The organism is Streptomyces sp. CA-142005 (assembly GCF_050942335.1).
Lineage (GTDB): Bacteria > Actinomycetota > Actinomycetes > Streptomycetales > Streptomycetaceae > Streptomyces.
The window spans coordinates 5876008-5988188 of the sequence record NZ_CP192078.1; the positions used below are offsets into that span (position 1 = coordinate 5876008).

115 protein-coding genes and 1 tRNA gene (2 of these 116 only partly in view) are annotated in these 112181 nt (G+C 70.9%); 85 read left to right on the forward strand and 31 right to left on the reverse strand.

The annotated features are described in order from the left end of the window. Positions 1 to 120 carry the final stretch of an elongation factor Tu gene (tuf, locus tag ACQPXS_RS27545; RefSeq protein ID WP_351802203.1) on the forward strand. Its footprint begins 1074 nt before the window's first position, so the window shows 120 of its 1194 coding nt (coding positions 1075-1194); the start codon falls outside the window, past its left edge; the stop codon is at positions 118 to 120. Between the two features lie 86 nt (positions 121 to 206). Here tuf and ACQPXS_RS27550 read toward each other — a convergent pair whose 3' ends face one another. After that, the gene (locus tag ACQPXS_RS27550) at positions 207 to 1214 is read right to left on the reverse strand and encodes a hypothetical protein (RefSeq protein ID WP_433451921.1); all 1008 of its coding nucleotides are present in this window, start codon (positions 1212 to 1214) and stop codon (positions 207 to 209) included. A 68-nt stretch (positions 1215 to 1282) separates the two neighbouring features. Next, positions 1283 to 2704 carry a cellulose binding domain-containing protein gene (locus ACQPXS_RS27555; protein WP_433451922.1) on the reverse strand — a complete coding sequence of 474 codons (1422 nt, stop codon included), beginning with the start codon at positions 2702 to 2704 and terminating at the stop codon, positions 1283 to 1285. Between the two features lie 505 nt (positions 2705 to 3209). Between ACQPXS_RS27555 and ACQPXS_RS27560 the strand changes: the two genes are divergently transcribed. From ACQPXS_RS27560 to truA, 36 genes are all read left to right on the forward strand, one after another. Beyond that, on the forward strand, positions 3210 to 4292 hold the full coding sequence (locus ACQPXS_RS27560) for a glycosyltransferase family 2 protein (protein WP_433451923.1): 1083 nt from the start codon (positions 3210 to 3212) through the stop codon (positions 4290 to 4292). Positions 4293 to 4326: 34 nt separating this feature from the next. After that, entirely contained in the window at positions 4327 to 4542 is a 216-nt protein-coding gene (locus ACQPXS_RS27565; protein ID WP_433451924.1) for a hypothetical protein, read from the forward strand. A gap of 47 nt (positions 4543 to 4589) precedes the next feature. After that, on the forward strand, positions 4590 to 5261 hold the full coding sequence (locus tag ACQPXS_RS27570; RefSeq protein WP_433451925.1) for a serine/arginine repetitive matrix protein 2: 672 nt from the start codon (positions 4590 to 4592) through the stop codon (positions 5259 to 5261). Positions 5262 to 5292: 31 nt separating this feature from the next. After that, positions 5293 to 5562, forward strand: a complete 270-nt coding sequence (locus ACQPXS_RS27575) for a hypothetical protein (RefSeq protein ID WP_433451926.1) — start codon at positions 5293 to 5295, stop codon at positions 5560 to 5562. A 60-nt stretch (positions 5563 to 5622) separates the two neighbouring features. Further along, positions 5623 to 6606: a hypothetical protein gene (locus ACQPXS_RS27580; RefSeq protein ID WP_433451928.1), complete on the forward strand. Its 984-nt coding sequence runs from the start codon at positions 5623 to 5625 to the stop codon at positions 6604 to 6606. Positions 6607 to 7232: 626 nt separating this feature from the next. Then, entirely contained in the window at positions 7233 to 7541 is a 309-nt protein-coding gene (rpsJ, locus tag ACQPXS_RS27585; RefSeq protein ID WP_003948644.1) for a 30S ribosomal protein S10, read from the forward strand. Positions 7542 to 7557: 16 nt separating this feature from the next. Then, the gene (gene rplC, locus ACQPXS_RS27590; RefSeq protein ID WP_014674369.1) at positions 7558 to 8202 is read left to right on the forward strand and encodes a 50S ribosomal protein L3; all 645 of its coding nucleotides are present in this window, start codon (positions 7558 to 7560) and stop codon (positions 8200 to 8202) included. A gap of 8 nt (positions 8203 to 8210) precedes the next feature. Then, complete coding sequence (gene rplD / locus ACQPXS_RS27595; protein ID WP_103812795.1) at positions 8211 to 8864, forward strand: 50S ribosomal protein L4; 654 nt, start codon at positions 8211 to 8213, stop codon at positions 8862 to 8864. Continuing rightward, the gene (gene rplW / locus ACQPXS_RS27600) at positions 8864 to 9283 is read left to right on the forward strand and encodes a 50S ribosomal protein L23 (protein WP_228621220.1); all 420 of its coding nucleotides are present in this window, start codon (positions 8864 to 8866) and stop codon (positions 9281 to 9283) included. The genes rplD and rplW overlap by 1 nt, the downstream gene beginning before the upstream one ends. Positions 9284 to 9321: 38 nt before the next feature. Further along, positions 9322 to 10158 (forward strand): 50S ribosomal protein L2, encoded by an 837-nt coding sequence (gene rplB, locus ACQPXS_RS27605; RefSeq protein WP_330338325.1) that lies wholly within the window; start codon positions 9322 to 9324, stop codon positions 10156 to 10158. A gap of 12 nt (positions 10159 to 10170) precedes the next feature. Further along, positions 10171 to 10452, forward strand: a complete 282-nt coding sequence (gene rpsS, locus ACQPXS_RS27610; protein ID WP_023547380.1) for a 30S ribosomal protein S19 — start codon at positions 10171 to 10173, stop codon at positions 10450 to 10452. 43 nt (positions 10453 to 10495) lie between these two features. Then, on the forward strand, positions 10496 to 10843 hold the full coding sequence (gene rplV / locus ACQPXS_RS27615) for a 50S ribosomal protein L22 (RefSeq protein WP_019329637.1): 348 nt from the start codon (positions 10496 to 10498) through the stop codon (positions 10841 to 10843). After that, positions 10843 to 11661 carry a 30S ribosomal protein S3 gene (rpsC, locus tag ACQPXS_RS27620; protein ID WP_055706471.1) on the forward strand — a complete coding sequence of 273 codons (819 nt, stop codon included), beginning with the start codon at positions 10843 to 10845 and terminating at the stop codon, positions 11659 to 11661. Before rplV ends, rpsC begins: the two co-directional genes overlap by 1 nt. Before the next feature lie 5 nt (positions 11662 to 11666). After that, the gene (gene rplP / locus ACQPXS_RS27625) at positions 11667 to 12086 is read left to right on the forward strand and encodes a 50S ribosomal protein L16 (RefSeq protein WP_009190136.1); all 420 of its coding nucleotides are present in this window, start codon (positions 11667 to 11669) and stop codon (positions 12084 to 12086) included. After that, complete coding sequence (rpmC, locus tag ACQPXS_RS27630; RefSeq protein ID WP_007494763.1) at positions 12086 to 12310, forward strand: 50S ribosomal protein L29; 225 nt, start codon at positions 12086 to 12088, stop codon at positions 12308 to 12310. The genes rplP and rpmC overlap by 1 nt, the downstream gene beginning before the upstream one ends. Further along, the gene (rpsQ, locus tag ACQPXS_RS27635) at positions 12310 to 12597 is read left to right on the forward strand and encodes a 30S ribosomal protein S17 (RefSeq protein ID WP_037694127.1); all 288 of its coding nucleotides are present in this window, start codon (positions 12310 to 12312) and stop codon (positions 12595 to 12597) included. Before rpmC ends, rpsQ begins: the two co-directional genes overlap by 1 nt. A 99-nt stretch (positions 12598 to 12696) precedes the next feature. After that, positions 12697 to 13065 carry a 50S ribosomal protein L14 gene (gene rplN / locus ACQPXS_RS27640; protein WP_003998823.1) on the forward strand — a complete coding sequence of 123 codons (369 nt, stop codon included), beginning with the start codon at positions 12697 to 12699 and terminating at the stop codon, positions 13063 to 13065. 2 nt (positions 13066 to 13067) lie between these two features. Beyond that, entirely contained in the window at positions 13068 to 13391 is a 324-nt protein-coding gene (rplX, locus tag ACQPXS_RS27645; RefSeq protein ID WP_003998822.1) for a 50S ribosomal protein L24, read from the forward strand. After that, entirely contained in the window at positions 13391 to 13948 is a 558-nt protein-coding gene (gene rplE, locus ACQPXS_RS27650; RefSeq protein WP_061920719.1) for a 50S ribosomal protein L5, read from the forward strand. The genes rplX and rplE overlap by 1 nt, the downstream gene beginning before the upstream one ends. Positions 13949 to 13953: 5 nt before the next feature. Beyond that, entirely contained in the window at positions 13954 to 14139 is a 186-nt protein-coding gene (locus ACQPXS_RS27655) for a type Z 30S ribosomal protein S14 (RefSeq protein WP_003948630.1), read from the forward strand. A 216-nt stretch (positions 14140 to 14355) separates the two neighbouring features. Then, entirely contained in the window at positions 14356 to 14754 is a 399-nt protein-coding gene (gene rpsH / locus ACQPXS_RS27660) for a 30S ribosomal protein S8 (RefSeq protein WP_030046382.1), read from the forward strand. A 24-nt stretch (positions 14755 to 14778) separates the two neighbouring features. Then, entirely contained in the window at positions 14779 to 15318 is a 540-nt protein-coding gene (gene rplF, locus ACQPXS_RS27665; protein ID WP_356302261.1) for a 50S ribosomal protein L6, read from the forward strand. Between the two features lie 3 nt (positions 15319 to 15321). Next, entirely contained in the window at positions 15322 to 15705 is a 384-nt protein-coding gene (gene rplR / locus ACQPXS_RS27670; RefSeq protein WP_365332546.1) for a 50S ribosomal protein L18, read from the forward strand. 37 nt (positions 15706 to 15742) lie between these two features. Beyond that, on the forward strand, positions 15743 to 16348 hold the full coding sequence (gene rpsE, locus ACQPXS_RS27675; protein WP_009190144.1) for a 30S ribosomal protein S5: 606 nt from the start codon (positions 15743 to 15745) through the stop codon (positions 16346 to 16348). Positions 16349 to 16350: 2 nt separating this feature from the next. Beyond that, entirely contained in the window at positions 16351 to 16533 is a 183-nt protein-coding gene (rpmD, locus tag ACQPXS_RS27680) for a 50S ribosomal protein L30 (protein WP_003998814.1), read from the forward strand. A gap of 2 nt (positions 16534 to 16535) precedes the next feature. Next, complete coding sequence (rplO, locus tag ACQPXS_RS27685; protein WP_030745257.1) at positions 16536 to 16991, forward strand: 50S ribosomal protein L15; 456 nt, start codon at positions 16536 to 16538, stop codon at positions 16989 to 16991. Positions 16992 to 17234: 243 nt separating this feature from the next. Further along, the gene (gene secY / locus ACQPXS_RS27690) at positions 17235 to 18548 is read left to right on the forward strand and encodes a preprotein translocase subunit SecY (RefSeq protein ID WP_351802181.1); all 1314 of its coding nucleotides are present in this window, start codon (positions 17235 to 17237) and stop codon (positions 18546 to 18548) included. Further along, positions 18548 to 19210 (forward strand): adenylate kinase, encoded by a 663-nt coding sequence (locus ACQPXS_RS27695; protein WP_351802179.1) that lies wholly within the window; start codon positions 18548 to 18550, stop codon positions 19208 to 19210. Before secY ends, ACQPXS_RS27695 begins: the two co-directional genes overlap by 1 nt. Positions 19211 to 19311: 101 nt before the next feature. After that, positions 19312 to 20148, forward strand: a complete 837-nt coding sequence (gene map / locus ACQPXS_RS27700; RefSeq protein ID WP_351802177.1) for a type I methionyl aminopeptidase — start codon at positions 19312 to 19314, stop codon at positions 20146 to 20148. A gap of 147 nt (positions 20149 to 20295) precedes the next feature. After that, positions 20296 to 20517, forward strand: a complete 222-nt coding sequence (infA, locus tag ACQPXS_RS27705) for a translation initiation factor IF-1 (protein WP_003948620.1) — start codon at positions 20296 to 20298, stop codon at positions 20515 to 20517. Between the two features lie 59 nt (positions 20518 to 20576). After that, positions 20577 to 20690: a 50S ribosomal protein L36 gene (rpmJ, locus tag ACQPXS_RS27710; protein WP_003998809.1), complete on the forward strand. Its 114-nt coding sequence runs from the start codon at positions 20577 to 20579 to the stop codon at positions 20688 to 20690. Positions 20691 to 20878: 188 nt separating this feature from the next. Next, positions 20879 to 21259: a 30S ribosomal protein S13 gene (gene rpsM / locus ACQPXS_RS27715; RefSeq protein ID WP_023547369.1), complete on the forward strand. Its 381-nt coding sequence runs from the start codon at positions 20879 to 20881 to the stop codon at positions 21257 to 21259. A gap of 65 nt (positions 21260 to 21324) precedes the next feature. After that, positions 21325 to 21729 (forward strand): 30S ribosomal protein S11, encoded by a 405-nt coding sequence (gene rpsK, locus ACQPXS_RS27720; protein ID WP_003956432.1) that lies wholly within the window; start codon positions 21325 to 21327, stop codon positions 21727 to 21729. Between the two features lie 155 nt (positions 21730 to 21884). Next, on the forward strand, positions 21885 to 22907 hold the full coding sequence (locus ACQPXS_RS27725) for a DNA-directed RNA polymerase subunit alpha (RefSeq protein WP_003966937.1): 1023 nt from the start codon (positions 21885 to 21887) through the stop codon (positions 22905 to 22907). A gap of 129 nt (positions 22908 to 23036) precedes the next feature. Next, positions 23037 to 23531, forward strand: coding sequence for a 50S ribosomal protein L17 (gene rplQ, locus ACQPXS_RS27730; protein ID WP_351802175.1), 495 nt, complete (start codon positions 23037 to 23039; stop codon positions 23529 to 23531). 71 nt (positions 23532 to 23602) lie between these two features. Beyond that, positions 23603 to 24442: a tRNA pseudouridine(38-40) synthase TruA gene (truA, locus tag ACQPXS_RS27735; RefSeq protein WP_433451934.1), complete on the forward strand. Its 840-nt coding sequence runs from the start codon at positions 23603 to 23605 to the stop codon at positions 24440 to 24442. Between the two features lie 4 nt (positions 24443 to 24446). Here truA and ACQPXS_RS27740 read toward each other — a convergent pair whose 3' ends face one another. The 7 genes from ACQPXS_RS27740 to ACQPXS_RS27770 form a co-directional block, all read right to left on the reverse strand. Then, positions 24447 to 26474, reverse strand: a complete 2028-nt coding sequence (locus ACQPXS_RS27740; RefSeq protein ID WP_433451935.1) for an acyltransferase family protein — start codon at positions 26472 to 26474, stop codon at positions 24447 to 24449. Between the two features lie 35 nt (positions 26475 to 26509). Beyond that, the gene (locus ACQPXS_RS27745) at positions 26510 to 27610 is read right to left on the reverse strand and encodes a sugar phosphate nucleotidyltransferase (protein ID WP_433451936.1); all 1101 of its coding nucleotides are present in this window, start codon (positions 27608 to 27610) and stop codon (positions 26510 to 26512) included. Positions 27611 to 27624: 14 nt separating this feature from the next. Beyond that, entirely contained in the window at positions 27625 to 28851 is a 1227-nt protein-coding gene (locus ACQPXS_RS27750) for a glycoside hydrolase family 113 (RefSeq protein WP_433451937.1), read from the reverse strand. Between the two features lie 20 nt (positions 28852 to 28871). Further along, positions 28872 to 30323: a glycosyltransferase family 2 protein gene (locus ACQPXS_RS27755; RefSeq protein ID WP_365321493.1), complete on the reverse strand. Its 1452-nt coding sequence runs from the start codon at positions 30321 to 30323 to the stop codon at positions 28872 to 28874. 246 nt (positions 30324 to 30569) lie between these two features. After that, the gene (locus ACQPXS_RS27760; protein WP_433451938.1) at positions 30570 to 31913 is read right to left on the reverse strand and encodes a glycoside hydrolase family 26 protein; all 1344 of its coding nucleotides are present in this window, start codon (positions 31911 to 31913) and stop codon (positions 30570 to 30572) included. 55 nt (positions 31914 to 31968) lie between these two features. Then, positions 31969 to 32424 (reverse strand): hypothetical protein, encoded by a 456-nt coding sequence (locus ACQPXS_RS27765; RefSeq protein WP_433451940.1) that lies wholly within the window; start codon positions 32422 to 32424, stop codon positions 31969 to 31971. 67 nt (positions 32425 to 32491) lie between these two features. Further along, positions 32492 to 33367, reverse strand: coding sequence for a hypothetical protein (locus ACQPXS_RS27770; RefSeq protein ID WP_433451941.1), 876 nt, complete (start codon positions 33365 to 33367; stop codon positions 32492 to 32494). Positions 33368 to 33624: 257 nt separating this feature from the next. Here ACQPXS_RS27770 and rplM point away from each other — a divergent pair, with 257 nt between their 5' ends. The 4 genes from rplM to ACQPXS_RS27790 all read left to right on the forward strand — a co-directional run bounded on the left by rplM (position 33625) and on the right by ACQPXS_RS27790 (position 36369). Beyond that, entirely contained in the window at positions 33625 to 34068 is a 444-nt protein-coding gene (gene rplM / locus ACQPXS_RS27775) for a 50S ribosomal protein L13 (RefSeq protein ID WP_189978663.1), read from the forward strand. 42 nt (positions 34069 to 34110) lie between these two features. After that, on the forward strand, positions 34111 to 34623 hold the full coding sequence (gene rpsI / locus ACQPXS_RS27780) for a 30S ribosomal protein S9 (protein ID WP_228621210.1): 513 nt from the start codon (positions 34111 to 34113) through the stop codon (positions 34621 to 34623). Between the two features lie 146 nt (positions 34624 to 34769). After that, entirely contained in the window at positions 34770 to 36128 is a 1359-nt protein-coding gene (glmM, locus tag ACQPXS_RS27785; RefSeq protein WP_433451942.1) for a phosphoglucosamine mutase, read from the forward strand. 49 nt (positions 36129 to 36177) lie between these two features. Further along, the gene (locus ACQPXS_RS27790; protein ID WP_433451943.1) at positions 36178 to 36369 is read left to right on the forward strand and encodes a hypothetical protein; all 192 of its coding nucleotides are present in this window, start codon (positions 36178 to 36180) and stop codon (positions 36367 to 36369) included. A 70-nt stretch (positions 36370 to 36439) separates the two neighbouring features. Here the strand turns inward: ACQPXS_RS27790 and coaA are convergent, their stop codons facing one another. Then, positions 36440 to 37408, reverse strand: coding sequence for a type I pantothenate kinase (coaA, locus tag ACQPXS_RS27795; protein ID WP_433455968.1), 969 nt, complete (start codon positions 37406 to 37408; stop codon positions 36440 to 36442). 183 nt (positions 37409 to 37591) lie between these two features. Between coaA and glmS the strand changes: the two genes are divergently transcribed. Further along, positions 37592 to 39439, forward strand: a complete 1848-nt coding sequence (glmS, locus tag ACQPXS_RS27800) for a glutamine--fructose-6-phosphate transaminase (isomerizing) (protein ID WP_356302221.1) — start codon at positions 37592 to 37594, stop codon at positions 39437 to 39439. 13 nt (positions 39440 to 39452) lie between these two features. Here the strand turns inward: glmS and ACQPXS_RS27805 are convergent, their stop codons facing one another. Next, entirely contained in the window at positions 39453 to 40004 is a 552-nt protein-coding gene (locus ACQPXS_RS27805) for a hypothetical protein (protein WP_433451945.1), read from the reverse strand. Positions 40005 to 40015: 11 nt separating this feature from the next. Beyond that, positions 40016 to 40798, reverse strand: coding sequence for an SDR family NAD(P)-dependent oxidoreductase (locus ACQPXS_RS27810; RefSeq protein WP_433451946.1), 783 nt, complete (start codon positions 40796 to 40798; stop codon positions 40016 to 40018). A 91-nt stretch (positions 40799 to 40889) separates the two neighbouring features. Between ACQPXS_RS27810 and ACQPXS_RS27815 the strand changes: the two genes are divergently transcribed. From ACQPXS_RS27815 to ACQPXS_RS27845, 7 genes are all read left to right on the forward strand, one after another. Further along, the gene (locus tag ACQPXS_RS27815; RefSeq protein WP_433451948.1) at positions 40890 to 41261 is read left to right on the forward strand and encodes a holo-ACP synthase; all 372 of its coding nucleotides are present in this window, start codon (positions 40890 to 40892) and stop codon (positions 41259 to 41261) included. A 45-nt stretch (positions 41262 to 41306) separates the two neighbouring features. Continuing rightward, positions 41307 to 42740, forward strand: coding sequence for an NAD(P)H-hydrate dehydratase (locus ACQPXS_RS27820; protein WP_433451949.1), 1434 nt, complete (start codon positions 41307 to 41309; stop codon positions 42738 to 42740). A 358-nt stretch (positions 42741 to 43098) separates the two neighbouring features. Then, entirely contained in the window at positions 43099 to 44046 is a 948-nt protein-coding gene (locus ACQPXS_RS27825; protein ID WP_433451950.1) for a L,D-transpeptidase family protein, read from the forward strand. Between the two features lie 61 nt (positions 44047 to 44107). After that, positions 44108 to 45277, forward strand: a complete 1170-nt coding sequence (alr, locus tag ACQPXS_RS27830; protein WP_433451951.1) for an alanine racemase — start codon at positions 44108 to 44110, stop codon at positions 45275 to 45277. Between the two features lie 193 nt (positions 45278 to 45470). Then, positions 45471 to 46730, forward strand: coding sequence for an alpha/beta fold hydrolase (locus ACQPXS_RS27835; protein WP_433451952.1), 1260 nt, complete (start codon positions 45471 to 45473; stop codon positions 46728 to 46730). After that, positions 46696 to 47208 carry a tRNA (adenosine(37)-N6)-threonylcarbamoyltransferase complex ATPase subunit type 1 TsaE gene (gene tsaE / locus ACQPXS_RS27840; RefSeq protein WP_351802136.1) on the forward strand — a complete coding sequence of 171 codons (513 nt, stop codon included), beginning with the start codon at positions 46696 to 46698 and terminating at the stop codon, positions 47206 to 47208. The genes ACQPXS_RS27835 and tsaE overlap by 35 nt, the downstream gene beginning before the upstream one ends. Before the next feature lie 128 nt (positions 47209 to 47336). Next, complete coding sequence (locus tag ACQPXS_RS27845) at positions 47337 to 47555, forward strand: hypothetical protein (protein ID WP_433451954.1); 219 nt, start codon at positions 47337 to 47339, stop codon at positions 47553 to 47555. Positions 47556 to 47575: 20 nt separating this feature from the next. Here ACQPXS_RS27845 and ACQPXS_RS27850 read toward each other — a convergent pair whose 3' ends face one another. Then, a complete protein-coding gene (locus ACQPXS_RS27850; RefSeq protein ID WP_433451956.1) occupies positions 47576 to 48127 on the reverse strand; it encodes a hypothetical protein in 552 nt (183 codons plus the stop codon). A 113-nt stretch (positions 48128 to 48240) separates the two neighbouring features. Here ACQPXS_RS27850 and tsaB point away from each other — a divergent pair, with 113 nt between their 5' ends. The 5 genes from tsaB (at position 48241) to ACQPXS_RS27875 (ending at position 50878) form a co-directional block, all read left to right on the forward strand. Then, positions 48241 to 48897 (forward strand): tRNA (adenosine(37)-N6)-threonylcarbamoyltransferase complex dimerization subunit type 1 TsaB, encoded by a 657-nt coding sequence (gene tsaB / locus ACQPXS_RS27855; RefSeq protein ID WP_351802130.1) that lies wholly within the window; start codon positions 48241 to 48243, stop codon positions 48895 to 48897. A 17-nt stretch (positions 48898 to 48914) separates the two neighbouring features. Then, complete coding sequence (rimI, locus tag ACQPXS_RS27860) at positions 48915 to 49388, forward strand: ribosomal protein S18-alanine N-acetyltransferase (RefSeq protein ID WP_433455970.1); 474 nt, start codon at positions 48915 to 48917, stop codon at positions 49386 to 49388. Further along, a complete protein-coding gene (tsaD, locus tag ACQPXS_RS27865) occupies positions 49381 to 50478 on the forward strand; it encodes a tRNA (adenosine(37)-N6)-threonylcarbamoyltransferase complex transferase subunit TsaD (RefSeq protein ID WP_433451958.1) in 1098 nt (365 codons plus the stop codon). The genes rimI and tsaD overlap by 8 nt, the downstream gene beginning before the upstream one ends. Further along, positions 50475 to 50732 carry a hypothetical protein gene (locus ACQPXS_RS27870; protein WP_351802127.1) on the forward strand — a complete coding sequence of 86 codons (258 nt, stop codon included), beginning with the start codon at positions 50475 to 50477 and terminating at the stop codon, positions 50730 to 50732. Before tsaD ends, ACQPXS_RS27870 begins: the two co-directional genes overlap by 4 nt. Positions 50733 to 50805: 73 nt before the next feature. Next, a tRNA-Gly gene (locus ACQPXS_RS27875) sits at positions 50806 to 50878 on the forward strand. Between the two features lie 41 nt (positions 50879 to 50919). Here ACQPXS_RS27875 and ACQPXS_RS27880 read toward each other — a convergent pair. After that, complete coding sequence (locus tag ACQPXS_RS27880; protein ID WP_433451960.1) at positions 50920 to 51801, reverse strand: COG4705 family protein; 882 nt, start codon at positions 51799 to 51801, stop codon at positions 50920 to 50922. 252 nt (positions 51802 to 52053) lie between these two features. Here ACQPXS_RS27880 and ACQPXS_RS27885 point away from each other — a divergent pair, with 252 nt between their 5' ends. From ACQPXS_RS27885 to ACQPXS_RS27910, 6 genes are all read left to right on the forward strand, one after another. Next, positions 52054 to 53085, forward strand: a complete 1032-nt coding sequence (locus ACQPXS_RS27885) for a LacI family DNA-binding transcriptional regulator (RefSeq protein WP_433451962.1) — start codon at positions 52054 to 52056, stop codon at positions 53083 to 53085. A 189-nt stretch (positions 53086 to 53274) separates the two neighbouring features. Beyond that, a complete protein-coding gene (locus tag ACQPXS_RS27890) occupies positions 53275 to 54330 on the forward strand; it encodes an LCP family protein (RefSeq protein ID WP_433451963.1) in 1056 nt (351 codons plus the stop codon). A gap of 73 nt (positions 54331 to 54403) precedes the next feature. Continuing rightward, complete coding sequence (locus ACQPXS_RS27895) at positions 54404 to 55768, forward strand: FG-GAP-like repeat-containing protein (RefSeq protein ID WP_433451964.1); 1365 nt, start codon at positions 54404 to 54406, stop codon at positions 55766 to 55768. Between the two features lie 111 nt (positions 55769 to 55879). Further along, positions 55880 to 56236 (forward strand): YciI family protein, encoded by a 357-nt coding sequence (locus ACQPXS_RS27900; protein ID WP_356302178.1) that lies wholly within the window; start codon positions 55880 to 55882, stop codon positions 56234 to 56236. A gap of 42 nt (positions 56237 to 56278) precedes the next feature. Beyond that, positions 56279 to 57556, forward strand: a complete 1278-nt coding sequence (locus ACQPXS_RS27905; protein ID WP_433451965.1) for an RNA polymerase sigma factor — start codon at positions 56279 to 56281, stop codon at positions 57554 to 57556. Between the two features lie 88 nt (positions 57557 to 57644). Then, the gene (locus tag ACQPXS_RS27910) at positions 57645 to 59645 is read left to right on the forward strand and encodes a cell wall-binding repeat-containing protein (protein WP_433451967.1); all 2001 of its coding nucleotides are present in this window, start codon (positions 57645 to 57647) and stop codon (positions 59643 to 59645) included. Here the strand turns inward: ACQPXS_RS27910 and ACQPXS_RS27915 are convergent. Continuing rightward, on the reverse strand, positions 59629 to 60816 hold the full coding sequence (locus ACQPXS_RS27915; protein ID WP_433451969.1) for a class I SAM-dependent methyltransferase: 1188 nt from the start codon (positions 60814 to 60816) through the stop codon (positions 59629 to 59631). The genes ACQPXS_RS27910 and ACQPXS_RS27915 overlap by 17 nt on opposite strands. A 91-nt stretch (positions 60817 to 60907) precedes the next feature. Here ACQPXS_RS27915 and ACQPXS_RS27920 point away from each other — a divergent pair, with 91 nt between their 5' ends. From ACQPXS_RS27920 to groL, 4 genes are all read left to right on the forward strand, one after another. Continuing rightward, complete coding sequence (locus ACQPXS_RS27920) at positions 60908 to 61846, forward strand: polysaccharide deacetylase family protein (protein ID WP_433451970.1); 939 nt, start codon at positions 60908 to 60910, stop codon at positions 61844 to 61846. After that, a complete protein-coding gene (locus tag ACQPXS_RS27925; protein WP_433451971.1) occupies positions 61843 to 62706 on the forward strand; it encodes a polysaccharide deacetylase family protein in 864 nt (287 codons plus the stop codon). The genes ACQPXS_RS27920 and ACQPXS_RS27925 overlap by 4 nt, the downstream gene beginning before the upstream one ends. A gap of 291 nt (positions 62707 to 62997) precedes the next feature. After that, positions 62998 to 63306, forward strand: coding sequence for a co-chaperone GroES (groES, locus tag ACQPXS_RS27930; protein WP_039652762.1), 309 nt, complete (start codon positions 62998 to 63000; stop codon positions 63304 to 63306). 119 nt (positions 63307 to 63425) lie between these two features. Then, a complete protein-coding gene (gene groL / locus ACQPXS_RS27935) occupies positions 63426 to 65051 on the forward strand; it encodes a chaperonin GroEL (RefSeq protein WP_433451973.1) in 1626 nt (541 codons plus the stop codon). A gap of 75 nt (positions 65052 to 65126) precedes the next feature. Here groL and ACQPXS_RS27940 read toward each other — a convergent pair whose 3' ends face one another. The 3 genes from ACQPXS_RS27940 to ACQPXS_RS27950 all read right to left on the reverse strand — a co-directional run bounded on the left by ACQPXS_RS27940 (position 65127) and on the right by ACQPXS_RS27950 (position 67565). After that, positions 65127 to 65834: an ester cyclase gene (locus tag ACQPXS_RS27940; protein ID WP_433451974.1), complete on the reverse strand. Its 708-nt coding sequence runs from the start codon at positions 65832 to 65834 to the stop codon at positions 65127 to 65129. A 76-nt stretch (positions 65835 to 65910) separates the two neighbouring features. Continuing rightward, entirely contained in the window at positions 65911 to 66684 is a 774-nt protein-coding gene (locus ACQPXS_RS27945; RefSeq protein ID WP_351802107.1) for an SDR family NAD(P)-dependent oxidoreductase, read from the reverse strand. Positions 66685 to 66896: 212 nt separating this feature from the next. After that, positions 66897 to 67565 carry an MOSC domain-containing protein gene (locus tag ACQPXS_RS27950; protein WP_433451975.1) on the reverse strand — a complete coding sequence of 223 codons (669 nt, stop codon included), beginning with the start codon at positions 67563 to 67565 and terminating at the stop codon, positions 66897 to 66899. 80 nt (positions 67566 to 67645) lie between these two features. Here ACQPXS_RS27950 and ACQPXS_RS27955 point away from each other — a divergent pair, with 80 nt between their 5' ends. Beyond that, complete coding sequence (locus ACQPXS_RS27955; RefSeq protein WP_433451977.1) at positions 67646 to 68581, forward strand: LysR family transcriptional regulator; 936 nt, start codon at positions 67646 to 67648, stop codon at positions 68579 to 68581. 1069 nt (positions 68582 to 69650) lie between these two features. Here ACQPXS_RS27955 and ACQPXS_RS27960 read toward each other — a convergent pair. Beyond that, entirely contained in the window at positions 69651 to 69980 is a 330-nt protein-coding gene (locus tag ACQPXS_RS27960) for a WhiB family transcriptional regulator (protein WP_351210476.1), read from the reverse strand. Positions 69981 to 70360: 380 nt separating this feature from the next. On the opposite strand from ACQPXS_RS27960, the gene ACQPXS_RS27965 reads away from it, so the two are divergent. From ACQPXS_RS27965 to ACQPXS_RS27980, 4 genes are all read left to right on the forward strand, one after another. After that, complete coding sequence (locus tag ACQPXS_RS27965; protein ID WP_003948568.1) at positions 70361 to 70972, forward strand: response regulator transcription factor; 612 nt, start codon at positions 70361 to 70363, stop codon at positions 70970 to 70972. Positions 70973 to 72062: 1090 nt separating this feature from the next. Next, positions 72063 to 72650: a sigma-70 family RNA polymerase sigma factor gene (locus ACQPXS_RS27970; RefSeq protein ID WP_030641278.1), complete on the forward strand. Its 588-nt coding sequence runs from the start codon at positions 72063 to 72065 to the stop codon at positions 72648 to 72650. Between the two features lie 164 nt (positions 72651 to 72814). Further along, entirely contained in the window at positions 72815 to 74317 is a 1503-nt protein-coding gene (gene guaB, locus ACQPXS_RS27975; RefSeq protein WP_351802102.1) for an IMP dehydrogenase, read from the forward strand. 105 nt (positions 74318 to 74422) lie between these two features. Beyond that, positions 74423 to 75547, forward strand: coding sequence for a GuaB3 family IMP dehydrogenase-related protein (locus ACQPXS_RS27980; protein ID WP_351802100.1), 1125 nt, complete (start codon positions 74423 to 74425; stop codon positions 75545 to 75547). Between the two features lie 348 nt (positions 75548 to 75895). Here the strand turns inward: ACQPXS_RS27980 and ACQPXS_RS27985 are convergent, their stop codons facing one another. Further along, a complete protein-coding gene (locus ACQPXS_RS27985) occupies positions 75896 to 76459 on the reverse strand; it encodes a hypothetical protein (RefSeq protein WP_433451979.1) in 564 nt (187 codons plus the stop codon). A 139-nt stretch (positions 76460 to 76598) separates the two neighbouring features. After that, positions 76599 to 77807, reverse strand: coding sequence for a nucleotide sugar dehydrogenase (locus ACQPXS_RS27990; RefSeq protein WP_433451980.1), 1209 nt, complete (start codon positions 77805 to 77807; stop codon positions 76599 to 76601). Between the two features lie 281 nt (positions 77808 to 78088). On the opposite strand from ACQPXS_RS27990, the gene ACQPXS_RS27995 reads away from it, so the two are divergent. The 4 genes from ACQPXS_RS27995 (at position 78089) to ACQPXS_RS28010 (ending at position 86812) form a co-directional block, all read left to right on the forward strand. Further along, positions 78089 to 79798 carry a glycerol-3-phosphate dehydrogenase/oxidase gene (locus ACQPXS_RS27995; protein ID WP_433451982.1) on the forward strand — a complete coding sequence of 570 codons (1710 nt, stop codon included), beginning with the start codon at positions 78089 to 78091 and terminating at the stop codon, positions 79796 to 79798. A 199-nt stretch (positions 79799 to 79997) separates the two neighbouring features. Further along, positions 79998 to 82100 (forward strand): serine/threonine-protein kinase, encoded by a 2103-nt coding sequence (locus ACQPXS_RS28000; protein ID WP_433451983.1) that lies wholly within the window; start codon positions 79998 to 80000, stop codon positions 82098 to 82100. Positions 82101 to 82262: 162 nt separating this feature from the next. Next, positions 82263 to 84962 carry a protein kinase gene (locus ACQPXS_RS28005; protein WP_433451984.1) on the forward strand — a complete coding sequence of 900 codons (2700 nt, stop codon included), beginning with the start codon at positions 82263 to 82265 and terminating at the stop codon, positions 84960 to 84962. A gap of 149 nt (positions 84963 to 85111) precedes the next feature. After that, positions 85112 to 86812: a protein kinase domain-containing protein gene (locus tag ACQPXS_RS28010; RefSeq protein ID WP_433451985.1), complete on the forward strand. Its 1701-nt coding sequence runs from the start codon at positions 85112 to 85114 to the stop codon at positions 86810 to 86812. Between the two features lie 48 nt (positions 86813 to 86860). Here the strand turns inward: ACQPXS_RS28010 and ACQPXS_RS28015 are convergent, their stop codons facing one another. Next, the gene (locus ACQPXS_RS28015) at positions 86861 to 87274 is read right to left on the reverse strand and encodes a hypothetical protein (RefSeq protein ID WP_433451987.1); all 414 of its coding nucleotides are present in this window, start codon (positions 87272 to 87274) and stop codon (positions 86861 to 86863) included. A gap of 242 nt (positions 87275 to 87516) precedes the next feature. Between ACQPXS_RS28015 and ACQPXS_RS28020 the strand changes: the two genes are divergently transcribed. From ACQPXS_RS28020 to ACQPXS_RS28040, 5 genes are all read left to right on the forward strand, one after another. Continuing rightward, positions 87517 to 89694 carry a protein kinase domain-containing protein gene (locus ACQPXS_RS28020; protein WP_433451988.1) on the forward strand — a complete coding sequence of 726 codons (2178 nt, stop codon included), beginning with the start codon at positions 87517 to 87519 and terminating at the stop codon, positions 89692 to 89694. A 79-nt stretch (positions 89695 to 89773) separates the two neighbouring features. Beyond that, positions 89774 to 91384, forward strand: a complete 1611-nt coding sequence (locus tag ACQPXS_RS28025) for a serine/threonine-protein kinase (protein ID WP_433451989.1) — start codon at positions 89774 to 89776, stop codon at positions 91382 to 91384. A gap of 61 nt (positions 91385 to 91445) precedes the next feature. Beyond that, positions 91446 to 92318: a serine/threonine-protein kinase gene (locus ACQPXS_RS28030; protein ID WP_433451991.1), complete on the forward strand. Its 873-nt coding sequence runs from the start codon at positions 91446 to 91448 to the stop codon at positions 92316 to 92318. A 136-nt stretch (positions 92319 to 92454) separates the two neighbouring features. Continuing rightward, the gene (locus ACQPXS_RS28035; protein WP_433451992.1) at positions 92455 to 94068 is read left to right on the forward strand and encodes a succinic semialdehyde dehydrogenase; all 1614 of its coding nucleotides are present in this window, start codon (positions 92455 to 92457) and stop codon (positions 94066 to 94068) included. 41 nt (positions 94069 to 94109) lie between these two features. Next, positions 94110 to 95915 (forward strand): GMC family oxidoreductase N-terminal domain-containing protein, encoded by a 1806-nt coding sequence (locus ACQPXS_RS28040; protein ID WP_433451994.1) that lies wholly within the window; start codon positions 94110 to 94112, stop codon positions 95913 to 95915. A gap of 66 nt (positions 95916 to 95981) precedes the next feature. Here ACQPXS_RS28040 and ACQPXS_RS28045 read toward each other — a convergent pair whose 3' ends face one another. Both ACQPXS_RS28045 and ACQPXS_RS28050 read right to left on the reverse strand, forming a co-directional pair. After that, complete coding sequence (locus ACQPXS_RS28045) at positions 95982 to 97019, reverse strand: LAETG motif-containing sortase-dependent surface protein (RefSeq protein WP_433451995.1); 1038 nt, start codon at positions 97017 to 97019, stop codon at positions 95982 to 95984. Between the two features lie 721 nt (positions 97020 to 97740). Beyond that, positions 97741 to 98019, reverse strand: coding sequence for a chorismate mutase (locus tag ACQPXS_RS28050; RefSeq protein ID WP_365321584.1), 279 nt, complete (start codon positions 98017 to 98019; stop codon positions 97741 to 97743). Positions 98020 to 98301: 282 nt separating this feature from the next. On the opposite strand from ACQPXS_RS28050, the gene guaA reads away from it, so the two are divergent. Beyond that, positions 98302 to 99882, forward strand: coding sequence for a glutamine-hydrolyzing GMP synthase (guaA, locus tag ACQPXS_RS28055; protein WP_365321586.1), 1581 nt, complete (start codon positions 98302 to 98304; stop codon positions 99880 to 99882). Positions 99883 to 99885: 3 nt separating this feature from the next. Here guaA and ACQPXS_RS28060 read toward each other — a convergent pair whose 3' ends face one another. Then, complete coding sequence (locus ACQPXS_RS28060) at positions 99886 to 100359, reverse strand: pyridoxamine 5'-phosphate oxidase family protein (protein WP_433451996.1); 474 nt, start codon at positions 100357 to 100359, stop codon at positions 99886 to 99888. Positions 100360 to 100499: 140 nt separating this feature from the next. Between ACQPXS_RS28060 and ACQPXS_RS28065 the strand changes: the two genes are divergently transcribed. Beyond that, entirely contained in the window at positions 100500 to 101297 is a 798-nt protein-coding gene (locus ACQPXS_RS28065; protein WP_356302100.1) for a class II aldolase/adducin family protein, read from the forward strand. A gap of 51 nt (positions 101298 to 101348) precedes the next feature. On the opposite strand, the gene ACQPXS_RS28070 is transcribed toward ACQPXS_RS28065, so the two are convergent. Beyond that, the gene (locus ACQPXS_RS28070) at positions 101349 to 102236 is read right to left on the reverse strand and encodes a DUF4429 domain-containing protein (RefSeq protein ID WP_433451998.1); all 888 of its coding nucleotides are present in this window, start codon (positions 102234 to 102236) and stop codon (positions 101349 to 101351) included. A gap of 190 nt (positions 102237 to 102426) precedes the next feature. On the opposite strand from ACQPXS_RS28070, the gene ACQPXS_RS28075 reads away from it, so the two are divergent. Together ACQPXS_RS28075 and ACQPXS_RS28080 are read left to right on the forward strand one after the other, a co-directional pair. Continuing rightward, positions 102427 to 103707, forward strand: coding sequence for a hypothetical protein (locus ACQPXS_RS28075; RefSeq protein WP_351802072.1), 1281 nt, complete (start codon positions 102427 to 102429; stop codon positions 103705 to 103707). Between the two features lie 436 nt (positions 103708 to 104143). After that, complete coding sequence (locus ACQPXS_RS28080; RefSeq protein ID WP_433451999.1) at positions 104144 to 104674, forward strand: TQO small subunit DoxD; 531 nt, start codon at positions 104144 to 104146, stop codon at positions 104672 to 104674. A gap of 353 nt (positions 104675 to 105027) precedes the next feature. Here ACQPXS_RS28080 and ACQPXS_RS28085 read toward each other — a convergent pair whose 3' ends face one another. After that, a complete protein-coding gene (locus tag ACQPXS_RS28085; protein ID WP_433452000.1) occupies positions 105028 to 105237 on the reverse strand; it encodes a hypothetical protein in 210 nt (69 codons plus the stop codon). Then, a complete protein-coding gene (locus tag ACQPXS_RS28090) occupies positions 105224 to 106681 on the reverse strand; it encodes a PspC domain-containing protein (protein ID WP_433452001.1) in 1458 nt (485 codons plus the stop codon). The genes ACQPXS_RS28085 and ACQPXS_RS28090 overlap by 14 nt, the downstream gene beginning before the upstream one ends. A gap of 211 nt (positions 106682 to 106892) precedes the next feature. Here ACQPXS_RS28090 and ACQPXS_RS28095 point away from each other — a divergent pair, with 211 nt between their 5' ends. Next, positions 106893 to 108182 (forward strand): ATP-binding protein, encoded by a 1290-nt coding sequence (locus ACQPXS_RS28095; RefSeq protein WP_433452003.1) that lies wholly within the window; start codon positions 106893 to 106895, stop codon positions 108180 to 108182. After that, a complete protein-coding gene (locus ACQPXS_RS28100) occupies positions 108179 to 108922 on the forward strand; it encodes a LuxR C-terminal-related transcriptional regulator (RefSeq protein ID WP_433452005.1) in 744 nt (247 codons plus the stop codon). Before ACQPXS_RS28095 ends, ACQPXS_RS28100 begins: the two co-directional genes overlap by 4 nt. A gap of 27 nt (positions 108923 to 108949) precedes the next feature. Here the strand turns inward: ACQPXS_RS28100 and ACQPXS_RS28105 are convergent, their stop codons facing one another. Beyond that, a complete protein-coding gene (locus ACQPXS_RS28105; RefSeq protein WP_433455972.1) occupies positions 108950 to 110011 on the reverse strand; it encodes an NlpC/P60 family protein in 1062 nt (353 codons plus the stop codon). A gap of 422 nt (positions 110012 to 110433) precedes the next feature. On the opposite strand from ACQPXS_RS28105, the gene ACQPXS_RS28110 reads away from it, so the two are divergent. Beyond that, a complete protein-coding gene (locus tag ACQPXS_RS28110) occupies positions 110434 to 110787 on the forward strand; it encodes a hypothetical protein (RefSeq protein WP_351802060.1) in 354 nt (117 codons plus the stop codon). Between the two features lie 3 nt (positions 110788 to 110790). On the opposite strand, the gene ACQPXS_RS28115 is transcribed toward ACQPXS_RS28110, so the two are convergent. Next, on the reverse strand, positions 110791 to 111756 hold the full coding sequence (locus ACQPXS_RS28115) for a tellurite resistance/C4-dicarboxylate transporter family protein (RefSeq protein ID WP_433452007.1): 966 nt from the start codon (positions 111754 to 111756) through the stop codon (positions 110791 to 110793). A 202-nt stretch (positions 111757 to 111958) separates the two neighbouring features. Next, a protein-coding gene (locus ACQPXS_RS28120; protein ID WP_433452009.1) for an NlpC/P60 family protein crosses the window boundary here: on the reverse strand, positions 111959 to 112181 show its 3' end. It continues 968 nt past the right edge of the window; only the last 223 of its 1191 coding nucleotides appear in the window; the start codon falls outside the window, past its right edge; the stop codon is at positions 111959 to 111961.

Consider the following 112181-nt stretch of genomic DNA (forward strand, 5'->3'; position numbering starts at 1 on the left):
AACACCGAGATGAAGGTGGAGCTCATCCAGCCCGTCGCCATGGAAGAGGGCCTGAAGTTCGCCATCCGTGAGGGTGGCCGCACCGTGGGCGCCGGCCAGGTCACCAAGATCACGAAGTAAGTTCCGCTTGCTTCGAGGTCACTGACCGACCCAAGAGGCCCGTACGACTTCGGTCGTACGGGCCTCTTCGGCTTTTCCGGGGACGGTCACTGCATGTTCTGCACCGGCGGATGGTCGTACGACGCCTCGCACACGTACACCTGGAGGGTGTAGCCCCGGCCGATGGTGATCTCCGTGTCGCACGCCGGCCCGAGGGAGTGATAGCCCGTGTACCCGGCGTCCTCCACCGGCCGCCAGCTGCCGCTGCCGCCGTCCCACTCGGTGCCGTCGACGGTGAGCAGGGGCCGCACCCCGGCGCCGCACTCGGCGCAGGCCATGGGGAAGGGGTCGGAGAAGCTCCAGGGGGCGTGCCCACCGAGCTTCCATCCCGGGGCGACGGCCAGGTCGTCCTGATAGCAGACCCCGGACTCCTCGCCCATCTCCTCCTCCCACTCCTCGATCCGGTCCGCCAGCTCCTTCGGCAGCTCGTGCGGGGCCGGGTACTCGACGACGGTCTCCGGGTGCAGCACGCACGGCTCGGGCAGATAGTCGTCGCTGCCGATCACCGCGGGCCGTGGGGGAGTGGCGAGCGGGCCGACGACATCGGCGGCCCGGCGCCAGCGCAGCTCGACCCTCGGTACGTACCCGTCCTCCGGATGGTCGAAGGCGCACCACAGCACCTGCAGCAGATCGGTGCCGTCGGGCCGGGGCAGCGAGGGCACATCGGCGGCGCGTATCTGCGCGACCGGCACCAGCGGCACCGGCCCGTCCAGGGCGATCCGGTACCCCTTGGTCCCGCGGTCGACCAGCGCGTGTTCCTCCTCGCTCAGCAGATCGGCGCCCTCGGCGCGCGGCCGGGCCCAGGCCTCGCGCAGGACCCGCCGGGCGACATGCACGTCCTCCGGCGCCACACCCTGCTGCCAGGGCCCGCCATGGTCAGCACAGGCCGGCCACGGCTCCCCGGCCGGCCACAGCAGGGGCCCGCCGACGGAGCTGTCCGCCGTGGTGGGCGCGCCGGCGCGGGGATGGAGGCGTACGGCGGAGCGGGCGAGCGGGGCCAGCTCGGGGAAGGCGGCGGTGACGTCGAGCGGCCGCGGCGGAGTCGTACGGGTCATGCCCGGAGGCTACTGGGCCGCTCCGACAACACGACCGGGCCGCGGCGGGAGCGGGAGGACCCCGGCGTTCACCGGCCGGGGAGCGTGTCGACGTAAGGGATGCCGGCGGCGGCGAAACCGGCCACGGCCTTCTGCGCGGCCTGCGCCGAGATGGTCCTGCCGGACTGGTAGTACAGCCAGTCGACCTGCATGTCCCAGGTGCGCGGCGCGCCCTTGAACGCAAGGTCGATGAACCAGGTGCTGAAGTTGACGGTCATGGGCTCGCGCGGGCCGTAGCGGCTGCCGCTCGTGAACAGCTCCCGGCCGTCCACCGAGTAGGTGGTCGTCCCGTCCACCGTGGTGATCACCATGGTGTGCCAGCCGTCGAGCTTCAGCGGGTGGGAACCCGTGACGCGGTCTCCCCGCACACTGCTGCGCCAGCTCGTGGTGTCGAGCCGGGGACCGAACCGGCCCCATCCGCCGTTGGGCGTGTACTCGTAGTCGAGTTCGCTGTACTTCTTTGACGCGTGGTCCGGGGAGATGGTGAAGAACGACTGGGCGACGTGGTCGCCGTCGCTGCCGCTCGTCGGCGTGTCGCTGAAGTGCACCCGGGCGACGAGCGTGCCGGTGCGGACGGCCGGTTCGGTGCGGTGGAACTCGGCCTGCCGGGTGCCCTGCGCGGTCCCGTCCGTGGTGGCCCGCAACTGGAGGGCCTGATTCCCCGCCCCGGCCTCGGCCGCGGGGAAGCTGACTCCCGCAGGCGACCAAGAGTCCTGCACCCCCGGTCCGCCCTGGCCGCCGCGAGCTTCCCAGCCGTGCGCGGCGAGCGCGGGATCGCCGGGCCCGGTGTAGCGGAAGTCGTCGAAGAGAACGTCTTCGGGCGGTGCGGGGGCGACGGAGGTCTGTCGGGCCGGCGCCCGGGAGCCGCCGCCTGGATCCTCGCCCCAGACGCGGTCGCCGCGGACGTAGGCGGTCACGCGCGTGGAGCGGGTGTACGTGGTGTCCGTGGCGTCGAACGAGCGGTCGTTCCCCTGGTGGAGCGGCTGGTGGTCGACGCGGTACAGCTGCAGCCCGATGCCCTGGGTGCTCTTGCCGGGGGCCAGGCTGCCGGCCGCCGCGGTGAAGCCGACCTGGAGGTAGTGGTCGGCGCCGGGTGCCGGGGTGGAGGCCGGCTGCGTCCTCAGGGTGAGCACGGAGCAACCGAGGGCGGTCTGGACGCAGTTCGAGGCGTAGGCGGAGCCGTCGGCGTCCGCGTAGTAGTACCTGAGCGTCACGTCGCTCAAGTCCACTGTCCTGCCCGATGTGTTGATGATTTCCAGCCACGGTCGGGCCACGTCGGTCGTCGCCCGGTCGCCGGTGCGGTAACGCACCGTCAGGACCGGGGCGTCGTGGCCGAAGGGTCGCCACAGCGAGTAGAGCGCGGTGCCGCCCACGGCGAGGAGGCTCACCGAGAGCAGGGATACGACGGTGTTCCGCATGCGGTGGGACGAGGTGCGACGGCGACGGCTCACGAAGGCTTCCCGGAGAGGCGTGAGCGACCGGTCGAGCCGACGCGATGCTCCCTGAATCTGTGGCTGAACATTGCCGGCAGCCTAGCCAAGGCCGCTAAGACGCTCCATAGGCGGGGTTTGTTCATTCTTGGCTGTGTGGCGTTCGTCACTTCACTAGGTGTCGCATCACCTGACCAATTGTCCCCAGTGTCCAACCTTGTTGCCGTTTTATCGGGCAAACAGGCCCGGTGAAGACCGGCTGAGATCCATGCACGGGTGCGTCGGGCAGGCGGTGACCACCTGATTGCCATGGGGCGAGCTGTCCCGCGTGCGCTATTTTCCAGAGGAGTTTTTCAGCCAGAGGCACAGCGGGGGGCGCTGTGTGCAGGCAAGGGGTGGGGATCAGTCAGTGGCCGGTACGACGGCGCGCCGTGAGCGCGTTGCATCGCGGGGTGCGCCGCGCAGCAGACACCGAAGAGGCCGCGTCTCGCGCGTCGAGTCGTACAGTGCCGAGTCGCACAGCGGGGTGGTCTACGAGACCGTCGTCCTCGTCCCGGCGCGGAACGAGGAGGCCGGGGTTCTCACCTCCCTGGAGTCCCTGGCCGCGCAGACCCGGCGGCCCGACCTCATCGTCGTGGTGGTCAACAACTCGACCGACCGCACCGAGGAGTACGCGCGCCGGTTCGCCGACGACGGGGACACGCCGCTGACCGTCGTCCTGACCTTCGACGACAATCCGCACAAGAAGGCGGGCGCCCTGAACTTCGGCCTCCGCTGGCTGCGGGAGGCCGTCGGAGGGCGCTTGGACAACCGGGTCCGGCACGTGCTCGTCATGGACGCCGACACCGAACTGCACCCGAGGTTCATCGAGCGGGCCCGCAACGTCATCGCCTCCGACCCGGAACTCGGCGGTGTCAGCGCCGCCTGCCTCGGCCGCACCGACCTGTGGCGCAACCCGTGGCAGCGGTATCTGCTCGGCATGCAGATCATCGAGTACGGCCGGGCCGCCAACGCGCGCTTCCGCAGGGACGTGCACACCATGTCGGGCGCCGGCTCCTTCTACCGGGCCGAGGCCCTGCAGGGCCTGATCGACTGGCGCGGCGAGGTCTTCTGGGAGGACCACCGGAACCTGGTCGAGGACTACGAGACCACGCTGGCCCTGAAGGAGTCCGGCTGGAAGGTCACCGCCAACCAGCTCTGCATCGCCTACACCGACCTCATGCCGACGCTGCGCGAGCTGATCCAGCAGCGCGAGCGGTGGAGCCGGGGCACCGTGGACACCCTGCGCCGGCGGGGCTGGACGAAGTTCACCTGGCACTCCATCAGCACCATCGTCATGGGCCTGGTCGGCTTCGCGTACATCCTCGGCTGGGGTTCGCGGCAACTCGTCCTGCTCGCCGAGTACGGCTTCTACCACCAGCCGCTCCTGTGGGCGCTCTTCGTCTTCTGGATCATCTATCCCGCCCTGCGGGTGCGGAACCTCGGCTGGAAGGCGATGCTCGTCGAGGCCGTGCTGATCCCCGAGCTGGTGTACACGATCGTGCGGGCCTACTGGCTCATCTCGTCCATCGTGAAGTCCTACGTGACCCGCGTATCCGCATGGAAGTAGCCCGGGGCGTCCGGGAATCAGATCAGGGAGACACATGAACACCCTCAGGGGCCTGGGGGCGTGCGCGGTGCTCGCGGGTGCCGCCTACGCCGTGACCAAGGTGGCGACCCTCGACCAGGTGGTGCTGGCCATCACCATCACGATCGTCGCCGTGTCGCTGGTCACCTACGGGGCGTCCGTCCGCCGTCGCCGCATGGACCGGCGGGCGGCCAACGGACGGATCCGGTCCAGGCGGGTCACCTCGGGCTGAGCCCGTACTCCCGCGGGCCGGACGCGGCTGCCGTACGATGCGCCACCGTGGCGATACAGAATCCATATCCGTGGGGACCCCCGTACGGCGGTCCGCCGCCTCCACCGCCGAACATCCCGGCGAGGGACCTGCGGCCTCGGCGCATCTGGTACGTGGTGGCCGGGTTGCTGGGGCTGGTGCTGGCGGGCGTCGGCGTCGCCTTCATCGTGGTGACGGTGAAGGGCACTGTGGACTCGATCGACACCGCCCACAGCTTCTCCAGCGGCGACTCGCGGACGTTCCACTTCGTCCGGGGGAAGACCAAGGCGATCTACGTCTCCCAGCCCGGGCCGGGCCATGTCGTCTGCCGGATCCCGGACATGGGATCCGGGTCGATGACCCAGCCGAGCAGCACCTTCCGCATCACCGTCGGGTCCCGTGTCTGGGACCGCGTCCTCGAGGTGCACCCCGGCAGCACCGGCGACTACACGCTCACCTGCACCTCGGCGGCGCTGCCGGCCGAGTTCGCGCTGGGGGACAAGCCCCGGGTGGGGGCCACGATCGGCAGCATCGCCGCGGGGATCGTCTGCTTCCTCGCCGCGCTCGCCGTGTCCGCGACCATCGCCGTCGTCACCGCGGTCCGACGCGGCCGCCACCGCCGCCGCCTCGCTGCTCCACCCCAGTGGGGACCACCACCCTCCGCCCCGGGCCCTTGGCCCCCGGCCGGTCCGGTCTCCTAGCGCGTCGCGGTGAGCGGAACCCCTGCGCCCCGTGGGAGACCTCAGCCAGAGAACCCTCGACGTGTCGGCGTACGAGTCGAACAAGGAGCACGTGGCAGAGGCGAACCTCGCCGCGACCGAGCAGAACGCCAAGACCTACGGCGCCGGCCAGCATGACGTCGAGAAGCTGGTCAGGTCGTGGGCGGACAGCCGCGGGCATGCCGTCGACAGCGACTGGACCAAGTACTACGTCCACGCGGGCCAGGACGACTACGCGCACGGGCGTGACCGCACCCTGAGCACGCTCCGCGCCGACCGCTGATCCGGCGCGCAACGGCCTTCGACGGAATGAGCACGGTGCAGACGAAATCCAGGTTCCGACGTGTACACGCTGGGTGGGCCGCAGGGGCGTGCCTGCTGGTTCTGGCGCTGGTGGGAGCCGTGCGCGCTGCACTCCTCGCATCTGAGCGCCGATGGCGAGGGCGACAGCGACTACCTGGCTGCCTGCCGTGTCCGTAACGCGGAATCCGGGCCGCAGAGCGGTTCCCTGGAGCTGAAGCTGCGCTGGAGCACGTCGAAGGCTCCTTCCTCCACCCTCACCTGGTACAACGAGGACTACGACGGAGTGAGGGAGCAGGCGTCCCCCCTCGGTCACGGCTGGTCCGGTGTCGTCAGGTACGAGGGCGGCACCTATCAGGTCATGGTCGCGCTGGACTGCGTCAACCAGAAGAACAAGGCCCTGGTCGCCTACGGTGACCTGCTCGGCACGTCGAACGGCACGACTCTGACCGGTCTCGGCCGGGTGACCACCGAGACCGCGGAGAAGGCCACCGAGAAGCACGGCTGCCAGGTGAAGGCCGGCAAGCAACTCACCGGCCTGTCCACCGCACGGCTCGGCGCGCCCGACACGGCGAAACCGCTGCAGCAGGCCCAGGGCTCGTGCGTGGCTCTGCGCCGCACGGCGGCGGCGCAGAGCGACACCCCCGAGATCATGGAGTACCCGGCGGACAAGGACGCCCCGCAGACCAACTGCTATCTGGTCACGAAGGCGAAGAAGCCCGGCTACGGCCTCTACGCCTATTACGGCGCCGCCGCCAAGGACTTCCTGACGAGCGAGGGCGATCAGCTCAAGGAGGGCTACGGCCCCTCCCACAGCGACCGCGACTACGCGTGGGCCACCGCGACGTGCCCGCGGTCGGCGCAGCAGGCGGTGTTCGTGCTGTACCACCTGCACGACAGGGACACCGACACCTACCCGGTGCCGCAATACTCCGCCTCGTTCGCCCGCTCCGCCCTGCAGGCCTTCACCGACCACGAGGCGAAGCAGCGCGGCTGCAGCGATGTACGCATCATGCCGCGTGCCTGAAGCACCCTCTTGGCAGCATGGCGGAGCTCGGCTCTTCCACCTCGGGCGGGCTGCCCCAGCCCGTCGAGCGGCATCGCCGGGGTACGTCTGCCGGCGGAACGTGCGGACGACCGCGGGACGACGCTCCCGTCCGCACCTGTGGCGTCGTCGCCGGTGAGAACCAGGCCTTCGCCGCCTACCCCGCCACGGAGTTCACCCGGCCCCCGGTTTGACCTACGTCACCCGAGGGGTATTCTCTCCGCCCCGATTGGCATCCGCCCCGCCCCATATGGCAGACTGTCCGAGTTGCTCGGTCGAGTGTTGATGCTGCGCGCCTCCCGCCGGGAGGACCGGAAGCGAGTCCCACAGTACTCGTCGTCCTAACTGCCCACGGGCAGCACTGGGGCGGACGTACGGGAATCTTCCGGGAAGTGTGGGCGCGGCACCGGCCAGGCGCCCGGTGGGCCCGAGGTCCCCGGTTCGCGGTTCCGGAAGGGCCGTGTGCATTCCCGCAGGGATGTTCGAACAAGGGACATCTGTGTCAGCGGGAGCGCGACACGCCCGACCGCGTGGGTCGGAGAAACGACGGCAGCAGAAGGAATCCACCGGGTTCCAGAGCGTAAGAGAGACAGGACTACTGAGTAGCCATGGCGGGACAGAAGATCCGCATCCGGCTCAAGGCCTACGACCACGAGGTCATCGACTCCTCGGCGAAGAAGATCGTCGAGACGGTGACCCGCACTGGTGCGTCGGTCGCGGGCCCGGTGCCGCTGCCCACTGAGAAGAACGTGTACTGCGTCATCAAGTCGCCGCACAAGTACAAGGACTCGCGCGAGCACTTCGAGATGCGCACGCACAAGCGCCTGATCGACATTCTCGACCCGACCCCCAAGACCGTTGACTCTCTGATGCGACTCGACCTGCCGGCCGGTGTCGACATCGAGATCAAGCTCTGAGGCTGGTGGGCTGAGAATGGCTAAGCAGATCAAGGGCATCCTGGGCGAGAAGCTCGGCATGACGCAGGTGTGGGACGAGAACAACCGTGTTGTTCCGGTCACCGTCGTCAAGGCCGGGCCGAATGTCGTGACCCAGGTTCGTACGAACGACGTCGACGGCTACGAGTCCGTCCAGATCGCCTTCGGCGAGATCGACCCGCGCAAGGTGAACAAGCCCCTCAAGGGTCACTTCGCCAAGGCCGACGTCACCCCCCGTCGCCACCTCGTCGAGATCCGCACCGCGGACGCCTCCGAGTACACGCTCGGCCAGGAGATCACCGCCGAGGTGTTCGAGGCCGGCGTGAAGGTCGACGTGACCGGCAAGAGCAAGGGCAAGGGCTTCGCCGGTGTCATGAAGCGCCACAACTTCCGTGGCCTCGGCGCCGGACACGGCACCCAGCGCAAGCACCGCTCTCCCGGTTCCATCGGTGGCTGCGCCACCCCGGGCCGCGTGTTCAAGGGCCTCCGCATGGCGGGTCGCATGGGCAACGAGCGGGTCACCACCCAGAACCTGACCGTCCACGCCGTTGACGCGGAGAAGGGTCTGCTGCTCATCAAGGGCGCGGTTCCCGGTCCGAACGGCGGCCTCGTCCTGGTCCGCACCGCGGCCAAGGGGGCCTGAGGTAACCGATGAGCACTGTTGACATCCTTTCGCCGGCGGGCGAGAAGGCCGGTTCCGTCGAGCTCCCCGCGGAGATCTTCGACGCCAAGGTCAGCGTTCCGCTGATCCACCAGGTCGTCGTCGCGCAGCTGGCCGCTGCCCGTCAGGGCACGCACAAGACCAAGACCCGCGGTGAAGTCCGTGGTGGCGGCAAGAAGCCGTACCGCCAGAAGGGCACCGGTCGCGCCCGCCAGGGTTCGACCCGCGCGCCGCAGTTCGCCGGTGGTGGCGTCGTGCACGGTCCCGTGCCGCGCGACTACTCGCAGCGCACCCCGAAGAAGATGAAGGCCGCCGCCCTGCGCGGTGCCCTCACCGACCGGGCGCGTCACAACCGCATCCACGTCGTCTCCGGCGTGGTCGAGGGCGAGACCCCCAGCACCAAGGCCGCCAAGTCGCTGTTCGGCAAGATCTCGGAGCGCAAGAACCTGCTCCTGGTCGTCGACCGCGCCGACGAGGCCGCGTGGCTGTCCGCCCGCAACCTGCCCCAGGTCCACATCCTGGAGCCGGGCCAGCTGAACACGTACGACGTTCTCGTCTCGGACGACGTGGTCTTCACCCAGGCCGCTTTCGAGTCCTTCGTCGCCGGCCCGAAGGCCAACGACACCGAAGGGAGCGAGGTCTGATGGCCATCCGTCACCCGAGCATCGCCTCGAAGGCCGCCAAGGCCGCCAAGGCCGCGCGCGTCGCCAAGGCGCGTCGTCACGCCGCCGAGGGCAAGAACACCGTCGAGACCCCGCTGAGCAAGTCGTACACGGACCCCCGTGACGTCCTGCTGAAGCCGGTCGTCTCCGAGAAGAGCTACGCGCTCCTCGACGAGAACAAGTACACGTTCATCGTCGACCCGAACGCCAACAAGACCCAGATCAAGCAGGCCGTTCAGGCGGTCTTCGACGTCAAGGTCACCGGGGTCAACACGATCAACCGCCAGGGCAAGCGCAAGCGGACCCGCACCGGTTTCGGCCAGCGTGCCGCGACCAAGCGCGCGATCGTGACCCTCGCCGAGGGCGACCGTATCGACATCTTCGGCGGTCCGACCGCGTAAGCGGGTCGGATCGTCCGATATCGGACGAGGACTGAGAAATGGGAATCCGCAAGTACAAGCCGACTACGCCGGGCCGTCGTGGCGCCAGCGTCGCCGACTTCGTCGAGGTCACGCGGTCCACGCCGGAGAAGTCGCTGGTCCGTCCCCTGCACAGCAAGGGCGGCCGTAACAACGCCGGTCGTGTGACCGTTCGCCACCAGGGTGGCGGACACAAGCGCGCCTACCGTGTGATCGACTTCCGTCGTCACGACAAGGACGGCGTGCCGGCGAAGGTCGCGCACATCGAGTACGACCCCAACCGCACCGCGCGCATCGCGCTCCTGCACTACGCGGACGGCGAGAAGCGCTACATCCTCGCGCCGCGTGGCCTGAACCAGGGCGACCGCGTCGAGAACGGTCCCGGGGCCGACATCAAGCCGGGCAACAACCTCGCCCTGCGCAACATCCCGGTCGGTACGACCCTGCACGCCATCGAACTGCGTCCGGGCGGCGGCGCCAAGTTCGCCCGCTCGGCCGGTGCCTCCGTGCAGCTGCTCGCGAAGGAGGGCTCCATGGCCCACCTGCGCATGCCGTCCGGTGAGATCCGCCTGGTCGACGTCCGCTGCCGCGCCACTGTGGGCGAGGTCGGCAACGCCGAGCAGAGCAACATCAACTGGGGCAAGGCCGGCCGTAAGCGGTGGCTGGGCGTCCGCCCGACCGTCCGTGGTGTCGTGATGAACCCGGTTGACCACCCGCACGGTGGTGGTGAGGGCCGGACCTCCGGTGGTCGCCACCCTGTGTCCCCGTGGGGCAAGAAGGAAGGCCGTACTCGTTCGCCCAAGAAGGCGTCGAACAAGTACATCGTCCGCCGCCGCAAGACGAACAAGAAGCGCTAAGGACGGGTTGAGATGCCTCGTAGCCTGAAGAAGGGGCCCTTCGTCGACGACCACCTGATCAAGAAGGTGGACGCCCAGAACGAAGCCGGCACCAAGAACGTCATCAAGACCTGGTCCCGCCGCTCGATGATCGTCCCGGCCATGCTGGGCCACACGCTCGCGGTGCACAACGGCAAGACCCACATCCCGGTGTTCGTCACCGAGTCGATGGTCGGCCACAAGCTCGGCGAGTTCTCGCCGACCCGCACCTTCCGGGGCCACGTCAAGGAAGACCGGAAGTCGAAGCGCCGCTAGTAGCGGATCGCATTCAGACACGTAAGTAACTGAAGGGACAACCATGGAAGCCAGGGCCCAGGCGCGGTACATCCGCGTCACGCCCATGAAGGCCCGCCGCGTGGTGGACCTCATCCGTGGCATGGACGCCACGGAGGCCCAGGCTGTTCTGCGATTCGCTCCGCAGGCAGCCTCCGTGCCGGTCGGCAAGGTGCTCGACAGCGCCATCGCCAACGCCGCGCACAACTACGACCACACCGACGCCGACAGCCTCTACATCTCCGAGGCGTACGTCGACGAGGGTCCGACCCTGAAGCGGTTCCGTCCGCGTGCTCAGGGCCGTGCCTACCGGATCCGCAAGCGGACCAGCCACATCACCGTGGTCGTCAGCAGCAAGGAAGGAACCCGGTAATGGGCCAGAAGGTTAACCCGCATGGGTTCCGGCTCGGTGTCACCACGGACTTCAAGTCCCGGTGGTACGCCGACAAGCTGTACAAGGACTACGTCAAGGAAGACGTCGCCATCCGTCGGATGATGACGTCCGGCATGGAGCGCGCCGGCATCTCGAAGGTGGAGATCGAGCGCACCCGTGACCGCGTGCGTGTGGACATCCACACCGCTCGTCCGGGCATCGTCATCGGCCGCCGTGGCGCCGAGGCCGACCGCATCCGCGGCGACCTCGAGAAGCTCACGGGCAAGCAGGTCCAGCTGAACATCCTCGAGGTCAAGAACCCCGAGACCGACGCTCAGCTCGTGGCCCAGGCCGTCGCCGAGCAGCTCTCCTCCCGCGTCTCCTTCCGCCGTGCCATGCGCAAGAGCATGCAGTCGGCGATGAAGGCCGGCGCCAAGGGCATCAAGATCCAGTGCGGTGGCCGCCTCGGCGGCGCCGAGATGTCCCGCTCGGAGTTCTACCGCGAGGGCCGCGTGCCCCTGCACACGCTCCGCGCGAACGTGGACTACGGCTTCTTCGAGGCCAAGACGACCTTCGGCCGCATCGGTGTGAAGGTCTGGATCTACAAGGGCGACGTCAAGAACATCGCCGAGGTCCGCGCCGAGAACGCTGCCGCCCGTGCGGGTAACCGCCCGGCCCGCGGTGGCGCCGACCGCCCGGCCCGTGGTGGCCGCGGTGGCGAGCGGCGCGGTCGCAAGCCGCAGCAGGCTGCCGGCGCCGAGGCCCCCAAGGCCGAGGCCCCCGCCGCTCCGGCTGAGAGCACCGGAACGGAGGCCTGACCGACATGCTGATCCCCCGTAGGGTCAAGCACCGCAAGCAGCACCACCCGAAGCGCAACGGTATGTCCAAGGGTGGAACGCAGGTTGCGTTCGGCGAGTACGGCATCCAGGCGCTGACCCCGGCGTACGTGACGAACCGCCAGATCGAGGCGGCTCGTATCGCCATGACCCGCCACATCAAGCGTGGCGGCAAGGTCTGGATCAACATCTACCCGGACCGTCCGCTCACCAAGAAGCCGGCCGAGACCCGCATGGGTTCCGGTAAGGGTTCTCCGGAGTGGTGGATCGCCAACGTCAAGCCCGGACGCGTGATGTTCGAGCTGTCGTACCCCAACGAGAAGATCGCCCGTGAGGCGCTGACCCGTGCGGCCCACAAGCTGCCGATGAAGTGCCGGATCGTCAAGCGCGAGGCAGGTGAAGCGTGATGTCGGCCGGTACCAAGGCGTCCGAGCTGCGCGAGCTGGGCAACGAGGAGCTTCTGGCGAAGCTCCGCGAGGCCAAGGAAGAGCTGTTCAACCTCCGCTTCCAGGCGGCGACCGGGCAGCTCGAGAACCACGGCCGTCTGAAGGCGGTCCGCAAGGACATCGCGCGGATCTACACCCTGATGCGCGAGCGTGAGCTGGGCATCGAAACGGTGGAGAACGCCTGATGAGCGAGAACAACGTGACTGAGACGAACACTGAGGCTCGGGGCTTCCGCAAGACCCGTGAGGGCATCGTCGTCAGCGACAAGATGGACAAGACCGTCGTCGTCGCTGTCGAGGACCGCAAGAAGCACGCGCTGTACGGCAAGGTCATCCGCAGCACGAGCAAGCTCAAGGCCCACGACGAGCAGAACGCCGCCGGCATCGGCGACCGCGTCCTCCTGATGGAGACCCGGCCGCTGTCCGCGACGAAGCACTGGCGCGTCGTCGAGATCCTCGAGAAGGCCAAGTAATTCCTGCGGGGCAAACCCCGCAGGTCAGTTCCGCCAGGCTCGGCAGGGGTTCCGTCACGGAACCCCTGCCGGGAACCGGCAGACAAACAGGAGATAGACGTGATCCAGCAGGAGTCGCGACTGCGCGTCGCCGACAACACTGGTGCGAAGGAGATCCTTTGCATCCGTGTGCTCGGTGGCTCCGGTCGCCGCTACGCGGGCATCGGTGACGTCATCGTCGCCACCGTCAAGGACGCGATCCCCGGTGGCAACGTGAAGAAGGGTGACGTCGTCAAGGCGGTCATCGTTCGCACCGTCAAGGAGCGCCGCCGTCCGGACGGCTCGTACATCCGCTTCGACGAGAACGCCGCCGTCATTCTGAAGAACGACGGCGACCCTCGCGGCACCCGCATCTTCGGCCCGGTCGGCCGTGAGCTGCGCGAGAAGAAGTTCATGAAGATCATCTCGCTCGCGCCGGAGGTGCTGTAAGCATGAAGATCAAGAAGGGCGACCTGGTCCAGGTCATCACCGGCAAGGACAAGGGCAAGCAGGGCAAGGTCATTGCCGCTTACCCGCGCGAGGAGCGTGTCCTGGTCGAGGGTGTCAACCGGGTCAAGAAGCACACCAAGGCCGGTCCGACCGCTCGCGGTTCCCAGGCCGGCGGCATCGTGACCACCGAGGCCCCGATCCACGTGTCCAACGTTCAGCTGGTCGTGGAGAAGGACGGCAACAAGGTCGTCACGCGTGTCGGCTACCGCTTCGACGAAGAGGGCAACAAGATCCGCGTTGCCAAGCGGACGGGTGAGGACATCTGATGGCTACCACCACCACTCCGCGTCTGAAGCAGAAGTACCGCGAGGAGATCGCGGGCAAGCTGCGTGACGAGTTCAAGTACGAGAACGTCATGCAGGTTCCCGGCCTCGTCAAGATCGTGGTCAACATGGGTGTGGGCGACGCCGCCCGTGACTCGAAGCTGATCGAGGGCGCGATCCGCGACCTCACCACGATCACCGGTCAGAAGCCGGCCGTCACCAAGGCCCGCAAGTCCATCGCGCAGTTCAAGCTGCGTGAGGGCCAGCCGATCGGTGCCCACGTCACGCTCCGTGGCGACCGCATGTGGGAGTTCCTGGACCGCACCCTGTCGCTCGCGCTGCCGCGCATCCGCGACTTCCGCGGCCTGTCCCCCAAGCAGTTCGACGGCCGTGGCAACTACACCTTCGGTCTCACGGAGCAGGTCATGTTCCACGAGATCGACCAGGACAAGATCGACCGTACCCGGGGCATGGACATCACCGTGGTCACCACGGCGACCAACGACGCTGAGGGCCGCGCGCTCCTTCGTCACCTCGGCTTCCCGTTCAAGGAGGCGTGAGCGAGATGGCGAAGAAGGCTCTGATTGCCAAGGCTGCTCGCAAGCCCAAGTTCGGTGTGCGTGGCTACACCCGCTGCCAGCGCTGCGGCCGTCCGCACTCCGTGTACCGCAAGTTCGGCCTCTGCCGCGTGTGCCTTCGTGAGATGGCTCACCGTGGCGAGCTGCCGGGCGTGACCAAGAGCTCCTGGTAATCCCGGTAATTCGGGATTCCTGGACCTCTCGGTAAGCAACTGGGTCGGCGGAGGCCCACCCCCTCATGGCTTAGGCTAGGAGGGTTGGGCCTCTGCCGCCCTGGATCGACTTACTACGCCGTAGGTCCCCGCACCGCACCCGTCCCGTCTGCAGAAGTACGGGGAGAGGGATGGCGCATATAGGAAACCCCGGCGAGAAAGGCCACAGGCCAATTCATGACCATGACTGATCCGATCGCAGACATGCTGACGCGTCTGCGGAACGCGAACTCGGCGTACCACGACTCCGTGACGATGCCGGCGTCCAAGATCAAGTCTCACATCGCGGAGATCCTCCAGCAGGAGGGCTTCATCACGGGCTGGCGTGTCGAGGACGCCGAGGTCGGCAAGAACCTCGTCCTCGAGCTGAAGTTCGGTCCGAACCGTGAGCGCTCCATCGCGGGCATCAAGCGGATCTCCAAGCCCGGTCTCCGGGTGTACGCGAAGTCCACCAACCTGCCGAAGGTGCTCGGCGGCCTCGGCGTGGCGATCATCTCCACGTCGCACGGGCTCCTCACCGACAAGCAGGCCGGCAAGAAGGGCGTGGGTGGGGAAGTCCTCGCCTACGTCTGGTAGCAGAAGGGAACGGAGGAAACAGCTATGTCGCGCATCGGCAAGCTCCCCATCGCGGTTCCCGCCGGCGTGGACGTCACCATCGACGGCCGTACGGTCTCGGTCAAGGGCCCCAAGGGCTCGCTGACCCACACCGTCGCGGCTCCGATCGACATCGCTAAGGGCGAGGACGGCACCCTGCAGGTGACCCGCCCGAACGACGAGCGTCAGAGCAAGGCCCTGCACGGCCTCTCCCGCACGCTGGTGGCGAACATGATCACCGGCGTGACCCAGGGTTACGTGAAGAAGCTCGAGATCAGCGGTGTCGGTTACCGAGTGACCGCCAAGGGTTCGAACCTGGAGTTCGCTCTCGGTTACAGCCACCCGATCGTCGTCGAGGCCCCCGAGGGCATCACCTTCAAGGTGGAGACCCCGACCCGCTTCCAGGTCGAGGGCATCGACAAGCAGAAGGTCGGCGAGGTTGCGGCCAACATCCGCAAGCTGCGCAAGCCCGACCCGTACAAGGCCAAGGGCGTCAAGTACGAGGGCGAAGTCATCCGCCGCAAGGTCGGAAAGGCGGGTAAGTAAGCCATGGCATACGGGCAGAAGATCCTCAAGGGCGACGCCTACAAGCGCGCCGCGATCAAGCGCCGTCACATCCGGATCCGCAAGCGGATCTCCGGTACGGCGGAGCGCCCCCGTCTGGTCGTGACCCGCTCCAACCGCCACATCGTGGCGCAGGTGATCGACGACCTGAAGGGCCACACCCTGGCGTCGGCGTCCACGCTGGACGCTTCGATCCGTGGTGGCGAGTCCGACAAGTCCGCGCAGGCCAAGCAGGTCGGCGCCCTGGTAGCCGAGCGTGCCAAGGCCGCCGGTGTCGAGGCCGTCGTGTTCGACCGTGGTGGCAACCAGTACGCCGGGCGCATCGCCGCCCTGGCGGACGCCGCCCGCGAGGCCGGGCTCAGGTTCTGAGCCGCCGTAGCTAGCGGAAAAGAGAGAGGTAAATCCAATGGCTGGACCCCAGCGCCGCGGTGGCGGTGCCGGTGGCGGCGAGCGGCGGGACCGGAAGGGCCGTGACGGCGGCGCTGCTGCCGCCGAGAAGACCGCGTACGTTGAGCGCGTCGTCGCGATCAACCGCGTCGCCAAGGTTGTGAAGGGTGGTCGTCGCTTCAGCTTCACCGCGCTGGTCGTGGTGGGCGACGGTGACGGCACCGTGGGTGTCGGATACGGCAAGGCCAAGGAGGTGCCGGCCGCCATCGCCAAGGGCGTTGAGGAGGCCAAGAAGCACTTCTTCAAGGTCCCCCGGATCCAGGGCACCATCCCCCACCCCATCCAGGGTGAGAAGGCTGCCGGCGTGGTGCTGCTCAAGCCCGCGTCCCCGGGTACCGGTGTTATCGCCGGTGGTCCGGTGCGTGCCGTGCTCGAGTGCGCCGGTATCCACGACGTGCTGTCGAAGTCGCTCGGCTCCGACAACGCCATCAACATCGTGCACGCGACCGTGGAGGCCCTGAAGGGTCTGCAGCGTCCCGAGGAGATCGCGGCCCGCCGTGGTCTGCCGCTCGAGGACGTCGCTCCCGCGGCTCTGCTGCGTGCGCGTGCCGGGGCGGGTGCGTAATCATGGCGCAGCTCAAGATCACGCAGGTCAAGTCCTACATCGGCAGCAAGCAGAACCACCGTGACACCCTGCGGTCGCTTGGTCTCAAGGGGATCAACACCGTGGTCGTCAAGGAGGACCGCCCCGAGTTCCGCGGCATGGTGCACACCGTCCGCCACCTCGTGACGGTCGAGGAGGTCGACTGATCATGGCGGAGCAGAACCCGCTGAAGATCCACAACCTCCGTCCCGCCCCGGGCGCCAAGACCGCCAAGACCCGTGTGGGTCGTGGTGAGGCGTCGAAGGGTAAGACGGCCGGTCGTGGTACCAAGGGCACCAAGGCCCGCTACCAGGTTCCGGAGCGCTTCGAGGGTGGCCAGATGCCGCTGCACATGCGCCTCCCGAAGCTGAAGGGCTTCAAGAACCCGTTCAAGACCGAGTACCAGGTCGTGAACCTCGACAAGCTGGCCGCGCTCTACCCCGAGGGTGGCGAGGTCACGGTCGAGGGCCTGGTGGCCAAGGGTGCCGTTCGTAAGAACAGCCTCGTCAAGGTCCTCGGCCAGGGCGAGGTCTCCGTGGCGCTGCAGGTGACGGTCGACGCCGTCTCCGGCTCCGCCAAGGAGAAGATCACCGCCGCCGGCGGTACGGTCACCGAGCTGGTCTGAGTTCCTCAGGTCCCTCGATGACGTGAACGATCCCGACCGGGGATACTCCACAAAAGGGGTATCCCCGGTCGGTCGTTCCAAGGGCGGTGCTCTCGCCGGTAAGGTGGCCAGCACTGCCTACTTTCACGGGTGCTTCCCATGGGGCACTCTGAGCGGCAGTTGACCGTTAGTAATTCGTCTGTATCCGTCGAACCTCAAGACCGTCACCCTTGACGCAGTTGCGCGGGGGTCGCAGGAGGCACCGTGCTCACCGCGTTCGCCCGGGCGTTCAAGACGCCCGACCTGCGCAAGAAGCTGCTCTTCACGCTGGCCATCATCGTGGTCTACCGGGTCGGTACCCACATCCCGATCCCCGGCGTCAACTACAAGGCCGTCCAGCAGTGTGTCACCGAGGCTGGGGCCAACCAGGGCCTGTTCGGCCTCGTGAACATGTTCAGCGGCGGTGCGCTGCTGCAGATCACGGTCTTCGCGCTCGGCATCATGCCCTACATCACGGCCAGCATCATCCTTCAGCTGCTGACCGTGGTCATCCCGCGCCTGGAAGCCCTCAAGAAGGAGGGTCAGGCCGGTACGGCGAAGATCACGCAGTACACCCGTTACCTGACGGTGGCCCTCGCCATCCTGCAGGGCACCGGCCTGGTCGCCACCGCCCGCACCGGCCGGCTGTTCAGCGGCTGCTCGGTCGCCACGAGCATCGTCCCGGACCAGGCGATCTTCACGACCATCACGATGGTCGTCTGCATGACCGCCGGTACGGCCGTCGTGATGTGGCTCGGTGAGCTGATCACCGACCGTGGCATCGGCAACGGCATGTCGATCCTGATGTTCATCTCGATCGCCGCGACCTTCCCGTCGGCGCTGTGGGCCATCAAGAAGCAGGGCACCCTGGCCGGCGGCTGGATCGAGTTCGGCACCGTCATCCTGGTCGGCCTGGTCATGGTCGCGCTCGTCGTCTTCGTCGAGCAGGCCCAGCGCCGCATCCCGGTGCAGTACGCGAAGCGCATGATCGGCCGTCGTTCCTACGGTGGTACGTCCACGTACATCCCGCTCAAGGTGAACCAGGCGGGTGTGATTCCGGTCATCTTCGCCTCCTCGCTGCTCTACATCCCGGCGCTCGTGGCGCAGTTCGCGGGGGGCAAGTCGGGCTGGAAGACCTGGGTCGAGCAGAACCTGACCAAGGGCGACCACCCGATTTACATCACGATGTACTTCTTGCTCATCGTTTTCTTCGCGTTCTTCTACGTGGCGATCTCCTTCAACCCCGAGGAAGTCGCCGACAACATGAAGAAGTATGGTGGCTTCATCCCGGGCATCCGGGCTGGCCGACCGACCGCTGAGTACCTCAGCTACGTGCTCAACCGGATCACCTGGCCGGGTTCGCTGTATCTGGGTCTGATCGCTCTTGTGCCGACAATGGCGTTGGTGGGCTTCGGGGCAAGCCAGAACTTCCCGTTCGGCGGTACCAGCATCCTGATCATCGTGGGTGTCGGTCTCGAGACGGTGAAGCAGATCGAGAGCCAGCTCCAGCAGCGCAATTACGAAGGGTTCCTCCGCTGATGCGTATCGTCCTCGTCGGGCCGCCGGGTGCCGGTAAGGGAACGCAAGCCGTCCGCCTCGCCGAGAAGCTGGCCATCCCGCACATCTCCACGGGCGACCTGTTCCGGGCCAACATCAGCCAGCAGACCGAGCTGGGCAAGCTCGCGAAGTCCTACATGGACGCCGGCAACCTCGTACCCGACGAGGTCACCATCGCCATGGCCAAGGACCGCATGGAGCAGCCGGACGCCGAGAAGGGCTTCCTGCTGGACGGCTTCCCGCGCAACGTGTCGCAGGCCGAGGCGCTGGACCAGCTGCTGGAGACCGAGGGCATCACCCTGGACGCCGTTCTGGACCTGGAGGTCCCCGAGGACGAGGTCGTCAAGCGGATCGCCGGCCGGCGCATCTGCCGCAACGACTCCTCGCACGTGTTCCACGTGACGTACAGCCCGCCCAAGAAGGACGGCGTGTGCGACGTCTGCGGCGGTGAGCTGTACCAGCGCGACGACGACTCCGAGGACACCGTCCGTACGCGGCTGGAGGTCTACCACACGCAGACCGAGCCGATCATCGACTACTACAAGGCGCAGGGCCTGGTCGTGACGATCTCCTCCCTGGGCCCCGTGGACGAGATCACGCAGCGGGCGCTGGAGGCCCTGAAGCGTGAGAAGGCCGAGAGCTAGGATCCCGGCTCCTCCGGCCGCGGTGCCCTCCCCGGGTGCCGCGGCCGCAGTGTTGTACAGATATCCCAGCCGATGTGAGTGACGGAGAGCGCAGGCCCCCCATGGTGCAGATCAAGACGCCCGAGCAGATCGCGAAGATGCGTGCGGCGGGCCTGGTCGTAGCCGCCATCCACGCGGCCACCCGTGAGGCCGCGGTGCCCGGCGCCTCCACCAAGGATCTGGACGAGGTCGCCCGCAAGGTTCTCGCCGAGCACGGCGCCAAGTCGAACTTCCTGGGGTACGGCGGTTTCCCCGCGACCATCTGCACGTCCGTGAACGACGTCGTCGTCCACGGCATCCCCTCGGACGACGTCGTCCTCAAGGACGGCGACATCATCTCCATCGACTGCGGCGCGATCGTCGACGGCTGGCACGGCGACGCGGCCTACACGGCCTTCGTGGGCTCCGGTCACGCTCCGGAGCTGATCGAGCTCTCCCGGGTGACGGAGGAGTCGATGTGGGCCGGCATCGCGGCCATGAAGCAGGGCAACCGCCTGGTCGACATCTCCCGCGCGGTCGAGACCTACATCCGCCGCCAGCCGAAGCCGGGCGGCGGCAAGTACGGGATCATCGAGGACTACGGCGGCCATGGCATCGGCACCGAGATGCACATGGACCCGCATCTGCTGAACTACGTGGACCGGCGCCGCGGCAAGGGCCCCAAGCTGGTGCCCGGCTTCTGCCTCGCGATCGAGCCGATGGTCTCCCTCGGCACCCCGCGCACCGAGGTCCTCTCCGACGACTGGACGGTCATCACGACCGACGGCACCTGGTCCTCGCACTGGGAGCACTCGGTCGCGCTGACGGCGGAGGGGCCCCTGGTCCTCACCGCCCCCGACGGCGGCAAGGCCAAGCTCGCCGAGTACGGCATCACCGCCGCTCCCGATCCGCTCGCATAGTGATCTCCCGCGTGGGGCAGACTTCCCCGATTCGCCTTTCACGGTGCTCCGACGTAGACTGACTCGTCGGCTCTTGTGCACCCTCATGCCTGCATGCTTGAGAGTGCGACGTGAGTCGATCAAGGTAGTCGATTCGAAGGGCGAAGCGTGGCCAAGAAGCAAGGTGCCATCGAGATCGAGGGCACTGTCGTCGAGTCTCTTCCGAACGCGATGTTCAAGGTCGAGCTCCAGAACGGCCACCAGGTCCTGGCACACATCAGCGGCAAGATGCGTATGCACTACATCCGCATCCTCCCTGACGACCGGGTCGTGGTGGAGCTGTCTCCTTACGACCTGACGCGTGGCCGGATCGTCTACCGGTACAAGTAGATCTTGCCCGCATCCCGCTCCCGCGGGGTGGTGGCACTGACCCGGAGAACCTCAATCCAATGAAGGTCAAGCCGAGCGTCAAGAAGATCTGCGACAAGTGCAGGGTGATCCGCCGTCACGGTCGGGTCATGGTCATCTGCGAGAACCCGCGCCACAAGCAGCGCCAGGGCTGACGCACGACCGATCCCTCTGCATCCATCGCAGAGTTTCGCGCGACGCGAGCTGAATATGTTCATACGCAGGACCCGAGCCAACCAGCTCGACACCCCCGGTTCGGAGGCCGGGGACCCAGTTCGTACCTGACACGGCGGCTGGGAACCGGTTCTGCGGAAGACCTCCGAAGATCACCAGGAGCCATTGAATGGCACGCGTTTCCGGTGTTGACATCCCGCGCGAAAAGCGCGTGGAGGTCGCCCTCACCTACGTGTTCGGCATCGGCCGGACCCTCTCGAAGGAGACGCTGGCTGCGACCGGCGTCGACCCGAACACCCGCGTTCGTGACCTGACCGAAGAGCAGCTGGTCGCGATCCGCGAGTACGTCGACAACAACATCAAGACCGAGGGTGACCTCCGTCGCGAGATCCAGGCCGACATCCGCCGCAAGGTCGAGATCGGCTGCTACCAGGGTCTCCGTCACCGTCGCGGTCTGCCCGTCCGCGGTCAGCGCACCAGCACCAACGCCCGTACCCGCAAGGGCCCGCGTCGCGCCATCGCCGGCAAGAAGAAGCCGGGCAAGAAGTAGTCCGCAGCGGACACCTGTCCACGGTCTTCGCTGTAGGACCGACCACCTCCCGTAGGAGTTAGTAGATGCCCCCCAAGGGACGTCAGGGCGCTGCCAAGAAGGTGCGCCGCAAGGAAAAGAAGAACGTCGCTCACGGCCACGCGCACATCAAGAGCACGTTCAACAACACGATCGTCTCCATCACGGACCCGTCCGGCAACGTGATCTCCTGGGCCTCCGCCGGCCACGTCGGCTTCAAGGGCTCCCGGAAGTCCACGCCGTTCGCCGCGCAGATGGCCGCCGAGTCGGCCGCCCGCCGCGCCCAGGAGCACGGCATGCGCAAGGTCGACGTGTTCGTGAAGGGCCCGGGTTCCGGTCGTGAGACCGCGATCCGCTCCCTGCAGGCCACGGGCCTCGAGGTCGGCTCCATCCAGGACGTCACCCCGACCCCGCACAACGGCTGCCGTCCGCCGAAGCGCCGCCGCGTCTGACGCCTGGCAGCTTCGTCTGGCCGTAGGTTCCGGGCGGTACGGCTCCGTAAGGGTCGTACCGCCCGTACCCTTGCAGTACCCGCACTTTTCACGGGGTGCGGTTTCCGTCGGACGTCAAATAGCGGGCGTCCACGAATGAAGGATCTGATCCACACATGCTGATCGCTCAGCGTCCCTCGTTGACCGAAGAGGTCGTCGACGAGTTCCGCTCCCGGTTCGTGATCGAGCCGCTGGAGCCGGGCTTCGGCTACACCCTCGGCAACTCCCTGCGCCGTACCCTCCTGTCGTCGATCCCCGGCGCTGCTGTCACCAGCATCCGCATCGACGGCGTCCTGCACGAGTTCACCACTGTGCCGGGCGTCAAGGAGGACGTCACCGACCTGATCCTCAACATCAAGCAGCTGGTCGTCTCCTCGGAGCACGACGAGCCGGTCGTGATGTACCTGCGCAAGCAGGGCCCGGGTCTGGTCACCGCCGCCGACATCGCGCCCCCGGCCGGTGTCGAGGTGCACAACCCCGACCTGGTCCTCGCCACGCTCAACGGCAAGGGCAAGCTGGAGATGGAGCTGACGGTCGAGCGTGGCCGCGGTTACGTCTCCGCCGTGCAGAACAAGCAGGTGGGCCAGGAGATCGGCCGTATCCCGGTCGACTCCATCTACTCGCCGGTGCTGAAGGTCACGTACAAGGTCGAGGCCACGCGTGTCGAGCAGCGCACCGACTTCGACAAGCTCATCGTCGACGTCGAGACCAAGCAGGCCATGCGTCCGCGTGACGCCATGGCGTCGGCCGGCAAGACCCTGGTCGAGCTGTTCGGTCTGGCTCGCGAGCTGAACATCGACGCCGAGGGCATCGACATGGGCCCGTCCCCCACGGACGCCGCCCTGGCCGCCGACCTCGCGCTGCCGATCGAGGAGCTGGAGCTCACGGTCCGCTCCTACAACTGCCTCAAGCGCGAGGGCATCCACTCCGTGGGTGAGCTCGTCGCCCGCTCCGAGGCCGACCTGCTGGACATCCGCAACTTCGGTGCGAAGTCCATCGACGAGGTCAAGGCGAAGCTGGCCGGCATGGGCCTGGCCCTGAAGGACAGCCCGCCCGGATTCGACCCGACCGCCGCCGCCGACGCCTTCGGCGCCGACGACGACGCGGACGCGGGTTTCGTGGAGACCGAGCAGTACTGATCCGGTACTGGGCGTGACCCACTTCCGGGTGCCTGGCGACAGGCACCCGGATCTCCGACAGACAACCGTCTGCTCGGATACTGACCCCGGTACCTGACACGGCCGGGGCAGACACACAGGAGAAGAACAATGCCGAAGCCCACCAAGGGTGCCCGTCTGGGCGGCAGCGCCGCGCACGAGAAGCTGCTCCTCGCGAACCTCGCGAAGTCGCTGTTCGAGCACGGTCGTATCACCACCACCGAGGCGAAGGCCCGCCGCCTGCGCCCGTACGCCGAGCGTCTGATCACCAAGGCGAAGAAGGGCGACCTTCACAACCGCCGCCAGGTGCTCCAGGTCATCACGGACAAGGGCGTCGTCCACACGCTCTTCACCGAGATCGGCCCGCGGTACGAGAACCGTCCGGGTGGCTACACCCGCATCACCAAGATCGGTAACCGCCGTGGCGACAACGCGCCCATGGCCGTCATCGAGCTGGTCGAGGCGCTGACGGTGCAGCAGAAGGCCGTGGGCGAGGCCGAGGCCGCCACCAAGCGTGCGGTCAAGGAGGCCGACGAGGCCAAGGTCGAGGAGACCAAGGCCGAGGACGCCGCCGAGGCTCCCGCCGAGGAGTCGACGGAGGCCTGAGGCTCTGCCTTCTGAGCGGGTCCGCCCTTCACCGGGCGGGCCCGCTTTTGCGTACCTGAGAGGATCTGAGGGTGAGTGAAGTACAGCCCGGCTGCGTCCGTATCCGCCTCGACATCTCCTACGACGGCACCGACTTCCACGGCTGGGCCAAGCAGGCCGGCGGCAGGCGGACCGTACAGGCGGAGATCGAGGACGCGCTGCGTACGGTGACGCGGTCGCGGGAGACGTATGACCTGACCGTGGCCGGGCGCACCGACGCCGGGGTGCACGCGCGAGGACAGGTCGCCCACGTCGATCTGCCCCGGGCGGTCTGGGCCGAGCAGAGCGGCAAGCTGCTCAAGCGGCTCGCGGGGCGGCTGCCCAAGGACGTACGGGTGTGGGCACTCAGAGAGGCGCCCAGCGGCTTCGACGCCCGCTTCGCCGCGATCTGGCGGCGCTACGTGTATCGCGTCACCGACAACCCCGGGGGAGTGGACCCCCTGCTCCGCAACCACGTCCTGTGGCACGACTGGCCCCTGGACGTCGCCGTGATGGACGACGCCGCCGCATCACTGGTCGGCGAGCACGACTTCGCCGCGTACGCGAAGAAGCGCGAGGGCGCGACCACGATCCGCGAGATCCTCGACTTCGGCGTGACCCGGCGCGCGGACGGCATCGTGGAGATCGAGGTCCGCGCCGACGCCTTCTGCCACAACCAGGTGCGTTCCATGGTCGGCGCGCTGCTGTTCGTGGGCGACGGCCACCGCGATGTGGAGTGGCCCCGGCGGGTCCTCGAGGCGGGCGTCAGGGACAGCGCCGTCCACGTCGTCCGCCCGCACGGGCTGACCCTGGAAGAGGTCGCCTACCCGGCGGCCGACCAGCTCCTGGAGAGGCAGCGGCAGGCGCGCCGGGTACGGGTGCGGACCGTCTGAGGGATCAGCCGGCCAGTGCCTGCTTCAGGGTTGGCTTGAGGAAGGGCACCAGCGACTTGGCGTAGCCCGCCGTCATGTGGCTGGCGTCGAAGTAGACGATCTGGCCGGCGATCACCGTCGGGCAGACGTTGTCCGCGCAGAACGCCGGCAGGGCGTCGAGTACCTGGGCGCCATGGCGTTCGGCGACCTTCTGCTCCACGGCGCGGAGGTCACGGTACTCGACGGCCTTGTCCTCGGTGGGGTTGCAGGCGGAGACGTCGTGGATGTGAGTGGCGAGGCAGTCCGGTACGTTCCTGCCCGGCTGAGGTGTGTCCGTGATGTAGACGAGTTCGGCGCCGGAGGCCTCGAAAACCTTGAAGGCCTGCTCGGCACCGGACTCGGTCACCTCGCGCCGGATACGGCTGGTGACGACGATGACGTCGGGCTTGAGGTCCCGGATGCTCTTGAACGCCGACGTCCGCCAGCTGTCGCACTCGGAGTACTCGCGGTTCAGCTCGGGGTTCTTGATGGCGTAGACCTCGGGGGAGCAGCCGCCCTTCGCCATGGTCACCACCTTCACGTGCAGCGACTTCCCGAGGGCGTCGAAGGCGTCGCCCCACTGCCAGGCGTGGGAATCCCCGATGACGACGATCGAGCTCTTGCCCTGCTTGTCGCCAATGACGCAGTTCTCGCGCATGACGAACTTCTTGACGTCGGTGTTGTCGATGCAGCCGTAGTGGGTCATGTCCTTGGGGGAGCCCGGCAGAGCGCTCTGCGCGGTCGCGGAGAGCTCCTTCTGAAGCACGGCCTTCTTCACCGAGGCCTCGCCGGCGTACCCACCGGCGTCCCCGTCGGCGGCCGAGGCCGAGGTGGCCAGGTTGAGCGGGATGAACATGGCGCAGGCCGTGGCCGCAGCCGCTCCCGCGGTGGCCGTGCCGCCGGCGAAGATGCCCTTCCAGGGGGTCGCCACCAGCTGCGCGTTGTTCCTGAAGCGCAGCTCCACGACGTAGTACATGAGGACGGCCAGGATGAACGACAGGGACAGCACCCGGAAGCGGTCCGAGTAGGTGATGTCCCGGCCTACCACGTCCGGCCAGAGGATCAGGATCGGCCAGTGCCAGAGGTACCAGCCGTAGCTGACGTTTCCGACGTAGTTGGTCACCGGGTTGTGCAGGATCGTCTCCACGCCGAGGCGGGGATTGGCGCAGCCGCCGGCGATGATCAGGCAAGCCCCCAGCACGGGGCCGGCCACCGCGTACCCCGGCAGAGGTGTCTCCTTGGTGATGAGGAGGGCGGTGCCGATCGTGGTGGCCAGGCCCAGCCAGGAGATGACGGTGGCCAGCCCCTGGTTCATGCGGGACAGCAGCGGTGCGCCGAGGGCGAGCAGGATGCCCGAGGCGAGTTCCCAGATACGGGTCTGGGTGCCGAAGTAGGCGAGGGGCTGGTTCTCGGCGGTCTCCTTGACGGACAGGTACAGCGACCCGCCGATCAGGGCCGTCAGGAACAGCGCCACCAGGGCGCGGTTGCGGAAGAGCCTGCGGGACAGCCAGACCGTGACGACGAGGACGATCGGGGCGGCGACGTAGAACTGCTCCTCGATGCCCAGCGACCAGAAGTGCTGGTACGGGGACTGCGTGCCGTCGTTGGCGAAGTAGTCGGTGCCGGTCTCGACGAGGCGCCAGTTCATGAAGCTGAGCGCCGCGCTGAGGCCGTCCCTCATGGTGTCGCGGAACCTGAGAGGGCTGGCGTAGAGCCAGGCCACGGTCGCCGTGGTGATGACGACCACGGCCATGCCCGGGGCGAGCCGCCGCATCCGGCGGGCCCAGAACTTGCTCAGGGACACCTTGCCGGTCTTGTCGATCTCGGCCAGGAGCTGGCTGCCGATGAGGAAGCCGCTGAGCACGAAGCTGACGTCCACGCCGCCGTGGATGTCGATGATGCCGCAGTGCATGGTGACGACCATCATGATGGCGACGGCACGCAGGCCCTGAATGTCCGGCCGGTACTTGCGAAGACGCTCCGTCTGTGCGGCCGTTGAGCGATGGCGGGTCACGGTTCTCCAGTAACTGTCCGGGCTGGCCGGTGACTTCAGTGGACCGTCGGGCAGGCGACAGCGGTACCGCTGACGCGCACCCCTCGGGCGGGAATGCGGATGCCGCACGACAGCCGCAGTCGGCCGGGCAGCTCGTTCTGCGCGCCGACGTGCGAGTGGCAGCCCACCACGGCCTCGTGGAGGAACGATTCGCGGCCGATGGATGAGTCGTGGTCCACCACCGACTCGTGGATCCGGGCACCCTCGGCCAGAGTGACGCCGCGGCCGATGATGGACCGCTCGACGACCACCTGCGGACCGATGACGGCGTGCGGGCCGACGGTCGAGCCGCCCGTGACGCGGGCGGTCGGGTCGACGACGGCCGTGGGATGGATCAGCGCCTCGACCGGCCCCGCCACGAGGGGGGAGGTCGCCTTGCCGGTGACCAGGTCGGCGGAGCCGTGGACGAAGGCCAGCGGCGTACCGAGGTCGCGCCAGTAGTCCTCCGTGGTGTGGCCGAACACGCGCCGCCCCTGGGCGACGAGCTCCGGGAAGGTCTCCTGTTCGACCGACACCTCGCGGTCGGCCGGGATGGCGCTCAGGACGGACCGGCTGAAGACGTAGCAGCCGGCATTGATCTGGTCGGTGACGCATTCCTCCGGCGTCTTGGGCTTCTCCAGGAAGGACAGCACCCGGCCGGCCTCGTCGGTGGGGACGAGACCGAAGGCGCGTGGGTCGGGAACCCGGGTGAGATGCAGTGTCACATCCGCTTCCCGGTCCTTGTGCCGCGCCAGGATGGCGCCCAGGTCCAGGCCGGTCAGGATGTCGCCGTTGAGGATGAGGACCGGCCCGTCCGCCGGACCGCCGCGCAGGAGACGCGCGGCGTTGCGGATCGCCCCGCCGGTGCCGAGTGGGACTTCCTCGACGGCGTAGGAGATCTCCAGATCCTGCGAGAAGTCCTTGAACTCCTCTTCGAAGAGGCTGGCGAGATAGGAGGTGGCGAACACCACGTGCTCGACGCCTGCGTCCATCAGTCTGGCTATCTGGTGCCGGATGAAGGAGGAGCCCGCGACGTTGAGCAGCGGCTTCGGAGTGTGGTTCGTCAGCGGGCGCAGGCGAGTTCCCTTGCCGCCCACCAGGATGATGGCTTCTTGCATGATTGCCTCCGCGGTCAGCTTGTGGTGGCGGTCCCGGGTCCCGCGTAGTCGGAGGTGAAGCAGGACTTGATGGCCTTCTCGGTGAGGGGGCGTCCGGCGAAGTCGAGCCGGGAGGCAACCCTGTCGTCCGGCTTGGTGTTCGGATCGTCGTCGAAGTAGATCGACCACCAGTAGACGCCGCTCATATGCCGTTCCTGGACGACCCGGCAGACGGCGGTGTACCAGTTGGCCTGCACCTGGGGGTTGACCGCGCGCTTGGTGTAGAAGTCGCCGGGGGCGTGGTAGGCGCCGTGCATCGCGCCGATGCCCGCCTCGGCGATGGTGATCTTGGGTAGTGGGCCGGTGGACTTCCTGTCGAGCCAGCTGTTCCAGCCGTTGACCAGCGTGTCCACCGAGGCGTCGTCGCCGACCTTGACCGGGAAGTAGGCGTCGACACCGAGGTGGGTGACCGGCATGGTCACCGGGCCGCGGACGTATGCGTCGTAGTTGGCGTCGTAGGCGACTTCGCCGCCGAACAGCTTTTCGGCGTTGGTCACGACACTGTCCCAGTGCGGGTCGCCCTCCAGGGAGTTCAGCTCTGTTCCGATGACGAAGGTGGCCGCCTTCTCGCTGTCCGCGGCCTTCAGGTACGGAGTGAGGAACTTCTCGTACGAGGTGAACCAGGCGTCGCGGTCGGCGGGCCTGATGTTGCCGCGCCAGCCGTTCTCCGCGGTCAGGGAGTGCTCGTCCATGAGGGGCCGGAGGGTGGTGCGCAGCCCGGCCTCGTGGAAGATCCGCAGCACTTGGGCGAGCCGTTCGGGCGTCGGAGTCTTGGCGCCTCGGCTGATCTTCGTCGACGAGCGGGTCCCGGTGAAGAAGGGAAAGGACACGCTGACCGAGTTGGCATGCAGCCCGACCAGGTAGTTCGCGTGCAGCCGGGCCTGCTTCTCGACATAGGTGAAGGAGTGTTTGGGGTTGTCCTCCCAGTAGAGCTGGGCGCCCCACTGAGGCATGCCCTTCTTCCACTCCTTGTCCACCTTGGCGATCTCGGTGCTCGGCGAGGGGGCCGCGGAGGTCTTGCCGTCGCCGCCCTTGGTGCCGGCCGGCCGGGTGGGTTCCTTGCCGTCGAGCACGAGGTGCGGCACGAGCGAGCCCGAGGACCACTGCAGCGGGTGGTCGCCGAGCACGAAGGGGACCGCGATCACGAAGGAGATGACGGTGACGGGGAGCACGGCGAGCATGGGCAGGCGTGCGCGCTTCATGGCTGTGTGATCTCTTCCGGTCAGGCGGGCTTGGCGATGACGACGAACTTGTTCTCCTCGCGGCGGATGAACTTCCACAGGCCCTTGATGCCGCCGATCCCTTCGATGAGAGAGAAGAAGGGCAGCAGGAGGAGGACGGCCATGGGCTCCCACCATTTGCGTCTGCCGTTCACCGACGCGATCGCGTTGAGGCGCAGCCCTTCCCAGTACGCCCAGATCACATAGGCGAAGCTGATCGACCACAGCAGAACGACCGACTGGGTCACCGGCGAGGTGTTCATGTCACCGATGAACCAGGCCACGAACAGGATCGTGCCGACGTGCTGCAGCGGGCCGAGGATCCAGCTGGTCACACAGACGGTCAGGAACCAGCGATAACGCAGCGGCACCTTGCGGTTGAAGCAGAGGGCGACCAGGCCCCAGGCCCAGCGCTCGCGCTGCTTGATGAAGTCCTTGGTGTTGGCCGGCGAGGCGCCGTAGCAGCGGCCGTTGAACCAGTCGCTGCGGCCCGGGTAGAGGCGGCAGAAGGTCAGGGCCAGCCGGGCGTCCTCGACGATCTCCTTGGGGCCGAAGTCCCAGCCGATCTCGGCCTCGATGGAGGCGCGGATGACGAGGAGCTCGCCGTGCACGCCGGCGGCCGGGGTCCCGAGGCCGGTGAAGGCGCGGAACCGTGCGATGTCGTCGGCGGGGCGGATGGCGTCGGCGAACCAGGTGAGCAGGCTCACCGCGTTCTCGCGCGGGTAGGTGAGGATGCCCTGCGCCATGTGCTTGACCTCTTCGGGGGTCGCGCGGCGCTGGCGGTTGATGAACTGGGCGAGGGACGCCGAGGTGTCGGGGCCGACACCGGTGTCGTCGTCCATGTGCAGGACCCACACGTTGTCGAGAGCCTCGCCCTCCTCGATGCGCAGCTCGTGGGCGTAGTTGTTGGCGCGGGCCTTGAACCGGGTGCCGTTCTTGGTCTGGTAGGCCTTCGGGACCGTGACCACGCGGATCAGGGGGCTACTGGCGGCCAGTTCGTCGATCCGCTGGGCGGCCTCGCAGCCCTCCTCGGTGAGGACGTCCACGCGCATGTACGGGAACCATTCCGGCATGTGTTCCACGTAGGAGAGGACCGAGCGCTCCAGGGCCGGGTAAGTGTCGTGGCGCCCGATGGTGGGCACGAGCACGACCAGGAAGTCCTGCTCGACCAGGGCAGGCGGGGTCATCAGATGGGCCTTGCGGAGCCGGCGGCGGATGAGCACGAAACCCTGGACGGAGACGAGCACCCCGGGCACTGGAAGGGCCCAGCAGATGGTGATCAACCAGGCCAGTGGCGAGTGACTGGGTGTGTACGACCACAGGCTGAAGGCGGTCAGCAGGACCAGCGGGATCAGGAACGGCAGGATGCCCGGCTTCCATGCGGCGGTACGTTTCGCCAGCTTGGTGCTGTGCCGCGAATGCGACATCCCCCCGTCGACCAGTGTCGATGCCATGACGACTGCGGAACTCCCCGTGAGATCGGACGGCGCGTCGAGGCAGCAGCCATCGTGGTCGTGGCGCGACGGCGCGCACCACGACATGGACTACGGGTTTCCTGCCCCCCGACGCCTTCTTCGGCGTCTCGGCCACTCGCCGCTCAGATGCCCCCCCAGGCGCCCAAACCACTGGCCGAACAGATGACTGATCCTTACACGCATGTGCGAGGTAAGGAAATAGTGTGGAGGAGGTGTGTTTAAAAATTAACCAAGTGGCGGCTTGTGCTCCTGTGCCGTCTTGAGGTGCGACCGCCACTCTTCGGCGGTGATCACCTGGGAAGACGCGTACGTCCGTTTCACGTCGGCCGCGGCGTTCTTGTGCCGCGGCTCACCGACGTTGTCGTACGTCAGCGCCTGCCCCCACACCGTCCACAGCACCCACGGTGTGCGGGACAGGGCATGCGGCTGGTGCCCGTTGAGGGGCACGTGGAAGGACTCGGCGACGATCCGGGGCCGTGCATACTGCTCCAGACCCCGGTACCAGACCTCCGTCCAGGCGCCGCTCCCGTAGGGCCGCTCCGGACTTCCGCTGTAGTCGTCGACGCCCACGACATCCACGTACGCCCCGCCCGGGTAGTAGCGGCTGGGCGGTGTGCCGTAGGAGCCGTCCCAGGAGTTCGGGGCCCAGACGAAGACCAGGTTGTGCAGGCCCCGGCGGTGCACCAGGTAGTCGTGCGTCAGCTGCCACAGCCTCCGGTATGCGGCCGGGTCCTGCCCCGCCCACCAGAAGCCGTGGCCGGGCTTCGTGTTCATCTCGTGGTACGGCCGCAGCAGTACCGGTACGCCCCGGGCCGCCAGGTAGCCCAGGTGGTCCGCGAGATAGTCCAGGTCGTGCAGCAGGGCCCCGTGCTCGGCGGTGCCCTCGGTGATCACCCGGCCGAACCAGCCGGGATCCTGTGCGGCGGGCGAGTTGCGACACAGAGTCTGCGCGAAGCCCTTGACCGGACTGCCCGGAAAGGGCTGGTGGAAGGAGAACCCGACGATGCCCGCCGGGGCTCCGCCGTTGCCGGGCAGGATGACCTCCGTGCCGGAGGCGCATTCCGTGTGCGTGCCGGAGGGGCGGTACGAGCCGTCCGCCGGGCGGGGCAGCCCTGCCCACACGCCCACGGCGAGGTCGACGGCGTCCTCGGCGTAGCCCCACATGCGGCGGCAGCTCGGCCAGGCGCGCGAATAGGACCGTGCCTCACCCACCGCCCAGCCCGGCTGCCCGTACCCCGGCCCCAGGTCGAGTTCCACGAAGCCGGGCAGGCGGCCGGTGATGTCCCGGACCTTGCGGTAGTAGTAGCCCGGCTGCTTGGTGCCCCGAAAGTCGCCGTACTTTGCGTTGTACCGCTCGTTGTGCAGCTCCACGTGCTGCCCGATCACGGTCCGGCTCGCCCGGCCCCGGCGCGCGTCGTTCTCCAGCCCGGCCAGCAACGCGTACACCAGGCGGGCGGCGGGGGTGGCGTGCGGATCGCGATGCCGCAGATCACCGGGCACGAGCACCGGCGCCCGTCCGTCGCCCCCGGCCCACTCGGACCAGGCCCACACCGCCGCCGGCCCACCCAACGCGACTCCCGCCGCGGCCCCCAACAGCCCGACACGCCCTCGCATACGCACGGCGTCACACGCCTTTCAAGAGGAGCGGGACGGCGAAGGCCGGGACACCGCTGGTGACGCCTTCGACGCCGAGGGTGCGGCAGGTGTCGGTCCGGTCGTGGTGGGCGGTGGCGACGGGGCTCGGGCCTGCGTCGACGTTCGCCCCCGGAGCGGTGGCGGACGGGGCGAGCGTGCTGCGTCCGGTGTTCTGGCGGATGCGGAGGGGGCTGTGGGCCGCGGTGCCGTCGTCGCTGCGGCGCGCCAGGGAGATGGCCAGGGCGCCGCTGCTTGCGCCCTCGACGTCGAGGGCGCGGCAGGTGTCCGTCCGGTCGTCGTGGAGGGTGGCGCGGGCGACGGGGGCAGGGGGCTTGGCGGTCCGCCGGGGTGCGTCGATGCCCCGGGGGGTGAGCGTGCGCCCGCTCGCGTCGGGGGCCGCCGTGGTCGTTCGCGGGTGGTGGCTCATGGTGCGGTGTCGGGGCATGGGCCGGTTCCCCCGGGTGTTCGTGGTGGGACGACCGGTGTTCGGGGGAGAGGCTGACCCGCCTGGGTCATCCGTTGGCCGCTGCCGACGCCTGGGCCTGGCCGCGGCGGTAGATCTGGTTGAAGGTGAACTGCTGCAGGTCGGTGCCGGCGCGGAAGACCTTCGTGTCCTTGTTGGTGACGTTCTTGCCGTCGAGGAAGCCGCCGGTGGTGAAGTAGGCGTAGCGGCCGGCCGCGTTCGTGGTCGTCAGGCAGACCGCGGCGTTGCAGAAGTTCTTGACGCCCTTGCCGGGCAGGGAGCGCACCACGGCCTTCTTGGCGGCCTGCTTCCTGACCTTCGTGGCCTGCGCCTGGTCGTCGAAGACGGCCACGCCGACGGTGATCGCGATGCCGCCGTTGGTGTAGGTAGCGCGGATCATGCGGGTGCAGCCGCCCGCGGTGAGGATCTTCGGCAGGTTGCCGCTGGCGGCGGAGGCGCAGTTCGTGGTGTCGGCCGTGGCGCCCTTCTTGTACACGGTGTCGCCCATGGTGAGCTGGGTGCCCGGGAAGAGGGTGTCGGCGCTGAGCGGGGCGGTGTCCTTCTTGGCGCTGGCTATGAAGTCCCTCGGGTCCAGCGGCGGCGGGGCGCTGGTGGAGGCGAAGGACGGCGTGGCCGAGCCGCTGGGCACCGAGGCGCTGGCGGGCAGGTCGGTGGGACCGCCCGACGCGCTCGTGTCGTTGTTCGCCGAGACGACGGCCATGGCCACGGCCGTGCCGACGGCTATCGTGGCGACGGCGCCGGCGCCCACGAACAGCAGCTTGCGACGCTTGTTGCGGGTCTCCGAGGCCTCGGCGAGCGCCGCCCAGTCCGGGGTCCCGTCGTCACCGCCACTGTTCCAGGTCTGCTGGGAATGCGGTTTCCAGGGATCCCACTGAGACTGGGGTCCCCCCTGCCCGTAACTCATGGGGCGCATCTTAGACGGGGGGCGGGGGTGAGCACGCCGCTCGGTCGTTTTGACCCTCACCGACGACCCCGGTATTCTGCTTGTTCGTTGTGTATTGGCTTGCTCATTCTCACGGGACGGGCCCTTACACCGGTCCACCGGGCCGATGACCAGCGACCCCACGTACGCGGTTTGCGTCGCCGCCGTGCGGTCAAGGCTGTCGTGATCGTTTCGGTGACCTGTTCAGGACCATTCACTCGAAGCGAAGGCTACGAACCGTGCGTACGTACAGCCCCAAGCCCGGCGATGTGACGCGCCAGTGGCACGTCATCGACGCTCAGGACGTTGTCCTGGGTCGTCTCGCCACCACTGCAGCGACCCTCCTCCGGGGCAAGCACAAGCCGATCTACGCGCCGCACGTCGACGCTGGTGACTTCGTCATCATCATCAACGCCGACAAGGTGCACCTCTCCGGCAACAAGCGGACCCAGAAGATGGCGTACCGCCACTCCGGCTACCCGGGTGGTCTGCGCTCCGTCCGTTACGACGAGCTGCTCGCCAAGAACCCCGAGAAGGCCATCGAGAAGGCCGTCAAGGGCATGCTCCCCAAGAACACCCTGGGCCGTCAGATGCTCACGAAGCTGAAGGTCTACTCGGGCGACCAGCACCCGCACGCTGCCCAGCAGCCGGTGCCGTTCGAGATCACCCAGGTCGCGCAGTAAGTCCGGCCACCCCCTAAGACTGAAGAGAATCTGAGGAGAATCGTGGCCGAGACCACTGCCGAGCAGCCGATCGAAGAGATCGACATCGAGAGCTACACCACCGAGTCCGAGGTCCCCGTCGAGGGCGAGTACACCTCGGAGTCCCTGGCCTCCCGCTTCGGCGAGCCCCAGCCGGCCGCCGGCCTGGGCCGCCGCAAGAACGCCATCGCCCGCGTCCGGATCGTTCCGGGCACCGGCAAGTGGAAGATCAACGGTCGCACCCTCGAGGACTACTTCCCGAACAAGGTGCACCAGCAGGAAGTCAACGAGCCCTTCAAGGTGCTCGAGCTCGACGGCCGTTACGACGTCATCGCCCGCATCGCGGGTGGCGGTGTCTCCGGTCAGGCCGGTGCCCTGCGCCTCGGTGTCGCCCGTGCCCTGAACGAGGCCGACGTCGACAACAACCGCGGCCCGCTGAAGAAGGCCGGCTTCCTCAAGCGCGACGACCGTGCGGTCGAGCGGAAGAAGGCCGGTCTGAAGAAGGCCCGCAAGGCTCCGCAGTACAGCAAGCGCTAAGCGTCGCCTGCTCGTACTCCGAACGCCCCGGCGGCACGCCACATGTGCCGTCGGGGCGTTCGTTTATCCCAGGCAAGGGCGTATAACGACACGAGACGCTCAGCCGCTCAACGGCTTGTGTGATCGCAGTTTCCTCAGGAGGACAAGTGGGACGACTCTTCGGCACGGACGGCGTGCGCGGTGTCGCCAACGCGGACCTGACGGCCGAGATGGCGCTCGGCCTGTCCGTTGCGGCGGCCCACGTGCTGGCCGAGGCGGGCACCTTCGAGGGCCACAAGCCGACGGCGGTGGTCGGTCGGGACCCGCGGGCGTCCGGGGAGTTCCTGGAGGCGGCCGTGGTCGCGGGCCTGGCCAGCGCCGGCGTGGACGTGCTGCGCGTCGGTGTGCTGCCGACGCCCGCGGTGGCGCATCTGACCGGCGCGCTCGGCGCCGACCTGGGCGTGATGCTCTCCGCCAGCCACAACGCCATGCCGGACAACGGCATCAAGTTCTTCGCCCGCGGCGGCCACAAACTCGCCGACGAGCTGGAGGACAGGATCGAGGCGGTGTACGACTCCCACCGGCACGGCGAGCCGTGGGAGCGGCCGACGGGTGCGGGCGTGGGCCGCGTGCGCTCGTACGACGAGGGCTTCGAGCAGTACGTCGGCCACCTGCTCTCCGTCCTGCCGAACCGGCTCGACGGACTGAGGATCGTCCTGGACGAAGCGCACGGCGCGGCCTCGGGGGTCTCGCCGGAGGCGTTCGCACGGGCCGGCGCCCAGGTCGTCACGATCGGCGCCGAGCCGGACGGTCTGAACATCAACGACGGCTGCGGCTCGACCCACCTGGACCAGCTCAAGGCCGCGGTGGTCGAGCACGGCGCCGACCTCGGCATCGCGCACGACGGCGACGCCGACCGGTGCCTGGCCGTGGACCACACCGGCGAGGAGGTCGACGGCGACCAGATCCTCTCCGTGCTGGCACTGTCCATGCGGGAACGCTCCGCGCTGCGGGCCGACACGGTCGTCGCCACCGTGATGTCCAACCTGGGCTTCAAGCTGGCGATGGAGAAGGCCGGGATCCGGCTGATCCAGACGGCCGTCGGCGACCGGTACGTCCTGGAGGAGATGAAGGAGCACGGGTACGCCCTCGGCGGCGAGCAGTCCGGGCACGTCATCATCCTCGACCACGCGACCACCGGTGACGGCACGCTGACCGGGCTGCTGCTGGCGGCTCGGGTCGCCGAGACCGGCCGTACGCTGCGGGAGCTGGCGTCCGTGATGGAGCGGCTGCCGCAGGTGCTGATCAACGTGCCGGACGTGGACAAGTCCCGGGTGCGGACGTCGGCGGAGCTCGCCGCCGCCGTGACCGAGGCCGAGCGTGAACTCGGGGAGACCGGGCGGGTGTTGCTGCGGCCTTCCGGGACCGAGCCGCTGGTGCGGGTGATGGTCGAGGCCGCGGACATCGATCAGGCGCGGTCCGTCGCCGGGCGGCTGGCCGATGCCGTGAAGTCGGCGCTGGGCTGACCCGGGGCCGCACCGAGTAACAAAGAGTGCAGGCCGGGTCACTGACTGTGTGACCTCCCGTCGAGAGACCGCAGCGCGCGGCTCTCGACTCGACGGGAGAGGAAACAGTCATGAAGACCTGAGCAGCACTGTGCGGCGGCTGGCCGGTCCGGCCCCGGCCGCGGGGCTCGCCGTCACCGCGTTCACCACCCCGGCCTCCGCCGTGGCGGAGGCCGGCTCCACGGTGACCCGTTTCGTCTAGCCGCCCCGCTCGGCCGTACGCTCACACTGCCTGGCCCGCGGCCACTCCTGCGCCGGCAGTGTGAGCGTGCCTACAGCTTGCGCAGCCTCAGGCGCTGGACCTTGTGGTCCGGGCCCTTGCGGACCACGAGGGTGGCTCGGCCGCGGGTGGGGGCGATGTTCTCGACCAGGTTGGGCTTGTTGATGGTCCGCCAGAGGGTGCGGGCGTAGTCGAGGGCCTCCTCCTCCGAGACCTGGGTGTACTTGCGGAAGTACGAGTCGGGGTTCTGGAAGGCGGTCTGACGCAGCTTCTTGAAGCGGTTGAGGTACCAGCGTTCGATGTCCTCGGCGCTCGCGTCGACGTACACGCTGAAGTCGAAGTAGTCGGCGAGGCCGACGCGGGTGCGGCCGTCCTTGCCGGGCAGGGCGGGCTGCAGGACGTTCAGGCCCTCGACGATCAGGATGTCGGGGCGGCGGACCATGAGCTTCCGGTCCGGGACGATGTCGTAGATGAGGTGGGAGTAGACGGGGGCCGTGACCTCGTCCTTGCCCGCCTTGATGTCGGCGACGAAACGGGTCAGGGCCCGGCGGTCGTAGGACTCGGGGAAGCCTTTCCGCGACATCAGGCCGCGCGCCTCCAGCTCCCGGGTGGGCAGCAGGAAGCCGTCCGTCGTCACCAGCTCCACGCGCGGGTGTTCCGGCCAGCGGGAGAGCAGGGCCTGGAGGAGCCGGGCGACGGTGGACTTTCCCACGGCGACCGAGCCGGCGACGCCTATGACGAACGGGGTGCCGGACTGGGAGCCCTGCTCGCCGAGGAAGGTGTTCAGCGCGCCTCTGAGGCCGTCCGTGGCGCCGACGTAGAGGTTGAGGAGCCGGGAGAGCGGGAGGTAGATGTCCCGCACCTCGTCCAGGTCGATCACATCGCCCAGACCGCGCAGCTTCTCCACCTCCTCGGCGGTGAGCGGCAGCGGCGTCTTGTCGCGCAGCGCGCTCCACTCGGCGCGGGTGAGGTCGACGTAGGGAGTCGCCTCCGGCCTGTGCCGGTGGGCGCTCCGGGGCATCGAGGAGACCGGTGAGATCACAGTCCATTGTTAACGGAGTTTGAACGAGGCGGCGGGTGGGGTCCGTCACGCCCGCGCGACCGGCCGCCCCGCCCGGTGCGGCCTTCGTACGACGGTGGGAATTTCCGATTTCGGGCAGGTGGAGGCCAGTTCGGAGCGTTCCCGGGTCGTAGGCTGCGGCCCATGTGCGGAATCGTTGGATACGTAGGGCCACAGTCGGCGCTCGATGTCGTGATGGCCGGGCTGAAGCGGCTGGAGTACCGGGGTTACGACTCGGCGGGTGTCGCCGTGCTGGCCGATGGCGGACTGGCCGCGGCGAAGAGGGCCGGGAAACTGGTCAACCTGGAGAAGGAGCTGGTCGAACGGCCGCTGCCGACGGGCTCGACGGGCATCGGCCACACCCGCTGGGCCACGCACGGCGGGCCGACCGACGCCAATGCCCATCCGCATCTGGACAACGCGGGGCGCGTCGCCGTCGTCCACAACGGCATCATCGAGAACTTCGCGGTCCTGCGGGCCGAACTCGCCGAGCGCGGCCACGAACTGACCTCCGAGACGGACACCGAGGTCGTCGCCCATCTGCTCGCCGAGGAGTTCTCCTCCTGCGGGGACCTCGCGGAGGCCATGCGGCTGGTGTGCCGGCGGCTGGAGGGCGCGTTCACGCTGGTCGCGGTGCACGCCGACGAGCCGGACGTGGTCGTCGGCGCGCGGCGGAACTCGCCGCTGGTGGTGGGCGTCGGAGAGGGTGAGGCGTTCCTGGCCTCGGACGTCGCCGCGTTCATCGCCCACACGCGCTCCGCGATCGAGCTGGGCCAGGACCAGGTGGTGGAGCTGCGCCGCGACGGCGTGACGGTGACGGGCTTCGACGGCCGCCCGGCCGAGGTCCGCAGCTACCACGTGGACTGGGACGCCTCCGCCGCGGAAAAGGGGGGCTATGACTACTTCATGCTCAAGGAGATCGCCGAGCAGCCCAAGGCGGTCGCCGACACGCTGCTGGGCCGTATCGACCCGTCGGGCTCGCTGACGCTGGACGAGGTCCGTATCTCGCCCTCGGAGCTGCGGGAGATCGACAAGGTCGTCATCGTCGCGTGCGGTACGGCCTTCCACGCCGGCCTGATCGCCAAGTACGCCATCGAGCACTGGACGCGTATCCCCTGCGAGGTGGAGCTGGCCAGCGAGTTCCGGTACCGGGACCCGATCCTGGACGGCCGCTCCCTGGTCATCGCCATCTCCCAGTCCGGCGAGACCATGGACACCCTGATGGCGCTGCGGCACGCCCGCGAGCAGGGCTCCAAGGTGCTGGCGATCTGCAACACCAACGGCTCCACGATCCCGCGCGAGTCGGACGCGGTGCTGTACACGCACGCCGGGCCGGAGGTCGCCGTGGCCTCCACGAAGGCGTTCCTGACCCAGCTGGTGGCCTGTTACCTGGTGGCGCTGTATCTGGGTCAGGTGCGGGGCACCAAGTGGGGCGACGAGATCCAGGTGGTGATCAAGGACCTGTCGCGGATCTCGGTGGAGGTCGAGCGGGTCCTGGAGACGATGCAGCCGGTGCGCGAGCTGGCCCGGAGCCTGGCGTCGAAGAACACGGTCCTCTTCCTCGGCCGGCACGTGGGCTACCCGGTCGCGCTGGAAGGCGCGCTGAAGCTCAAGGAGCTCGCCTACATGCACGCCGAGGGCTTCGCGGCGGGCGAGCTGAAGCACGGTCCGATCGCGCTGATCGAGGAGGACGTGCCGGTCGTGGTCGTCGTCCCCTCGCCGCGTGGCCGCTCGGTCCTGCACGACAAGATCGTCTCCAACATCCAGGAGATCCGGGCCCGCGGGGCGCGCACGATCGTGATCGCGGAGGAGGGCGACGAGGCGGTGGTCCCGTACGCCGACCACCTGATCCGCATCCCGGCCACCCCCACTCTGCTCCAGCCGCTGGTGGCCACCGTGCCCCTCCAGGTCTTCGCCTGCGAGCTGGCCACCGCCCGCGGCAACGAGGTCGACCAGCCGCGCAACCTGGCGAAGTCGGTCACGGTGGAGTAGCACCGCCCGCGGGTCAGGAGAGGTGCCGGCCGCCCCAACCGGTGGCGGCCAGCACCTCTTCGGCGATGTCCGCGACGGTCCTCCCGTCCGTCGGCACCCGCACGACGTGCGCCGGCGCGTCCCGGTCGAGCAGCCGGGCCTTGTGCGCACTGCCGGCCAGCTCCTCCTCCAGTTCCGAGCCGATCTCCCGCCGGACGAGACGCTCCCGGGCGGTGGCGTCGGTCGCCGTGAGCAGTACCCGTACGATCCGCACACCGCCGCCCATCGCCCGCTCGAACATCCCGGTCGCCGCGGGCAGCACGCTGACGGTGTTCGTGTAGATCAGGCGCCGGTAGCCGCGGGCGGCGAAGTTCGCCCACACGGCGGTCAGATTGGCCTCGGTGATCCCGCTGCGGAGGGGGTCGCCCTCGGGGGCGGGGTGCACCTGGCCCATGAAGTCCCCGTCCACCACGGCGTGCGCGACGGCCGCGCGGCGCAGCACCGCGGAGACCTCCCAGGCGACGGTCGTCTTGCCGACCCCCGCACGGCCGCCGATGAGCAGTGCCTCGGGGTGGTCCGCGGGCACCGGGCGGCGGCTCAATGGACCGACAGGCCGCCGTCGACGAAGATCGACTGGCCTGTGACGTAGGCGGAGGCGCGGCTTGCGAGGAAGACGGCCGCGCCCTCGAAGTCCTCGGCGAGGCCGTTGCGGCCGGTCATCGTGCGGGCGGCCAGGGCGGCCACCTTCTCCGGGTCGGACGACAGCCGCTGGTTGAGCGGTGTCATCACGAACCCCGGCACCAGCGTGTTGACCGTGACGCCGTACGGCGACCAGGCCTCGGCCTGCGAGCGGGCCAGCGACTCCAGCGCGCCCTTCGACACGCCGTACGCGCCGCTCTGCACGAAGGCGCGGTGCGCCTGCTGGGAGGTGATGTGGATGATCCGGCCGAAGCCGCGCTCCGCCATGCCGGGCCCGAACCGCTGCCCCAGCAGGAACGGTGCCTCCAGGTTCACGGCCATGGTGGTGTCCCACACGTCCTCGCCCAGCTCGCCCATCGGCGGCCGCAGGTTGACGCCGGCGGAGTTGACGAGGATGTCCGGCTCACCGAAGACACCGGCCGCCTCCTCGGCCGCCGCGCGCACGCCGTGACGGGTGCTCAGGTCCGCCGTGATCCAGGCGGCTCGGCACCCGTCGGCCGTCAACTCATCGACGGTCTTCTCCAGTTGCTCCTTCGTGCGGGCGGCCACCACCACGCTCGCGCCCGCCCGCGCGAGCGCCCCGGTGATGGCCCGGCCGATGCCGGAACTGCCTCCGGTCACCACGGCGACACGGCCGTGCAGCGAGAAGAGTTCGGAGAGATAGGCCTGCGACGACGTCATGGACGGAGCGTAGAGGGCACGAGCCCGGCGCGGCAGCCGGATTTCGGCAGGTGGGCGGGTCCGCCGGGGCCTCGCTCGTAGGCTGCCCGGCATGAGCATCATCGGAGTGGGGATCGACGTCGCCGAGATCGACCGGTTCCGCGCGTCCTTGGAGCGGACGCCCGGGCTGGCCGATCGGCTGTTCGTGGAGCGGGAGCTGCTGCTGCCCAGCGGGGAGCGGCGCGGGATCGCCTCGCTCGCGGCCCGGTTCGCCGCCAAGGAGGCCCTGGCGAAGGCGCTGGGGGCGCCGCCCGGACTGCACTGGACCGACGTCGAGGTGTACGTCGAGGACAGCGGACAGCCCCGGCTGCGGGTGGTGGGCACCGTGGCCGCGCGGGCCGCGGAGCTGGGCGTGCGGTCCTGGCACGTGTCGCTCAGCCATGACGCGGGCGTCGCCTCGGCCGTGGTGGTCGCCGAGGGCTGAGCGCCCGGGTGTGGGTGACGGCCGTTCCGGGGCAGACTCGGTGCCATGCGGAATGCGTACAGCGTGGAGACGGTAAGGGCGGCCGAGCGGGCGCTGATGGCGCGGCTGCCGGAGGGTGCGCTGATGCAGCGGGCCGCCGCGGGACTGGCCGCCGCCTGCGCCGAGTTGCTCGGACGGGTGTACGGCAGTCGGGTGGTGCTGCTCGTCGGCAGCGGCGACAACGGCGGGGACGCGCTGTACGCGGGGGCGCGGCTGGCCCGGCGCGGGGCCGGGGTAACGGCCGTACTCCTGACGCCCGAGCGGGCGCACACGGGTGGGCTGGCCGCGCTGCGGCGGGCGGGGGGCACGGTCGCCCCGGCCGGTGCCGCCGACGGGCTGATCGAGCGGGCCGACCTCGTCGTGGACGGGATCGTCGGGATCGGCGGCAGGGGCGGGCTGCGGCCCGAGGCCGAGGCGCTGGCCCAGGTAGCCGAGCGGTCGCGGGCCGCCGTGGTGGCCGTGGACCTGCCGAGTGGGATCGAGGCGGACACCGGGGAGGTGCGGGGCGCCGCGATCCGGGCCGATCTGACGGTGACCTTCGGGACGTACAAGCCGGGGCTGCTGATCGACCCGGGGCGGGAGTACGCCGGGGTGGTGCGGCTGGTCGACATCGGTCTCGAACTGCCCGCCGAGGCCGAGCTGGAGGCCCTGCAACACGCGGAAGTGGCACGGCTGTTGCCGGTGCCGGCCGCGGAGAGCGACAAGTACCGGCGGGGTGTGGTCGGCATCGCCGCCGGGTCCGCGCGCTACCCTGGCGCCGCCGTGCTCGCCGTCTCCGGCGCTCTGCGGGGCGGTGCGGGGGCCGTACGGTACGTCGGGCCGGCCGGGGAGGCGGTCATCGCCCGCTTCCCGGAGACGCTGGTGTCCGACCGGGGGCCGGCGAAGGCGGGGCGCGTCCAGGCCTGGGTGGTCGGGCCGGGGGCCGGGGAGGACGCGGTGACCGTGGCCGAGGTGCTCGGGGCGGACGTGCCGGTGCTGATCGACGCGGACGGGCTGCGGCTCGCCGAGCGGGACGCGGTGCGCGGGCGTACGGCGCCGACGCTCATGACCCCCCACGCCGGGGAGGCGGCCGCGCTGCTCGGCGTGCGCCGGGAGGAGGTCGAGGGGGCCCGGCTGGCCGCGGTGCGGGAGCTGGCGGCGGCGTACCGGGCGACGGTGCTGCTGAAGGGGTCCACGACCCTGGTCGCCGAGGCCGGGGGCGGGGCCGTGCGGATGAACGCCACGGGGACGTCCTGGCTGGCGACGGCCGGGAGCGGGGACGTGCTCTCGGGCCTCGCCGGGTCGCTGCTGGCCTCGGGCCTCCCGGCCCTGGACGCGGGCAGCGCGGCGGCGTATCTGCACGGCCTGGCCGGGCGGTTCGCCTCGGACGGGGCACCGGTGGGGGCACATGACGTGGCCGACCGGATCCCGCAGGCGTGGAGGGACGTGCACGCGCTGTAGCCGACGGGGTCCGGCCTGCCGACGCGGCTGGGCGGCGGTCGGGCCGCTGTTACGGCGGGGCAGCGCCCGAAGGGGCGCGGGGAACTGCGTGACCAGCCCTTCACCCGCACCCGGGGCGACAGCCGTTTCCGCCCCCACGGAACCCGCCCCGACACACACCCGCGCCCGAACGTCAGCCGTCACCTGACGGAACCCCGCCTCCACGCACCCGCACCCGGACAGCCGTTCCCGCCCCCACGGAACCCGCCCCGATTCATACCCGCGCCCGGCCGACGACCGACGTATCCAGGTCCGTCCCCCGGGTGATCCTCCCGCGCGGCACCACCGATCCGGCGGAGCCCCACGCTTGGCTGATCGCATGATCAGCAGACGAATCGCGTCCAGGGGTGTCGCGGTGCTGCTCGCCACCGCGACGGCCCTCCCGGCGGCCGGCACCGCCGTGGCCTCCCCAGCGGCCGGCGTGCCCGCGGCCCGCGCCCGCGCGGCCGGCCCCGCGGCCGCCACCCCCGTGCCCCCCGCCCCGGCCCCCGCCCCCGAACTCGTCCTTGGTGTCGCGCCCCGGCCCGGGCAGCCGTGGCAGATCGACACGCCCGACCAGGCGTTGCCGCCGAGGGTGTACACGCCCAGTGCCAAAGAGGACGCCGTCGAGCCCAAGGCGGCGGCGCCGGGGGCGTACGACCTCATCGAGTACGTGCCGCTGTCCGACGCCGTCACCAAGGTGGCGTGCAGCAAGCAGACCGGGCCCTATCAGCGGCAGGTCGAGCGGTGGCTGAGGCTGAAGATCGACGGGAAGCAGTCCGCCGCCGACTGCAAGGCCATCCGGGCGTTCCAGATCGCGTACAAGATCAAGCCCGCCATCGGGTTCGCCGGACCCGTCACCTGGTCGACCATGATGCTCGTCTCGGCGAGGAAGAACCCGAACGCCGCCAAGAAGTGCCCCGTCCGGTCGTACAAGGTCGCCTGCGTCGATCTCGACCGCCAGCTCACCTGGGTGCAGAAGGGCTCCCAGGTGGTGTTCGGGCCGGTGCCCATGCGGAGCGGGCGCGCGGGGCACGTCACCCGCAAGGGCTGGCACACCGTCTACTGGCGGCACAAGAACCACTGGTCCACCCTCTACAACCAGCCCATGCCGTACGCCCAGTTCTTCGACGGCGGCGAGGCGTTCCACGGCGTCTACGGCAGCATCTACACCACCGTCGGCTCCTACGGCTGCGTGAATCTGAAGCTCGGCGACGCGCGCACCCTGTGGGACGTGCTGAAGAAGGGCGACCGCGTCTATGTGTGGGGACGGCGGCCGGGTACCTGAGACCCGGGAAGCCGAGACTGTGACCGGGGCCCGAACGGCCCTCTGAGACACTGGGGGCGCGATGAGTGAGACTGCGACTGTGCCGACCGCCCCCCTGCGCGCCCGCGCCGAGATCGATCTGGGCGCCCTGCGGGCCAACGTGCGTGCCCTGCGAGCCCGGACGCCGAACGCGGCCCTGATGGCCGTCGTGAAGTCCGACGGCTACGGCCACGGGGCGCTGCAGTGCGCCCGCGAGGCCCTCGCGGCGGGCGCGACCTGGCTCGGCACGGCCACGCCCGAGGAGGCCCTCGCGCTGCGCGCGGCCGGACTGCCGGGCCGCATCCTGTGCTGGCTGTGGGTGCCGGGCGGCCCCTGGCGGCAGGCGATCGAGGCCGACATCGACGTGTCGGTGAGCGGCATGTGGGCCCTGCGGGAGGCCGCCGCGGCCGCCAAGGAGGCCGGACGCCACGCGCGCGTGCAGCTCAAGGCCGACACCGGGCTCGGCCGCAACGGCTGCCAGCCGGGGGACGACTGGGCCGAACTGGTCCGCGAGGCGCTGCGCGCCGAGGCCGACGGACTCGTCCGCGTCACCGGGCTGTGGTCCCACTTCGCCTGCGCCGACGAGCCCGGCCATCCCTCCGTCGCCGCCCAGCTCGCCCGCTTCCGGGAGATGCTGGCGTACGCCGAGGAGCAGGGTGTGCGCCCCGAGGTGCGGCACATCGCCAACTCGCCCGCCACGCTCACCCTGCCCGAGACCCACTTCGACCTGGTCCGCCCCGGCATCGCCATGTACGGCATCTCGCCCAGCCCGGAGCTGGGCACCCCGGCCGACTTCGGGCTGCGCCCGGTGATGACGCTCAGCGCCTCGCTGGCGCTGGTCAAGCACGTGCCGGGCGGGCACGGGGTCAGCTACGGCCACCATTACGTCACCCCCGGCGCGACCACCCTCGGCCTCATCCCCGTCGGCTACGGCGACGGCATCCCCCGGCACGCCTCCGGCACCGGACCGGTGCTGGTCGACGGCAAATGGCGCACGGTCGCCGGCCGGGTGGCCATGGACCAGTTCGTCGTGGACCTCGGCGGCGACGAGCCCGAGGTGGGCAGCGAGGCCCTGCTGTTCGGGCCCGGCGACCGCGGTGAGCCCACCGCCGAGGACTGGGCGCAGGCCTGCGGCACGATCGCGTACGAAATCGTCACGCGGATCGGAACCCGGGTTCCGCGCGTCTATGTAGACGTAGACGCGTCCGTCTGAACGCGCCCGGGCCATGCCCGGGCAACGCGTCCAGGTGACCGCGTTCATGTGAAGGGGAAAGGACTCCGGTAACCCGTTCGAGAGACGCGACCCGGGTCAGGTGTAACACCGGTCATACCCGTTCCAACGGCAGCACAGGCACCATCGGTCGCACCCACGAAGCGAACTGCAGTACGGCGAAGAGGAGCGGTACGTGAGCGAGAGCAGTGCCGAGGCCATGGCTGACGTCGTCGCCTCGGCGGCCGCCGCCTCCGCCGCGGGGGCGGCCGGGAGCTGGCGCAGGGCGACCGGCATCGCCGGTGCCGCGATAGGCGTGCTCGCGGCGGGCGCGGCGGCCGGCGTCGCCATCGAGCGGATGACGGTGGGCCGCGGGATGCGCAGGAAGGCCCGGCTGGCGCTGGACTCCGCGGGCCCCTACGGCACCCTGCGCGGCACCCCCGGCAAGGCGCTCGCCGACGACGGCACCGAGCTGTACTACGAGATCGACGAGGTCGAGCCCGACCCGGGTCCGAACGTCTCGCCGCGCCGGCGCCGGCTGTTCGGCCGCAAGGCCCCCGCCCCGGTCTCCGTCGTCTTCTGCCACGGCTACTGCCTCAGCCAGGACTCCTGGCACTTCCAGCGCGCGGCCCTGCGCGGCGTCGTACGGACCGTGCACTGGGACCAGCGCAGCCACGGCCGCTCCGGACGGGGCGTGGCCCAGGCCCGGGACCAGGTGCCGCTCACCATCGACCAGCTCGGCCGCGATCTGAAGGCCGTCCTGGACGCCGCCGTGCCGGAGGGCCCGATCGTGCTGGTCGGCCATTCGATGGGCGGGATGACGATCATGGCGCTCGCGGCCCACTTCCCCGAGCTGATCAAGGAGCGGGTCGTCGCCACCGCCTTCGTCGGCACCTCGTCCGGGCGGCTCGGCGAGGTCAACTTCGGGCTGCCGGTCGCCGGCGTCAACGCGGTGCGCCGGATCCTGCCCGGAGTGCTGAAGGCGCTCGGGCAGCAGGCCGAGCTGGTGGAGAAGGGGCGCCGGGCCACCGCCGAGCTGTTCGCCGGGATCATCAAGCGGTACTCGTTCGCGGGGCGGGACGTCGACCCGGCCGTCGAGCGGTTCGCGGAGCGGATGATCGAGTCCACGCCGATCGACGTGGTCGCGGAGTTCTACCCGGCCTTCACCGACCACGACAAGACCGAGGCGCTCGCCTGCTTCCGGGACATGCCGGTGCTGGTCCTGGCCGGCGTCCAGGACCTGGTCACGCCGAGCGGGCACAGCGAGGCCATAGCCGACCTGCTGCCCGAGGCCGAGCTGGTCCTCGTCCCGGACGCCGGGCACCTGGTGATGCTGGAACACCCGGAAGTGGTCACCGACCGCCTCGCCGACCTGCTCACCCGCGCGGGTGCGGTGCCCGCAGGGGCTACGGTTATGGGCTATGGAAGCACCAGCAGCAGCGCAGGACCCCACTGAGACCCGGCTGACGATCACCTCACCCGAGCAGATGCGGGAGCTGGGCCGCAGGCTGGCCAAGCTGCTGCGCGCGGGCGACCTGGTGATGCTCAGTGGTGAGCTCGGCGCGGGCAAGACCACGCTGACCCGCGGGCTCGGCGAGGGTCTCGGCGTGCGCGGCGCGGTCACCTCGCCGACCTTCGTGATCGCCCGGGTGCACCCCTCCCTGGGCGACGGCCCGCCCCTTGTCCACGTGGACGCCTACCGGCTCGGCGGCGGACTGGACGAGATGGAGGACCTGGACCTCGACGTCAACCTGCCCGACTCGGTGATCGTCGTGGAATGGGGCGAGGGCAAGGTCGAGGAGCTGACCGAGGACCGGCTCCAGGTCGTCATCCATCGCGCCGTCGGCGACACCACGGACGAGGTACGGCACGTCACCCTGACGGGGCTGGGGGAGCGCTGGGCGGACGCGGGCCTGGAGACGCTCACGGCCTGAGCTGCCCGTCAGGATTCCGACAAGCCGTCGGCAACATGTTGCGCAGGACGTCCCGGGCGTGGTCACATGGTATCCAGCCCGTAGTTAGGCGTACCTAACTACGCCGCCCCCGCATCAAGGAGGCGTCCATGACCGAGCCCGGTCCCACCGTCGTGTCCATGCGCGACCTCCTGGCGTCGTGCGAGGCGGCGAAGGCGGTCTCCCGTCCACCCCGGGCCCCTGAGGACCGCCCCGAAGGGCCGCGCGGCCCGGTCGGCCACGCGGCCACCGCCGCGGGGGCGCGCCCGGCCACGACGAACGAGCAGCCGCCCGACGGCACTTCGCGGCACTCACGAGCGGCGGCCTAGCGCGTCACGCAGGCGGCGTCCTACCGAATCACGACCACCTTCACCCCGATCGTCGCGAAGTCCCACATCGCGGACCCATCGGCCCGCGTCTCCCGGATACCGCCCGTCCGCAGGCCCGGATCGGCGGCGGCCGCCCGCGGGGCCACCGCCGCGCTGAACCCGATCGCCACCCCGTTCACGCTGGTGAACCGGACCACATGCTCGATGGGAACGCCATCCGTTCCGGTGGTCGCACTCGACCGGGACGTGACCCAGTAGGAGCCCGCCGGAGGGTCGACCGTGCCGGGGGTGACCTTGAAGCTGCGCTCCACCCGGTTCCCGCCGGTGACCAGCCAGACCCGGTCGTCGTCCACCGAGTACACGACCCGTTCCCCCCTGCCGGACCCGCCCGGCGCCGCGGTCGGGCTGTACCGGGGTGCCTTGCCGGCGCTCGGCGAGGAGGAGGCGTTCGCTCCGGGCCTGCCGCTCAGGCGCGCCGGCGCGTTCGCCTGGGCCTGGTAGGCGAGGAAGCCGACGGCGCCGATGGCCGCCGCGGTGAGGCCGGCCACGATCGCCGAGCTGGTCCCTGCCACGTGCGCCCACCTTCGCCCCATGCGATATGTCGTACTTCGTACAGACCGTAGCAGCCGGTGACCATCCACCCCGGACGGCCGTGTACGCGGCGCGGGCGCCGTAGGCTGTTCGCGTGCTCTTGCTCGCTCTGGATACCGCAACACCCGCCGTCACCGTCGCGCTGCACGACGGCACGGACGTCATCGCCTCGTCGAGTCAGGTGGACGCGCGCCGGCACGGAGAGCTGCTGCTGCCGGCCGTGGACCGTGTGCTCGCCGAGGCCGGACTCAGGCTGGACGCCGTCACCGGCATCGTCGTCGGCATCGGCCCCGGCCCCTACACCGGCCTGCGCGTCGGTCTCATGACCGCCGACACCTTCGGTCTGGCGCTCGGCGTCCCCGTCCACGGCCTGTGCACGCTGGACGGTCTCGCCTACGCCTCCGACATGGAGAAGGGCCCCTTCGTCGTGGCGACCGACGCCCGGCGCAAGGAGGTCTACTGGGCGAAGTACGCCGACTCGCGGACCCGGCTGACCGAACCGGCCGTGGACCGTCCCGGCGACATCGCCGATCAGGTCGCCGGGCTCCCGTCGGTCGGCGCGGGCGCGCTGCTCTACCCGGACACGTTCCCGAGCGCCCACGAGCCCGAGCACGTCTCGGCCGCCGCCCTCGCCTCGCTCGCCGTGGAGAAGCTGGCCGCCGGCGAGGAGCTGCCGGCACCCCGGCCGCTGTATCTGCGCCGCCCGGACGCCCAGGTCCCCAAGAACTACAAGGTGGTCACCCCGAAGTGACCGTACGACTGCGCGAGATGCGCTGGTGGGACATCGACCCGGTCCTGGAGCTGGAGAAGGACCTGTTCCCCGAGGACGCCTGGTCCCGGGGCATGTTCTGGTCCGAGCTGGCCCACTCCCGGGGCGCCGAGGCGACCCGGCGCTATCTCGTGGCCGAGACCGGCGGCCGTATCGTCGGCTACGCCGGACTGGTCGCCGCCGGTGAGCAGGGCGACATCCAGACCATCGCCGTGGCCCGCGAGCAGCAGGGCACCGGCCTCGGTTCCCGTCTGCTGACCGAGTTGCTGCGTGCGGCGACCGCGTTCGAGTGTCACGAGGTGATGCTGGAGTGCCGGGTCGACAACGTCCGCGCGCAGAAGCTCTACGAGCGCTTCGGCTTCGAACCGATCGGCTTCCGGCGCGGCTACTACCAGCCGGGCAACGTGGACGCCCTGGTGATGCGCCTGAGCGACCCCTCCTCATCTGTACAGGAAACCGAGAGCAATGACTGACTCACGCGACGAGCCTCTCGTACTCGGCATCGAGACCTCCTGCGACGAGACCGGCGTCGGCATCGTCCGCGGCACCACCCTGCTGGCGGACGCCGTCGCCTCCAGCGTCGACGAGCATGCCCGCTTCGGCGGTGTCGTCCCCGAGGTGGCGTCCCGCGCACACCTGGAGGCGATGGTCCCGACGATCGACCGGGCGCTGAAGGAAGCGGGGGTGAGCGCCAGGGACCTGGACGGCGTCGCCGTGACCGCGGGGCCCGGTCTCGCGGGCGCCCTGCTCGTCGGCGTCTCGGCGGCCAAGGCGTACGCCTACGCCCTCGGCAAGCCCCTGTACGGCGTCAACCACCTGGCCTCGCACATCTGCGTCGACCAGCTGGAGCACGGCCCGCTGCCCGAGCCGACCATGGCGCTGCTGGTCTCCGGCGGCCACTCCTCGCTGCTGCTGTCCGAGGACATCACCTCCGACGTCCGCCCGATGGGCTCGACCATCGACGACGCGGCCGGCGAGGCCTTCGACAAGATCGCCCGGGTGCTGAACCTGGGCTTCCCCGGCGGTCCGGTCATCGACCGGTACGCGCGCGAGGGCGACCCGGAGGCGATCGCCTTCCCGCGCGGTCTGACCGGCCCGCGCGACCCGGCGTACGACTTCTCCTTCTCCGGTCTGAAGACGGCCGTGGCCCGCTGGATCGAGGCCAGGCGCGCGGCCGGCGAGGAGGTCCCGGTCCGCGACGTGGCCGCCTCCTTCCAGGAGGCCGTCGTCGACGTCCTGACCCGCAAGGCCGTCCGCGCCTGCAAGGACGAGGGCGTCGACCACCTGATGATCGGCGGCGGTGTGGCCGCCAACTCCCGGCTGCGCGCACTCGCCCAGGAGCGCTGCGAGAAGGCCGGCATCCGCCTGCGGGTGCCCCGCCCCAAGCTGTGCACGGACAACGGCGCGATGGTGGCCGCGCTCGGCGCCGAGATGGTCGCCCGGAACCGGGCCGCCTCCAGCCTGGACCTGTCGGCCGACTCCTCGCTGCCGGTCACGGAGGCGCACGTGCCGGGCGACCACGACCATGTGCACGAGGTCAGCAAGGAGAACCTGTACTCGTGACCGTGGCGCTGATGTGGGAGGCCCGGGCCGCAGCGGGCCGGGGCGAGGAACTGCTGGCCTGGGTACGGGATCAGCCGCTGGCCCCCGAGCCGCTGCGCCGGGAGACCTTCCGCGCGCCCGAGGACCGGGTGCTGGTCATCACCTGGTGGGACGCGCCGTACGACGCCGGGATCCCCGAACTGCCCGAGCCCGCGCCCGAGCTGGTGACCCGGCCGGTGCACCGGTGGCGGTTCGAGTCGGTGGCCGAAGTCTGAGTTGGCCAGGTCCCCCCGATCTGCGCTATGATCATCACACAGCGAACGGCCGGAAGAACGGCTCGGACGCAGTGCGTTGGTGGTCCAAGGAAAGACGCCCCGCTTCCTGCGGGGAGATGCAGGTGCAAGGCCTGCCCGGCGCTCCACAGGAACCCCGCCCCCGGATGTCCGGAGGCGGGGTTCCGCGTTACCGGCGTCCGGCCTCCTCCCGCTGGACCGCCTCCGGGCCGGGGTCCGGGAACTCCGGGGCCGTGACCCGCCGTTCCTTCAGGTGCGCGCACGCCATCAGGCCGAACAGCACCGCGAGCAGCACCGCCGAGGAGCCTGCCGTACCCAGGTCCAGGCCGCCCTTGGCGACCGGCTTGGTCAGGAGGTCGCCCGCCGTGGCGCCGAGCGGGCGGGTCAGCACGAACGCGATCCAGAAGAGCAGGACGTTCGGCACCGCCGGGACCTTCATCAGGGCGAGCAGGACGAGCAGGACGCCGGTCACCAGGGCCGCGCCGCCCAGATAGCCCAGGCCCGAGCTGTCGGACAGGAAGTCGCCCATCGAGGTGCCGAGGGTGTTGGAGACCAGGATCGCCGACCAGAACTGGGCCTCGCCCCGGAAGGTGACGATCTCGGTGATCTGGAAGGTCATCCCGCTCAGCTTCCAGCCGAGGAAGATCAGCAGCAGGATCGAGACCAGGATCGCGGCGCCCTCCGGGTAGCCGAGGCCCAGTCCCTGCGGGCCCCAGCCGAGCCTGGTCGCGCCGTTCGAGAGGTACTGGGCGCTGGCGTCCCGGTTCATGAAGTCGGACATGGTGGTGCCGGCCATGGAGGTGGACAGGATCACCGTCCAGTAGAAGAACGGGTTGTAGCGCGCGGAGCGCAGCTGGATCACCAGCGTCACCACGAAGAGCAGGAACAGGGCGACGGTGGTGAGGAAGTAGCCGAGTCTGAGGGTCTGGGCGAACAGGTCGCCCGCGGTCTCGCCGAGGGTCGTCGCCGCGATCTTCATGATCCAGAACGCGAGGGTGACCTCGGGCAGTTTCTTCATGACGGATTTCGTCGCCGTCGGTGACGTCGTCAAGGTTGCTCCTGTGAGGGGGTGTCAGGTGATCGACGACCCTTCCAAGCGCAGCCTGAACGCATCCTGAACACGCGCCGCACAGGGCTTGCTTTTTGCCAGGGTTCGCGCTGGGGGCCCAGTCCGCCTGACCCACACGCCGTGCAGTTGGTCGGCCTTGTCGTCGAATGTTTCGAAAACCATCCCGAATATTCCGGGGGCCTATGGCGTGAGTAGGCCTTCGTCAAGGCGGCCCACGGGGATACGATCGCGGACATGAAGCCTTCGAAGCCCGCAGAAACGCAGACGGCGACCCTCGCCGAGATCGCCCGTGAGGCCGGGGTGTCGGCTCCGACTGTTTCGAAGGTGCTCAACGGCCGCGCAGATGTCGCCCCCGCGACCCGCACCCGGGTGGAGGAACTGCTGCGCGCCCACGGCTACCGGCGCCGCCGCGCCGAGGCGTCCCGCTCCCCGCTGATCGACCTGGTCTTCCACGAACTGGAGAGCGCCTGGGCGCTGGAGGTCATCCGGGGCGTGGAGAACGCGGCCCGGGACGCCGGGCTGAGCGTGGTGCTGTCCGAGTCGGCCGGCCGGCTCACCCCGGGCCGGACCTGGGCCGACCAGGTGGCCGCGCGCCGCCCGCACGGTGTGGTGCTGGTGCTGTCGGAGCTGGACGAGTCCCAGCGGGCGCTGCTGACCAGCCGTTCCATCCCGTTCGTGGTGATGGACCCGGCCGGCGACCCAGGCCCGGACGTGCCGTCCATCGGCGCCACCAACTGGCAGGGCGGGCTCGCCGCCACCCGCCATCTGGTCGAGCTCGGCCACACCCGGATCGGCGCGATCAGCGGCCCGTCGAGGATGATGTGCAGCCGGGCCCGGGTCGACGGCTACCGTGCCGCCCTGGAGACGGCCGGCCTGCCCGTCGACCCCTCGCTGGTCGTGGCCGGCGACTTCCACCACGACGCGGGCTACCGCCTCGGCCTGGAGCTGCTGCGCCGCCCCGACCGGCCGACGGCCGTGTTCGCGGGCAACGACCTGCAGGCGCTCGGCCTGTACGAGGCCGCCCGCGAGCTGGGCCTGCGCATCCCGGAGGACCTCAGCGTGGTCGGCTTCGACGATCTGCCGGTGGCCCGCTGGGTCGGCCCGCCGCTGACGACCGTACGGCAGCCGCTGACCGAGATGGCCGAGGCGGCGGCCCGCCTGGTGCTGGAGCTGGGGCGCGCACCGCAGGAGCGGGCGGCGACCCGGGTGGAGCTGGCGACCAGCCTCGTCGTACGCAGCAGCACGGCGGCGCCCGCGGCCGTGTGACGCCGCCGGCCGCGAAACTTTCGGACGGGCCGGTGCCGGACGGCAGTTCGGTGACGTTCGGCTTCAACTCGGCCTGGAACGGCGGCGATCCGGCACCCACGGTGACGCTGGGATGAGAATTTCCGAAGAAAACCGATTCTCACGGCTTCCGCTAACAGTCCGCTAATAATTCGGACTTACGTTCCTGCCGTGACCGTACATGACGAGAACGGCGACGAAGGCAGACGGAGGGGCCGGCGGTCGGGCGCGCTGAAGGCCGCCGGTCTCCTCCTTGCGGGCGTCCTGGTGCTGAGCGCGGCCACCACGGCCTGGGCGTACTGGCATCTGAACCACAACATCAGAAGCGTCGACATCGACAGCGCGCTCGGCGACGACCGGCCCGCCCGGGCGGTGGTCACCCCGTCCGCGAGCGCCTCGGCCACCGCCGACCCGCTGCCGACCGGCTCCCTGAACATCCTGGTCCTCGGCTCGGACTCGCGCAGCGGCAAGGCCAACAAGGAGCTGGGCGGCGGCGACAGCTCCGGCGCCCGCTCGGACACGGCGATGGTGGTGCACATCGACGCGGGCCGCACGAAGGCCACCGTGGTCAGCATCCCGCGCGACACCCTCGTCACGCGCCCGTCCTGCCCGCTCTCCTCCGGCGGCTCGACGGCCCCGGCCTACGGCGCGATGTTCAACACCGCCTACGCGGTGGGCGGGCCGGTGTGCGCGGTGAAGACCGTCGAGTCGATCACGAACGTCCGCATGGACCACTACATCGAGATCGACTTCTCCGGCTTCGCCAACCTGGTCGACGCGCTCGGCGGGGTCGACGTGACCACCACCCAGGACATCGACGACGACCAGAGCCATCTGCACCTGCAGGCCGGCCCCCACCACCTCGACGGCAAACAGGCCCTGGCGCTCGCCCGCACCCGGCACGGCATAGGCGACGGCAGCGACCTCGGCCGCATAGGTCTGCAACAGATGCTGGTCAAGGCCTTGTTGGAGCAGATGGCCACCACGAACCTGCTCACCGACCCGACCAAGCTGTACCGGGTCGCCGACGCGGTCACCGCGAGCCTCACCACGGACACCGGCCTGGACTCCCTGGGCGAGCTGATGCGGCTCGGCCAGAGCCTGAAGGGTCTGACCGCCGACCGTGTGAAGACGGTGATGATGCCGGTCGTCACCGCCCCTTCCGACCACAACCGGGTGATCGCCAAGGAGCCGGCGGCGAGCGACCTGTGGGCGTCCCTGCGCTGACCGGTACAACCCTGCCGACGGGCCACGGGTCTGGTGCGGTGAACCAAGTCGCCGTACTCCAGGGGGTATTCCGGTGTTCTCCTTGCGTTGGCACGCCCGTTGGGCGCTGCCGCTGACCCTGGGGCTGACGGCCCTGGGCCTCGCCGTCCCGACCGCGTCCGCGACGAAGAGCGCCGCACCCGTGCGCGACGACTTCAACGGCGACGGATACGCCGACCTCGCCGTGGGCGCCCCGGACGCCACGGTCGGCGGACAGGCCAGGGCGGGGTACGTCACCGTGATGTACGGCGGCCCGCACGGCCTGTCCACGACCCACCGCACCCTCGTCAGCCGGGCGACCACCGGCATCCCGGGCAGCCCGGCCAAGGGGCAGGCCTTCGGCCTCCAGCTGTCCAAGGGCGATCTCGACGGCGACGGGTACGCGGACCTGGTCGTCGGCTCCCCGGCCTCCGACGCGGTCGTGGTCTGGGGCGGGCCGCACGGTCTGTCCGGCGGCACGTCCGTGCCCGCCGGCAACACCCAGACCGGCGACTTCGACGGCGACGGGCACCTGGACCTCGCCCTGTTCCGGTCGGCCGGCGACGCGGGCGACGACCCGGGCGGCACCACGGCGGCCCTGTGGACGGGCCCGCTGAAGCGCACCGGCACCCCGGCCGCCGAAGCCCCCTTCGGCCCCGATCACCTCCAGTACGTCAACGTCCACGACGGCACCACCGGCGACCTCAACGGCGACGGCCGAACCGACCTGGCCCTGTACATCTATGGCGGCGACGGCACCTACGGCACCCGCCTGTACCTGAGCGGCCCCTCCGGGCTCACCCCGGTCGGCGGCTTCCCGAGCGGCGACGGCGCGGCCGCGATCGGTGACGTCAACGGCGACGGCTACGACGACCTGGTCACCGGGTACGCGAACGACGAGAAGATCTGGGTGACCTACGGCTCGCGCTCCGGCCTGGGCGGCCAGGACACCTGGAGGTCGTACTCGCAGAACACTCCCGGAGTCCCGGGCGCCACGGAGACGGACGACCTGTTCGGCGCCTCGGTCGCCGTCGGGGACATCACCGGAGACGGGATCGACGACGTGGTGGTCGGCGCGCCGGGCGAGAACCAGGCCGAGGGCGTGGTCGACGTCCTGCCCGGCAGCCGCCACGGGCTGACCGGGACCGGCGCCCAGGGCTTCACCCAGAACACCGCGGGCGTACCCGGCACCGCCGAGCCGGGCGACGCCTTCGGCGCCGGCGTCCGGCTGCTGGACGTCAACGGCAACGGATACGCCGACCTGGCCGCCTCCGCCACCGGCGAGGACGGCGGCAACGGCGCCGTCTGGAGCCTGCGCGGACGCCCGACCGGGCTGGTCACGGACGCGGCCCTGGTCTTCGGCGGAAAGGCGGTCGGTGCGCCGTACGCGAAGGCGGGATTCGGGTTCGAGCTGAAGTGATCACGGGGTGCCGGAAAAGATTTCCGGTGAGTGTGTCGATCCGGGTGTCTCCCGTTCGACGCATGGGTGAGCGGCGGGGAGAGGCCCCGCCGCCCGACCGAAGGAGCCACCATGCCCCGCTACCTGTCGCTCGTGCGCATCGACGAGTCCTCCGCCCCCGCCGAGGGCCCCAGCCCCGAGCTGATGCAGCGGATGGGCGAGCTGATCGAGGAGGTCACCAAGGCCGGCGTCATGCTCGACACCGCCGGGCTCACCCCGACCGCCCAGGGCACCCGGGTGCGCTGGGAGGGCGGCAAGATCTCCGTCACCGACGGGCCGTTCACCGAGACCAAGGAGGCCGTCGGCGGCTACGCCATCATGCAGTGCAAGGACAAGGCCGAGGCCCTGGAGTGGGCCAAGCGGTTCCTGCAGGTCCACGAGGACTACTGGACCGTGACCTGCGAGGTGCGGGAGATCGCCGAGGGCTGAGTGCCTGGCGCCGTGCCGTAGGGCGGTGTTGCATGGTGGGCTGTGGAACCACAGCCCACCCCGGCGCCCACCGCGGCGCACGCGATCGAGACCGTCTTCCGCCTGGAGTCGCCCCGGCTCATCGCCGGTGTCGCCCGGATCGTCCGGGACGTCGGCATCGCCGAGGAACTGGCGCAGGACGCGCTGGTCGCCGCCCTGGAGCAATGGCCCCGCGACGGCGTGCCCGACAACCCCGGCGCCTGGCTCATGGCGACCGCCCGGCACCGCGCCGTCGATCTGATCCGGCGCCGCGAGACCTACGCCCGCAAGCTGCGGGAGATCGGCCGGGACCTCTCGCTGTCGGCCCCGCCCCCCTACGACGAGCCCGCCGACCCCGACGACATCGACGACGACCTGCTCCGGCTCGTCTTCACCGCCTGCCACCCGGTGCTGTCCCCGGAGGCCCGCACCGCGCTCACCCTGCGCCTGCTCGGCGGCCTGAGCACGGCCGAGATCGCCCGTGCCTACCTCGTCCCGGAGCCGACGATCGCCCAGCGCATCGTCCGCGCCAAACGCACCCTGGCGACGAAGAACGTCGCCTTCGAGGTGCCCTACGGCCCCGACCGCGAGGCCCGCCTCGGCTCCGTCCTTGACGTCATCTACCTGATCTTCAACGAGGGGTACGCGGCGACCGCCGGCGACGACCTGCTCCGCCCCGGCCTGTGCGAGGACGCGCTGCGCCTGGCCCGCGTCCTGTCCGCGCTGATGCCCAAGGAGCCGGAGGTGCACGGCCTGACCGCATTGCTGGAGTTCCAGGCGTCCCGCACGGCCGCCCGCACCGGTCCGGACGGCGAGCCGGTGCTGCTGAAGGACCAGAACCGCCGCCGCTGGAACCGCATGCTCATCGCCCGCGGCATCCGCGCCCTCGACCGGGCCGGCGCCACGGCGAGCGGCGCCCCGGGCCCGTACGCCCTCCAGGCGGCCATCGCCGCGTGCCATGCGCACGCCTATCACTACGAGGAGACCGACTGGCGTGCCATCGCCACCCTGTACGGCCTGCTGGCCGCCCGCGCCCCCTCACCGGTGGTCGAGCTGAACCGCGCGGTCGCGGTGGCGATGGCCGACGGCCCGGCCGAGGGCCTGAAGCTGGTGGACGCCCTGACCGCCGAACCCGCCCTGCGCGACTATCACCTGCTGCCCAGCGTCCGCGGCGACCTGCTGGCCCGCCTCGGCCGTGCGGCGGAGGCGCGGGCGGAGTTCGAGCGGGCGGTGACGCTCACGCGCAACGAACGCGAGCGGCAGCTGTTGCTCTCGAAACTCCATTCCCTTCCTGTTCACTGACGGTTTACAGTTGCGCGGCTGCCGCGCAACCGGCGTGACACCTTCCGCGGGCGGGGCAGCGGCATCCATCACCTGTGGGGGTACACCCTTGTCGTATCTCAGATCCTCCGCGCGCCGAAGACTCGTCGCGCTCTGCGCCGCCACGGCCCTGGCCGCCGGCACCGGCGCGGTGCTGGCCCCGGGCGCGTCGGCCGGCACCGCCGGCTGGACCGCCGCCAACGGCATCCTGACCGCCGACATGGACGGCACCGTCTCACAGCTGTACGAGGACGGCACCGCGCCCGTGGTCCGGGTCAAGAACGCCATGAAGCCCGCCTGGTCGCCCGACGGCAGCCGCATGGCCTACGTCAACCAGTCGACCGGCCGCGTCAACGTCGTCGGCCACGACTTCACCGGGCCGGTGGAGCTTCCGGTCAGCACCACCAACTCGATTCTCGCCGACGACCCGACCTTCTGGTGGGGCGGCAGCCAGGTCGTCTTCACGCTCAGCGGGCGGCTGCGGGTCGCCCCGTCCGACGGCAGCCGCGCCCAGCAGCACCTGTTCGCCACCTCCCAGGAGGGCTGCGACAGCCAGCCCAGCGGCGCCGTCGACGGCAAGCTGGCGTTCATCCGCTCGGGCACCACGTGCAGCGGCGACACCCGCTACGGCGCCGTGTGGCTCTACGACGGCGCGGCCGGCACCTTCAAGCAGCTGGTCACCGGGAAGGCGAACGCCCCGGCCATCTCTCCGGACGGCACCAAGGTCGCCTACACCGTCGGCAGCAAGCTGTACATGGTGAACGTGGCCGACGGCGCGGTCACCGCGCTGCTGCCCGACGAGACCGGCGCCATCAGCAAGCCCGCCTGGTCGCCCGACGGCACCCGGCTGGCGTACCAGCTGACGACGACCTCCGGCGAGCTGCAGGACCAGGTCCTCGACCTGGCCGCGGGCACCACCAAGGTCCTCTACGACTCGCCGAGCACCGCCAAGTGGGACCTCGCCTGGCAGCCGCTGCGCAAGAACGCCGTCGGCCGGGTCTGGGGCGCCGATGTCTACGGCACCAACATCGCCGCCTCCCGCTGGACCTGGAACACCGTCGGCAAGAGCGAGCCGGGCCTGATGAACGCCTCCTCCGCCGTCCTCGTCTCCAAGGACAGCCAGGCGTACGCGCTGACCGCGCCCGCCCTCGCGGGCAAGAAGCACGGCCCGGTCCTGATGACCTCCGGCAGCGCGCTGGACTCGTCCGCGCAGAGCGAGCTCAAGCGGATCCTCAAGCCGGGCGCGAGTGTCTACCTGATCGGCGGCACGTCGATCCTGAGCAGCAGTGTCGCCTCCAAGGTGAGCTCGCTCGGCTTCACCCCGAAGCGGCTGGCGGGCACCTCCCGCTACTCGACCTCGGTCGCCGTCGCCAAGTCGGTCACCAGTTCCCCGGACTACGTCTTCATCGCCACCGGCACCGACTACCACTCGGCGCTCGCCGCCGCGTCGGCCGCCGGCGCGGACGGCACGAGCGGCAAGGCGGTCGTCGTGCTCAACGACGGCAACTCGCTGACCTCGTCCGTGAAGTCGTACCTCAACGGCCTGGACCCGCGGGACACCTACATGATCCCGGTCGGTGCCTCGGCGAAGTACGCGCTCACCCACACCTCGTTCTCCAACTGGCCGTCGACGTACACCTACTACCCGGTCACGGCGAGCACCCACGAGGGCACCGCCGCCGCGCTCGCCCGCTCCTGGTGGGCCGGCCCGGCCAACGTGGCCCTCGCCTCCACCGACAGCTGGCGCGGCGGCACCACGGCCGCCTCCGCGATGAACATCTTCGGCCCGCTGCTGTGGACGTCCGTCGACTCGCTGTCCGCCGACACCAAGTCCTACCTGGTCAAGGGTGCCGCGAGCATCAACGGCCTGGCGGCCTTCGGCGGCACCGGCTCGGTGGCCACGGCGACGCTGAACTCCGCGGGCACCGCGATCAGCGCGAGCAGCAGCCAGTGGACGTACACGCCGTACTACGACGGCCTGGCGCCGGCGACGAGTTCGCCGGCCACCCCGCAGCGGGCGGCCACGGTCGCGCCCGACCTCGGCGAGCTGCGCACTACGGCAGCGCAGTAGCCGCGGGCGGTGTCGCGGGGGCCCCGATCAGCATGGTCGGCGCCCCCGCGACCCGGGTGAGGAACACCGTCGCCGAATTCGGCCCCTGCGGCTTGACCTTCCTGCGCAGTTCCTCCGGCTCGACGGCCGACCCGCGCTTCTTCACGGTCAGCGTGCCGACCGCGCGCTCCCGCAACAGGGCCTTCAACCTCTTGACGTTGAAGGGCAGTTGATCGGTGATCTCATAGGCGGAGGCGTACGGGGTGGGGCGCAGTTCGTCCGCGGTGACATAGGCGATGGTGGGGTCGATCAGGCCGCCGTCCAGATGCTCGGCCACCTCGGCGACCAAGTGGGCGCGGATCACGGCGCCGTCGGGCTCGTACAGATAGCGCCCCACCGGCCGGACCTCCGGGTCGGGCAGCCCCTTGCCGAGGAGCGTTCGCGGGCCGGGCAGCAGGGTGGCGCGCACCAGGCCCGGCTCGGTGCCGAACCACACCACCGCCTCCTTGACGTCTCCGCCGTCCGAGATCCATTCGGCCTCGGCGTCGGCGGGCACGGCCTCGTGCGGAATGCCGGGCGCCACCTTCAGCGCCGCGCGGGGTGCCCTACGGGCGGCCTCGATCGCCCAGGACAGGGGCGGGGAGTAGGCCTCGGGGTCGAAGATCCTGCCGCGCCCGCCCCGCCGTGCCGGGTCCACGAACACGGCGTCGTAACCGCCCGTGTCCACCTCGGTGACGTCCGCCTCGCGCACCTCGACCAGCTCGCCGAGCCCCAGCGCCTCGGCGTTCGCCCGCGCCACGGCGGCGGTCACCGGATCCCGGTCCACGGCGAGCACCCGGATCCCCGCCCGGGCGAACGCGATCGCGTCCCCGCCGATCCCGCAGCACAGATCGGCGACCGAGGCCACGCCGAGGTGCTTGAACCGCTCGGCCCGGTGGGCGGCGACGCCGGCCCGCGTCGACTGCTCGACCCCGTTCGGCGTGAAGAACATCCGCCCCGCGTCCGCCGCCCCGAACTTCGCCGCCGCCCGTTGCCGCAGCCGGGCCTGGCCGAGCGCGGCCGACACCAGCTCGGCGGGGTGGTCGCGGCGCAGCCGGGTGGCGACGGCGAGTTCGTCGGCCGGGGCGGTGTCGCGGACCTCGTCGAGGAGGGCGCGGCCTTCGGGGGTGAGGAGGAGAGCGAGGTCGTTCACCGGGTCATTGTGGGCCAGCCGGTGGATCGTGTGCCTTCCGGCGGCGGTGTCGGCCCGGGACCAGGGCTCTGGCCTGGAAAGATCCGACATTATGCGAGCGGTCGTACAAAACGATAAAAATCGGGCCTGGGGTGGACGTCTGGTCCTCGGTTGCGGAGCCGCCGCGCTGGCGTGCTCCGCCGTGCTGTCCGGCTGTGCCGGGACCGAGACGACCCGCACCCCCTCCAGCCAGGCCGGCCCCGATGCGACCCGCTCCCCGTCCCGCCACCCCGGCCCCGCACAGGCCCCGGGCCCCCAGGCCGCCGAACACGCCCGCCTGGCCGCCGCGGCCAGGCGCTGGGGACTGGCGCAGGTCCCGCTGGCACCGCCCCCGCCGCCCGAGCGGAAACCGGAGATCACCGCGCGCGCCGGCTTCGAGGTGAGCCACCAGCGGGACTGGGACCTGCCGCCGGTCTTCACCACGATCCCCACCCGGCAGAAGATCGTCTTCCTCACCATCGACGACGGCTCGGAGAAGGACCCGGGGTTCCTGCGGATGATGGAGGACCTGAAGATCCCCTACACCGCGTTCCTCAGCAACTACCTGGTCAAGGACGACTACGGCTACTTCCGGACGATGCAGTCCTACGGCCACACCCTCGACAACCACACCCTGCACCACCCCTCCCTGCCGGGCCTGTCCTACGAGGAGCAGAAGACCGAGATCTGCGCGATGCAGGACATCATGGAGAAGCAGTTCGGCAAGCGCCCGACGGTCTTCCGCCCTCCTTACGGCAACTACGACCAGGACACCCTGCGCGCCGCCAGGTCCTGCGGCATCACGTACGCGCCGATCTGGAACGAGGAGGTCTACGTCGACCACTGGGAGTACCGCGAGGACGATCAGAAGATGCGCCGCGGCGACATCGTCCTCACCCACTTCCGCGGCCGCTCCGACTGGAACGGCACGATGGTCGACGCCATGCGCCGCTTCCTGGACAAGGTCACGCGCGAGGGCTACGCCGTCGCCCGCCTGGAGGACTACCTGTGAGGGCTGGGGCGGGGTACCGGAGAGCGCGGTCCGGGCGGTGCCGCCCGGGCCGGTACTCCGTCGCGCTCCTCGCCTCGGCCCTCCTTCTCACCGGCTGCGCCCAGTCCGTCGACCCCATCGAACGCCTCGGCAGGAAGGCCGCCGAGGGGGTCCACCCGCACGGACCCGGTTCCGAGCAGGCCTACCGCCGCTGGGGCCTGACCGAGCCCCTCGCCCGCCCGCCCCTGCACCCCGCCGACTCCCTCGCCCTCTCCCCGCACGCCGGCGGCCGCGGCCTGCCCCGCATCGTGGACCACGTCCCCACCCGCGACCGGGTCGTCTTCCTCACCTACGACGACGGCGCCGAGCAGGACCCCCGCTTCGTCGACATGGTCCGCGACCTCCGGCTGCCGGTCAGCATGTTCCTCACCGACAGCATCGCGGGCCCCGGCTACGGCCACTTCGCCCGCCTGCACCGGCTCGGCGCGGGCATCCAGAACCACACCCTCGACCACCGCGCGCTCGCCGGGCTGCCGTACGCCGGGCAGCGCGCCGAGATCTGCGGCCAGCAGGACCGGCTCCGCTCCCGGCTGGGCGCCCACCCCCGCCTCTTCCGCCCGCCGTACGCCTCGTTCGACACCACCACCCTGCGCGCGGCGGCCCGCTGCGGCATCTCCACGGTCGTCCTCTGGCGCGCCGCGATGACCCCGACCGACCTCGTCTACACCCACGGCGAACACCACCTCCGCCCCGGCGACATCATCCTGGTCGGCCCGGACGAGACGACGGGCCCGAGCCTGCGGGAGCGCACGGTGCGGGTGCTGCGGTGGGTGCAGCAGCGGGGGCTGACGGTGGGGCGGCTGGAGGACTACCTGCGGTGAACGCGGCCCGTCCGGGGGTGCCCCCTCTGGGGAGCTTGCGGACGAGGGCCGTAAGGCCCGGGCGACACCGGCCCACCGGTGACCCGGCGCGCGCATTCGGCCGACGCGCCGCACGGCATTGGCACTCCGCTTGACCGAGTGCTAATCGCGGTCATAGTCTCGGCTCTGGCACTCACCCCTGGAGAGTGCCAACAAAGCGACGGGCAGGTCCGGCACCCGCGACGACGGATCCACCTGGTCGCCACCTCAGACAGTTAACCCCGTGAGATCTCCGAAGGGGGAGGTCGGATCGTGACGACCGCCAGCTCCAAGGTTGCCATCAAGCCGCTCGAGGACCGCATCGTGGTCCAGCCGCTGGACGCCGAGCAGACCACGGCCTCTGGCCTGGTCATCCCGGACACCGCGAAGGAGAAGCCCCAGGAGGGCGCCGTCCTCGCCGTGGGCCCGGGCCGGTTCGAGAACGGCGAGCGCCTTCCGCTCGACGTCAAGGTCGGCGACGTCGTCCTCTACAGCAAGTACGGCGGCACCGAGGTGAAGTACAACGGCGAGGAGTACCTCGTCCTCTCGGCTCGCGACGTGCTCGCGATCATCGAGAAGTAATCACCTCGAGCATTCTTTTGCTCCTGAGCTGCGCCCCTGGCCCCCGCGACCGATAACGAAGCCGGGCGCCCGGGGCGCAGTTGTCTTACCACCCACATCCCGAGAGGGCTCCCGCTGTCATGGCGAAGATCCTGAAGTTCGACGAGGACGCCCGTCGCGCCCTCGAGCGCGGCGTCAACAAGCTGGCCGACACGGTGAAGGTGACGATCGGCCCCAAGGGCCGCAACGTCGTCATCGACAAGAAGTTCGGTGCCCCCACCATCACCAACGACGGTGTCACGATCGCCCGCGAGGTCGAGATCGAGGACCCGTACGAGAACCTCGGCGCGCAGCTGGTGAAGGAGGTGGCGACCAAGACCAACGACATCGCTGGTGACGGCACCACCACCGCCACCGTGCTGGCCCAGGCGCTGGTGCGCGAGGGCCTGAAGAACGTGGCCGCCGGCGCCTCCCCGGCCGCCCTGAAGAAGGGCATCGACGCGGCCGTCGCCGCCGTCTCCGAGGAGCTCTTGGCTTCGGCCCGCCCGATCGACGAGAAGTCCGACATCGCCGCCGTGGCCGCGCTGTCCGCCCAGGACCAGCAGGTCGGCGAGCTCATCGCCGAGGCGATGGACAAGGTCGGCAAGGACGGCGTCATCACCGTCGAGGAGTCCAACACCTTCGGTCTGGAGCTGGACTTCACCGAGGGCATGGCCTTCGACAAGGGCTACCTGTCGCCGTACTTCGTGACGGACCAGGAGCGCATGGAGGCCGTCCTCGACGACCCGTACATCCTCATCAACCAGGGCAAGATCAGCTCCATCCAGGACCTGCTGCCGCTGCTGGAGAAGGTCATCCAGGCCGGCGCCTCCAAGCCGCTGCTGATCATCGCCGAGGACGTCGAGGGCGAGGCCCTGTCGACCCTGGTCGTCAACAAGATCCGCGGCACCTTCAACGCCGTCGCGGTGAAGGCCCCCGGCTTCGGCGACCGCCGCAAGGCGATGCTGCAGGACATGGCGATCCTCACCGGCGCCACCGTCATCTCCGAGGAGGTCGGCCTCAAGCTCGACCAGGCCGGCCTGGACGTGCTGGGCTCCGCCCGCCGCGTGACGGTCACCAAGGACGACACCACGATCGTCGACGGCGCCGGCAAGTCCGAGGACGTCCACGGCCGCGTCGCCCAGATCAAGGCCGAGATCGAGAACACCGACTCCGACTGGGACCGCGAGAAGCTCCAGGAGCGCCTCGCGAAGCTGGCCGGCGGCGTGTGCGTGATCAAGGTCGGCGCCGCCACCGAGGTGGAGCTGAAGGAGAAGAAGCACCGTCTGGAGGACGCCATCTCCGCGACCCGCGCCGCGGTCGAGGAGGGCATCGTCTCCGGTGGTGGCTCCGCCCTGGTCCACGCCTCCAAGGTCCTCGAGGGCAACCTCGACAAGACCGGCGACGAGGCCACCGGTGTCGCGGTCGTCCGCAACGCCGTGGTCGAGCCGCTGCGCTGGATCGGCGAGAACGCCGGCCAGGAGGGCTACGTCATCGTCTCCAAGGTCAAGGACCTGGAGAAGGGGCAGGGCTACAACGCCGCCACCGGCGAGTACGGCGACCTGATCAAGGCCGGCGTCATCGACCCGGTCAAGGTCACCCGCTCCGCCCTGGAGAACGCCGCCTCCATCGCCTCCCTGCTGCTCACGACCGAGACCCTGGTCGTCGAGAAGAAGGAAGAGGAAGAGCCGGCCGCCGCGGGCCACGGCCACGGCCACGCCCACTGAGCCCGACACGCTCGCACGAAGGCCCGGTTCCCCGCGGGGGAGCCGGGCCTTCGCCCTGTGCGGGACACCGCCCCGCTACTGCTCCAACTCGTCGAGCGCGCCCAGCTGTTGCATCAGCCCCAACTGGTCGTGCTGCCACCACATCTCGGCGATCTTGCCGTCGTCCGTGAGGCGGAACAGCGTCATCCCGGTCATCGTGACCCGCCTGCCGGTGGGCGGGATGCCGAGGAAGTCGCCGTTGTGCGTGGCGTTCCAGGTCCAGCGTGCGCAGGCCCGGTCGCCCTGGGTGAGCACGTCCTCGACCGTGAACGTGAAGTCGAAGCCCCCGCGCCACATCCGGTACTCGCTGCGGGCGTTGTCCAGCCCGATGGTGTCCTGGGGGTTCACCGGATCGTGGCTGTGGATGTCCTCGTCCAGCAGGTCGTTGAGCGGCGGCAGTTCACCGGAGGCCTGCAACGCCGTATAGAACCGCCGTACCGTGTCCTCGGCCAGCCGCTCGTCGCGCACGACGTCCAGATCGGTGAACGTCGGGCTCTCGTCGCACAGCGCGACCATCTCCTGGAAGATCCGGTCGGTCTCCGGGAGCTTCGAGTTCCGCATCGCCTCCTCGTACGACGGGAACTCCACCACCTCGACGATGTGCGACGCGTCCGAACGGTCCTTGCCGACCAGCGCGTGCGTCGCCGTCCGCTTCCCCTTGGTCTGCGCGACCCAGTCGTCCATGAGCCGGTTCATCTCGTCCGGCCGGCTGGTCCTGCAGTCGATGAGCTGTACGAAGGTCATGCCGCCGCCTCCCGGCCCCCCTGACCCGGTTGTGTCACGCTCATTTTCGCACCGGGACGGCAGCACCACCCGTTCGCTACTGCGGCCCGTACTTCCGCCCCGTCTTCGACGTGATCCCGCCCAGCAGCGCACGCGGAGTCACCTTCACCAGGCCCATCAGCGCCTTGTAGCGGGGGTCGGGGATCGACAGGGACTTGCCGCGGGCCAGGTCGGACAGGGCCGCCGCGACCAGTTTGTCGGCGTCCAGCCACATCCAGCCGGGGATGTTGTCCGTGCCCATCCCGGCCCGCTCGTGGAACTCGGTGCGCACGAAACCGGGGCACAGGGCCATCAGGCGGACGCCGCTGCCGGCGAGGTCCTTCGCCGCACCCTGCGTGAACTGCACGACCCACGCCTTGGAGGCGCCGTAGGTGCCCCGCGGGACGAAGGCCGCCACGGAGGCCACGTTGACGACCCCGCCCCGGCCGCGCTCGCGCATCGCCTCCGTCGCCGCCGAGGTCAGCCGGAGCACCGCCTCGCAGTGCACCTTGAGCATCTTGAGCTCGTCGGCCATGGGCACCTCCAGATAGCGGCCCTTGTTGCCGAACCCGGCGTTGTTGACCAGCAGGTCGACCGGGTTCTTCCGGTCGCCGAGGCGGTCGGCCACCGTCTCGATGCCCTTGTCCTCGGACAGGTCGGCGGTCAGCACCTCCACCACGATGCCGTGCCGGTCGTGCAGTTCGGTCGCCTGTTCGCGCAGCCGCTTGGTGTCCCGGGCCACCAGGACGAGGTCGTGCCCGTCAGCCGCCAGCCGCCGCGCGAACGCGGCACCGATCCCCGCGGTCGATCCCGTAATCAGAGCCGTTGTCATGGCCCAAGGGTATTGACCCGGAGCGAGCGCGTCCGCTCCGCGCGGACACGGGAGTTGGCCGGCGCGGATCCTGGGCTATGGGCCGTGGCTGGTGTGTGCGGGTCGCCCTGGCGGGGATGGGCCGGCACGGCGGACGCCCACCCCTGCTGCCCCGGGCCACCGGTCGGCGGACGCCCCGCCGCGTCCCGGCCCCCCGGTCGGCTGACTGCCGCTCAGCCCTCCTGCCGGGCCACGTACTTGCGGACCGTCTCCAGCGTCTCCGCGTGCAGCGCCTCGCCCGCCGCGAGCAGCCGCGGCAGCAGCTCACGCTCGGTGGTGACCGCGCGGAACTGCAGCGCCGCCGTCACCCCGTGGTCCGGCCGGTGCACGATCTCGATCGGATCGCCCGCCCGTATCTCACCCGGTTCGATCACCCGGAGGTAGGCACCCGTTGCGCCCTTCTGTGTGAACCTCTTGACCCAGCCGCGCTCGCCCATATGGCCCTGGAACGTACGGCACGGGATCCGGCCCGAGGTCACCTCCAGGACCACCCCGGAACCGATCCGCCAGCGCTCGCCGATCAGCGCGCCGGAGACGTCCAGGCCGTCCGTCGTCAGGTTCTCCCCGAAGCAGCCGTTGGCCAACGACCGGCCGAGTTCGCGCTCCCACTCGTCGAGGTCCTCGCGCGCGAAGGCGTACACCGCCTGGTCGTCCCCGCCGTGATGCCGCAGCTCGCACACCGCGTCCCCGGCCAGCCCGCTCCCGCCGACGCCCTTGGGACCCGGCGCCGCCACCCGCACCGGCCCGTCGGCCGGCTTCTTGTCGATACCCGTCACACCCTCCGCCTGGTCCGTGTACGGCACCGGCTGCGGGCGGCCCAGATTGACCGAGAGAAGCTTCATGGCCGCACGGTACGGGACCACACCTCAAAGCGTCGAGCGAATATGGCGCGCTGCCCCCAAGCCTCCCTTATGCTCGGAGGGTGATCGAGGCCCGTCATCTCCGCGTCCTGCGCGCCGTCGCCACCACCGGTTCCTTCTCGGCGGCGGGGCGCGAGCTCGGCTGCACCCAGCCCGCCGTCAGCCAGCAGATGAAGGCCCTGGAGACCTCGGTCGGCACCCCGCTGCTGGTCCGCAGCGGCCGCGAGATGCGGCTGACCCAGGCCGGGGAGGCCCTGGTCAGACACGCCTCCGGCATCCTGGCGGGGCTCACCGCGGCCGAGGAGGAGGTCGCCGCCATCGCGGGTCTGCGCGCCGGCCGGGTCCGGCTGGTCTCCTTCCCCAGCGGCAGCTCCACCCTGGTCCCCACCGCGCTGGCCGCGCTGCGCGCCGCCCACCCCGGCACCCGCGTCTCCCTGGAGGAGGCCGAACCCCCGAGGTCCGTCGAGCTGCTGCGCGAGGGCGACTGCGACCTGGCCCTGGCCTTCCGCTACGAGGGGGCGGCCGTCGCCGAGGACTGGGACGACCTGGTCGTACGGCCCCTGCTGATGGACCGCCTGGTGGCGCTGGTGCCCGAGCGGCACCGGCTCGCGCGCGCGGAGAGCGTCGCCATCGGCGAGCTGGCCCAGGAGCCCTGGATCGCGGGCTGCCCGCGCTGCCGCGGCCAGCTGGTCGAGGTGTGCGAGGGGGCCGGTTTCACGCCGCGCATCGACTTCGCCACGGACGACTATCCCGCGGTCGTCGGCCTGGTCCGCGCCGGCCTGGGCGTCGCCGTACTGCCCCAGCTGGCGGTGGAGTCGGTACGGCCCAGGGGCGTGCGCACGGTACGGCTGGAACCGGCGGTACGGCGCGAGATCGTCGCCCTCACCCTGCCCGACCTGGCACAGGTACCGGCCGTGGCGGCGACCTTGGAACAACTGACCCGGGCGACAGGACGCGGCCAGCCGGGGGAGCGCGGTCAGGCGGCCGAACGCGGTTAGGGCGGTTGCGGTGGCTGGGCGTGGCTTGGGTGGCGGGGGGCTGCCCGGGTGGTGGGGCGTGGCCGGGTAGGCCGAGGGGCCGACCGGGTGGCCGAGGGGCCGACCGGGTGGCCGAGGGGCGGACCGGGTGGCCGAGGGGCCGACCGGGTGGTCGGGCGTGGTTAGGGCGGTTGCGGTGGCTGGGCGTGGCTTGGGTGGCGGGGGGCTGCCCGGGTGGTGGGGCGTGGCCGGGTGGCCGAGGGGCCGACCGGGTGGTCGGGCGCGGCTGGGGGATCGAGGGGTGACTCGGGTGGTTGGGCGTGGCTTGGGTGGCGGGGGGCGATCAGGCCGGGCGGGTGCGGCTTGGGTGGTGCGGTGCGGTCAGGCCGGTCGGATGCGGCTTGGGCGGCGGGCGCGGCCAAGTGGTGCTGCGGCCAAGTGGTGCCGGGGTCAGGCGGTCGAGCGCGGCTGGGTGGCCGAGGGGTGGCCCGGTGGTCGGGCGCGGCGTGGGCGGCTGCGCGCGGCCGGGCCGTGCGGGAGCGGCTCGGGTGGTGCGGTGCGGTCAGACGGTCGGATGCGGCTTGGGCGGCGGGCGGGGTCGAGTGGTGCCGGGGTCAGGCGGTCGAGCGCGGCCAGGGCGGCTGGGTGGCCAAGGCGTGGTCCGGGGGCGGGCGTGGTCAGGCCGGTCGGATGCGGCTTGGGCGGCGGGCGCGGCCAAGTGGTGCTGCGGCCAAGCGGTGCCGGGGTCAGGGCACCGGGCGAGGCGAGGGCGGCTTGGCGGCCGAGGGGCGGCCCGGGCGTTGGATGGCTGGGCGCGGCCAAGTGGTGCCGGGGTCAGGCAGGCGAGCGCGGCGAGGGCGGCTGGGCGGCCAAGCGGGCCGGGATCAGGCGGTGTCGCGCCGGTGGTCGGGTGTGGCCGGAGTGCGCGGATGCGACGGGCGCGGGCCTCTCGCCCGGCAGTGTGATGCGACCGGAGGTACAACCCCGGGTGCGGGCGGCGGCAGAGTCAAGGGCACGTACGTGGTGACGCGACGTGCCCTGGTGGTTGGAATGAGCGCACCCATCGGGCTGTAGGTGCTGAAACGTTCCTTCAGTGATTCGGGGCGGTGTCCGCGCCGGCGGCCGAAGCCGTCACCAGGCGGTTGCGCGCGCGCCCCATCAACTCCTCACGCTCGTCCTCGGTCAGGCCGCCCCACACGCCGTACGGCTCGCGCACCGCCAGTGCGTGCGCCGCGCACTCCGCGCGGACCGGGCACCTCATGCAGACCTCCTTGGCCGAGTTCTCGCGAGCGCTCCGAGCCGCCCCGCGCTCGCCCTCGGGGTGGAAGAAGAGCGAGCTGTCCACGCCGCGGCAGGCAGCCAGCAGCTGCCAGTCCCACAGGTCCGCGTTCGGTCCGGGAAGGCGGGAGAAATCTGCCATTACGTGACCCCTTGTAGCCGTTCTGAGCGGATACGGTGCCAACGACCGTACATCTCCGGTCTAAGGAGATGAAAATATGACTCATTGCGAATCTAGCCTCGGACACCTCAAAACGGGAAGAAAATGGGCCAAACGGGGCATAGTTGTGATGAAAACTTATGGGTCCGTTGTTCATGTCTGCACCGTGTCGACCCCCTCACGTAGAGTGCCGAAGACGGCACGTAGCCCCGTAACTCTTTCGAGTGACCGTCGTTGAGAGTGCGGAGGCGGTTGAAAACAGAAGCGCTCGGGCAGGCGTCCGAGACGGTCGACCGCACAGGTGACGATTCCGTACCAGCCTGGAGGCTCAAGGTGACGCGCATCAGCTGCGGAGGGCGGTCATGACATCCGTCCTCGTCTGCGACGACTCCCCGCTTGCCCGAGAAGCGCTCCGCCGCGCGGTCGCGACCGTGCCCGGTGTCGAGCGTGTGACGACGGCGGCCAACGGCGAGGAAGTCCTCCGCCGCTGGGGCGCCGACCGCTCCGACCTCATCCTGATGGACGTGCGCATGCCCGGCCTGGGCGGCGTGGAGACCGTGCGCCGCCTGCTGTCGGCCGACCCCGGCGCGCGCATCATCATGCTCACCGTCGCCGAGGACCTGGACGGCGTGGCCCTCGCGGTCGCCGCCGGCGCCCGGGGCTACCTGCACAAGGACGCCTCGCGCGCGGAGCTGCGCGCCACGGTGACGCAGGCTCTCGCCGACCCGACCTGGCGACTGGCACCGCGCCGGCTCCGCTCGGCCGAGATGGGCGCCGCGCCCACGCTCACCGCGCGCGAGATCCAGGTCCTGGAGGGCATGAGCCACGGCCGCTCCAACGCCGAGATCGGCCGCGAGCTCTTCCTCTCCGAGGACACCGTGAAGACACACGCGCGGCGCCTGTTCAAGAAGCTCGGCGCCTCGGACCGGGCCCACGCGGTGGCGCTCGGCTTCCGCTGGGGACTGGTCCGGTAGACAGTGCCCAGCCCTGCGGGGCTGGCAGGACCGGCCCGGCGCCGGGCGCCAGTCCCCGAGCGGGACGCGTGTCCGCTTCCCCCGGCAGCAGCGGGATGTCTCACCGGCCCCCTCGGGGAGCCACCGGGCCGACCGCCGACCCGAACGCGACGCACGTACGGCACCGCGCCGGGCTCAGGTACGGAACCGCCGTGCCTTGGCCCTGCCCGGTGCTGGACGACCGCGCTCTCCGGCGGCGGTGCCGGTCCCCGGGCCATACCGACGCGCCCTGACGGCACGCACGCGTGCGTGCGCGGAAACGCCCTGCGGCTCCGCTGCCGTGGGGGCGCGTTGCACCCAACTCTGCGGTGCGCGGCACGGACGACCGCCGGTGCGGCGGCGTGGGCGACGGCGCTTCTCGGTTCAGCTGCCGTACCGGCGCGTCGTAATCCAGCCCTGCCGTGCGTGGCGCGGCCGATCGCCCAGGCGGTGCGGAACACCATGTCCAGGTGGCCGATCGCCCATACGGGGCGCGGCGGCCATGTGGTGTGCGATCGATCGCCCCTGCAAGCCCCCGGTGGCCCTGCCCTGTGCGGACGACACCTGCGCGGCGGGCGCCTCTGCCCCGTACGGACCATCGCCCATGCACGGCAAGCGGCGCCCCTGCGCTGCGCGAACGCCGGCGAAATGCCATGACCGGTGTTCCGGTTGCCCGTGGACACGGTCGCACGCGGCGCTCTCGGGGTGGACCCCGTCACAATCGAGGAGCCGTGCGGCAGGTCGTCGGCCGGAGGGTGGGTCGCGCGGGTGAACGGAGATCCATTCCGGCAACGCCCGTGGTCGGCGCCACGCGGCGAGACGTGGGACGTCCCCGGCGTACGACCGCGCAGGACGGTTCGGCGGGCGAGGCGCAAGGCGGCCCGCCGGACGCGCGCTGCTCGTTTCGCCGCGGATGCCGCATCCTTGAGATGTGGAGTCTCTCGGGGACGAGTCGGTCGAGCGGAAGGGGAGGGCGCAGGAGATGAGTGCCGGCGCACCTGCTCATAACGCTTCGGTGCACAACCACGAGCACAATGCGACGGACCGGACGGCCACAAGGCACCATGGACCGATGCGCGACGACGAGGCGGGCACGGCCCATGGGGCGATCGGTGCGCTCGTCCATCGCGCCGTCGACGGTGACGAGCAGGCCACTCACGATCTGCTCGCGCATGTCCACCCGCTGGCGCTGCGCTACTGCCGGACCCGGCTGTCCCGGCTGCCCGGCGACGCGCGTCACTTCGTCGAGGACCTCGCCCAGGAGGTCTGTGTCGCGGTCCTGCTCGCACTGCCCCGCTATCGCGACACCGGCCGCCCCTTCGAGGCGTTCGTCTTCGCCATCGCCTCCCACAAGGTCGCCGACCTGCAGCGGGCCGCCATGCGCCACCCGGGATCGACCGCGGTGCCGTCCGATGAGATGCCCGAGCGGCCGGACGACTCCCTCGGCCCCGAGGAGCGCGCCCTGCTCAGCAGCGACGCCGAGTGGGCCAAGAAGCTGCTGGCCAACCTGCCCGAGAACCAGCGCGAGCTGCTCCTGTTGCGCATCGCCGTAGGCTTGACCGCGGAGGAGACCGGACAGATGTTGGGAATGTCACCCGGCGCGGTCCGGGTCGCCCAGCACCGGGCGCTGAGCCGCCTCCGCGCGCTCGCCGAGCAGTAACGCCCTTGTACGGAGCCTCTGCAGCTCCCTTTGTTGAACAGGCGTGCTTCAGCTTCCGTACGAACATACGAAGCCTGAAGTAACCCCGTACCGTGGAATTTGCTAGCGATGCTTCCCGTTAGCATGGACATCCGCACCGATCAAGGCCATTTGGGGAAGGTGTCATGACTGCCAACGTCGACGGAGTGCCCGGTAAATTCGCGACACTCGGGCTGACCTACGACGACGTGCTGCTGCTGCCGGGCGCCTCTGAAGTGCTCCCCAACGCGGTCGACACCTCGTCCCGCATCTCCCGCAACGTCCGGGTGAACATCCCGCTGCTGTCGGCGGCGATGGACAAGGTGACCGAGTCGCGCATGGCGATCGCGATGGCCCGGCTGGGCGGTGTCGGCGTGCTGCACCGCAACCTCTCCATCGAGGACCAGGTCAACCAGGTCGACCTGGTGAAGCGGTCGGAGTCCGGCATGGTCACCGACCCGATCACGGTGCACCCGGAGGCCACGCTCGCCGAGGCGGACGCCCTGTGCGCCAAGTTCCGCATCAGTGGCGTGCCCGTCACCGACCCGGCCGGCAAGCTGCTCGGCATCGTGACCAACCGCGACATGGCCTTCGAGTCCGACCGCAGCCGTCAGGTGCGCGAGGTCATGACGCCGATGCCGCTGGTGACCGGCAAGGTCGGCATCTCCGGCGTGGACGCGATGGAGCTGCTGCGCAAGCACAAGATCGAGAAGCTTCCCCTCGTCGACGACGCCGGTGTTCTCAAGGGCCTGATCACGGTCAAGGACTTCGTCAAGGCCGAGAAGTATCCGAACGCCGCCAAGGACGCCGAGGGCCGCCTGCTCGTCGGCGCCGCCGTGGGCGCCAGCCCCGAGGCCCTGGAGCGCGCCCAGGCGCTGGCCGCGGCCGGCGTGGACTTCCTGGTCGTCGACACCTCGCACGGCCACAACAGCAACGCCCTCAGCTGGATGTCGAAGATCAAGTCGAGCGTGGACGTCGACGTGATCGGCGGCAACGTCGCCACCCGCGACGGCGCGCAGGCCCTGATCGACGCCGGTGTCGACGGCATCAAGGTGGGCGTGGGCCCCGGCTCCATCTGTACGACCCGTGTGGTCGCCGGCATCGGCGTCCCGCAGGTCACCGCCATCTACGAGGCCTCCCTCGCCGCCCGCCCGGCCGGCATCCCGCTGATCGGCGACGGCGGCCTGCAGTACTCCGGCGACATCGGCAAGGCGCTCGCCGCCGGTGCCGACACGGTGATGCTGGGCTCGCTGCTCGCGGGCTGCGAGGAGTCGCCCGGCGAGCTGCTCTTCATCAACGGCAAGCAGTTCAAGTCGTACCGCGGCATGGGCTCGCTCGGCGCCATGCAGTCGCGCGGCCAGGCCAAGTCGTACTCCAAGGACCGCTACTTCCAGGCCGAGGTCGCCTCCGACGACAAGCTCGTCCCCGAGGGCGTCGAGGGCCAGGTGCCCTACCGCGGCCCGCTGGCCAACGTCCTGCACCAGCTCGTCGGCGGTCTGCGTCAGACCATGGGCTACGTGGGCGCGGCCACCATCGAGGAGATGGAGTCCAAGGGCCGTTTCGTCCGGATCACCTCCGCGGGCCTCAAGGAGAGCCACCCGCACGACATCCAGATGACGGTCGAGGCGCCGAACTACAGCAGCAAGTAGTCGTCAGTCGTCCCGAGGGCGGTCCCGGTGCATCCGGGGCCGCCCTTGCCGTACCCGTCGGCGATACTGGAAGACGCTGCAACGCATCAGGGAAAGGCCACAGACGTGACTGAGATCGAGATCGGGCGCGGCAAGCGCGGCCGCCGGGCGTACGCCTTCGACGACATCGCCGTCGTCCCCAGCCGCCGTACGCGGGACCCGAAGGAGGTCTCGATCGCCTGGCAGATCGACGCCTACCGCTTCGAGCTGCCCTTCCTGGCCGCCCCCATGGACTCCGTCGTCTCCCCTGCCACCGCGATCCGCATCGGCGAGCTGGGCGGCCTCGGCGTGCTCAACCTCGAGGGCCTGTGGACGCGGTACGAGGACCCGCAGCCGCTGCTGGACGAGATCGCCGAGCTGCCGGCCGAGCAGGCGACGCGCCGCCTGCAGGAGATCTACGCGGCGCCCATCAAGGAAGAGCTGATCGGCGCGCGCATCAAGGAGGTGCGCGACTCCGGCGTGGTCACGGCGGCCGCGCTCTCCCCGCAGCGCACCGCCCAGTTCTCCAAGGCGGTCGTGGACGCGGGCGTGGACATCTTCGTCATCCGCGGTACGACGGTCTCGGCGGAGCACGTCTCCTCCTCGCACGAGCCGCTGAACCTGAAGCAGTTCATCTACGAGCTGGACGTCCCGGTGATCGTCGGCGGCTGCGCCACCTACACCGCGGCCCTGCACCTGATGCGCACGGGTGCCGCGGGTGTGCTCGTGGGCTTCGGCGGCGGCGCCGCCCACACCACGCGCAACGTGCTGGGCATCCAGGTCCCGATGGCCACGGCCGTCGCGGACGTGGCCGCGGCCCGCCGTGACTACATGGACGAGTCCGGCGGCCGGTACGTGCACGTGATCGCGGACGGCGGTGTCGGCTGGTCCGGCGACCTGCCCAAGGCGATCGCCTGCGGCGCCGACGCGGTGATGATGGGCTCCCCGCTGGCCCGTGCCACGGACGCGCCCGGCAAGGGCCACCACTGGGGCATGGAGGCGGTCAACGAGGAGCTGCCCCGTGGCAAGAAGGTCGGCCTCGGCACGGTCGGCACCATCGAGGAGATCCTCACCGGCCCGTCCCACACGCCCGACGGCTCGATGAACTTCTTCGGCGCCCTGCGCCGCGCGATGGCCACCACCGGCTACAGCGAGCTGAAGGAGTTCCAGCGGGTCGAGGTGACGGTGGCGGACTCGCAGCACAGGCGGTGACGTGACGCTGCGCTCGGCTCGAGCGCAGGTGGGCACGAGGGGCCCGGACCACCCGAAGGCGGTCCGGGCCCTTGTCGCGCCGATGGGACGGCTCAGAGTTCGCCCAGGCCGCCCAGGGCCAGGACGAGCCCGCAAACACAGATGACACCGCCGAGGACGCGATAGCCCAGTGCCGTGATCCACTTGGCCGGTGGGGCAAGTCGCCCACGGCAGCCGTACGCAGCTCGTGGTTGCGTTCCTGGTACCGCTCCAAGGCCTTGGACGCCTCTCGGACGTCGCATGCGACCCAACCGCCGCCCACGGCGGCCGTCAGGCCGAGCAGGAGCAGGAAGACGGACACGGGCATGGTCAGGCCGCGGCCTTCTTGGTGCCGGAGAACGCGGCGAAGCCGGCGATGGCGAAGAAGAGGAAGGTCAGCGGGTCGGAGTCTTCCTTCCAGGCCTTCTGGACGATGTCGAAGTGGTCGAAGAAGACCTGGGTGAAGCTCAGGCCGCTCACCTTGGCGCCGATCATGGCCTCGCCCACCAGCTGGCCGAAGTAGACGGAGGCCAGGGACAGGACGACGGCGGCGATCGGGAGGACGGGGTTGCGGCCGCCCGCCTTGCCCGCCGCGACACCGACGACGAAGCCGACGCCGACGGCCGCGTAGCCGATCTCGTGCTTGGTGGCGCCGATGATGACGCCGTAGAGCGCCGCGGCGGCCACGGCGGCGACGACCGCGGCGACCAGGCCGAGGACGAGGTTGTTCCGGGCCGGCGCCGACGGCGCGGGCGGGGCGAAGGCGCCCGGCTGGTCGGCCGGACCGCCCGGCTGCGGCGGGTACGGCGCGCCGGCCGGGGCCTGCTGCGCGTACGGGTTGCCGTCGACCGGACCGGGCTGCGGCGACTGCGGCGGTGGAGCTGACTGGCTCATGACAGAAATCCCCCCGATATGGAGCACGACTGAAGGACGGAAACGGAAAACCCCCGGCACACGCGTGTGCGGCGAGTCCGGGGGAGACTAACAGCCGGGGACGACAACGCCCCCGGCTGTTTTCCGTTCGTGACCGTGCTCAGAGCCGGTGTGCCGCCCCGGTGGGCGTGGCCCCGCGCGTGTCCAGCAGCAACTGTGCCTTCACCGACAGCCCCTGCAGGTCGTAGGTGCGGTGCTGCTGCAGCAGGATCGTCAGGTCGGCGTCGGCGGCGCTCTCATAGAGCGCGTCCGCGCGGGGGACCGGGCGGTCCAGCACGTTCCAGGAGGCGACCAGGGGGTCGTGGAAGCTCACCGAGGCGCCCAGCTCCATCAGCCGGATCGCGATCTCCTGGGCCGGTGTGCCCTGCAGATCGGCGAGGTCGGGCTTGTAGGTGACGCCGAGCAGCAGCACGCGCGCGCCGCGGGCGGACTTGCCGTGCTCGTTGAGGAGGGCGGCAGCGCGCTGCACGACGTACCGAGGCATCCGGCTGTTGACCTGCTGGGCCAGCTCCACCATCCGCAGGGCGCGGGTGGCGTGCCCGGTCAGGTCCTGCGGCACGCCGTGGCCGCCGACGCCCGGGCCCGGCCGGAACGCCTGGAAGCCGAAGGGCTTGGTCTCCGCGCACCGGATGACGTCCCACAGATCGACGCCCAGCTCATGGCACAGCACGGCCATCTCGTTGACCAGCGCGATGTTGACGTGCCGGAAGTTGGTCTCCAGCAGTTGTACGGTCTCCGCCTCGCGCAGCCCACGCGCGCGTACCACCTTGTCGGTGAGCCGGCCGTAGAAGGCGGCGGCCGACTCGGTGCAGGCGGGGGTGAGGCCGCCGATGACCTTGGGGGTGTTGGCGGGGACGTGGTCACGGTTGCCGGGGTCGACCCGGCTGGGCGAGTAGGCGAGGTGGAAGTCGCGGCCGGCGCGCAGCCCCGAGCCCTCCTCCAGCAGGGGGCGCAGGAATTCCTCGGTGGTGCCGGGGAGCACCGGCGACTCCAGGATGACGGTGGTGTGCGGGCGGAGCGCCTTGGCGAGGGTGCGGGCGGCCGCCTCCACCTGGCCGAGATCGAGTCCGCCGTCGGCGCCGCGGGGGGTCGGCGCGCAGATCACCGCGGTGCGCACCCGGCCGAGCTGGGCCGGGTCGGTGACGGGCCGGAAGCCCGCAGAGTGCATCCGGCGCAGCTCGGCGGGGCTCAGCGAACTCCCCTCGGGGCCGGTGGCGTAACCGACGGTGGGGATGCGTGCGGCGACGGCGGCCTGGGCGAGCGGCAAGCCGTAGGGGCCGAGTCCGATGACGGCGAGGTCTGCGGGCATGGCGTGGGCGGTCCTTCCCGATAGCCGAAGCGGGACAGGCGCGCAACCGCTGTGGACAGGATGAGCGCGTGCAATGTCAGACTAGGTACACATATGACTGTTATGTGTGATTCTGTTCGTGTGTCTTCCGAGGGTTGTGCGCGAGTTGTCCACAGGTTGGGAATGCGTGGTGGCTGAAGTCGGGCAACCCGGTCAGAATTTGGGCATGAGGAGGGGATGAACCGGGCTTCGCCCACCGGGGTGCGGCCGACGCGAGCGAGTCTGCGACAGCGGGAGGCAGCGTGAGGACAGCGACTCTGGGGCCGACGCAGCGCGCCGAGGCATTGGCGGAGATGGCGGAGCGTGAGCTGGACGTGCTGGTGATCGGCGGCGGGGTCGTCGGCGCGGGCACCGCGCTGGACGCCGTCACGCGCGGCCTGTCCACCGGTCTGGTCGAGGCCCGCGACTGGGCGTCCGGCACCTCCAGCCGGTCCAGCAAGCTGATCCACGGCGGTCTGCGCTATCTGGAGATGCTCGACTTCGCGCTCGTCCGCGAGGCCCTGAAGGAGCGCGGACTGCTCCTGGAGCGGCTCGCCCCGCACCTGGTCAAACCGGTGCCGTTCCTGTATCCGCTGCAGCGCAAGGGCTGGGAGCGCCTCTACGCCGGCTCGGGCGTCGCGCTCTACGACGCGATGTCCATGGCCCGGGGCCACGGCCGGGGCCTGCCCGTGCACCGCCACCTGACTCACCGTCAGGCCCTGCGCGTCGCGCCCTGCCTGAAGAAGGACGCCCTGGTCGGCGCCCTGCAGTACTACGACGCCCAGATGGACGACGCCCGCTTCGTGGCCACCCTGGTGCGCACGGCGGCGTCCTACGGCGCGAAGGCGGCCAACCGCGCGCGCGTGACCGGGTTCCTGCGCGAGGGCGAGCGGGTGGTCGGCGCCCGGGTGCAGGACGTGGAGGGTGGCGGGGAGTACGAGATCCGCGCCAAGCAGATCGTCAACGCGACCGGGGTGTGGACCGACGACACACAGGCCATGGTGGGGGAGCGGGGCCAGTTCCACGTCCGCGCCTCCAAGGGCATCCACCTGGTCGTGCCCAAGGACCGCATCCACTCCACCACCGGCCTGATCCTGCGCACCGAGAAGTCCGTCCTCTTCGTCATTCCCTGGGGCCGGCACTGGATCGTCGGCACCACCGACACCGACTGGAGCCTCGACAAGGCCCATCCGGCCGCGTCCAGCGCCGACATCGACTACCTGCTGGAGCACGTCAACTCGGTGCTCGCGGTGCCGCTCGGCCGCGACGACGTGCAGGGGGTGTACGCCGGTCTGCGCCCGCTGCTCGCCGGCGAGTCCGACGCCACCAGCAAGCTCTCCCGCGAGCACACGGTCGCCCATCCGGTGCCGGGACTCGTGGTCGTGGCGGGCGGCAAGTACACCACCTACCGCGTGATGGCGAAGGACGCGGTCGACGAGGCGGTGCACGGCCTGGACATGCGGGTCGCCGACAGCGTGACGGAGGAGACCCCGCTGCTGGGCGCGGAGGGCTACCAGGCGCTGTGGAACGCGCGCGCCCGGACAGCCGCGCGCACCGGGCTCCACGTGGCCCGCGTGGAACATCTGCTGAACCGGTACGGCTCGCTGTCCGAGGAAGTCCTGGACCTCGTCACCACCGACCCCGCCCTGGGCGAGCCCCTGCAGGCGGCCGACGACTATCTGCGTGCCGAGGTGGTGTACGCCGCCTCGCACGAGGGCGCCCGGCACCTGGACGACGTCCTCACCCGCCGCACCCGCATCTCCATCGAGACCTTCGACCGGGGCACCCGCAGCGCCCGCGAGGCGGCCGAGCTGATGGCACCGGTCCTCGGCTGGGACAAGGACCAGATCGAGCGCGAGGTCGAGCACTACGAGAAGCGGGTGGAGGCCGAGCGGGAGTCCCAGCGCCAGCCCGACGACCTGACGGCGGACGCGGCGAGGCTGGGAGCGCCGGACATCGTGCCGTTGATATGAGCGAGCGCGGCCGAAGCCGGCCCATGAGGCGGGTGCCCGGCGGCAGCCGAAAACCCGTCACCCCTGGCCGAAACCAGGCGCATTTCCCCGAAACCGGCGCACCGGCTCCCGCCTGACGCGAAGGGCACCCTGGGCGCTCGGCACTTGTCGGGTGAGAGACAATGGAGGCTCTGTCAGGGCGGGTTGTTTGAGGGGACGCATGTCGGAGGCGGAGCGGGCGGGTACATCTCGTCAGGGGACTCGTCAGGACAAGAGCGAGCGTCGTCTCCTCGCCGGGCGGTACCGGCTGGGAGACGTGCTGGGCCGGGGCGGGATGGGCACGGTCTGGCGCGCCGAGGACGAGACCCTGGGCCGGACGGTCGCCGTCAAGGAGCTGCGGTTCCCGTCGAACATCGACGAGGAGGAGAAGCGGCGCCTGATCACGCGCACCCTGCGCGAGGCCAAGGCGATCGCCCGGATCCGCAACAACAGCGCGGTGACGGTCTTCGACGTGGTCGACGAGGACGACCGGCCGTGGATCGTCATGGAGTTGGTGGAGGGCAAGTCCCTGGCCGAGGTCATCCGCGAGGACGGCCTGCTGGAGCCCAAGCGCGCCGCCGAGGTGGGGCTCGCCGTCCTCGACGTGCTGCGCTCCGCGCACCGCGAGGGCATCCTGCACCGGGACGTGAAGCCGTCGAACGTGCTCATCGCCGAGGACGGCCGGGTGGTGCTCACCGACTTCGGTATCGCGCAGGTCGAGGGCGACCCGTCCATCACCTCCACCGGCATGCTCGTCGGCGCCCCCTCCTACATCTCCCCCGAGCGGGCCCGCGGCCACAAGCCGGGGCCGGCGGCCGACCTGTGGTCGCTCGGCGGCCTGCTGTACGCGGCGGTCGAGGGCGTGCCCCCGTACGACAAGGGCTCGGCGATCGCCACGCTCACCGCGGTGATGACCGAGCCCCTGGAGGAGCCCAAGAACGCGGGCCCGCTCAAGGACGTCATCTACGGCCTGCTGACCAAGGACCCGGCCCAGCGGCTCGACGACGCGGGCGCCCGGGCCATGCTCAACGCCGTGATCCACGCGCCCGAGCCGGAGCCGATGGACGCCACACGGGTGGTTCCGCTGCCGCCGCAGCCGGCTTCGTCCCAGGGCAGACGGAGCGAGGAGGCCGGGGAGAAGCTGCGCGGCGCGCTGCGCTCGGTCCGCAAGGCGGCCGGGGCGGCCACGGGAGCCGGGTCCGCCCGGACGAAGAGCGGCGGCGACACGGCCGCTCCGGGCGCCGGTGAGACCCCGGGCGCGGGCGGTGCGACGGCCGGCGGGGCACACCCTGCCGGCCAGGGCGGGGGACGGCCGGCGTCCTCCGGTGGAGCGCGGCCCGCCTCCACGGGTGGGTCCGCCGCCGGGCCTGCCGGCAGACAGTCGGGTCCTGCCGTCGGCGCCTCCGGTGGCTCCGGTGCCGCAGGTGTGCCGAACTCCAACGCGAACAAGCCGAGTTCGGGCTGGCCCGTGGTGCCGCCGCCGGACCTGGATCTGCCGCCGCGGCCGGTGCCGCGGGCGCCGCTGACCGATGTGGTGCCCAAGCGCACGCTGGTGATCATCGCGGTGATCGTCGCCCTCGCCGTGCTCGGCACGGTCCTGGCCATCGCCCTGAGCGGCGACGACAAGGACGGCAAGAACAGCGGGGCCAAGGCGGTGGCGAGCGCCAGTGCGTCCACCAAGCAGGACAAGGGCGACAAGAGCACCGGCAGCGGGGCGCGGAAGGACGGGACGAGCCCGTCGTCCGGTACAGGATCCGCTTCGGGCACCGCCGCCGACGCGAGTGCGGCCACCGACGACTCCGGCTCGGCCGACTCCTCCGGCAAGTCCGGGGCCAAGGACGGCGGAAGCGCGCCGGTGGTGTCGACCCGCAAGGGCGGCCAGGGGTACTCGATCGGGCTGCCCAAGGGATGGTCGTTCCAGTCCACCGGCAGCGCGGGCGACCGGTACACCGGTCCGGACGGGCAGAAGCTGCTCATCGGCTGGACCAGCAGCCCCAAGAGCGACCCGGTGGCGGACTGGAGGAACCAGGAGGGCTACATGGTGCGCTCCCAGTACCACAGGATCCGCATAGAGAAGGTCGACTACCGGGACTGGAACACGGCCGACTGGGAGTTCACCTACGTCGACGGCGGCACCAAGTACCGCAGCATCGACCGCGGGTTCGTGGTCAACGGTCATCTCGGTTACGGACTGATGTACACCGCGAAGGCCGCGAACTGGGACAGCGCGCTGCGCAAGGACACGTGGCAGACGCTCACCGCCTCCTTCCAGCCCAAGTCATAGGCTTCGGGCGTCGGTTCGCGCGTGAGAATCCGTCATCCACTCCGTGCGGTTTGCCTCCGGCACGTATCGTGAATGGTTGCGGACCGTACGCAGCCGGAAGCGTGTGCGAAACGGGTCGCGAGGCGAACGGATGTGACCAACCGGGCGGCCGGGGGAGGCAACGTGAACGACTACGCGGGTCGGGTGCTCGCCGACCGCTACCGCCTGCCGTTGCCGCCCTCCGACGAGTACGAACTCACCGAGACCCGCGCCTTCGACACCTACAGCGGTCAGGAAGTGCTCGTCCGGCAGGTGCCGTTGCCGGAGGTTGTCGAGGCCGAGGTGCTCGACGCGGAGGGGCTGCCCGCGGGCTTCACCGCGCGTGAGCGCGGGGCCGGGAACCGGCGGACGCCGGGCGCCCGGACCGCTAGCCGGCGGCCCGCCGACCCGGCCGTACGGCGTGCCGTCGAGGCCGCGCAGGCCGCGGCCCGCATCCCCGACCATCCGCGCCTCGACCAGGTCTTCGACGTGTTCGCCGAGGGCGGTTCGCTGTGGATCGTCAGCGAGTTGGTGGCCGCGCGCCCGCTCGCCGCGCTGCTCGCCGAGCAGCCGCTCACGCCGTACCGGGCGGCCGAGGTCGCCGCCGACGTGCTCATGGCGCTCCGGGTGCTGCACGGCCATGGCTGGGTGCACCGCAACATCACCGCCCGCACGGTGCTCGTCTGCGACGACGGCCGTGTGATGCTGACCGGCCTCGCCGTCGGCGCCGCGGAGGAGGCGCTGTGCGGGTACGACCCGGTTCCGGCCCGGGAAGCACCGGACGAGGGTGCCGTCGGGGGAGCGGGGACGGAGGCCGAGCCGACCGGTCCGGGCGCCGTTCCAGGGGCCGGTCCCGGGGCGGCGGTTCGGGCTTCCGGTGGCCTGGGCGTTCCTCCGGATCCCGCCGGTTCCGGCCACCGGCCGAGGGGTGAGACCGCAGGCATGCCCTCGGCGGACGTCGACCCCGAGGCCGCGCGCCGGGCCGCGATCCAGGCCAGGGCCGCCGGAGGGCTGCCGGTGCCGGGGGCGAACGGGATGCCGGGCGGGGCGGGGATGCCCGGCCCGGCGGGCCAACGGCCCCTGGAGAACGGGGCGGACATCCGTGCCGCCCGCGCCGGCGCCATCGCCGCGTACCGCGCGGGTGCCCGTGCCGCCGCCCGGGTGCAGGAGGCCCGGCAGAGCGGGCGCCCCAGCCTGCCCGGGGCCCGGCCGCCCGCCGAGGGCGACGCCGGCGCCGCCCGGGCCGACGGCACGACGCAGCCGCCGTACCCCGGCGGTCCGGGCACCACGACCCCGCCCGGACGCATCGCCGACCCCTATGGAGTGCAGGGCGCCCCCTGGCACGGCGCGGCACCACGCCCCGCCGCCGGCGGCCCCTCCCCGGCCCTGCCCGGCGGCCCACAGCGCCCGGGGCTCCCCCCGGCGAACCCCCGCCCGTCGGTCCCCGGCCAGGCCCCCGCCCCGGGCCCCGCCCTCGACCCCGTCCACCAGTCCTCCGCCCCGTCCCCCTCCGCCACCGGCGCCATCCCCGCCACCCACACCGGCCCCCACCCCCACTGGAACGACCCTGGAGCCGCCGTTGCCCGCCGGGGCCCCGCGACCGCTCTGGCGGCCGAGCGGGCGCGGCAGGTGCGGATGACCGTCGTGGGGCCGGTGACCGAGCGGTGGGCGCCGGAGCAGGCCGGGCCCGTGCACGAGAACTGGCAGCTGGCGGCGCCGATCGGGCCCGCCACCGATCTGTGGGCGCTGGGCGCGCTGCTGTTCCGGGCCGTGCAGGGGCACGCGCCCTATCCCGAGGAGTCGACGGCCGAGCTGGTGCAGCTGGTGTGCGCCGAGCCGCCCGCCTTCGCCGAGGAGTGCGGCCCGCTCCGGCCGGTCGTGGAGTCGCTGCTGCGCCAGGACCCCACCGAGCGTCTGGACGTCGAGGAGCTGAACGGCTGGCTGCGCTCGCTGGTGCGCTCCGCGCCCGAGCCGGACGCCGGCACCCATGTCGTACCCGTGCCGCCCGCCGACCCGAGCCGGCTGCCGATCGTCCGGCGCCGCGGCGAGCTGGTGCGGACGCGGCGGCGGCGCGCCGGGCTGCCCGAGGTCCATCCGCACGGCCGGCACAAGCGCGCCCGGGCCCGGGAGGAGGCGCGTTCGCCGCGCAGTCTGGGCCGGACCCTGCTCGTGCTGATCCTGCTCCTGCTGGCCGGCGCGATCGCGTACGCGATGCTGTTCATGCCCAAGCAGGGGGACAGCGGTGCCGCGGGGAGCACGGACCGCACGGGCAGCGCGGGGGAGGCCGGTCCCGCGCCCTCGCCCACCCGGCAGTCACCCTCCGAGCAGGGCGGCGGCCCCTCCGCGTCCGCACCCGCCACCGAGCCCCAGACGGGTGGAGACCAGTCCGTCGCCGACGGCTTCACCCTGCGCAAGGATCCGGAGGGGTTCCAGGTCGCCGTCGCCAAGGGCTGGGGACGCACGCCGAAGAACGGCAGCGGCCAGGTGGTGTACGCGCACGGGAACTTCGAGCTGATCGTCGTACCGGGCAGGGACAGCGCGTCGGCGTACGGCAGTGATCCGATGGCCTACCAGCGGGACAAGGAGAGCGAACTCCAGCCGTACCGCGACTCCAGCTGGGCCACGGCCACCGGTCTGAGAACCATCGAGGTGGGCGGGCGGACCATGGCCGAGGGGCAGTTCACCTGGACCGACGGCCAGGGCCGCGACCTGTTCGTGCGCAACATGGCGATCCTGCTGAACGGCCGGTACCACCTCATCCAGGTCCGTGGCCCGGAGGCCGAACGGGACCAGGTGACACGGCTGTACGAGCAGGCGACGGCGACGTACCGCTACGCCGGTTGAGCGCCCCGTATACCGGTTGACCGGTACCGGCCGATTCCCGCGGCGACATGCGTCACAGTGCTGTCACCTTGGGACCCCGCCAGTTCCCAGTTGGTTGACGGGTCCTTAGTCTGACCCTGTCAAGAGCATTGCGGGGCAACGTGAATCAGATGCAGGGCCTGCTCATAGCGGGCCGCTACCGGCTCGCCGATTCCATCGGCAGCGGCGGCATGGGCCGGGTGTGGCGCGCCCACGACGAGGTGCTGCACCGGACGGTCGCCGTCAAGGAACTGACCGCGGCGCTCTACGTCTCCGACAGCGACCGGTCCGTGCTGCTCGCCCGCACCCGGGCCGAGGCCCGCGCGGCCGCGCGCATCAACCACTCCGCCGTCGTCACCGTGCACGACGTCCTCGAACACGACGGCCGCCCGTGGATCGTCATGGAGCTGGTCGAGGGCAACTCGCTGGCCGACGCGGTCAAGGAGCGGGGACGGGTGGAGCCCGGCGAGGCAGCCCGCATCGGGCTGTGGGTGCTGCGGGCGCTGCGCGCCGCACACTCCGCCGGCGTGCTGCACCGGGACGTCAAGCCGGGCAACGTCCTTCTCGGCCGGGACGGCCGGGTCCTGCTCACCGACTTCGGCATCGCGCAGATCGAGGGCGACTCCACCATCACCCGCACCGGAGAGGTCGTCGGCTCGGTCGACTACCTCGCCCCCGAGCGGGTGCGCGGCCACGACCCGGGCCCGTCCTCCGACCTGTGGGCGCTCGGCGCCACGCTGTACACGGCGGTCGAGGGCCGCTCGCCGTTCCGCCGCACCTCGCCCCTGACCACCATGCAGGCGGTCGTGGAGGAGGAGGCCGCCCAACCGCAGTACGCCGGTCCGCTCGGCCCTGTCATCACCGCCCTGCTGCAGAAGGACCCGGCGCACCGGCCCGGCGCGGACGAGACGGAGCAGATGCTCGCCGAAGCGGCGGAGGGGCGACGGCCGAACGCGGCGCAGGTGTACGTGCCCACGCAGCAGGGCCGCTTCCGGCCGGAGGCGCAGACGGGTCCCACGCGCACCGGCGCGGAGAGGGCCACCGGAACGCCGTATCCGCCGGTGACCGGGCCGACGCGGGTCGGCGGTCCGTACGACGCGGGTTCCGGGCCACACGCTCCCGTCCCGCAAGGGCAGCCGGTACAGCCGGTACGGCCGCCCAAGCGCCGCAGGCTGCGCACGCTCGCCCTGGTGGTCGCCCTCGCCGCGATCGTCGGCGGAGGTGCCGCGGTCGTGCTGCAGCAGTTCGGCACGGGCGGCCGCGGCGGCTCCGCCTCTGTATCGCCGCCTCCCAGGGCCAGTGCCAGTGCCAGTGCCAGTGCCACGCCGAGCGGCGAGGGCGGTCAGGGGGCGGTTCCGGCCGGCTGGGAGCGGCGCAACGACCCGGTGGGCTTCAGCATCTCCCTGCCCAAGGGGTGGAAGCGGTCCGTCTCCATCGACCAGGACGGTCTCCGGCAGGTCGACTACTCGCCCGACAAGGGCAAGCACCTCGTGCGGGTCGCGGTCGACACCGCGCCGGACTTCAGCTCCTCGTACGAGCACATGAGCTACCTGGAGCGGCAGCGGGTCTCACCGCGACTGCTGGGCTACAAGCGGCTGAACCTCAAAGAGGAGCTCTTCCGCGACCTGCCGGGCGTCCGCTGGGAGTACACGTGGGATGCGCTGGCCAAGGACCCGCCGCACTACTTCCCGGGTCCCTACCATGCGATCGACGTCGCGTACATGGAGAGTGACGGCACCGAGTACGCCATCTACGCGGCCTCGCCGGCCGACGACTGGGCCACCACCAGAAAGCAGTTCGACTGGATCCTGCGGGGCTTCCAGGAGGGTTGATCCGAGTGGAACAGAAGGTTCCACTCGGCCGACACGTCAACGAGGGGCTCAGGCATAGTCCGTGCAAGCGCGGACTATCGTGCCCCCTTCTATGACCGCCACCTGCGCGCCGATGTAGTCGAGATCATCGCCGGTGGGCGACGCGTAAGTGGTGAAGGAGACGGTCGATCCGTTTCCGTCGTAGTTGGAATGCCAGGGCCACTCGTGCACCCATCCGGTGCCGCCGTCTATGGAAACCAGTCGAATGGCCACATGGTGACCATCGGCAGCGGTGTCCTTGACCCAACCGCTGATGTCCACATGTGTGGCTGTCCAGTTGGTGAACGTGAGGCTCCCCGAGGCGCCGGTCACCGAGCACGCGGCTCCGCCGCTCGCCGCGCTGGCATTGGTCACTGTGGTCGTGGCGAATATCGCCACCGCCGCGAGGCACGTGACGGAAAGGCGCTTAAACGTGTTTCCCATAAGGAAAAGGTAAGGGTTTCATGATTCACTGGACAGCAAGATTCAAGCCACCCGTTTTGCCCTGTATGGCGTGTATAGCTTGGCGATTAACCATGCTTTGTAGCTTTTCCAAGGCACGTTGTGGCCGAAAATGATCACCCTTGTTGAGGCGCCTTCCCTCATGGCGGCCTCCTTGGGGCGGCGGCATACTTGGCCGATCGCCGCCCCGGAAGGCGTCCGTCCGATGCGGCATGATGGGGCGCATGGGGACCGAGGGGGACGTCGTCCGTGTGATCGCGGGCCGTTACCGCCTGGAGGCGAGGATCGGGCGCGGGGGCATGGGCGTCGTGTGGCGGGCCCTCGACCAGGTGCTGGGCCGACGTGTCGCGGTCAAGGAACTCCTCCCGGACGACTCGCTCTCCGAGGGCGACGCGCGACGCCGCCGGGACCGTACGTTCCGTGAGGCGCGGGCGGTCGCCCAGCTGCGGCATCCGCACATCATCGTCGTGCACGACGTGGTGGAGCAGGACGAACGGCCCTATCTCGTCATGGAGTTGATCGACGGCGGCTCGCTCGCCGACCTCGTCTCCCGGCAGGGACCGGTCGACGCAGCCGAGGCCGCGCGGATCGGCATCGCCCTGCTCAGCGCGGTGCGCACCGCGCACGAGGCCGGGGTGCTGCACCGGGACATCAAGCCCGCGAACGTGCTGATCGAGTCCGGTACCGGCCGGGTCGTGCTGACCGACTTCGGCATCGCGCAGGTCGCGGGCGCCACCACGCTCACCGAGACCGGCTCCTTCGTCGGCTCGCCCGAATACACCGCGCCGGAGCGGATGTCCGGGGTCCGCACCGGGCCGGAGTCCGACCTGTGGTCGGTCGGCGCGCTGCTGTGCACGGTGCTCAGCGGCGAGTCGCTGTTCCGGCGCGACTCGCTCGGCGGCATCCTGCACGCCGTGGTCGCCGCCGAGATCCGGCCCCCCGTCGAGGCCGAGCCGCTGCTGCCGGTCGTACGGGGGCTGCTGGAACGCGACCCCGACCGGCGCCTCGGCGCGGCCGACGCCGAGCGGATGCTGTGGACGTTCCTCGAGACGGGCCGGACCCCGGAGGCACCGGGCGCGCCGGCCTCCGGTCGAGGGCACTGGATCGGCGGGGGCCGGGCACCGAGGTCGGGAGCGGCGGGGGGCTGGACACAGAGGTCCCGGGCGGCGGGGAGCCGCATGCCGGGGTCCGGGGCGGCAGGAAGCCGTCCATCGGAATCCGATGCGGCGCAGGGCGGTACGCCTGGGGCCGATGCTGCCCGGGGTCGTAGGCCGGGGTCCGATGCGGCTCACGGCCGTCCATCGGTGGCTGATGGCGCCCAGGGCGGTACGCCGGGGTTCGACGCGGCCCGGGGGCATACGGCGGGGTCCGGTGCGGCGCAGGGCCCTGTGCCGGAGTCCGGGTCGGCGGGGAGTCGTCCATCGGAATCCGATGCGGCGCAGGGGCCTGTCCCGGGCTTCGAGGCGGCCCACGGCCGTACGGCGGGGTCCGATGCGGCCGAGGAGCGTACGGCGGGGTCCGATGCGGTCCAGGACCGTGCGTCCGGATCCGACGCTGCCGGGCCGCATGCACCGAGGCCAGATGCGGCCTCGGGGGCCGCGCCGTGGGCCGATGCCGCCCGGGGGCGTACGCCGGAGGCCGCCGCGGCCTACTCGCCGACCCGGCAGGACCTTCCGCACGGTGGACCCCAGTCGCCGCCCACCGCATCCGCGGCGGCGGAGCCCCCGGCCCGCACGTCCACGCGCGGAGTGCTGATCGCGGCCCTGCTCGTCGCCGCGCTGGCGGGGGCCGGTGTGTCGGCGGCGGCGCTGCTGTTGCACGGCAGCGGGGACGGCGGCGACGGCAGCCCCGGCCGGACGGCGACCTCCCCGGCGACCGGGACCCGAACGAGCCCGTCCGCGCCGCCGTCCCCGTCGCCCGGCGAGACCCGCCCGACGGCCTCGGCCGGCTCGCACATCGCGCCCTCCGGTTACCGCACGGCCCGGGACCCGGCCGGCTTCTCCCTCGCCGTACCGGAGGACTTCACGCGCAGTCCGCAGGGCGAGCGCGTCTTCTACCTCTCACCCGGTGAGACCTTCCGCCTCGGCATCAAGGTCGCCGATCCCGAACCGGGCGGTCCGCAGGCCGTGATGGAGCGATCGGCCGCCAACGGCCCCTCCACCAATCCGGGTTACCACGACGGCCGGGTCACCTCCACCTCGCACGGCGGACATCCCGCGGCGCTCTGGGAGTTCAGCTGGAACGGCTTCAGCGCGGCGGAGGGGCCGCGCCACACCTACGACCTGTGCTGGGAGGAGGGCGGGCGGATGTACGACGTGTGGGTGTCGGCGCCGGTCGGCAAGGTGCGGGAGGCGCGGGAGTACTTCGACGTGGCGGTCGACACCTTCCGGGCCGGGTCCTGAACTGCCGCTCGGTCACGGGTCTGTGACCGGTTCGCATTCCCTGTGGCTGTGGGGCGCGATGGCGCGATATGGATGATGCATGAGCAGTGACGGGGGAGTCGGTCACGGCACCGACGACACGACGAGTTTTGTTCTGCAACCGCCGCAGCCGCGCACGCACCCGATCCCGCAACCGGCTTCGGAGCCCCCTGCGACCCCGGACCCCGGCACCGGGCGGCTCGTCGCCGGCCGGTACCGGCTGCTCGGCAAGCTGGGCCATGGCGGGATGGGGACCGTGTGGCGGGCCCAGGACGAGACGGTGGACCGGGAGGTCGCCGTCAAGGAGCCCCGCGTACCGGACAGCCTTCCCGAACGGGAACGCGCCAACGCCTTCGAGCGCATGCGCCGCGAGGCCCGCGCGGCGGCCCGTCTCGACCACCCAGCGGTGGTGAACGTCCACGACGTGGCGGTGGTCGACGGGCGGCCCTGGATCGTGATGGAGCTGGTGCGCGGCCGCACCCTCGGCGACGTGCTGCGCGAGGGCACGCTGGACGCGCGCGAGGCCGCCCGGATCGGACTGCAGGTGCTCGGCGCTCTTGAGGCGGCGCACGCGGCGGGCGTCCTGCACCGGGACGTCAAGCCCGACAACGTCCTGCTCGGCCGGTACGACCGGGTGGTCCTCACGGACTTCGGGATCGCCCAGATCGAGGGCGACACGCGGCTCACGGACACCGGCGGCTTCGTCGGCTCGCCCGAGTACATCGCGCCGGAACGGGTGCTGGGCCGGCGGCCCGGCCCGGCGAGCGACCTGTGGTCCCTGGGCGTGCTGCTCTACACCGCGACCGAGGGCGTCTCGCCGTTCCGCCGCAGCAACACCCCGGCCACCCTCCAGTCGGTCCTCAACTCCACCCCGGCACCGCCCGCCTCCGCCTCCGGCCCGCTGGCCGAGGTCATCAACGGGCTGCTCCACAAGGACCCCGCGCACCGGCCCCAGGCGGACCGGGTGCGGGCGCTGCTTCAGGAGGCGGCCGAGCCCCCGGCGCCGCCGGCCCCCACCCAGCCCGTCCAGGCGGTCGCCCCCGCGCCGGTCAGGCGGCTCGGCCGCAAGGCGTGGCTGGGCACGGGCGCGGCGCTGGTCGTGGCGGCGGTGGCGGCGTACCTGGTGCTCGCCGATCCGTTCGCGGGCCCGCTGCCCGACGGCTGGGCGAAGCGCCCGGTCCCGAAGCTGGGCGCCACGCTCGCCGCCCCGGCGAGCTACAAGGTGGTCACGCCCGGCAAGGACGACTCCGACCGGAACTGGGTGACGTACGAGGACTGGAGCGGCGGCGTCTGGATCACGCTGGCGCTGGCGAAGAAGTCGCAGGACTCCCTGGACGAGATCAAGAACAGCGCCCGGTCCCAGATGTACGCCGACGACGAGAAGTTCCGCAGTGACGGCGACTACTCCCTCGACATGCCCGGCGGCGCGAGGACACACCCGGACGACACCGCGACGTACCACGGCAAGGAGGCCGCGAAGAACACCGTCGTCTACAAGTCCAACGACGGCGGCAACCCCAGCCCGCGGGAACTGCAGATCTTCTACTACCGCACGAGCGGCGGCGACCTGTACAAGCTCACCGTCGGCTACCCGAACAAGGGCGACTTCACGGCCCGCGGCCGGGACGTGGCCAAGGCTGCGATCGAGAACCTGGACATCGAGAAGCTGTGAGCGCCGGGTTTTCGAGTGTCCCGCTTCGACAAGGACCTGGTGCTCGCGGTACTCATGTGACATGAGTGGAGACGGTGAACGCCCGCCCGACGCACGTCTGATCGGTGGCCGCTACCGACTGGCCGGACGCCTCGGGTCCGGGCCCACCGGGACCGTCTGGCGGGCCCTGGACGAACAGGAGCCGGGCCGCCGGGTCGCCGTCAAGGAGCCGCTGCTGCCCGGCGATCCGGCAGACGACGAGGACAGCCGCCGTATCGCCCACCGGCTGTACCGGGAGGCCCGCGCCGCGGCCCGGGTGCGCCATCCCTCCGCCGTCACGGTGTACGACGTCGTCACCGAGGGACATGTGCCCTGGATCGTCATGGAGTTGGTGGCGGGCGAGTCGCTGCGGGAGGTCCTGCGGCGCGGCTCCCTCCCGCCCGCCGAGGCCGCCCGGATCGGGCTCGCCGTCCTCGGTGCCCTGCGCGCCGCCCACGCCGTCGGCATCGTGCACCGGGACGTCAAACCGGCCAACGTCCTGCTGGAGTCCGGCACCGGGCGGGTGGTCGTCACCGACTTCGGGACCGGCGACGGACACCCCGCACAAGCGCCCACCGGGTTCGTCGCCCCCGAGCGAGCCGCGGGCCCCGGCGCCGGCCCGGCCTCCGATCTGTGGTCCCTCGGCGCCCTGCTCCGCGCCGTCCTCGCGGACACGGACCCCGGCCCGCTGGGTCCCCTGCTGGACCGGCTGCACGCCGACGAGCCGGAGGCCCGCCCGGGTGCGCACGAGGTCATGGCGGCCCTGCGGGACTACCTCGGGCTCACGCCCGTACCGGACCCGGTACCCGAAGCCGCGCCCGCGGAGGCCCCTTCGGCGCCCCCCTCCGAGCCGCCTCGCCGCAGGCCGAGGACGGCACTGGGACTCCTCCTGGCGAAAAAAGCCGGACTGGAGTGATCCTTCTGCGCGCGACCGTGTCAACGCCCTGATCAGCACATTCACTGCCAGTGATCACTGGCGGTATGTGTGCAGTACGTGAATCCCCGTTACCGACGGGTACACAAAGGCTGCCCCGCGACATACCCTGCGCGTCATGACGGACACGCAGGCCCCGGACAGCACCGGCACCAATCCCCTCGCGCCCGCCCCCGAGGGCGTCCGCACCGCCGCCGACGTGGTCACGCCGGAACTGGTGGCCCAGCTCACCAAGGGCGTCGCCGGCTCCGGCCGTACGGCCAACCACACCCCGTTCACCGGCGAGAAGCTGGCCGACCTGCCCGAGTCCACCCCCGAGGACGTACTGAAGGCCTTCGAGGCCGCCCGCGCGGCACAGGCCGTGTGGGAGAGGACCCCGGTACGGCAGCGGGCCGCCGTCCTCCTGCGCTTCCACGACCTGGTGCTGGAGCGGCAGGCCGAGGTGCTCGACCTGATCCAGCTGGAGACCGGCAAGGCCCGGCTGCACGCGCACGAGGAGGTGCAGGCCGTCGCCGTCGCGGCCCGCCACTACGGCCGCAAGGCCCCCGCCTACCTGCGGCCCAAGCGGCACACCGGCGCCGTCCCCACGCTCACGAAGGTCACCGAACTCCGCCACCCGCGCGGGGTCGTGGGCCAGATCGCCCCCTGGAACTACCCTCTGGAGCTGTCCGTCGGCGACGCGCTGCCCGCCTTCGTGGCCGGCAACGCGGTCGTGATGAAGCCGGACACCGAGACGTGTCTCACCGCGCTCTGGGCGCGCGACCTGCTCATCGAGGCGGGGCTGCCCGAAGGCGTCTTCCAGGTCGTGCTCGGCGAGGGCCCGGTCGTCGGACCCGAGCTGGTCAAGCACGCCGACTACGTCTCCTTCACCGGCTCCACCCGCACCGGCCGCGAGGTCGCCCAGGGCGCCGCCGCCCGGCTGGTCGGCGTCTCCCTCGAACTCGGCGGCAAGAACGCCATGCTGGTGCTGGACGACGCCGACATCGAGAAGGCCGCCGCCGGCGCCGTCCGCGCGTGCTTCTCCTCCGCCGGGCAGCTCTGCATCTCCATCGAGCGGCTGTACGTCCACGAGTCGATCGCCGACGCCTTCCTGGAGCGCTTCGCCGCCCGCACGAAGGCCATGCGGCTCGGCAACTCCCTCGCCTACGGCGCCGACATGGGCTCGCTGGTCGGCGAGCGCCAGCTGGAGACCGTTCAGCGGCATGTCGAGGAGGCCGTGGCCAAGGGCGCGAAGCTGATCGCGGGCGGGGCCGCCCGTCCGGACATCGGCCCGTATTTCTTCGAGCCGACGATCCTCGACGGCGTGGAGGACTCCATGTCCGTGTGCGAGGAGGAGACCTTCGGGCCGGTCGTCTCCGTCTACCGGTTCACGAGCGACGACGAGGCGATCGAGCGCGCCAACGCCACGCCGTACGGCCTGAATTCGTCCGTCTGGACCAGGAGCGCCCAGCGCGGCCGGGACGTCGCCGCCCGCCTGCGCACCGGCACGGTCAACGTCAACGAGGGCTACGCGCCCGCCTACGGCAGCGTCCAGTCCCCGATGGGCGGCATGAAGGACTCCGGCCTCGGCCGCCGCCACGGCTCCGAGGGCATCCTGAAGTACACCGAGGCCCAGACGGTGGCCCAGCAGCGGTTGCTGCCGATGGCTCCCTCGCTGGGCATGACCGACGAGGGCTACGCCCGTTTCATGAGCACGAGTCTGCGCCTGATGAAGGCATTCCGGTTCCGCTAGAAGCACCGTTCGCCCACCCCCGTTCTCGACGAGGAGAGCACGTGTCGCAGGAGAAGTCTGTCCAGACCCGGGACGAGGACGGGTACGACTACGACGTCATCGTGGTCGGATCGGGGTTCGGCGGCTCGGTGACCGCCCTCCGCCTGACCGAGAAGGGATACCGGGTCGGTGTGCTCGAAGCGGGCCGCCGCTTCACCCGCGACTCCCTGCCGAAGAACTCCTGGGACCTGAAGAACTACCTCTGGGCCCCCAGGCTCGGCATGTTCGGCATCCAGCGCATCCACCTGCTGGGCAACGTCATGGTGCTGGCCGGCGCGGGCGTCGGCGGCGGATCGCTCAACTACGCCAACACCCTCTACGTACCGCCGAAGGCCTTCTTCGACGACCCCCAGTGGCGGGGCATCACCGACTGGCAGGAGGAGCTGAAGCCGTACTACGACCAGGCCCGGCGCATGCTCGGCGTACGGCTCAACCCGACGATGACCCCCTCCGACGTGCACCTGAAGGCGGCGGCGCAGCGGATGGGCGTCGGCGACACCTTCCACCTGGCCCCGGTCGGCGTGTTCTTCGGCGACGGCAAGGACGCCGACGGGAAGTCGAAGGCCAGGCCCGGCGAGCAGGTGAACGACCCGTACTTCGGCGGCGCCGGTCCGTCCCGCACCGCCTGCACCGAGTGCGGGGAGTGCATGACCGGCTGCCGGCACGGCGCGAAGAACACCCTGAACGAGAACTACCTCTATCTCGCCGAGAAGGCGGGCGCGGTGGTCCACCCCATGACGACGGTCGTGTCCGTCACGGACGACTCACGCGGCGGGTACGCGGTGGCGACCCTGCCGACGGACCGGAAGAAAAAGGGCGAGGGCCGGCTCTTCACCGCGCGCAGGGTCGTCCTCGCGGCCGGCACCTACGGCACCCAGACCCTGCTGCACCGGATGAAGGCCGGCGGCCAGCTGCCGTATCTCTCCGCCCGGCTCGGCGACCTGACCCGCACCAACTCCGAGGCGCTGGTCGGCGCGCAGACCGACAACCGCCGCTACCGCAAGGCGACCGGCGAGCCGAAGGCCGACTTCACGCGCGGTGTCGCCATCACGTCCTCGATCCACCCCGACGAGAACACCCACATCGAGCCGGTCCGCTACGGCAAGGGCTCCAACTCGATGGGAGGCCTGTCCATCCTCCAGGTCCCCTACGCCGAGGGCTCCTCCCGCGCGCTGGCGTGGCTGACGAACGCGGCCCGGCATCCGCTGCTGGTCCTGCGCTCCCTGTCCAACCGGCGCTGGTCCGAGCGGACCATCATCGGCCTGGTGATGCAGTCGCTGGACAACTCCCTGACGACGTACCTGAAGCCGGGTGGCGTCGGCAAGGGCCTGCTCACCGCGCGGCAGGGGCACGGCACGCCGAACCCCAAGCAGATCAAGGCCGCCACCGAGGCCGCCTCCGCGCTCGCCGCCGAGATCAACGGCTTCGCCGGCAGCAACGTCGGCGAGCTGATGGGCACCCCGCTCACCGCGCACTTCCTCGGTGGCTGCCCGATCGGCGACTCCGCGGAGACCGGCGTGATCGACCCCTACCACCGCCTCTACGGCCACCCGGGCATCTCCGTCGTGGACGGCGCCGCGGTCTCGGCGAACCTGGGCGTGAACCCGTCACTGACGATCACCGCGCAGGCCGAGCGCGCGATGTCCTTCTGGCCGAACAAGGGCGAGGACGATCCGCGCCCGGCGCAGGGTGCGGCGTACGAGCGGCTGAAGCCGGTGGAGCCGCAGGCCCCGGTGGTTCCCGCGGAGGCGTTCGGCGCGCTGCGCCTGCCGTTCCTGGGGATGCCGGCGGTGCCGCCGAAGCAGTAGCGCGGGCATGTCGAAGGGGCCTGCACCCCCCTCCTGGCGCAGGCCCCTTCGGTTGTGCGACCGCGCTTACGCGGCTGCGTTCGAACCGGCGCCCTTGCGGCGGCGGACGGTGAACACCGCTCCGGCGCCGACGACGACGGCCACACCGCCGACGAGACCGATGGTCGGCAGCATGGAGCTGGAACCGGTCTCGGCGAGCGAGCCGGTGACGGTCTGCGTGTTGGTCTTGCTCGGCTTCTGGGTGGGAACCGGGACCTTGCCACCCTCCTGGGGCTTCGTCCCGCCCGTGTCGGTGCCGGCCTTGACGATCTTGATCAGGTAGCTGGCCTGGTCCGAGCCGATGCAGTTCTCGTCGTCGTCGAAGTACATGCCGCCACCGATGGTGAGGCCCTCACCGACCGGCGCGTTCGCCTTGACGTTCAGCCGGAGCTGGTAGTTCACCGTCTGGCCGGCCTTGATGTCGGCGAGGTCGAGGTAGCCGTCGGAGTGGCCGGCGCCGTCCTCGACGTCGTACCAGACTCCGTCGTACTTCACCTGGAGCTGCACCTGGCTGGTCTTGAACGCGTACTGGGCGTTCGGGTCGCTCGGACCGACGCCCGCGTAGAAGATGACGTCCTTGAGGTTGGTCGACGTCGGGTTCTTGACGCTGAGCGTGAAGGGGTGCCAGCCGCTGCCCACGGCGATCTCGCCGGGCAGACCGCTGAGCGAGGCGTGGATCTTGGACTTGTAGTTGGCGTCGTCCTCCTCGCAGATCCCGGACGGCGTGGTCGGCTCGTCGCTGGGCTCGGCGCTCTCGCTGGGCGACGTGGACGTGGACGGGGACGCCGACTCGGACGCCGACTCGGACGCGGAGGCGGACTCCGACGCGCTCGCGCTCGCCGACTCGGAGGCGGACGCGCTCTCCGACGTCTGGCCGGCGGGCGAGCTGGCGTCGTCGGCCGGGCTGGTGCTCGGGTCGGCCGGCGGAGTCGTGTCGGTCGAGGTCGAGGTGGTGATCGACGGGCTCGGGGAGTCGTCGGCGAAGGCGGCAGGGGCACAGACCAGTGCGAGCGGCGCGAGGGCAGCCGTCGCGGCCGCGGTCATCATGGCGCGGCGAAGCTTCATTGAGGACCTCTTGTGGGGCTCCCGTGCTGCCGCGCGGCAGCACGTGTCTCGGAGGCCTCCGTGTGTGGGGCACGGGCATGGCCGTTGGTTGCGTAGGTGAGACCCGTGACCCGTGAGAAGGGTTGTGCACATGCCGGGCGGAAGACTGTGTGATGCGAGTCACATCGGGTCGTGGGCCGTCGGCCGGGGTGTTCGGCCGCGCATTCCGCCGGGCATCCGGCCGCTCATTCCGCCGGGCATGACGAAGGGCCCCGCGGGACGGAGAGACCGCGGGGCCCTTCTTCTGGTCAGCACCGATGTCAGGGCGGCGTCGGTGCCTGGGGCGGCGCCGGGGGGTCGCGCCGCTGGTTCGTCGGTCCTGCCCCCGGGGGGGGCGGACGGTGTGCAGCAATGCCGTTTCGGTGCGGGACCCGGCAGGTGACCCGGCACTGGTGCGTATGTGCAGTTTTCCGCCGGTCGGCCCCGGGCGTCCCCGGGGCCGACCGTTCTCTTGGGTGACCGGGCTGCTGTCCCCTGCCGTCCGGTCACTTCCCTGGAGCGAGGTCCCACGGCGTACGGCACGACCCGTATGCCTCATCGCTCCAGCGAGCCACGCGTGGTTCTGTCGGGCCCGCCCCTGGCTGGCACGGACACCTCGATCAACGAAGTGCCGCGCGAGCCGGTCACGCGCCGTACGGGTGAGACGGCGCTCGAACTCACGTACGGCGCCTTGGGGCGGCGCTCAGATGCGCCCCCGGCACAGCTCCAGCAGGGTCATGGCGAGGCCGGTGCCCGGCCTGCCGAGGGCCTCGCGGTAGCGGCCGAGGATCTCCATCTCGCGGGAGAGGTGCACCCGGCGTCCGCCGGAGGCGATGCGGGTCTGCTGGACGACGGCGGAGACGGCCATCCGCTCCTGGATGAGACCGATGATCCGGTCGTCGAGCACGTCGATGCGCTCACGCGCGCCGGCGATGATCTCTTCCGGAGTCGAGGCGGTCTCTTCCGGGGTGGTGGTGGTCATGTCGGGGGCTCCTGGTGAAGGTCTGGGACGCCCGGAACGGCAGGACCCGGAAAACGACAGGCGCCCCGGGCCTTGTCGGCCCGGGGCGCCTGGGAAGTCGCTTGGCGTTGCACTCAAGCAGCTCGACCATGGCAGCCGGCGGGCCGGATGCCATAGGTAAAGACGAAGGTCGAGTGCTTGCGCATGGGGTCAGTATGCCATGGCTCGGTGCAGGGGAAGCCTCCGCGCCCACACCGTTAGACTCGTTAGCACAGACCCCGCCCGACCACCAGAAGGCACCCCGTGTCATCAGCGACTTCCACTGCCGCCACCCCGGACACCGTCCTGGTCGTCGACTTCGGCGCGCAGTACGCCCAGCTCATCGCCCGTCGCGTCCGCGAGGCCCGGGTCTACAGCGAGATCGTGCCGAGCACCATGCCGGTGGAGGAGATGCTCGCCAAGAACCCCGCGGCGATCATCCTCTCCGGCGGCCCCTCGTCGGTGTACGAGGCAGGCGCCCCCACCCTCGACCGCGCGATCTTCGAGGCCGGCGTCCCCGTCTTCGGCATGTGCTACGGCTTCCAGCTGATGGCCCAGTCCCTCGGCGGCACCGTCGACAACACCGGGGCCCGCGAGTACGGCCGTACCGACCTGCACGTCTCCCGGACGTCCTCCACCCTCTTCGAGGGCACCCCGGACGAGCAGCACGTGTGGATGTCGCACGGCGACGCCTGCTCCGCCGCCCCCGAGGGCTTCACCGTCACCGCGTCCACGGACGTCGTCCCGGTCGCCGCCTTCGAGAACGACGAGAAGAAACTCTACGGCGTCCAGTACCACCCCGAGGTCATGCACTCCACGCACGGCCAGCAGGTGCTGGAGCACTTCCTCTACCGCGGCGCGGGTCTGCAGCCGAACTGGACGACCGGCAACGTGATCGAGGAGCAGGTCGCCGCGATCCGCGAGCAGGTCGGCGACAAGCGCGCGATCTGCGGTCTGTCCGGCGGCGTGGACTCCGCCGTCGCCGCCGCCCTCGTCGCACGCGCCATCGGCGACCAGCTGACCTGCGTGTACGTCGACCACGGTCTGATGCGCAAGGGCGAGACCGAGCAGGTCGAGAAGGACTTCGTGGCCGCGACCGGCGTCAAGCTCGTCGTCGTGGACGCCGAGGAGCGCTTCCTGACCGCGCTCAAGGGCGTCTCCGACCCCGAGGAGAAGCGCAAGATCATCGGCCGTGAGTTCATCCGCGTCTTCGAGCAGGCGCAGGCCGACATCATCGCCGACGAGGGCCCGGCCGTGGAGTTCCTGGTCCAGGGCACCCTGTACCCGGACGTGGTCGAGTCCGGCGGCGGCACCGGCACCGCCAACATCAAGTCGCACCACAACGTCGGCGGCCTGCCCGAGGACCTCGAGTTCAAGCTCATCGAGCCGCTGCGCAAGCTGTTCAAGGACGAGGTCCGCATGGTCGGCCAGGAGCTGGGCCTGCCGGAGGAGATCGTCCAGCGCCAGCCGTTCCCGGGCCCGGGCCTCGGCATCCGCATCGTCGGCGAGGTCACCAAGGAGCGCCTGGACCTGCTCCGCGACGCCGACGCGATCGCCCGCGAGGAGCTCACCGCGGCCGGCCTCGACCGCGACATCTGGCAGTGCCCGGTGGTGCTGCTCGCCGACGTCCGCTCCGTCGGCGTCCAAGGCGACGGCCGCACCTACGGCCACCCGATCGTGCTGCGTCCGGTGTCCTCCGAGGACGCCATGACCGCCGACTGGTCCCGGCTGCCGTACGACGTCCTGGCCCGCATCTCGACCCGGATCACCAACGAGGTCCGGGACGTCAACCGGGTCGTCCTCGACGTCACCTCCAAGCCGCCGGGCACCATCGAGTGGGAGTAGGCCCTAGGCGCGCTTGAGCGTGCGCAAGGGCGTACCGGGCTTCCAGACCTGGACGACGAGGTACTTCTCGTCCTCGACGCAGGTCCGTACGACCTCCGTCAGCTCGGTACGGAAGAGGTGGAACGGCTCCGGCGGTTCCACCTCTTTCGCGTACCCGGACTTCCGCTCACCCCCGACCTCGTACGCCCGCCCCGAGATCCGCACGTCCCCGCCGCCCATGTCCGTGCCCTCGCCCGGGTTCGCCTGGAGCGAGAAGCGGGGGTCGCGGCGCAGGTCGAGGGCTTTCAGCGAGTCCGCCATCATGCCGAGCCACAGCTCACCGCCGCGGAGGTCGGCCTCCAGACCGGAGGTGCGCGGCGAGCCGTCCTTGCGCAGGGTGGCGAGGACGTGGTGACGGAAGGCGCCGAAACGCTCCTCGGCGAGCCGCGCGAGTCCGGGCTCGGCGGAGGCGAAGGCCGCCCAGTTCACATGTGTCATGCACGCCAGTCTGACCGGCAAACCGGACATCCTCTGTCGTGTTTCCACCGCGTACGTCATCTTTACAAAACAGCTCTGCCCTTTTGAGCTGACCGACGGTAACTTCCGGCGCGTACAGCAATCCCAGCGCTGGAGGACCTATGCACGGGCCCACCCCGCCGCCCCTGCCGCTGCCCACCGACCAGCTGCAGTTCGCCATGCCGCCGATGTTCGACTCGGTCGAGGACGAGCGCCGGCACCGCAAGGAGCGGCTCGCCGGTGCCCTGCGGATCTTCGGGCGGAGCGGGCTCGAGGACGGCGTCTCCGGGCACATCACGGCCCGCGACCCGGAGTTCACCGACTGCTTCTGGGTCAACCCCTTCGGGATGCCGTTCAAGCACGTCACGGTCGGCGACCTCGTCCTCGTCAACCAGGACGGGCAGGTCGTCCAGGGCCGCTACCACGTCAACCAGGCCGCGTTCACCGTGCACGCCCAGGTCCACGCCGCCCGCCCGGACGTCGTCGCCGTCGCCCACTGCCACTCCGTGCACGGCCGCGCCCTCGCCGCGCTCGGCGAGCTGATCGACCCCATCACCCAGGAGAGCTGCGCCTTCTACGAGGACGTGGCGCTCTACGACGCCTACAGCGGAGTCACCGTCGACATCGAGGAAGGCCGCCGGATCGCCGGGGCCCTCGGCTCCCGCAAGGCGCTCGTGCTGCGCAACCACGGACTGCTCACCGTCGGTGACTCGGTGGACGCCGCCGCCTGGTGGTTCCTGTCCATGGAGCGGTCCTGCCAGGTGCAGCTGATGGCGAAGGCGGCCGGCCGCCCGATCCTCATCGACCACAAGCTGGCCGTCGCCACCCGCGAACAGCTCGGCGGCGACCTGGTGGCCTGGATCAACTACCAGCCCCTGTGGCAGGACATCAGCCGCAGCGAGCCCGACCTGCTGAGCTGAATCCTCCGGGCATGCCAGGCCGAACGGGCATGCCCGGCCGAACGGGCATGCTCAGCCGAACCCCCTGAGCACCGCCGCCTTGGTCATCGCGAACTCATCGTCCGTGAGCACCCCGTCCCGGTGCAGCTCACCCAACTCCCGCAGCCGGCGCAGCAGTACGTCATGGTGGTCGGTCCGCTCCGGCACGGCCGCCCGCTGCCGGTCCCGGCCGTCGTACGCGGCACCCGTACGGGTGGAGGGATGCGGCAGCCGGGCGGTGACGGCCGTCGCGACCAGCGCGGTCAGCAGATCGCGCCGCACGCTGCCCCACAGGTCCAGGGTGTAGGGATCCCGCTCGGGCGGCAGCTTGGAGAACACCGTCTCCGGGGTCACGAACCGCAGAAAGCCGTCCTCGTACCCGGAGTTGGGCAGCCACTCCACCTGCACCAGGTCGCCGAGGGCGATGATCCGCGGGCCGGTCGCGCGCTTGACCCGGTCGGCGGTGTCGGCCCAGTCGATGCGCACCTGCGTGCCGTCGAAGGAGACCGTGCCGTCGGAAGACCGCACGGACACCGGCACCGGCGGGCCCGGCAGCAGATAGGCGTTCGTGGGCTCCTTGGGGATGCGGTCGAGGAGCAGGGCGTGCCGGATCTCCTCGGCGACGTACTCCGCGACCCCGCCGCGGTCCGCCGCCACCGTCAGCCGGTACGGGTCGGCCGGGTCCGGCAGCCGCCCGCCCGTCGCCTGCAGCAGCGGGTCGGCGCCCTCGCGCAGCCGCATCCGCAGCCGGCCGCGCTTGCGCTCGGGTTCCCAGACCACGTCCGAGACCGCCTCCAGCGGCACGGAGATCTCCCCGTACGTCTGCCGGAACAGCGGCACGCAGCGGTGCAGTCCGGGGGTGATCCGGATCGTGCTGCCGTCGAAGGCCCAGGTCCCGTCCCGCTGGATGATCTCGGCCATACCGAAATTCTCGCAGCCAGGTCAACACGCCGGCGCGCACTTCACCCGCCATGACGCGGCCCGACGGTCCGGGGCGGCCCGGCGTAGGGCACAATTCGCTGTCGTCGCAGGGCGGTTGCGCGGCGGTGAGTCCTTCCATCGAGGGACCGCCGGCCGCGCCGGAGGGTCGTGGGGAAGGCGGGCGTCGGTCGTGGCGGTACAGGAGGCGAGACAGGGCACGGGTGCCGACGGGGTCCACGAGGGCGGCTGCACCTGCGGGGACTGCCCGCACGGCGCCCGGGAGGGACACCGGCGGGCCGTCGCCGCGTTCCTGCGCCGGCGTGACGAGTTCGCGGCCGGGCTGGGTCTGCCGGCGGCCGTGGCGCACTCGGCCTCGGCGTCCCGCCAGTGGGTCTCCGAGGAACTGACCCAGGGGGCTGAGGCCGTCGCCGAACGCGGCCGCGCCGAGGGCGAGGCCTGGCTCGCCCGGCTGTGGCTGCGGACGGTGTGCGTCGTGTGGGGCGCGGTGCTCGCCCTGCTGCTCGGCGAGGCGCTCACCGCGGTCGGCGCGGGCTGGACCGGTGCCCGCACCGCGGCCCTGACCGCCGCGCTCGTCGTCGCCGGTGTGCTCAGCGCCGCCTCCTGGCTGCACCGGGCCCGCGGCGGGGCACTGGCCCCGGTGATCGGCGAGGACAACCGGATGTCCACCTCCCGCACGGTCGCCGCCTGCTGGGTGCTGTTCGTCGGCTACGCCGTCCTGCTGCTGGCCGTCCGGCTGGCCGCCGCATCCGACCACGCCGAACGCGACGCGCTGATCTCGGGGCTCGACCTCGCGCGTGGGGCGGGCGTGGTGACCGTCCTCGCCGTGGTGTGCGGCATCGCCGTCGTGGCCCGCCGGGTGGTGGGCCTGCGCATCCTCGCGCAGCGGCTGCAGAAGGTGCCGGCGCACCGGCCACGCGCCGCCGACCTGCTCACCGACGACTCCGGCCGGGGCGCCTTCACCGACATCCAGTACGTCGCCATCAGCGCCGTCGCCCTGCTGTTCGCCGCCGTACGGCTGGCCCGCCGCCCCGACCAGCTGCCCGACCTCCCCTGGGGCCTGGGTGTGGTGGTGCTGATCTCGGCCGTGACCTACCTGGCCGGCAAGTACGCCGAGGGCGGCCGCCCGGTCGTCCTGTCCGTGGTCCGGGCCCGTGAACCCGGCGACCTGGACGGGCCGATCCGCACCGGCGACGACATCGAGATCCGTGGCGCCGGTTTCGTGCCGCCCGGCGCCCAGGGTGCCGACCGGCTCTCCCGCATGGTGGTCCGCATCGGCAACGTCGACGTGCACGTCCCGCTCGTCCCCGTCACCGGCGGCTTCAGCAACCCCACCGATGGCGTCCTGACCGTGCCCGTACCGGCCGAGGTCGAGCCCGGGGCGGTGGAGGTGCAGGTGGTCACCGCGGCCGGGGTGGCGACCAACCGGTGCATCGTCCAGGTCACCGAGTGAGCGGCGGGGGAGCGGTCGGTCGATGAGCGAGAGCGCCCTGTCGGTGATACCGACCGACCCGCACCGGCAGCCGGCACCGGACGCCGTCGAACCGGACGCCGACTGACACGAGGCGATCACCGCCGTCGACTGTGGCTCGGATCTGGTGGGCGTCCGCTGCCCGCACCGCGACTGCGCCATCGAACCCGAGTGGTGCCGGGACCTGCTCGACGCGTACGACGCACGGGGCCACGGCCTGCCCACCCTCGACATCACCACCCCCTGACGAGACAGATCCTGGCTCGCATACGAGCGAGCTCCGACGGGCCCTTTCCGGCCTTGTGCACTAGGGGCCGAAATCCGGAAAAACATCCGGGTTGGGATTGAACTGCGCGCCCTCGTCGTACGTATGGTCAAGTGAGGGGCGGGACGGCGGGCGAGAGGGCGGTTTGCGGCGATGACTCACGGCATTCGGACGGACACGCACATGAACCGGCTCGACGGGCCCGGCGGCTGGCGGGAGACCGCCACCCACTACGCCCTCCTGCCTCTGCGTATCTTCCTCGGCGTCACCTTCATCTACGCCAGCCTGGACAAGCTCACCAGCAGCTCCTTCCTGAAGTCCGGCGGAGCCGGATCCATCGGTGAGACCATGCACGCGGCCCGCGCCTCCGCCGCCATCCCGGCCCTGGTCGACCTGGCCCTGAAGTCCCCGGTCGGCTTCGGCTACGCCATCGCCCTCGGTGAACTGGCCGTCGGCATCGCCACCCTGCTCGGTCTGCTCGGCCGGCTGGCCGCGCTCGGCGGCGCGCTGATCTCGTTCAGCCTGTGGATGACGGTGAGCTGGTCGACGACCCCGTACTACTACGGCAACGACCTCGCCTACTTCATGGCCTGGATCCCCCTGATCCTCGCCGGCGCCCCCTACCTCTCCGTGGACGCGGCCTGGCGAGCCCGCCGCCGGCAGCGGCTGGGCGGCTACCGATAACCGACGGACTGTCCCATGGCCGCAGACGGCCTGTCCGCCGGCGGCGATGGAGCCGACGTCCGCGGGACACCCGCCGCCGGACGGTCACTGGCCGCCGCACGTCGGCCGGCCAGGTGTACCGGGACCGTCAGATGCGCTCGGCGTGACCGCGTCTGCGTATGCCCCGGGCCACCGTCGCCGTGGCACCGGCGAGGGAGAGGCCGCCCACGATCAGCGGCACGACCGCGAACCACGGCGTCTGCCACAGTCGTCCGCCCGCGTCTCCCGCGAAGACGACGCCAGTGGCCGCGGGACACCCGCCGCCGGGCGACCACTGGCCGCCGCACGTCGGCCGGCCAGGTGTACCGGGACCGTCAGATGCGCTCGGCGTGACCGCGTCTGCGTATGCCCCGGGCCACCGCCGCCGTGGCACCGGCGAGGGTGAGGCCGCCCACGATCAGTGGCACGACCGCGAACCACGGCGTCTGCCACAGTCCGTTCGCGTCTCCCGCGAAGACGACGCCGGTGGCGGTGAGGAAGAGCCCGGCGACCAGCCTCCCGGGCTGGAACTCATGTCGCAGCACGGTCCACCTCCACCTGTCCGGCCCCGACCTTCAGCGTGAGGTCGAGCGTGCCGGCGTCCTTGGCGCCCTTGGCCGGCGTCAGCGTCACGTTCTTGAGCCTGTGCGGCTGCACGTCCACGTCCTTCCTGCTGTCCCCGGGCAACCGGATGTCTCCGACGCCCACCTCGATGCGCATCCGCACGGTCGCGTCCGCCGGCACGATCACCTTCAGCTGTCCCGCGCCCACGTGGGCGTCCGTCGTGACCGTGCGCCCCTTGCCCGGACGCACCCGGCTCAGGTCCAGCGTGCCGCGCCCGGTGCCGAGGTCGTACGACGGCCGCACCTGCGCCGTCGCCGCGGGCGCCCAGGAGGTCTCTCTCCAGTGGGTGGTGATGTCCTTGGGCATGGCCGACGCCCCGGCGAGCAGCGCCGCCGTGACGACCGCAAGGAAGACCGTCCCGGCTCCCGTACGGCCCAGGAACGCGCTGATCGTGATGCCCAGGCCGAAGACCGCCAGCGCACACGCCAGACCGGTCTGCAGACTGGTGCCCAGCGGGTGCGTGTCCCAGGTCAGCCCGGTGCCCAGGCCACCCGCCACCAGGGCGAGCAGGAACACCCAGCCGCCGATCCAGCGCGGGCCGCGCGGTCTCGGAGGCGCACTGGGCCGTGGCTGTACGGAGCTCTGGCGGCCGTGGGTCCAGGGGGTGGCGATGCCGACGTCGACCATCGAGGTGAGGTCCCGGTCGCGGGCGTCGCCGGGCCCCCACAGATAGCCGGTGCCGCCGACATGGGTGCCGTCCTTGACGATCGGGTCCCGCCACCACGACGGGAAGTCGGTGACGACCGGCGGGGCCTGGGCCTCCGGCGGGGCGTCTGCGGCGGCCTGGGCGGCGAGCGGGTCGGGGTCGGGCGCGCCGCGGCGCCGCGACCAGTACCCGGCGCCCGCCAGCAGCAGGGAGAGCACCACGGCGAAGGCCAGCACCCCGCCGTTTCTCAGCATGGTCAGGAAGATCCCGCAGCCGACCAGGGCGAACAGCACGGCGGCGAGCGCCTGGCCGTCGACCCGGCCCGTCAGCAGCTTGCGGACCTCGTTCTCCTCCTCGTCCTCGTACGGCACCAGCAGCCAGGCGAAGCCGTAGAAGAGGAGGCCGATGCCGCCGGTCGCGGACAGCACGGCCAGGGTGATCCGGAAGATCACCGGATCCATGTCGGTGTGCCGGCCGAGGCCCGCGCACACGCCCGCGATCATCTTGTGCTCGCGGTCGCGCCGGAACCGCTCGGGGGCTCCGGCGGCAGGCTGCTCCTGATCCTGCCGCAGTGCGGCGGTATGCGTGTCGGTGCCGGCGCCGGCCGCTCCCGTCTTCTCCGTCGCGGCGGGCGCGGCATCCGTCGGCCCGGTGCCCGGGGCCGGGCGCGGGCCGGAGCCGGGTCCCGGACCCGTCGCGGCGTGCTCGTGATCCGTCATGCGTCCATGGTGACGGCCCGGCCGCCGCCGCGGCAGTCGGGACGACCCTGGCCGAACCCTGAAATCGGCCCTGAGACAAGGCGGGGAACCGTTCGAGCCGCACCCGGCCGGCCCCGCGAGGGGCTCCCCGGCCCGGCCCCGAGGAAGATCAGGGGCGTCTCGGGGGCCGACCCTGATGCCTGGCCCCGCCGGGCATGTGACCATCGTTGGCATGCCGGAAGCCGCAAGCCTGCCAGTCGACGACCCGCGGCCGCCGCGCAAGCTCTACCGCAGCAGCGACGGACGCTGGCTCGGCGGAGTGGCGCGGGGCCTCGCCGGCCATCTCGGGCTGCCCGTCATCTGGGTGCGGCTCGCCTTCGTCGGCCTGTTCATGGCGAACGGCCTGGGTGCGCTGCTCTACGCGGCGTTCTGGTTCTTCGTCCCGCTCGGCGTCGGCGGCGTCGGCGGTCACAAGCAGCCGTTGGTCGCCACCGAGACCGCGCCGGGCGGCCGACGCAGACTCGTGGCCCGCAAGCCGGACCGCGGGCAGATCGTCGCGCTGCTCCTCATGGTCGTGGTGTCCCTCGTGTTCGTGGGCAGCGTGAACCTGACCAGCGCGGCCAAGGCGTATCTGCTGCCCGCCGTCCTCGTCGCGGCCGGTGTCGCCCTCGTCTGGCGCCAGGCGGACAACGCACGCCGGGCCCGCTGGGTCGAGGTCGGCCGCCGGCGCCGCACCCTCACCCTGCTGCGCGCGGCCGGCGGTGTCCTGCTCGTCACGGCCGGTGTGTCCGCGATCTTCTGGCTGCAGGGCTCGGCCGCCCATCTCGGCGCCGTCCTGCAGGCGGCCCTCGCCGTCCTCGTCGGCATCACGCTCCTGGCCGGCCCGTATCTGGTCCGCATGACCCAGGACCTGTCCGAGGAACGCCTGATGCGCATCCGCGCCCAGGAGCGTGCGGAGGTCGCCGCCCACGTCCATGACTCCGTGCTGCACACCCTCACCCTGATCCAGCGCAACGCCGACAACGCGAACGAGGTGCGCCGCCTCGCCCGCGCCCAGGAGCGCGACCTGCGCACCTGGCTGTACAAGCCGGAGGGCACCGGCAAGGACGAGGCCGACGAGCCGGACACGGTCGCCGAGGCGGTGCGGCGCAGCGCCGCCGAGGTGGAGGACAAGCACGGTGTGCCCATCGAGGTCGTCATCGTCGGCGACTGCCCGCTGGACGAGAGGACCGGCGCGCAGATGCAGGCCGCGCGCGAGGCGATGGTGAACGCCGCCAAGTACGGTGGCGAGGGCGGCGCCGTACAGGTCTATGCCGAAGTCGAGGGGAGGTCGGTCTTCGTGTCCGTGCGCGACCGGGGACCCGGCTTCGACCTCGACTCGATACCCGCCGACCGCATGGGCGTCAGAGAATCGATCATCGGCCGCATGGAGCGCAACGGCGGCACGGCCCGGCTGCGGCCGGTGCCGGGCGGCGGCACGGAGGTCGAGCTGGAGATGGAGAGGGCGGAGAGGACGTCATGAGCGACGCGACCGAGGCGAACGGCACGAAGGGCGCCCCCGAGGGGGCAGGGTCCGGGGCGGCCGACGGCGGCGCGGGCGGACGGCACGTACGGGTGGTGCTCGTGGACGACCACCGGATGTTCCGCACCGGCGTCCAGGCCGAGATCGGGCAGACCGCCGAGACCGGCGTCGAGGTGGTCGGCGAGGCCGCGGACGTCGACCAGGCGGTCACGGTGATCACCGCGACCCGGCCCGAGGTGGTCCTCCTCGACGTCCACCTGCCGGGCGGCGGCGGCGTCGAAGTGCTGCGCCGGTGCGCGGCGTTGATGGCGGACACCGAGCGGCCCGTGCGCTTCCTCGCGCTGTCCGTGTCCGACGCCGCGGAGGACGTGATCGGCGTGATCCGCGGCGGAGCCCGCGGCTATGTCACCAAGACCATCACCGGAACCGACCTCGTCGACTCCATCTTCCGCGTCCAGGAGGGCGACGCCGTCTTCTCCCCGCGCCTGGCCGGGTTCGTGCTGGACGCCTTCGCCTCCACCGACGCCCCGCCCGTGGACGAGGACCTCGACCGCCTCACCCAGCGCGAGCGCGAGGTGCTCCGTCTGATCGCCCGTGGCTACGCCTACAAGGAGATCGCCAAGCAGCTGTTCATCTCGGTGAAGACGGTCGAGTCCCATGTCTCGGCGGTGCTGCGCAAGCTCCAGTTGTCCAACCGCCACGAACTGACCCGCTGGGCGACGGCCCGCCGTCTGGTCTGACCCTGCGGGCCTGCCCCCAGGCCCTGTCTAGGACACCCGGGTCGCCCCGGCGAACGGCATCAGGTCGACCGGGGCCAGCCGGACCGGTGCCGAGGGGTTCGGGGCGTGGATGATCTGCCCGTTGCCCACGTAGATGCCGACGTGGCTGATGCCGGAGTAGAAGAACACCAGGTCCCCGGGCCGCAGTTCGGAGCGGGAGACGCGCCGGCCCGCGTTGATCTGGGCGTAGGTGGTGCGGGGCAGGGAGATGCCGGCCGAGCGGTAGGCGGCCTGGACCAGGCCTGAGCAGTCGAAGGCGTTCGGGCCGGCCGCGCCCCACACATAGGGGCTGCCGAGCTTGGCGTAGGCGTAGTCGACGGCCGCCTCGGCGCGCGCGTTCGGGGCTGTGGCCGATCCGGCCTGCTCCAGCGCGTCCCGGGCGTCCGAGGCCGAGCGGGAGGCACGTCCCGGCCCGCTGCCGCCGGTGACCTCGGACAGCTGCTGCGAAGTGAGCCCTGCCAGCAGCCGCCGGGCTTCCTCCAGCTTGCCGGTGATGGTCTTCTTCTGCCGTCGCAGCTCGGCCTGCCGTGATCGCAGCGACCGCAGCTCGATGCGCGCCGCGCCCCGCAGCTGCTCGATCTCCCGCAACTGTTCGCGCACCCGGGACACGGCGGCGGCCTGCCGGTCACCGGCCCGCTCCATGAACGCGGCGTCGTCCAGGTACCGGTCGGGGTCGCGGGACAGGGCCAGCTGCCAGGTCGGTGCGAAGCCGCCCTCGCGGTACTGCGCCGCCGCGAACGAGCCCAGTGCGTCCCGGGCGGTGTTGAGGCTCTGCTGCTTGCGGGCGGTCTCGTCCCGCAGCGCGTTCAGCCGCCGCTGCTCCGCGGCCGCCTTCTCCTTCACGCCGTCGTACTTCTCGGTCGCGGCCTCGGCCTCCTGGTACAGCTTGTCGACCTTGGCCTTCACCTGTGCCGGCGTCAGGCGCGGCTCGGCGTGTCCGGTCCCGTCGAACCCCGTCGCGGTTGCCGCGCCCGCCAGGGCGAGCGTGGCGGCCGTCCGGGCCGTATGGCCGCCCATCGAGCGTTGCCGGGCCTTGCGGTGCGCTGCCACCTGGACCGTCACGTCCTTCCGTAGGACTGGTGCGACCGAGAGGCTGGTGTGTCCGGCGGCGGCCCGCACAGGGGAAGCGGGCCACCGCCAGACCCTTCTCGGCGGTGGTGGCCGACGGCCGCCCCTGGCCAGGGCGGCGGTGGGGAGCCGGTCACCTGGGGGAGGACGCTAAGCCCGACTGTGACGAGTGGGTAACGCAGTGTGCGGAACTGCCCTCGATGGACCGGGATGTGACCGCAAGTGACCGCGCGGCCGTTCTGGAGTCGTCACCTTCACACAGCGTGGTGACCGAAGTGCGGAAAGCGGGACGGACGGGAGGCGTGGGGTGCTATGGGACGCATATATGCTCCGTGTGGTCGCCGACCGCGGTGACCGGGGCCGGTGGCGGGAGGCCAGTGGGCCCCTGGTTAGGCTCCGGGCCCATGGACGTACTCATCCATCTCTTCGTCGGCCTGCACATCATCGGCATCGCCGCGCTGCTCGGCGGTTTCCTCACTCAGATGAAGGCGATGGGGCAGGGCACGGCCCGGTTCGTGCCCGCGATGCTGCACGGCGCGCTGACCATGCTGGTCACCGGCGTGGTCCTGGTCGGCCTCAACCAGGCCGACGACCACCACGTCAACACCATCAAGATCGGCGTCAAGCTGGCGCTGCTGATCGTGATCCTCGGGCTGGTCTATGTGAAGCGCGACGAGGAGAAGGTCGACAAGGGGATGTTCGGGCTGGTCGGCCTGCTGACCATGGCGAACATCTTCATCGCCGTGCTGTGGACCTGACGGTCATCCGTCCCCGCCGCCGGCGCGGGCCGCGAGCACCGCACCGGCGGCGACCACGAGCCACACCGCCACCGCCGCCCACAGCAGCACCCGTCCCGGCCAGTCGAGCCACGGGACGCCGAAGGCGGTCGCGACGGACAGCGTCGCCACCGCCGTCATCCCCATCGGGAACACCGTCGCCCACCGCAGCACGTGGTAACCGGGCCGGGGCCGCACCGCCTCGGCGGCCAGCAGCGCGACGTAGCAGACCAGATCCAGCACGAGCAGCACGACCGTCACGGTGTGCAGCACGCCGCGGTCGTCGTCGTTCCACAGGTACATGCCCGAGTCCCCGGCGATGAGCAGGTTCGCCCCGGCCAGCGCCGAGATCGCGAGCGCGCCGCCCGCGATCCAGTGGTCGCCCGGCCCCTCCAGCACCTGCCGTGCGTCGAAGTGGACCAGCGCCAGGCCGTAGAGCGCCAGGCCCAGCCAGAACAGCACCAGCGCGGTGTGCGCGAGCCATGCCGTGCGCTCGGCCGTGGCCAGCGTGGCGGCCAGGACGGCGAGCCCCTCTGTGGCCACACAGCACAGGAACACCGCCCCCGGCATGCGCGGCCTCCAGCGCCGTACGACCAGGAACAGCAGCACCGGCCAGAGCAGCGCCGCGAGCGCCAGGAGCGCCTCGGCCAGGGTCTGCCGGCCCAGCGCCGAGATCCGCGTGCCGAGCACCGTGGTCGCGGCGACGGACGTGAGCGCGCCCGGGCTCTCCGCCTCGGTCGCCCAGCGTCCCCGCTCGCCGACCAGCCGCAGCACGAACCCCGCGGCCAGCACGGCCCAGGCGACGCACGTCAGCGCCAGCGCCACCCAGGAGACCGCCTCGTCGCCGGTCATGTGCAGCCCCACCGACAGGATGCCGGTCGCCATCACGGCGGCTCCGGCCGCGGGGGACCGCCCCGCCCACCACACGCGCAGACCTGAGATGCCGGGCATGCGCCGATGCTAGGGAGCCGCGGCGGCCCTGCCCGGAAGGGCACGCGCGCGTGATGAGCAAAAACGCCGGTACGCGTGTATGAGGCGGGAAGAGCGGGCAGCCCCGCGCCTGGACAGGGCGCGCCCACGCGGACGTGCAATTCCCCGGCACGCCCGCGTGGAGCGCGAAAGAGCCGAGGCGCGCCCGGCCCGGGGCAGGCCGTCAGCCCGGGCGGACCACGCTGTGGATGATCGACTCTCCGCCGTAGTAGATGGACTCCTCGCGGACGTACGCGCCCGGCTTGGGGGCGTGGATCATCATGCCGTTGCCTATGTAGACGCCGACGTGGCTGATGTCGTCGTAGAAGAAGATCAGGTCGCCCGGCCGCGCGTCGGCGAGCGAGACCGTGGTGCCCGCATCGACCTGGTCGTACGTGGTGCGCGGA

Coding starts and splice junctions, on each gene's coding strand:
- ACQPXS_RS27550 (WP_433451921.1), bottom strand. CDS start 1,214: ATGACCCGTACGACTCCGCCGCGGCCGCTCGACGTCACCGCCGCCTTC.
- ACQPXS_RS27565 (WP_433451924.1), top strand. CDS start 4,327: ATGAACACCCTCAGGGGCCTGGGGGCGTGCGCGGTGCTCGCGGGTGCC.
- rpsJ (WP_003948644.1), top strand. CDS start 7,233: ATGGCGGGACAGAAGATCCGCATCCGGCTCAAGGCCTACGACCACGAG.
- rplC (WP_014674369.1), top strand. CDS start 7,558: ATGGCTAAGCAGATCAAGGGCATCCTGGGCGAGAAGCTCGGCATGACG.
- rplD (WP_103812795.1), top strand. CDS start 8,211: ATGAGCACTGTTGACATCCTTTCGCCGGCGGGCGAGAAGGCCGGTTCC.
- rplW (WP_228621220.1), top strand. CDS start 8,864: ATGGCCATCCGTCACCCGAGCATCGCCTCGAAGGCCGCCAAGGCCGCC.
- rplB (WP_330338325.1), top strand. CDS start 9,322: ATGGGAATCCGCAAGTACAAGCCGACTACGCCGGGCCGTCGTGGCGCC.
- rpsS (WP_023547380.1), top strand. CDS start 10,171: ATGCCTCGTAGCCTGAAGAAGGGGCCCTTCGTCGACGACCACCTGATC.
- rplV (WP_019329637.1), top strand. CDS start 10,496: ATGGAAGCCAGGGCCCAGGCGCGGTACATCCGCGTCACGCCCATGAAG.
- rpsC (WP_055706471.1), top strand. CDS start 10,843: ATGGGCCAGAAGGTTAACCCGCATGGGTTCCGGCTCGGTGTCACCACG.
- rplP (WP_009190136.1), top strand. CDS start 11,667: ATGCTGATCCCCCGTAGGGTCAAGCACCGCAAGCAGCACCACCCGAAG.
- rpmC (WP_007494763.1), top strand. CDS start 12,086: ATGTCGGCCGGTACCAAGGCGTCCGAGCTGCGCGAGCTGGGCAACGAG.
- rpsQ (WP_037694127.1), top strand. CDS start 12,310: ATGAGCGAGAACAACGTGACTGAGACGAACACTGAGGCTCGGGGCTTC.
- rplX (WP_003998822.1), top strand. CDS start 13,068: ATGAAGATCAAGAAGGGCGACCTGGTCCAGGTCATCACCGGCAAGGAC.
- rplE (WP_061920719.1), top strand. CDS start 13,391: ATGGCTACCACCACCACTCCGCGTCTGAAGCAGAAGTACCGCGAGGAG.
- ACQPXS_RS27655 (WP_003948630.1), top strand. CDS start 13,954: ATGGCGAAGAAGGCTCTGATTGCCAAGGCTGCTCGCAAGCCCAAGTTC.
- rpsH (WP_030046382.1), top strand. CDS start 14,356: ATGACCATGACTGATCCGATCGCAGACATGCTGACGCGTCTGCGGAAC.
- rplF (WP_356302261.1), top strand. CDS start 14,779: ATGTCGCGCATCGGCAAGCTCCCCATCGCGGTTCCCGCCGGCGTGGAC.
- rplR (WP_365332546.1), top strand. CDS start 15,322: ATGGCATACGGGCAGAAGATCCTCAAGGGCGACGCCTACAAGCGCGCC.
- rpsE (WP_009190144.1), top strand. CDS start 15,743: ATGGCTGGACCCCAGCGCCGCGGTGGCGGTGCCGGTGGCGGCGAGCGG.
- rpmD (WP_003998814.1), top strand. CDS start 16,351: ATGGCGCAGCTCAAGATCACGCAGGTCAAGTCCTACATCGGCAGCAAG.
- rplO (WP_030745257.1), top strand. CDS start 16,536: ATGGCGGAGCAGAACCCGCTGAAGATCCACAACCTCCGTCCCGCCCCG.
- ACQPXS_RS27695 (WP_351802179.1), top strand. CDS start 18,548: ATGCGTATCGTCCTCGTCGGGCCGCCGGGTGCCGGTAAGGGAACGCAA.
- map (WP_351802177.1), top strand. CDS start 19,312: ATGGTGCAGATCAAGACGCCCGAGCAGATCGCGAAGATGCGTGCGGCG.
- rpmJ (WP_003998809.1), top strand. CDS start 20,577: ATGAAGGTCAAGCCGAGCGTCAAGAAGATCTGCGACAAGTGCAGGGTG.
- rpsM (WP_023547369.1), top strand. CDS start 20,879: ATGGCACGCGTTTCCGGTGTTGACATCCCGCGCGAAAAGCGCGTGGAG.
- rpsK (WP_003956432.1), top strand. CDS start 21,325: ATGCCCCCCAAGGGACGTCAGGGCGCTGCCAAGAAGGTGCGCCGCAAG.
- ACQPXS_RS27725 (WP_003966937.1), top strand. CDS start 21,885: ATGCTGATCGCTCAGCGTCCCTCGTTGACCGAAGAGGTCGTCGACGAG.
- rplQ (WP_351802175.1), top strand. CDS start 23,037: ATGCCGAAGCCCACCAAGGGTGCCCGTCTGGGCGGCAGCGCCGCGCAC.
- ACQPXS_RS27745 (WP_433451936.1), bottom strand. CDS start 27,610: ATGCAAGAAGCCATCATCCTGGTGGGCGGCAAGGGAACTCGCCTGCGC.
- ACQPXS_RS27750 (WP_433451937.1), bottom strand. CDS start 28,851: ATGAAGCGCGCACGCCTGCCCATGCTCGCCGTGCTCCCCGTCACCGTC.
- ACQPXS_RS27755 (WP_365321493.1), bottom strand. CDS start 30,323: ATGGCATCGACACTGGTCGACGGGGGGATGTCGCATTCGCGGCACAGC.
- ACQPXS_RS27765 (WP_433451940.1), bottom strand. CDS start 32,424: ATGCCCCGACACCGCACCATGAGCCACCACCCGCGAACGACCACGGCG.
- ACQPXS_RS27770 (WP_433451941.1), bottom strand. CDS start 33,367: ATGAGTTACGGGCAGGGGGGACCCCAGTCTCAGTGGGATCCCTGGAAA.
- coaA (WP_433455968.1), bottom strand. CDS start 37,408: ATGCCCCGGAGCGCCCACCGGCACAGGCCGGAGGCGACTCCCTACGTC.
- glmS (WP_356302221.1), top strand. CDS start 37,592: ATGTGCGGAATCGTTGGATACGTAGGGCCACAGTCGGCGCTCGATGTC.
- ACQPXS_RS27810 (WP_433451946.1), bottom strand. CDS start 40,798: ATGACGTCGTCGCAGGCCTATCTCTCCGAACTCTTCTCGCTGCACGGC.
- ACQPXS_RS27815 (WP_433451948.1), top strand. CDS start 40,890: ATGAGCATCATCGGAGTGGGGATCGACGTCGCCGAGATCGACCGGTTC.
- ACQPXS_RS27820 (WP_433451949.1), top strand. CDS start 41,307: ATGCGGAATGCGTACAGCGTGGAGACGGTAAGGGCGGCCGAGCGGGCG.
- ACQPXS_RS27825 (WP_433451950.1), top strand. CDS start 43,099: ATGATCAGCAGACGAATCGCGTCCAGGGGTGTCGCGGTGCTGCTCGCC.
- alr (WP_433451951.1), top strand. CDS start 44,108: ATGAGTGAGACTGCGACTGTGCCGACCGCCCCCCTGCGCGCCCGCGCC.
- tsaE (WP_351802136.1), top strand. CDS start 46,696: ATGGAAGCACCAGCAGCAGCGCAGGACCCCACTGAGACCCGGCTGACG.
- ACQPXS_RS27845 (WP_433451954.1), top strand. CDS start 47,337: ATGACCGAGCCCGGTCCCACCGTCGTGTCCATGCGCGACCTCCTGGCG.
- rimI (WP_433455970.1), top strand. CDS start 48,915: ATGCGCTGGTGGGACATCGACCCGGTCCTGGAGCTGGAGAAGGACCTG.
- tsaD (WP_433451958.1), top strand. CDS start 49,381: ATGACTGACTCACGCGACGAGCCTCTCGTACTCGGCATCGAGACCTCC.
- ACQPXS_RS27885 (WP_433451962.1), top strand. CDS start 52,054: ATGAAGCCTTCGAAGCCCGCAGAAACGCAGACGGCGACCCTCGCCGAG.
- ACQPXS_RS27900 (WP_356302178.1), top strand. CDS start 55,880: ATGCCCCGCTACCTGTCGCTCGTGCGCATCGACGAGTCCTCCGCCCCC.
- ACQPXS_RS27920 (WP_433451970.1), top strand. CDS start 60,908: ATGCGAGCGGTCGTACAAAACGATAAAAATCGGGCCTGGGGTGGACGT.
- groL (WP_433451973.1), top strand. CDS start 63,426: ATGGCGAAGATCCTGAAGTTCGACGAGGACGCCCGTCGCGCCCTCGAG.
- ACQPXS_RS27940 (WP_433451974.1), bottom strand. CDS start 65,834: ATGACCTTCGTACAGCTCATCGACTGCAGGACCAGCCGGCCGGACGAG.
- ACQPXS_RS27945 (WP_351802107.1), bottom strand. CDS start 66,684: ATGACAACGGCTCTGATTACGGGATCGACCGCGGGGATCGGTGCCGCG.
- ACQPXS_RS27950 (WP_433451975.1), bottom strand. CDS start 67,565: ATGAAGCTTCTCTCGGTCAATCTGGGCCGCCCGCAGCCGGTGCCGTAC.
- ACQPXS_RS27960 (WP_351210476.1), bottom strand. CDS start 69,980: ATGGCAGATTTCTCCCGCCTTCCCGGACCGAACGCGGACCTGTGGGAC.
- ACQPXS_RS27965 (WP_003948568.1), top strand. CDS start 70,361: ATGACATCCGTCCTCGTCTGCGACGACTCCCCGCTTGCCCGAGAAGCG.
- ACQPXS_RS27970 (WP_030641278.1), top strand. CDS start 72,063: ATGCGCGACGACGAGGCGGGCACGGCCCATGGGGCGATCGGTGCGCTC.
- guaB (WP_351802102.1), top strand. CDS start 72,815: ATGACTGCCAACGTCGACGGAGTGCCCGGTAAATTCGCGACACTCGGG.
- ACQPXS_RS27985 (WP_433451979.1), bottom strand. CDS start 76,459: ATGAGCCAGTCAGCTCCACCGCCGCAGTCGCCGCAGCCCGGTCCGGTC.
- ACQPXS_RS27990 (WP_433451980.1), bottom strand. CDS start 77,807: ATGCCCGCAGACCTCGCCGTCATCGGACTCGGCCCCTACGGCTTGCCG.
- ACQPXS_RS28000 (WP_433451983.1), top strand. CDS start 79,998: ATGTCGGAGGCGGAGCGGGCGGGTACATCTCGTCAGGGGACTCGTCAG.
- ACQPXS_RS28010 (WP_433451985.1), top strand. CDS start 85,112: ATGCAGGGCCTGCTCATAGCGGGCCGCTACCGGCTCGCCGATTCCATC.
- ACQPXS_RS28015 (WP_433451987.1), bottom strand. CDS start 87,274: ATGGGAAACACGTTTAAGCGCCTTTCCGTCACGTGCCTCGCGGCGGTG.
- ACQPXS_RS28020 (WP_433451988.1), top strand. CDS start 87,517: ATGGGGACCGAGGGGGACGTCGTCCGTGTGATCGCGGGCCGTTACCGC.
- ACQPXS_RS28025 (WP_433451989.1), top strand. CDS start 89,774: ATGAGCAGTGACGGGGGAGTCGGTCACGGCACCGACGACACGACGAGT.
- ACQPXS_RS28030 (WP_433451991.1), top strand. CDS start 91,446: ATGAGTGGAGACGGTGAACGCCCGCCCGACGCACGTCTGATCGGTGGC.
- ACQPXS_RS28035 (WP_433451992.1), top strand. CDS start 92,455: ATGACGGACACGCAGGCCCCGGACAGCACCGGCACCAATCCCCTCGCG.
- ACQPXS_RS28045 (WP_433451995.1), bottom strand. CDS start 97,019: ATGAAGCTTCGCCGCGCCATGATGACCGCGGCCGCGACGGCTGCCCTC.
- ACQPXS_RS28050 (WP_365321584.1), bottom strand. CDS start 98,019: ATGACCACCACCACCCCGGAAGAGACCGCCTCGACTCCGGAAGAGATC.
- ACQPXS_RS28060 (WP_433451996.1), bottom strand. CDS start 100,359: ATGACACATGTGAACTGGGCGGCCTTCGCCTCCGCCGAGCCCGGACTC.
- ACQPXS_RS28065 (WP_356302100.1), top strand. CDS start 100,500: ATGCACGGGCCCACCCCGCCGCCCCTGCCGCTGCCCACCGACCAGCTG.
- ACQPXS_RS28070 (WP_433451998.1), bottom strand. CDS start 102,236: ATGGCCGAGATCATCCAGCGGGACGGGACCTGGGCCTTCGACGGCAGC.
- ACQPXS_RS28080 (WP_433451999.1), top strand. CDS start 104,144: ATGACTCACGGCATTCGGACGGACACGCACATGAACCGGCTCGACGGG.
- ACQPXS_RS28090 (WP_433452001.1), bottom strand. CDS start 106,681: ATGACGGATCACGAGCACGCCGCGACGGGTCCGGGACCCGGCTCCGGC.
- ACQPXS_RS28095 (WP_433452003.1), top strand. CDS start 106,893: ATGCCGGAAGCCGCAAGCCTGCCAGTCGACGACCCGCGGCCGCCGCGC.
- ACQPXS_RS28100 (WP_433452005.1), top strand. CDS start 108,179: ATGAGCGACGCGACCGAGGCGAACGGCACGAAGGGCGCCCCCGAGGGG.
- ACQPXS_RS28110 (WP_351802060.1), top strand. CDS start 110,434: ATGGACGTACTCATCCATCTCTTCGTCGGCCTGCACATCATCGGCATC.
- ACQPXS_RS28115 (WP_433452007.1), bottom strand. CDS start 111,756: ATGCCCGGCATCTCAGGTCTGCGCGTGTGGTGGGCGGGGCGGTCCCCC.